The sequence below is a fragment of the Brevundimonas sp. genome, assembly GCF_035998205.1.
In the GTDB taxonomy this organism is placed as follows: Bacteria; Pseudomonadota; Alphaproteobacteria; order Caulobacterales; family Caulobacteraceae; genus Brevundimonas.
Map to the genome: position 1 here is coordinate 171,292 of NZ_DASYHT010000004.1, position 113,894 is coordinate 285,185.

The following is a 113,894-nucleotide window of genomic DNA, read 5'->3' on the forward strand; positions in this document are numbered from 1 at the left end:
CCGACGCCCAGCTTCTCCTCCGTCGCCGCCGTCGGCTTCGCCCTGACCTGCTGGCCGGTGGGCGTCGAGCGCGGCTGGATCAGCCGGGCCCAGGCCCGCGAGCGCACGCTCAACACCCTGCGCTTCTTCTGGACCCTGCCGCAGGGGCCCGAGGCCTCCGGCGTGGCCGGCTACAAGGGCTTCTTCTACCACTTCCTCGAGGCCGACACCGGCCACCGCTTCGCGCAGAACGAGCTGTCGACCGTCGACACCGCCCTGCTGATCGGCGGGGTTCTGTTCGCCGCCCGCTATTTCGACGGCGCCGATGCGGCCGAGACCGAGATCCGCACCCTGGCCCAGGCGCTCTACGACCGCGTCGAGTGGGACTGGGTCGAGGTGCGCCCCCGCCGGATCACCATGGGCTGGCACCCGGAGAGCGGCTTCATCCCGGCCGACTGGCATGTCTACAACGAGGGCATGATCGTGCTGCTGCTGGCCATGGGCAGCCGCACCCACCCGGTGTCGAAGGCGATCTGGGACGAGTGGTGCTCGGTCTATGACCGCAGCTGGGGCCCCCGCTGGGGCGAGCCGCACCTGCACTTCGGCCCGCACTTCGGCCACCAGTACAGCCATATGTGGGTCGACTTCCGCGGCATCCGCGATGAGTTCATGCGCGCCAAGACGGCCGAGCTGGGCGCGCCGTTCGACTATTTCGAGAACAGCCGGCGGGCCACCTACGCCCAGCGGCAGTACGCGGTGGAGAACCCGGGCGGCTGGGCCGGCTATTCGGCCGAGGTCTGGGGCCTGACCGCCTGCGACGGCCCGGGCGACTTCCGCCAGACGATCAACGGGCGCGAGCGCGAGTTCTTCAGCTATTCGGCCCGTGGCCCGGGCGAGCGGGACGACGGCACCCTGGCCCCCACGGCGGTGGCCGGCGCCTTCCCCTTCGCGCCCGAGATCATCACCCCCTGCATCAAGGCCATCAAGGCGCGCTATCCGGCGACCTATACTCGCTATGGCTTCCTCGATGCGTTCAACCCGACCCTGACCGAGCGCAACGGGCCGCTGCTGCATGGCGGCATCGTCCCGGGCGTGGGCTGGGTCGCCAACGACTACCTTGGCATCGACCAGGGTCCGATCATCATCATGATCGAGAACCACCGGTCGGATCTGGTGTGGCGCTACATGCGCGGCGAGCCGAACATCACCCGCGGCCTGAAGGTCGCCGGCTTCGACGGGGGCTGGCTGGAAACGGCATGAGGCGGACGGACGGCCAGCAGGGACGGGCAGGGGCGGTCGGGCTCGACCGCCGCGCCGCGCTCGGCCTGCTGGCCGCAGCGCCGCTGGCCGCCTGCGCGCCGCGTCCGCGCGACGGGGTCACCCGGCTGACCTTCTGGGCCATGGGTAATGAGGCGACCAACGTGCCCGCCCTGCTGCCCGAGTTCCAGCGGCGGAACCCGGATGTCGAGGTCACCGTCCAGGCCCTGCCCTGGACCGCGGCGCACCAGAAGCTGCTGACCGCCTATGCCGGGGACTCGCTGCCCGACCTCAGCCAGGTGGGCAACACCTGGGTGTCCGAGATGGCGGCCATCGGGGCCATCAGCCCGCTGCCGGCGGCGGCCTTGGACCTGCTGACGGACCAGTTCCCGGCGGTGCTGGACACCAACACCATCGACGGGCGGGCGGTGGCCACGCCCTGGTATGTCGACACCCGCCTGCTGTTCTATCGCACCGACCTGCTGGCCGAGGCGGGGCACGCTGCGCCGGCGACGACCTGGGCCGACTGGAAGGCGCAGATGGCCGACATCAAGCGCCGGGTCGGGCCGGACCGCTATGTCATCCTGCTGCCGCTCAACGAGTTCGAGCAGCTCCTGACCTTCGGCCTGCAGGGCGAGGAGCCGCTGCTGCGCGACGAGGGTACGCGCGGTAACTTCTCCAGCCCGTCGTTCGTCGCCGCCCTGGCCTTCTACAAGAGCCTGTTCGACGAGCGGTTGGCGCCGGTGGCTTCGGCCAGCCAGATCTCCAACGTCTGGACCGAGTTCGCCCGCGGCTGGTTCAGCTTCTACTTCTCGGGGCCCTGGACCATCGGCGACTTCCGCCGCCGCCTGCCGCCGGAAACGCAATGGATGACGGCCGGCGTGCCCGGTCCGACGGGCCCGGGCGCCTCGGCGCCGGGCGGTTCCTCGCTGGTCGTGTTCCGCTCGTCGCGAAACCAGGACGCCGCCTGGCGGCTGGTGCGCTACCTGTCGGAGCCAGCGGTGCAGGCGCGCTTCAACGGCCTGACCGGCAGCCTGCCGGCGCGGGAGAGCGCCTGGGCCGCGCCGGCCGTGGCGTCGGACCCGATGCTGGCCCCGTTCCGCGCCCAGCTGGCCCGCGCCGAGGCGGTGCCGAAGGTGCCGGAGTGGGAGCGCATCGTCACCGAGATGCAGATCGTCGCCGAGCGCATGGTGCGCGGGGAGTACACGCCCGAAACCGCCGCCGCCGAGATCGACCGGCGCACCGACCGGCTGCTGGAGAAGCGCCGCTGGATGCTGGAGCGCGCGGCATGAGCGGCCTGTCCCTGACCCGTCGGCAGGAGCGGGCCGGCTGGGCCTTCGTCGCCCCGGCCCTGATCGCCATCGCCCTGTTCTTCGCCATCCCGGTGATTGCGGCGCTGCTGCTGAGCCTGACCGACTTCGACATCTACGCCCTCGCCGATCTCGACAACCTGCGCTTCATCGGGCTGCAGAACTACGAGGCGTTGCTCGGCAATCCGCTGTTCTGGGGGGCGCTGCGCAACACTGCCCTGTTCGCCCTGATCGGCGTGCCCCTGAGCGTCGGCGCCTCGCTGCTCGCGGCGCTGGCGCTGAACGCCCGGACGGTGAAGTGGCGGCCGGTCTGGCGGGTGGTGTTCTTCGCCCCCTTTGTCACCACCCTCGTGGCCACGGCGGTGCTGTGGAACTACCTGCTGCACAGCCGCTACGGCGTGATCAACTGGGCCATCGGCTCGATCGGCCTGCCGCCGGTCAACTGGCTGGGCGACCCCGCGACCTCGATCCCCGCCATCCTCATGTTCGTGGTGTGGAAGAGCTTCGGCTACAACATGCTGATCTTCCTGGCCGTGCTGCAGACCGTGCCGGATGACCTGCACGAGGCGGCGCGCATCGACGGCGCCGGGGCCTGGACGCGCTTCCGGCACGTGACCCTGCCGGCCATCGCCCCGACCTTCCTGCTGGTCTCCATCATCTCGGTGGCCAGCTTCTTCCAGCTGTTCGCCGAGCCCTATGTCATGACCCAGGGCGGCCCGGCCCAGTCCACCGTGACGGTGCTCTACTTCATGTACGAAGAGGGCTTCAAATGGTGGAACCTCGGCTCCGCCTCGGCGGTGGCCTTCATCCTGTTCCTGATCATCCTGGCGGTGACGCTGGTGCAGCTGGCGGTGGCGAAGCGTCTGGGGGCCTACGAATGAGGGGGCTCCGCACTTCCGTCATCCTCGGGCTTGACCCGAGGATCGGGCGTTCCGCGGCTGTCGTGCACAGGACGGGGCGCCGGAACAGGGTCGTCCGTGATGTCGGCTTTGCGTCTGCCCTCGATCCTCGGGTCAAGCCCGAGGATGACGGACGGCGTGCGGGCGATGGTCGCTCGGGAGGTCGCCCATGAAGGCCCGCGCTCTCCTGCTGAATCTGGCCATCGCCGTGATCGGCCTGATCGTCCTGTTCCCGCTGGCGTGGATGGTGTCGGTCAGCTTCATGTCGACCGGCGAGGCGGCCGTGTTTCCGCCGCCGCTGCTGCCGGCGCGGCCGACGCTGGAGCACTACGCGGACCTGTTCGTGCGGCAGGGCATGGGGCGCTACCTGTGGAACAGCTTCGCCCTGGCCAGCCTCGCGACCCTGCTGGCGCTCGCCTTCACCGTGCCGGCCGGCTACGCCTTCGCCAAGCTGCGCTTCCGCGGGCGCGAGCGGCTGTTCCAGCTGCTGGTCGCGGCGCTGGTGGTGCCGGCCCAGATCGGCACTCTGCCGCTGTTCCTGATGCTCAAGGCCATGGGGCTGGTGAACACCTACGCCGGGGCGCTGGTGCCCTGGCTGGCCTCGATCTTCGGCCTGTTCCTGGTGCGCCAGTACACCCTGTCGATCCCGGACGAGATGCTGGAGGCGGCGCGGCTGGACGGCGCCAGCGAGGGCCAGATCTTCCGTCGGGTAGTGCTGCCGAACCTGACGCCGATCCTCGTGACCCTGGCCCTGTTCGTCTTCCTCGGCAGCTGGAACGACTTCCTGTGGCCGCTGATCATCCTGACCGACCAGTCCAACTACACCCTGCCGGTGGCGCTGGCGGCGCTGTCGCGGGAGCATGTGCAGGACATCGAGATGATGATGGCCGGGGCGGTCATCACCGTCGCGCCGGTGCTCGTCCTCTTCCTCGCGCTGCAGCGCTTCTACATCCGCGGCATGCTGGCCGGGAGCGTCAAGGGATGATGCGTCTGATCTCCTTCCTTCTGGGACTGTCCCTCCTCGCCGCGCCCGCCGTGGCGCAGGATCGCCCGCTCGACCGGTTCGAGGACCTGTCGGCCTGGCGCGCCGATGCGTCGACCGACGTCACCTCGCGCATCACGGCCGTCCCGGGCGTTGAGGGCGAGGCGCTGCGCCTCGACTATGACTTCAACGGCCGCTCGGGCTACGCCTTCGCCGCGCGCCTGATCGACCTGCCGGTGACCGGGAACTACGAGATCCGCTTCAAGGTGCGCGGGCAGGGGCGGTCCAACACCTTCGAGGTCAAGTTCACCGACGCCACGGCCGAGAACGTGCACTGGCGGCAGATCCGCGACTGGACGCCCCCGTCGGAATGGACCGAGGTGGTGATCCGTCGCCGCCAGATCATCTGGGCCTGGGGCCCTGATCCGGACCGCAGCTTCCGCGGGGCGGAGCGGATGGAGTTCGTGGTCGTGGCCGACGAGGGCGGGGCCGGCTTCATCGAGGTCGACGACCTGCGCTTCGTGGCCCTGCCGCCGGAGCCGGACACGCCGCCGCGGCCGGTCGCCTCGGCCACCAGCGTCGACGGGGACTGGGCCGCCGCCCGGGCGGTGGACGATGATCCGCTGAGCGCCTGGCGCTCGCAGGCCGGAGGCGCGCAGGCCCTGACGCTGGACCTTGGTTATGTGCGCGAGTTCGGCGGCCTGACCCTGCGCTGGGCCCCGGGCGGGGCCGCCGGGCGCTACCGGGTCAGCGCCTCGACCGACGGGCAGGCCTGGCGCGAGATCGCGCGTGTCAGCGACGGCGACGGTGGTATCGACTGGCTGCGCACGCCCGAGGCTTCCGCCCGCTGGGTGCGGCTGGAGCTGGAGGCCGGACAGGCCCCGCGCGCCGGCCAGCAGATGGGCGCCGGCCAGCGTCTGGGCGCTGCGGCGGACGCCCGCTACGTCCTGCGCGACGTCCGGATCGAACCGCTGGCCTTCGGCGAGACGCCGACGACCTTCATCGCCGCCGTGGCCGGCGACAGCCGCCGCGGTCAGTATCCGCGCGGCTTCCATGGCGAGCAGCCCTACTGGACCCTGGTCGGGGTCGATGGCGGCGGCGAGAGCGGCCTGATCGGCGAGGACGGGGCGGTCGAGCTGCGCCGGGCCGGGCCGTCGATCGAGCCCTTCGTGATCGAGAACGGCCGCGTCGTCGGCTGGGCCGACGTCGATGTCGACCAGAGCCTGCGCGACGGCGACCTGCCGATCCCGACCGTGACCTGGACCGCGGACGACTGGCGCCTCGACGTCACCGCCCTGGCGGACGGCGTGCCGGACCGGGCCCAGCTGTGGAGCCGCTACCGTCTGACCAACACCAGCCCGCGGCCGCTCGAGCTGACGCTGGCGCTGACGGCGCGGCCGTTCCAGGTCAACGGCCCGCGCCAGTTCCTCGCCATTCCGGGCGGGGTCGGGCCGATCGAACAGATCCAGTGGAACGGCGCCACCCTCGTCCTGAATGACGCCATCCGGGTCAATTCCCTCATCGCGCCGGATGCGGTGGTGCTGTCGAGCTTCGCCGCCGGAGCCGATCCCGAGGGCCTGCTGACCACGGCGCGGGCGCGTCCGGCCAGCGAGCCGCAGGTGGAGTCCGACGCCTCGCAGCTGATGGCCGGAGCGCTGCTCTATACCCTGCGGCTGGCCCCCGGCGAACAGCGTGCGGTGGTGCTGATGAGCCCGCTGTCGGGCGGTGCGCCGGACCTCGCCCCGGTCGCGGCGGTCGAGGCGGCGTGGCAGGCCGTCGAGGACCGCGTCGCCGCCGGCTGGCGCGAGAAGCTGGACCGCTTCGACCTGACCCTGCCGCCGCAGGCCCAGCGCGTCGAGGATGTGATGAAGGCCTCGCTGGCGCACATGCTGATGTCGCGTCAGGGGCCGGTGCTGCAGCCCGGCACCCGCAGCTACAACCGCTCGTGGATCCGCGACGGGGCGATGATGGCCGAGGGCCTCAACCGCCTCGGTCACGCCGACCTCTCGGCGGCCTATCTCGAGTGGTACACCCCCTATCTGTTCGACAACGGAAAGGTGCCGTGCTGCGTCGACCGTCGCGGCGCCGACCCGGTGCCCGAGAACGACAGCCACGGCCAGTATGTGTTCCTGGCCGCCGAGACCTATCGCTACACCCGCGACCTCGAGGCGCTGCGCCGGGCCTGGCCGGGCGTGGCCGGGGCCATCCGCTACATGGACGAGCTGCGGACCGAGACGCGCGGCCCGGACTACCAGACCCCGCAGACGCGCCACATGTTCGGCCTGCTGCCGGCCTCGATCAGCCACGAGGGCTATTCGGACAAGCCGGCCTATTCCTACTGGGACGACTTCTGGGGGCTGCTGGGCTACCGCGAGGCCATCTTCGTCGCCGAGACCCTGGGCGAGACGGCGGCGGCCGAGGCCTTCCGCCGGTCGGAGGCGGAATTCGCCGCCGACCTGATGGCCAGCATCGAGGCCACGGCCGCCTTCCACGGCATCGACTGGATCGCCGGGGCCGCCGACCGGGGCGACTTCGACGCCACCTCGACCACCATCGCCCTGTCGCCGGGCGGGCTGCGGGACGAGCTGCCCCAGGCCCTGCTGCGCGGCACCTTTGACCGCTGGTGGGCCAACTTCGAGGCGCGCCTCGGCAACCAGGCCGACTGGGTCGACTACACCCCCTACGAGCTGCGCAACGTCGGGGCCATGGTCCGCCTCGGCCGCCGCGACGAGGCGCTGCAGGCGCTCGACTTCTACTTCGCCGACATGCGTCCGCGCGCCTGGAACGGCTGGGCCGAGGTGGTCGGGCGCCACCTGCGCGAGCCGCGCTTCATCGGCGACATGCCCCACGCCTGGATCAGCTCCGACTACATCCGCTCGGCGCTGGACCTGCTGGCCTGGGAGGAGACCACCGAGCGCGTGATCGTGCTCGCCGCCGGCGTCCCGTCGGCCTGGCTGGAGGGGGAGGGCGTCGGCGTCCGCCACCTGCGCACGGCCTGGGGCGAGCTGAGCTATCGCCTGTCCCGCACCCCGGCGGGCGTCACGCTGGAGCTGTCCGGGGCTGCGCCCCCCGGCGGCTTCCGCCTTGCCCTGCCGCAAGACCTGGCGCCCCGCGCCGCCACCCTCAAGGGCCGCCCGCTCGTCGTCCGCGACGGCGCGGTCCTGATCCCGTCCACCGGCCGTGTGCAGGTGACCCTGAGATGACCCTCCCCCGAAAGACGTCCATGAGCCAGTTCCGGAGTTCTCGATGCCCCACGATCACGCCTTGCTGCTCGACCGGCGGAGGCTGCTGATGGGCATGACCGCTCTGTCCGTGATGGCCGCCGCCGCGCCGGTGCGGGCCAGCGCCGCCGACGAGGCGCGCATCGAGAGCCTGATCCGCGCCATGACGCTGGAGGAGAAAGCCGGCCAGCTGACCATCATGCCGGACCTGTCGCGGGCCGGCGCCTTCGCCAACGCCAACCCGACCCAGGTGGCCGAGCGCAACGAGATCCTTGACCAGGTCCGTCAGGGCGAGGTCGGGGCGCTGTTCAACGGCGTCGGGTCCGAAGGCGCGCGCGAGCTGCAGCGCATCGCCGTCGAGGAAAGCCGGCTGAAGATCCCGCTGCTGTTCGGGGCCGACATCATCCACGGCTACAAGACCGTGTTCCCGATCCCGCTGGGCGAGACCGCCAGCTTCGAGCCGGAGCTGGCCGAGCGCACCGCGCGCTATGCCGCCATCGAGGCCTCGGCCGCCGGTCTGCACTGGACCTTCGCGCCCATGGTCGATGTGGCCCGCGACCAGCGCTGGGGCCGGGTGGCCGAGGGCGCCGGCGAGGACGTGCATCTGGGCTGCGTCTTCGCCGCGGCGCGGGTGAAGGGCTTCCAGGGGCCGAACCTGCTGGCCGACGACTCCATGCTGGCCTGCCCCAAGCACTTCGCCGCCTATGGGGCGGTGACCGGCGGCATGGACTACGCCAGCGCCGACATCCCCGAGAGCACCCTGCGCGAGGTGCACCTGCCGCCGTTCGTGGCCGCCTTCGAGGCCGGCGCGGTCACCACCATGAGCGCCTTCAATGACATCGAGGGCATTCCGGCCAGCGCCAACCGCCGGCTGATGACCGACATCCTGCGCGGCGAGATGGGCTTCGACGGCTTCGTGGTGTCCGACTACACGGCCGACATGGAGCTGATCGCCCACGGCTATGCCGCCGATGCGCCTGATGCGGCCCAGAAGGCCCTGTGGTCCGGCGTCGATATGAGCATGACCTCCGGCTACTACCGCGACCATGTGCCGGCGCTGGTGCGCGCGGGCCGCCTGGACGAGGCGGTGGTCGACGAGGCGGTGCGCCGCATCCTGCGCATCAAGGCCCTGATCGGCCTGTTCGACAATCCGTACCGCTCGCTCGACCCGGCGCGCGAGGCCGCCGGCGCCGCCCCCGCCGACATCCGCGCCCTGGGCCGCGAGTCCGGGGCCAAGTCGATCGTCCTGCTGAAGAACGAGGGCGACCTGCTGCCCCTGTCGCGCGACCGCAAGCTGGCCCTGATCGGCCCGTTCGGTCCGGACGAGGACAATCTGTTCGGCCCCTGGGCCTGGCTGGGCGGCAAGGAGAACGTCATCAGCCTCGAGGCCGGCCTGCGCGCCGCCGGGGCTGACCTGACCGTGGTCAAGGGCTCCGACGTCGAGGCCCCGATCGCCGGCGGCATCGAGGCCGCCGTGGCCGCGGCCCGGGCGGCGGACGTGGTGCTGCTGGCCATCGGCGAGACCCAGAACATGTCGGGCGAGGCCCAGTCGCGCACCGACATCGTGGTGCCGGCGGCGCAGCAGGCGCTGGCCGAGGCCGTGGCGGCCACGGGCAAGCCGGTGGTGGTGCTGCTGCGCCACGGCCGGGCGCTGGCGCTGGAAGGCGCCGTGCGCGACGCCCCGGCCATCCTCGCCACCTGGTTCCTCGGCTCGGAGATGGGCCATTCGGTCGCCGACGTGGTGTTCGGCGATTACGCCCCGGCCGCGCGCCTGCCGGTCAGCTTCCCCCAGGCCTCGGGCCAGCAGCCCTATTTCTACAACCAGCGCCGCACCGGCCGGCCGCAGATCGATCCGAACCAGGCCGAGTACAAGGCCCGCTACCGCGAGGTCACCCACGCGCCGCTGTACCCGTTCGGGCACGGCCTGACCTACACCACCTTCGCCTATGGCCCGGTGCGTCTCAGCGCCGACACCCTGCGCGGGGAGGGGAGCGTCACGGTCACCGCCCGCCTCACCAACACCGGCGCGCGCGCCGGCGAGGAGGTGGCGCAGCTGTACATCCACGACCGGGTCGCCAGCCGCACCCGGCCGGTGCGCGAGCTCAAGGGCTTCCGCAAGATCCGGCTGGAGCCGGGCCAGTCGGCCGAGGTGAGCTTCACCCTGAGCCGGAGCGACCTGGCCTTCGTCGGGCCGGACCTCGACTGGATCGTCGAGCCGGGCGAGTTCGACGTCTGGATCGCCCCCTCGGCCGTGGCCGGCGAGCCGGTGACGCTGACGGTGGTGTAGGGGCGGGGGCTGGCGGATCCGCCGGGTCGCCCTGCGGCGGCTGGCGGGCGGGTCAGCGGTTTTTCCACCTGCGGCACCGGGTGGGTGGTGCAAAGGCCCACTTCACCGCCTCGCCCATCTCGCCCATGATAGGTTTCTCGCGGAGCGCGATCATGGCGAATGGCGGTTGGTACGGCACGCAGGAGGAGTGGGTGCGCTTGGAAGCCCCGCTGCTTGAGCTCGATCCGGTGATCGCGGCGTTCGCCGATGAGCACTCGTTGGCTTTGTCGAAGAACCACAAGGACTGGCCTGAGCGGTCAATCCGATGGGGTGCAAACCCCTCATGCTTGATCCAGCTCTATCTGGCTGATTCCAATCTGGTGTTGTGGCACCTGTGGCTGTGCTGCGCCGAAGACCGGGGCTCCGAACGCTTTTGGCGCCAGGATCGGCTCGTCGACGGCCAACAGATGCCGGACTTCGGGCCTCACATTCGCAATTTGCTGGACGAGGGGCGGCGGCGATTGGAACGCTGGCGGGCCGCGCCTGAGGAACTCGAGTTTGCTACCAGAATTTCAGCCGTTCCCTGATCGCTTGTCCACGACGAGTGAGGAGCGGTCATTGCCTCAGGTGCAATCTAGACTGCGCTACTCCAGTCACTTTGCGACAAGCGTTGAGCTCTAACTGCTACAGTGGAACAACAACGCTTTTGGGGGGGCAGGATGGACGCGTCCGCGTTGGATACACTGGTCAAGGTCGTCGGCGGCGGCGTTGTTGGTTTGATGGGGGCCACTGTAAATGCGACCCTCAAGTCCCGGGCCGAACGGCGCAGAATGACCCGCAGTGTGGTTCGCGAAATCTTCTTGGTTCATCAGCAGATAGAAACGAACATCAAGCTGCTTGAACAGGATAATGTCGCGGCGAAAGCGAACAATGAGGTCGTGCAGCCGCCGGGTCCTTTGATGTTAGCCGCAGTCACCGCTGCGGCGATGTCGGGGACGTTCGCGGGGCAGGATATAGATATAGACCTCTATTTCAGTATGGGTGCGGTCAACATCGTGAACGATCAAATTGAGCGACGTGAGCATTACCGCTTCTCGAATGCCGCGATGTGCAATTTTAGCGCTCGTCGCTCAATGATAAATGACCTCCTGTTAGAGGGTTTTGAGAAGGTTCGGGCGGGTCATCGCCAGCTGGCGATTAAACTGCTGGCCCAACCACTCACGCTGGGTCTTAAAGATCGAGACTTCGAAGGCTTGGCACCTGAGCTTCTCGAGCAGAGGTTCGCCCGGTACCCCTCTCGACGCCTCCGCCGTCTTCTGCGTCTTGACAAATCCAGTGGAAACGCAGGCTCGGCGGGCTGACCGGCCCACACCCACCTCCATCTGGGCTTGAACGTCCGCTAGGGGCCATCATCGGTGCCCGACTAAACGACCGCAACCGGGCCCGTCCGCTCCCGCCCCCTACCGCACCGCCGCGGCTGAGCCACCCGCCGCCAGCGCCTCCACCTCCGCCAGCGAGGTCATGGCGGTGTCGCCGGGGGTGGTCATGGCCAGGGCGCCCTGGGCCCAGCCGAGGCGGGCGGCGGCCTCGGGGCCCTGAGCCGTCAGATAGGCGTGGATCAGGCCGGCGGCGAAGCCGTCGCCGCCGCCGACGCGATCGAGGATGTCGATCTCGCGCGGGGCCACTTCCGCCCGGACGTCGCCGTCCCACACCACGGCGCCCCAGCCGTTGCGCGAGGCCGAGACCGGGTTGCGCATGGTCGCGGCGAACACCGCCACATTGGGCAGCTCGCCGCGCAGTCGCGCCACCAGGGCGTCGAACGGGGCCGGGTCGGCCGGGTGAGCCCGCGCCGGGCCGGGGTCCAGCCCGAGGCAGGAGGCGTAGGCGTATTCGTCGCCGATCAGCACATCGACCAGGGTCGCCAGCTCGCGGTTGACCCGGCGGCCGGCGTCCGGGTCCGGATGGGCGGCCCACAGGCTCTGGCGGTAGTTCAGGTCATAGCTGACCACCACCCCGTGGCGCTTCGCGGCGCGGACGGCGGCGAGGGTCGTCTCGGCCGTGCTCTCGGACAGGGCGGCGAAGATGCCGCCGGTGTGCAGCCAGCGCACGCCCTCGGCGCCGAACAGGGCGTCCCAGTCGATCTCGTCGGGCTTCAACTGGGCCGCCGCCGAGCGGGCGCGGTCGGAGACGCCCAGCGCGCCGCGCACGCCGAAGCCGCGCTCGGTGAAGTTCAGCCCCATGCGCACGTCGCGGCCGATCGGGTCGGCCTCGCGCCAGAGGATGTGCGAGACGTCCACGCCCCCCTGCAGGATCAGGTCCTCGCACAGGGCGCCCAGCTCGTTGCGGGGCAGGGCCGTGACGACCGTGGCGCGCGCCCCGAAGGTCTTTCGCAGGCCGCGCGCCACATTGTACTCGCCGCCGCCCTCCCAGACCTGGAAGGACCGGGCCGTGCGGATCCGGCCCTCGCCCGGGTCGAGGCGGAGCATCACCTCCCCGAGCGCCGCGCAGTCGAAGCGGCAGGTCCCGGGGTCACGCAGGGTCAGGGTCATCGCAGCAGGGAGGGCAGCCAGAGGGTCAGTTCGGGAATGAACACCACCAGCATAAGCACGGTCACGCAGGCCAGATAGAAGGGCCAGATCGATTTCAGCGTCTGGGTCATCGGGATGCCGCCGATGGCCGAGCCGACGAACAGCACCGAGCCGACCGGCGGGGTGATCAGGCCGATGCCGGCGTTGAGGATCATGATCACGCCGAAGTGCACCGGATCGACGCCGAAGGCGCGCGCCACCGGCAGGAAGATCGGGGTGCCGATGATGATCAGCGGGGCCAGGTCCATGAAGGTGCCGAGGATCAGCAGCACCACGATGATCATGAGCAGGATCAGGATGCGGTTGTCGGTCAGGCTCTGCAGGAACTCGACCATCATCGAGGGCACCTGCAGATAGGCCATGAGCCAGCCGAAGGCGCCGGCGGCGCCGATGATGAACAGCACCGCGCCCGAGGTGCGGGCGGCCCCGAGGCAGGCCTCCTTGAAGGCCTTGAACGACATCTGGCGATAGACGAGGCCGGTCACGACGGTGGCGTAGACCACGGCGATCGAGGCGCTCTCGATGGCGGTGAAGATGCCGGCGCGGATGCCGAAGAAGATGATGCCGATCAGCAGCAGGCCCGGGATGGCGGCGATGGTGCGCACCAGCACGGCCTGGAAGCCCGGGAAGGGCTCCGCCGCATAGCCGCGACGACGGGCGACGACATAGGCGGTGGTCATGACCGCGATGGCCAGCATGGCGGCGGGGATGATGCCCGCGGCGAACAGGTCGGAGATCGACACCCCGCCGCCGGCGGCGGCCGAGAACAGGATCAGGTTGTGCGACGGCGGCACCAGCAGGGCGACCAGCGCCGCGGTGATGGTGACATTGACCGCATAGTCGACGTCGTAACCGCGCTTCTTCATCTGCGGGATCATGGTGCCGCCGATGGCCGAGACATCGGCCAGGGCGCTGCCCGAGACGCCGCCGAACAGGGTCGAGCCGACGACCGACACCTGGCCCAGACCGCCGCGCATGTGGCCGACGAGCGAGGAGGCGAGGGCGATCATCCGGTCGGACAGGCCGCCCTTGAGCATCAGCTCGCCGGTGAAGACGAACAGCGGGATGGCCAGCAGGGCCACGGAGGTGATGTCCGAGCCCATCTGCTGGAACACCACGATCGGCGGCAGGGCCAGGTAGATGACGGTGGCGACGGTCGCGGTCAGCAGCGAGAAGGCGACCGGCACGCCGATCAGCAGGAGCGCGGCGAAGACGCCGAACAGAATGATGAATTCCATGCTCAGTCCTCCTGCGCCGGGACGTAGTCGCCGGTCAGCAGCCGCTCGATGGCGAACACCAGGATCAGCGCGCCGCCGAAGCACAGGCCGATGAACTTCACGCCGGACGGCAGTTGGGCGCCGGCGAGGGGCACCGCCCACTCATCGATCATCAGCTGGCCGCCGAGGATCATCAGGGCCGCGCCGGCCGCCGCCGCGATCAGCCGCGAGATCACCCGGCTGAGGGTGTTCAGCGGGCCGGGCAGGGCGTCGCGCAGGGTCAGGAAGGCGAAGTGGGTTTCCCGACGCACGGCGACGGCGGAGCCGAACATCACCGCCAGGCTCATGAACAGCAGGGCGACCGGTTCGGTCCAGCCGGGGCTGTCGTTGAGCACATAGCGGGCGAACACCTGCCACGCCTGCACCAGGGTCATGACGACCAGGGCCACGGCGGCGACGATCATCGCGGCCGTGGCCAGATGATCGAGCAGGCGACCGCCTCCTGAGCGGGGTTCAGACATGGACGCCCTCCCTAGGCGCTTGACGATGGCGCGACCGTTCAGGCCGTCGCGGCGATGCGGTCGTAGAGGGCCCGCAGCTCGGGCGACCTCAGATACTTGTCGAGCACCGGGCGGGTGGCCGCAGCGAACGCTTCGCGGTCCACCTCGACGGCCTGGGCCCCGGCGGCGAGGACCGCCTCTCGCGCCTCGGCCTGGCGCGTCTCCCACGCCGCCCGCATGATCGGCACCGAGCGCTGGGCGACATCGAGCACGACGTCCCGGTCGCGCGCCTCGAGCCGGTTCAGGCTGGCGCGCGAGATCAGCAGGGCGTCCGGCAGATAGGAGTGCTCGGTGATGCTGAGATAGCGCGCGACCTCGAACTGACGGCTGGACTGGTAGCTGGGCCAGTTGTTCTCGGCGCCGTCGATCAGGTGCGTCTGCAGCGACGAAAAGGTGGCGCTGAAGCCCAGCGGCGTCGGGTTGGCGCCCATGGCCCGCAGGGTGTCGAGGAACACGTCGGACTGGGGCGTGCGGATCTTCAGCCCCTGCAGCTGGCCAGGCTCGGTCACGGCCCTGCGCACGTTGTAGAGGTTGCGCGGACCGGCGTCGTAGTAGGCGAGCCCCACCAGACCGCGGCCCTCGAAGATGTTGAGCAGGTCGTGGCCGATCTGACCGTCGATCACCGCCCGGATGTGCTCGGTCGAGCGATAGACATAGGGCAGCGACAGCAGGACGGTCTGCGGGAAGGCGTTGTTCAGCGCGGCCACCGAGACGCGGCAGATGTCGATCGCCTCGAAGCGCGTCAGGCCGATGGAGTCGTCCTCCGAGCCCAGCTGGCCGGACGGATACTGGCGGATCCGCACCCGACCGTCGGTCAGCCGTTCCAGCTCCTCGCCGATCCAGCCGACGGCGGTCACGGTCGGATAGTCGGACGGATGAACGTCGGCCGCCTTGAGCGGCGCGTTGCCGCCCCCGGCGCGGGAGCAGGCGGCGACGCCGGCGACCCCGGCGAGACCCGTGAGGGCGAAGGCGCGGCGGCTCAGGCTCATGCGACGGCTCCGACAGCGGGCACGGCGACACAGGCGATCCGCCCGTCGTCGCCGAAATCGGCGACGGCGGACTGACCGATCTCGATGCGGTGCACGCCGGTGGCGGCCCCCGTCGAGATCAACTGGCCGGCATCGAGCCGGCGCCCCCGCGTCTCCAGCAGGTTCAGAAGGAAGGCGAGCGAGTCCAGCGGCCCCCCGGGGATGGAGCGGGCCCCGCCGGTCCCGATCTCGACGCCGTCGATCTCCACACGGCAGGTCAGCTCGTCGAGGCGGTCGCGCCAGTTGGCGACCGAAGCCCCGAGGATCAGTCCCGCATTGTTGCCGAAATCCGAGGCGGTCACGGCCGGACCGTGGTCGTTGATCCCGGCGAACGGGCTGCCGGCGATCTCGATGCCGATATGCACGGCCGCGACATAGGGGGCGACCGACTCCGCGCTCCAACGCTCGCCGCTGGCAGGGCGCACGGGCGGCGCCTCGCCGATCTCCAGGATGTATTCGGCCTCGACCGCGGCGAAGCCGCCGACGATGGCGCCGAAGGCGGTCGGCTCCGGGCCGGCCAGCCAGACGTTGCGGCTGAAGATCGGGCCTGCGAGCCGGCCCGCGCCGTAGCGCTCGTCCAGCGGGGGCGGCACGCGTCCCAGCTTCCAGCCGGCGATGCGGTCCGGCCAGGCGGCGATGGCCGCGTCCTGGATCTCGTACGCCTCGACCATCGTGGCGGGCGCGTCGCCCGGATAGACCGGAGCCGCAAACGCGCCGCGTCGGGCGGCGACGAAGGCGCGCGCGACCGTGGCAGGATCGGATGTATGTTGTTCTAAGTGGCTCACGCCGCCTCCCTTGGCCGCGGACATTGCGCAGTTAGGAAACCGGTGTCAATCATGTCTCGAACGAGGACAATCAGACCGAGCCGGGGACCTTCGAAACCCGCGCCGACCATCACAGGGAGAGTTGAAATGAGCCGGATCCGCACCGAGAGCCTTGCTGCCCCGACCCGCCGCGCGGCCCTGCTTGGCGTCGCCGCCGCGCCCCTCGCGCTGGGGGCGCTCGGCAGCGTTCTGGGGGGCTCTCCCGTCGTGGCCCAGACCGCCGCCGGCGACGGCCTGCCGGCATTTCCGGGGGCCCTGGGCTGGGCTTCGGCCACGCCGGGCGGGCGGGGCGGGCGCATCCTGCGGGTGACGACGCTGGCCGGGTCGGGCCCGGGCTCGCTGCGCGAGGCGATCGAGGCCGAGGGGCCGCGCATCATCGTCTTCGAGGTCGGCGGGGTGATCGATCTCGAGCGCCAGACCCTGCGGCTGCGCAATCCCTATCTGACGATCGCCGGCCAGACGGCCCCGTCGCCGGGGATCACCCTGATCCGGGGCGGCATGGACATCACGGCGCATGACGTGATCGTCCAGCACATCCGGATCCGGCCAGGCTCCGCCGGACAGGCGTGGATGAGCGGCTGGGACGAGGATTCGATCGCCACCGTCGGCGCGCGCAACGTCATCATCGATCACTGCAGCCTGACCTGGGCGACCGACGAGAACCTGTCAGCCTCGGGCCCGCGCTTCACCGGGTCGACGCCGGACGAGTGGCGCGCCGGCACCAGCCACAACATCACCTTCTCGAACAATCTGGTCGGCGAGAGCCTGGCCTACGCCACCCACTCCAAGGGCGAGCACTCCAAGGGCTCGCTGATCCACGACAACGTCTCGGGGCTGCTGATCGTCGGCAATCTCTATGCCCACAACTACGAGCGGAACCCGCTGTTCAAGGGTGGCGTGCACGGGGTCATCGCCAACAACCTGATCTACAACTGCGGCCCGCGCGCCATCCACTACAACCTCCAGGCCGAGGAATGGGGGACGGTGCCTTACGAGGTCGGCAAGATGACCGCGGTCGGCAATGTGCTGCGCGCCGGGCCGTCGACCCCGACGGACCACCTGGCGTTCGTCATGATCGGCGGGGCCGGCGACCTGGAGTACTACGGGCGGGACAATATCGCCGTCGACCAGGTCGGGGCGCCGCTGCGCATGTTCGGCAGCTACACCACCACCGGCGCCCGCATCATCCAGACCCGCCGCCCGCCGGTCTGGTGGGAAGGGCTGGAGCCGATCCCGGCCCGCGATGTCCAGGTCTCGGTGCTGGCCAAGGTCGGGGCGCGGCCGTGGGACCGTGACCGCCGCGACCTGCTGCTGGTGGCGGAGGTGGCCGAGGGCCGCGGCGAGATCATCGACAACGAGCGCGAGGTCGGCGGCTACCCGGCGGTCGGCGAGCCGACGCGCAAGCCGTTCAATCCGGCCGACTGGGACCTTCGCTTCATGACGCCGCTGCGCGACGAGGTGCTGGACCGGCCGGCCAGCCGCCGCACCACCTGAACGGTGGCGGCGGCTCCGATTCCCGGTTAGGGGTCGGGAATCGACAGGACGAACACGGTTTTGAGCGACTCCCGCAGACCCGGCGGCAAGCCTTCGACGATCAACGACATCGCCCGCATCGCCGGGGTGTCGAAGAAGACCGTGTCGCGGGTGATCAACAACTCGCCCTCGGTGCGGGAGGAGACCCGTCGCCGCGTCGAGGGCGTCATCGCCGAACTCGGCTTCACCCCGGATCCGCAGGCGCGCGGGCTGGCGTTCCGCCGATCGTTCCTGGCCGGGATGATCTACGACAACCCGAGCCCGAACTACGTCGTGAACATGCAACAGGGCATCCTCGACGGGGTGCGCGGCTCGGGGCTGGAGCTGGTCGTGCACCCGTGCGACCGCGCGGCGCCGGACTTTCTCGACAATGTCCGGGCCTTCGTGGTGCGGCAGAAGCTGTTCGGGGTGGTCATGCCGCCCTCGGTGTCCGAGGACGAGCGGGTCATCGCCATCCTCGAGGCGGCCGAGACGCCCTATGTCCGGATCGCCTCGGTGTCGCTCGACGCCCCCGAGCGGATGGTGGTGACCCACGACAGCCGCGGCGCGGCCCGGGCGGCGCGGCATCTGGCCGAACTCGGGCACCGGCGCATCGCCTTCATCTCCGGTCCGGAAAGCTTCCGCTCGTCGCACGAGCGGGGCAGGGGCTTCGCCGAGGGACTGGCGGCGCACGGGCTGACGCTGGATCCCGCCTATGTGCGCAAGGCGGCCTATACCTTCGAGACGGGCGCCGCGGCGGCGGCCGAGCTGCTGGCCCTGCCGGAGCCGCCCACGGCCATTTTCGCCGGCAATGACGAGATGGCCATCGGGGTGATGAAGGCCGCGCGCGACCGTGGCCTCGATGTGCCCTTCGACCTGTCGATCGTCGGCTTTGACGACCTGCCGATGGCGTCGCGCGTGTGGCCGAACCTGACCACGGTGCGCCTGCCGATCCGGGACATGGGGCGAATGGCGGCCGAGAAGCTCACGGCCGGCCTGCGGGGACTCGACCCCGCGACGCTGGAGCAGCCCGAGGTCGACCCGTCGCTGGTGGTGCGGGACTCCACCGCGCCGCCCCGGGCCTGAGCTCCGGCGGCAGCGCGGCGGCGTCGGGGCCTCAGCCCTTGAGCACGCCCTCGATATAGGCGCTGATCGCCTCGTCCTGCGAGTTGGCGAAGAAGTACTCGCTGAAGCGCTCGCCGGCGATGGCGGCCTTGAGCAGGTCCTGATCGACCGTCTTGAGGACCGTCAGCATGTCCTTGCAGGTGGCCTGCTTCAGGGTCTTCAGGATGCCGCGGTTGCGGGCCATGATCTCGGCGCGCTCCTTCGGGTAGCCGAGGCCGCGTTCGCCCTCGAACAGCTTGCGGTAGACGTCCTGAAGGTTCAGCTCGGCCGCCCAGCCGAAGCCCTTGGCGTAGGGCATGGAGATGGCGTTCCCGTCGTTGATCTGGCCGAACAGGAAGGCGTCGGTCGGGTCGATGACCAGGCCGCAGAACACGCCGGGCATGGAGTTGCACGCCAGCATGGCGCCCATGCCGGTGCCGCAGCCGGTGACGACGAAGTCGGCCGCCTTCGAGTTGAGCAGGATGCCGGCGAGCAGGCCGTTCATGACGTAGGTCAGCGAGGCTTTGTCCTCGGCGGTGTACATGCCGTAGTTGAACACCTGATGGCCCAGCGGCTCGGCCACCGCGGTCAGGGCCGCATGGATCGTCGCGTTTTTGGCGGCCTGGCTGTTCTCGTTGATGAGCGCGATCTTCATGACGGTCCTCTGGGCGGTCTTCTGGAAAGATGGGGCAGGGTGCGCGGAAATCGCCGTCGGACAAAGCCCGGCGGCGAGGTTCAGTTCGTGTCGCCCCGATTTGATTTCAACCATGACACCGGTTACCTGTCGGCGCAATCCGCGCGGGGCGCTATAACGGCCCTGCCGTCTGCCAGATTCCCCCGGAGCCAGCCCTGATGACCGCCTTCGACCTTTCCGGCCGCACCGCCCTCGTGACCGGGGCCAACACCGGACTGGGCCAGGCGATCGCCGTCGGCCTGGCCGAGGCCGGCGCCGACATCATCGCCGTCGGGCGGTCGGCCCCGACCGAGACCGCCGAGGCTGTCCTCGCCCTCGGGCGCGGCTTCCATGCGCTCGCCGCCGATCTGTCGACGACCGCGCCGATCGGCGATGTGGTGGCCGAAGCTGTCGCCCAGGCCGGCGCGATCGACATCCTCATCAACAACGCCGGCATCATCCGCCGTGCGGACAGCCTCGACTTCTCCGAGGCCGACTGGGACGCGGTGATCGACACCAACCTGAAGAGCGCCTTCTTCCTCAGCCAGGCAGTGGCGCGGACGTGGGTGGGCGGCGGCCGCGGCGGGAAGATCATCAACATCTGCTCGATGCTCAGCTTCCAGGGCGGCATCCGGGTGCCGTCCTATACGGCCTCGAAGAGCGGACTGGCCGGTCTGACGCGCCTGCTGGCGTGCGAGTGGGCCGCGAAGGGCATCAACGTCAACGGCATCGCGCCGGGCTATTTCGCCACCAACAACACCGAGGCCCTGCGGGCCGACGAGACCCGCAACCGGGACATCCTCGCGCGGATCCCGGCGGGGCGCTGGGGCGATCCGTCGGACCTGAAGGGGGCGGCGGTGTTCTTGGCCTCGGACGCGGCCAGCTATGTCCACGGCACGATCCTGACCGTCGACGGCGGCTGGATGGCGCGCTGACGCGTCTCAGACGAGGCTGTTGAGCCAGTCCTCAAGCGCCGTATAGCCGTCGCCGTCGGCGTCGCGGGCCCCGTCGGCCGGATCGGCCGGATCGAGGCCGCGGGCCCGTTCCCAGTCATCCGGCAGGCCGTCGCCGTCGCCGTCGATCCACGGCGTCCCCGGCGCCAGCTCCGGCCAGCCGCCGACCTCGGCCTGGCTGTCGATCAGCGCCCCGCCCCGTTGCCGGACCAGATCGATGATGCGCGCATCGACCGGGTCCCGGCGGGCGCCGGCGCGAGCCAGCACGGCGGCCTCGGCGTCTGCGGCGGTCATGACGGCCGCGGCGGCCCAGTCGGGACGCGCCGCCAGGCGATAGTCGGGGCGGTCCGAGCGGTCGACGAGGCTCCAAGGATCCGCCGGGACGACGCCGTCCATGCTGTTGCCCTCGAACCAGGCGCGCGCCTCGGGGTTCGACTCGCGGAAGGCGAAGCGCGGCCGGGACATCGGCCCCGGGATGTAGGCGTTGCCGATGAAGGCATAGGCTGCCCGACTGGTCTCGTCGGCGTTGTAGCCGGCGTAGTCTCCGCGCCAGCCGTAGAAGACGTTGTTGCGGAACTCCATCTGCGGGCCGACCGGATCGACGGCGACGGCGTTGTAGTTGCCCGGTCGCGGCATCCGGGCCCGGTGCAGGGCCCAGAGGTTGTGCACGAAGCTGAACCGGGCCCCGTAGCCGCCGCGTACGAGCGAGCCGTAGCCATGGTCGCCCTTGGCGTGGACGGATTCGTTGAGCGACTCGGCGATGATCGACCACTGGATGGTCACGTCGTAGAGGCCGCTCTCGGGCGGATCATAGCGGCTGCCGAGCGACAGGGTCTCGTCGACAGACCAGCTGGCGGACACGTGGTCGAGAATGATCCGGCGGCCGCCCTCAAGACTGATGGCGTCGGCTTCGACGCCGCCGGTGTCGCCAAGGCGGGAACGGATGTGGCGGATGACGACGTCGTCCGCATTGATCCGCAGCGGCTGGTTGCGCAGCGTGATGCCGCCGCCGGGCGCGGTCTGGCCGGCGACGGTCACCCGGCCTTCGCGAATCCGAAGGGGACGCTCGAGCGCTATGGTTCCGCCGACGTCAAAAATGATCGTTCGCGGCCCTTCCGTGTCGAGGGCCTCCCGCAGGCTGCCGGGGCCGGAATCGGCCAGGGTGGTGACCCGCAGCACCCGGCCGCCGCGTCCGCCCTCGCTGAAGCGTCCTGCGCCTTCGGCCCCCGGAAAGGCGAGGGGGGGCGGGGCCTCCGACTGCGCATAACACTGTGTCGCCAGCGCCACGGCGCTCGCCGCGACTGCCGCCGATGTGACCACAAGGTGACGGAACGGGGTTGCCGAAAGGCGCATCTTCGTTCAGGTTCGCTTTTGCTACCGGTGTCAGACGACAACAGACCAAGTTTGACACCGGTGTCAAATCAGGGCCTTCGAGGCCCCAACAAGATACCACAGACCGGCAAAGTCCGGCGTCCATTGTCCTTTGGGAGGAGGCACCATGTCGCAAGCCCTTCGTCCGGGTTCGTCCCGGCGTTTTCGTCGCATTCTGTCCGCCGGCGTGTCCGGTGTGGCGGTTGCCCTTTCGGTCGGCGTCGGCGCCGCCGCCGCCCAGGATCCCGACGCCACCGAGGTCGAGGAAATCGTCATCACCGGCTTCCGCGCCAGCCTGAGCGCGGCGCTGGACGCCAAGCGGCGTGACGCCAACGTCGTCGACGTCATCCTCGCCGAGGACATCGCCGACTTTCCCGATCTGAACCTCGCCGAGTCGATCCAGCGCATCCCCGGCGTCGCCATCGACCGCGACGCGGGCGAGGGCCGCTCGATCACCGTGCGCGGTCTCGGCTCGGACTTCACCCGCACCCGCATCAACGGCATGGAGGCCCAGGCCACCACCGGCGGCACCGACTCCTCGGGCGGCGCCAACCGCGGCCGCGGCTTCGACTTCAACGTCTTCGCCTCGGAGCTGTTCAACTCGATCAAGGTCCGCAAGACCGCCGCGGCCGAGACCGAGGAAGGCTCGCTGGGCGCCACGGTGGACCTGCAGGCGGCTCGCCCGTTTGACTACCCCGCGAGCGGCCCGACGATCGCGGCCTCGGTGCAGATGGGCTTCAACGACCTGTCGGAAGAGTGGAATCCGCGGGGCGCCCTGCTGCTGTCGAACACCTTCGGCCAGAACGACGAGTTCGGCGCCCTGGTGTCGGTGGCCTACAGCGAGCGCAGCCTTCTGGAAGAGGGCTTCAGCTCGGTCCGCTGGGCCCCGGCCGTCGGTTCGGGCAGCTCCGGGGGCTTTTGCTCGCCGCTGGGCGTGACGCCCCAGAACCCCGGCAACAGCAGCGCTAACGGCTCGTCGGCGGCCAACTGCTCCACCGGCAACCCGCGTGCGGCCAACACTCCGGCCAACGTCGCCGCCTATACCACCGCGAACCAGAACAGCGTCTTCATTCCGCGTCTGCCGCGCTACGGCCGCCTGACGCACGAGCAGGAACGTCTGGGCGTGACGACCGCCTTCCAGTGGCGGCCGGCCGACACCACCCTGTTCAGCTTCGACGCCCTGTACTCCAAGCTGGACTCGACCCGTCAGGAGGACTTCCTCCAGGCCATGTCGTTCAGCCGCAACGCGGCGGCCGGCGGCCAGACCCAGGTCATCGTCCGCGAGGCCGAGGTCCAGGACGGCATGCTGGTCTACGGCCTGTTCGACAATGTGGACGTCCGCTCGGAGAGCCGCTTCGACCAGCTGGAAACCGAGTTCCTCCAGCTCAGCTTCACCGCCGAGCATGACTTCTCGGATCGTCTGCGCGGTCGGTTCTACCTGGGCCGGGCGGAGTCGAACTACGACAACCCGTTCCAGACCACGGTCACCCTCGATCGTCAGGACACCGACGGCTACAGCTGGGACTTCCGGGGCGACGCCAATGCGCCGGTGATCAACTACGGGTTCAACGTGACGGACCCGGCCGCCTGGGGCTGGCGCCAGATCGGCACCTCCGTGCCGCGCTCCGAGATCCGCATCCGGCCGAACGGCGTCGACAACATCTTCGAGTCCGTCCAGGGCGACCTGGCCTATGACGTCAACGACTGGCTGACGCTGAAGGCGGGGGTCAACTACAAGACCTACAGCTCGGAATCCTATGAGTTCCGTCGCCTCGACGAGACGGTCGTCCCGGCTCTGCCGGCCGGCGTCACCGTGGGCGACATCAGCAATCTGCTGACCGGCTTCGGCTCGAACCTGACGTCCGGCGCGACGCCCACCAGCTGGGTGCGTCCGGACCTGAACGCCATCGCCAGCCTGTTCGACATCTACTGCAACTGCGACACCGGCCTGCCCGGCGGCAACTTCACCCTCGGCAGCATCACCGTGGGCAACGCCCGCGGCGGTAACCGCCTGATCGAGGAAGAAGATCTCGCCTACTATGTGCAGGCGGACTTCAACACGACGATCGGCGACATGCCGTTCCGCGGCAACGTCGGCGTCCGTCAGGTCAACACCCAGCTCTACGCCCAGGGCTACAGCTCGACCGGCGGCGGCACCCTCGTCGAGGGCACCAACGAGTATGACGACACCCTGCCGTCGCTGAACCTCGCCATCGAGCCGCGTGATGACCTCGTGGTCCGCTTTGGCGCGGCCAAGGTGATGGCGCGTCCGCAGATCAACAACTCGCTGTCGGGCGCCAACTATCTGGTGCCGGTCACCTCGCTGAACTCGACCGGTCCGAACTTCACCGCCACCATCGGCAATGTGAACCTCGAGCCGTTCCGGGCGACCACCTACGATCTCAGCGTCGAATGGTACTTCGCCGAGGACAGCCTGTTGTCCTTCGCCTACTTCTACAAGGACATCGACACCTACATCCAGATCATCCGCCAGGACCTGGAGTACCAGGAGCTGACGGCGCTGAATCCCTCGGCGTTCGATCCGGCTTTCTGCACCAACGTCTGCTCGTCGACGACGATCTTCCAGCTGACCAGCGCCGCCAACACCGAAGGCGGACCGCTCAAGGGCTTCGAGATCAGCTATCAGCAGCCGTTCAGCTTCCTGCCGGGCCTGCTCGCCAACACCGGCGTGCAGCTGAACTACACCAAGGTCGAATCCGAGATCGACTACTGCAACAACGCGACCTGCACGGACTTCGTCACGGCGGACCTCGCGGCGCTGTCGCCGCAGTCGTGGAACGCCACCCTGTACTACGAGGACGACCGGTTCTCGGCGCGGGTCTCGGCCTCGGCGCGTGACGAGTATCTGCAGAACGTGCCGGGCCGGAACGGCAACGCCCTGGAAGGCAAGTTCGACACCTTCAACGTCGACGCCTCGATGAGCTACCAGCTGACCGACCAGGTCGAACTGACCTTCGAAGGCATCAACCTGACCGACGAGTACAACCACCAGTGGGTTGGCGACGGCGACCGCCAGAGCACCTCGGTCTATCACCACACCGGCCGTCAGTATTACTTCGGGGCGCGTTACCGGTTCTGATTTCCCTATTGCTCCTGAGCCTTCAGGGCCGGCGTCTTCGGACGCCGGCTTTTTTTTTGACAGGAGGACGTCATGCTCAACCGTCGCGCCGTGATCGCCGCCGCGCCTGTGGCGGCCCTCGCCGGAGCGTGGAACACCCGGCCGGCCCCGCAGGTGATGACCACCGCCGGGCCGGTCATTGGCGGCCATGACGGCCCGGTCGCGGTCTTCCGCGGGTTGCGCTACGGGCGGGACACGCGTCTGGATCGCTTCGCGCCGCCGCGGCCGGCCGAGCCCTGGAGCGCGCCGGTCGAGGCGACCGCCTATGGCCCGGCCTGTCCTCAGCCCGGCAGCCAGTCCGGCACGTCGGAAGACTGTCTGTTCCTGAATGTCTGGACGCCCGGCCTCGATGACGCGCGCCGGCCCGTGCTCGTCTATATCCATGGCGGAGGGTACGCGACCGGCTCGGGCTCGGACCCCCTGTACGACGGGACCCGGCTGGCGCGCCGGCGCGACGCCGTGGTGGTGACCCTGAACCACCGTCTCGGCCCGCTCGGTTACGCCTGGCTGGCGCGGCTGGCGCCCGGCTTCGGGGCCTCGGGCAATGCGGGACAGCTGGACCTGATCCTCGCCCTGAGCTGGGTGCGGGACAACATTGCCCGGTTCGGCGGCGACCCGGAGTGCGTGACCGTGTTTGGCCAGTCGGGCGGCGGGGCCAAGATCGCCACCCTGATGGCCATGCCCGGCGGCGCCGGCCTGTTCCATCGGGCCCTGACCATGAGCGGGCAGCAGGTCACGGCGTCCGGGCCGATCAACGCCACGCGCCGGGCCACGGCGTGGCTGGAGGGTCTGGAGCTCACCCCTGAGCAGGCCGCCGCGGTGCGAACCCTGCCGGTGGAGCGCCTGATCGCGGCCGGCCGCCGGACCGATCCCGTGCTCGGCTATGGCGGCGTCTATTTCGGACCGGTGCTCGACGACGACGCTCTGCCGCGCCATCCCTTCTATCCCGACGCGCCGGCGCAGTCGGCCGGCATCCCCATGATCATCGGCCAGACCGCCGACGAGACGCTCGCCTTCCTCGGCAATGATCCACGCAACGCCGGCCTGACGTGGGAGACGCTGCCGCAGCGGCTGACGCCGGAGCAGCTGCGCATCGATGTCGCTCCGGAAACGGTGATTGCTGTCTATCGGCGCATGAGGCCTGACCTGTCGCCGGACCAGGTGCTGATCGCCGCCACCACCGCGGGCCGGTCTTGGCGCGCCGCCCTGATCGAGCTGGAGCTGCGAGCCGCGCAGGACGCGCCGACCTGGGCGTGGCAGCTGGACCTTCCGGCGCGGCTGCCGAGCGGCCGGACGGGCGCCTACCACACCGCCGACATCCCGCTGGTGTTCGACAACATCGGCGCGCCCGGGTCAGGCTATGCGGCGGAGGATCTGCGCGGCGACGCCCAGGCGCTGGCGGACGCCCTCGGCGAGACCCTGATCGCCTTCGCCCGGCACGGCGCGCCGCCGGCGCAGGGGCCGCTGGGTCCGTGGCCGCAGTATCGCCTGCCGGAGCGGGCGACGATGATCCTCGACCGGACGTCCCGCGTCATGCACGACCCGCGCGGCGATGAGCGGCGCTTCTTCGCCCGCATCCCTTACGTCCAGCCCGGGACCTGAGCCGACCGCCTCAGTGGTTGTGGCGCGGCGGGCCGAGGGTGTCGACGATGCGGTGGTACTTGATGGCCGGCTCCAGCACGGCGCCGGTTTCCAGCTGGCCGACCGTGGCGCGCTGCATCTCCTGCCAGGGCGTCTGGCTGGCGGGATAGCGATAGCCGCCCGCCGCCTCGAGCGCCTCGCGGCGGGCGTCGAGCTCGGCGGCCTCGACAAGCACATCGACCCGCCGCGTGTTCAGGTCGACGCGCAGGCGGTCGCCGTTGCGCAGCAGCGCCAGATCGCCGCCGGCGGCCGCTTCCGGCGAGGCGTTGAGGATCGACGGCGATCCCGAGGTGCCGGACTGCCGCCCGTCGCCGATGCAGGGCAGGGCGGCGACGCCCTCGCGGATCAGATAGGCCGGCGGCCGCATGTTGACGACCTCGGCCGCGCCCGGGTGCCCGATCGGACCGGAGCCGCGCATGACGAGGATGTGGCTGTCGGTGATGCCCTCGGCCGGATCATCGATCCGGTGGTGATAGTCTTCAGGCCCGTCAAAGACGACGACCGGTCCCTCGAAGGCGTCGGGGTCGTCCGGGTTGGAGAGATAGCGGGCGCGGAACTCGGGGCTGATGACGCTGGTCTTCATCAGGGCGCTGGTGAACAGGTTGCCGCTGAGCACGAGGAAGCCCGCATCGTTGACGAGCGCCGTCTCGTGCGTGCGGATCACGTCCGGCAGGACGATTTCGGCGTTGCGGCAGTTCTCGCCCATGGTGCGGCCGTTGACGGTCAGGGCGTCCTCGTGGATGCGGCCATGACGCATCAGCTCGGCCACCACGGCAGGCACGCCGCCGGCCTGGTGGTAGTCCTCGCCGAGGTATTTGCCGGCCGGCTGCAGGTTGACCAGCAGCGGCACGTCGTGACCGACCTCCTCCCAGGCCTGCAGCGGCAGGTCGACGCCCACATGACGCGCCAGCGCGGTCAGGTGGATGGGGGCGTTGGTCGAGCCGCCGATGGCCGAGTTGACGACGATGGCGTTCTCGAACGCCTGGCGCGTCAGGATCTTCGACGGCTTGAGGTCCTCATAGGCCATCTCGACGATGCGCTTGCCGGTGCGCCAGGCCATCTGGCCGCGCTCGCGGTACGGGGCCGGGATCGCCGCCGAGCCCGGCAGGCTCATGCCCAGCGCCTCGGTCAGGCTGTTCATGGTGGTGGCCGTGCCCATGGTGTTGCAGTAGCCGACCGACGGAGCCGAGGTGGCCACCAGCTCGATGAAGCCCTCGTAGTCCAGCTCGCCGGCCGCCAGCTTCTGGCGCGCGCTCCAGATGATCGAGCCCGAGCCGACCCGCTCGCCCTTGAGCCAGCCGTTCAGCATCGGTCCGACCGACAGGGCGATCGCCGGGATGTCGACGGTGGCCGCCGCCATCAGGCAGGCCGGCGTGGTCTTGTCGCAGCCGATGGTCAGAACCACGGCGTCGATCGGATAGCCGTAGAGCAGCTCGACGAGGCCGAGGTAGGCGAGGTTCCGGTCCAGCCCGGCGGTCGGCCGCTTGCCGGTTTCCTGGATCGGATGGACCGGAAACTCCATGGCGATGCCGCCGGCCTCGCGGATGCCCTCGCGCACCCGCGCTGCCAGCTCGAGGTGGTGCCGGTTGCAGGGCGACAGGTCCGACCCGGTCTGGGCGATGCCGATGATCGGCTTGCCGGACCTGAGCTCCTCGAGCGTCAGGCCATAGTTCAGATACCGCTCCAGATAGAGCGCGGTCATGTCGGGATTGGTCGGATCGTCGAACCAGGCCCTGGAGCGGAATGTGCGGGTCATGCCCGCTTCTACCGCGCGGCAATTAGTCAGACAATATGGCGCTCAAATCAGGTGACCGGGGTGGCGACCCGGACGTCGGAATGCAACCTTGCCGCCTGCACTTCCCGAATCCCGAACGGAGATCGCCGATGACCGCCCTGTCACCCGACGCCGCCCCCGAGCTGGTCTGGGACCTGAAGGCGGAGCTGGGCGAGGGGCCGGTCTGGGACGCCGCCCGGGGTCTGGTCTGGAGCGTGGACATCAAGGGCCGCCGTCTCCACGCCTATGGCCACGCGGATGGCAGCCGGCAGAGCTGGGACGCCCCGGACCAGATCGGCTTCGCCCTGCCGACCGAGGACGGCGCGCTGATCTGCGGCGTCCGCGGCGGGCTGCACCGTTTCGACCCGGCCACGGGGGAATTCAAGCTCGTCCAGCCAGTGGAGGCCGACCGCCCGGGCAACCGGCTGAACGACGGCTTCATCAGCCCGGACGGCGCCCTCTGGTTCGGCTCGATGGACGACGGTGAAATGGTCCGCTCGGGCGCGCTGTATCGCTACGCCGGCGGCGAGCTGGCCCGTGTGGACGATGGCTATGGCGTCACCAACGGCCCGGCGATGAGCCCCGACGGCCGGACGCTCTATCACCACGATACGCTCGAGAAGCTGATCTACGCCTTTGACCACGTGGACGGGCGGCTGAGCGGCAAGCGGCGCTTCGCGGTCACCGGCGAGGGTTATCCGGACGGTCCCAGCGTCGATGCGGCCGGGGTGCTTCATGTGGGCCTGTTCAACGGCTGGGGCGTCGGCCGCTGGGCCCCGGACGGGACGGCGCTGCCGATCCTGCCGCTGCCTGTGCCGGCGGTGACCAAGGCGGCCTTCTGCGGGCCGGACCTGAAGACCCTGTACTGCACGACGGCCTGGCTGGGCATGGATGCGGCGCGGCGCGCCGACCACCCGCTGGCCGGCGGCCTGTTCCGCCTGCGGGTCGACACTCCGGGCCTGCCCCAGGCCCTGTTCCGCGGCTGAGCCGCCGCTCTGGACGGCAGGGCCCCTGCGGGTCAGCGTGGGCCATGGCTGATTCCAGCGACCCGAGCCGGCTGCGGCCCGCGCCCGCCGATGCGCGGGGGCGGCCGGGCTTCTACGAGTTCTTCGCCGGCGGCGGCATGGTCCGCGCCGGCCTCGGGCCGGGCTGGCGCTGCCTGTTCGCCAACGACCTCGACCCGCGCAAGGCCCGCGCCTACCGCCGCAACTGGGGCGACGGGGGCGAGCTGACGGTCGGGGATGTGGCGGACCTGACGCCGGCGGATCTGCCGGGCCGGGCCGATCTGATGTGGGGCTCCTTTCCCTGTCAGGACCTGTCGCTGGCGGGGCAGGGGGCCGGGCTGGCGGGCGCGCGTTCGGGCGCCTTCCACGCCTTCTGGTCCCTGGTGACCGGCCTCGCCCGGGTCGGTCGGGCTCCAGGCCTCGTCGTGGTCGAGAATGTTTGCGGCACGATCACCTCGCGCGGCGGCCGCGACTTCGCGGTGATCTGTGAGGCCTTCGCCCGGGCCGGCTACCGCTTCGGGCCGCTGGTGATCAACGCCGACGCCTTCCTGCCGCAGAGCCGGCCGCGCCTGTTCATCGTCGGGGTGCGTGGCCAGCCCGGCGCCGATCTGACCTCGGCGGGGCCGGAAGCGCCCTGGCATACTCCGGCGCTGGTGCGCGCGGTCGCGCAACTGGCGCCGGATGTGCGCGCGCAACTGGCCTGGTGGCGGCTGCCGACGCCGACGGCCCCGCGCGCGGGGCTGGCCGATCTTCTGGAGCGCGACCTGCCGGCGGCCCGCTGGCACGCCCCCGCGCGGACGGCCGCCCTGCTGGACCTGATGTCGCCGGCCCACCGCGATCGGGTCGAGGCGGCGCGTCGCGCCGGCGGCCTGACCGTGGGCACGGTGTACCGCCGCACCCGCCCGGACGGCGCCGGCGGACGGGTGCAGCGGGCCGAGGTGCGCTTCGACGGGATCGCCGGCTGTCTGCGCACGCCGGCGGGTGGCTCCAGTCGCCAGACCCTGCTGGTGATCGACCGCGGCGAGGTTCGGTCGCGCCTGCTGACGCCGCGGGAGACGGCGCGGCTGATGGGATTGGATGACGCCTATGGGCTGCCGGACAGCGACACGGACGCCTATCATCTCACCGGGGACGGGGTGCCGGCGCCGGTGGTGGCCTGGCTCGCCCGCACCCTGTTCGAGCCCCTGCTCGGGGCGACCGCGCCCGTCGTGGCCTGCGACATGGGGTAACGGTTGCGAGCCGTTCTCAGGACTGCTAGGCGAGCGTCATGATCCGCGTTCTCAGCCCGTCCCGCTCCGCCGCCGTCGCCGCCGTGGCGACCGTCGCCCTCATCCTCGCCGCCTGCGGCCAGTCCGGCGACAATGCTGCGCCCGCCGCCGACGCCGGCGTGGTCAATGTCTATTCCTCGCGCCATTACGACGCCGACGAGGCCCTCTACGCCCGCTTCACCGAAGAGACCGGCATCCGCGTCAATGTGGTCGAGGGCAATGCCGACCAGCTGATCGCGCGCCTGCGGGCCGAGGGCGAGGCCAGCCCGGCCGATGTCTTCGTCGCCGCCGACGCGGGCGCCCTGTGGCGCGCCCAGGAGGCCGGCCTGCTGCAGGCGACCAGTTCGGAGACGATCAACAGCCGGATCCCGGCCAACCTGCGCGCCCCCGGCGGCGAGTGGTTCGGCTTCGCCCGGCGCGCGCGCATCGTCGCCTACGATCCGGCCCGGGTTCAGCCGTCGGAGATCGACACGTACGAGGAGATCGCCTCGCCGCGCTTCCGCGGCAAGCTGTGCGTCCGCTCGTCGGAGAGCGTCTACAACCTTTCGCTGGTCGGCGCCCTGATCGAGGCCTGGGGGCCGGAGCGGGCCCGCCAGTGGGTCGACGGCGTGGTGGCCAACATGGCGCGTCCGCCGGAAGGCGGCGACCGCGACCAGATCCGCGCCGTGGCGGCGGGCGTCTGCGAGATCGCCCTGACCAACAGCTACTACTTCATCCGCATGGGCAACGGCGAGGAGGCCGCCGACCGCGAGGTGGCCGGCAAGCTGCGCCTCGCCTATCCGTCGCTGAACGGGCAGGGCGCGCATGTGAACGTGTCCGGCGGCGGCGTCGCCGCCCACGCGCCGAACCGCGACAACGCCGTGCGTCTGCTGGAATTCCTGTCGACCCCGGAATCCCAGACGCTGGTCGCGCAGATGAACTTCGAATACCCGATCAGCCCTGACGTGGCCGCGCCGGCCCCGGTCGACGCCTATGCCAGCTTCCAGGCCAATCCGATGGCCGTGTCCCTGTACGGGCCGCGGCAGGCGGAAGCCCAGTCGATGATGAGCGCGGCGGGCTGGCGATAAGCGCCACCCTCGCCAGCGGGGGCCGCACAGGTCCGATCCGGCGCGCCCTGGCCGAGTGGTCAGGCTCGCCGCTGACCTGGCTTGGCCTGCTGGTCACCCTGACCCTGCTGCTGCCGCTGGGCGGCGTGGTCGCCGCGGCTCTCGGCCCGGGCGAGGCGGCCATCGCCCCGCGCGAGGTGATCCGCTACGCCGCCACCACCGCCGCCCTGGTGGGGCTGGTGGCGCTGATCTCGGGCGGTCTCGGGACCCTCGCCGCCTGGCTGGTGGCCATGCACCGCTTTCCCGGTCGGGGGCTGTTCAGCTGGGCCCTGGCCCTGCCGCTGGCGGCCCCGGCCTTCGCCGTCGCCTACGGCTATGCCGATCTGCTGGATGTGGCCGGGCCGGTGCGCACCGTCCTGCGCGCCGAGTTCGGCTTCGACCTGCCGCTGCGGATGCGTTCGCTCTGGGGCGCCGCCTTTGTACTGGGGCTGGCCTTCTATCCCTATACCTATCTGACCCTGCGCACGGCGCTGGAGAGCCAGGCGGCCCAGGCGGTCGAGGCGGCGCGGACGCTCGGGGCCGGGCCGTGGCGCGCCTTCAGCCGCGTCGCCCTGCCGATGGCCTGGCCGGCCGTCGCCGCCGGCCTGTCGCTGGCGGTGATGGAGACCCTGGCCGACTACGGGGCGGTCAAGTTTCTCAGTGTCCAGACCCTGACCACCGGCGTGGTCCGGGCCTGGTCGGTCTATGGTTCGCCGGATGCGGCGGCGCGCTTCGCCCTGCCGCTGCTGGGGGCCGCCGCGCTGCTGATCTGGATCGAGCGTGCAGCGCGGGGCCGGCGGCGCTTCGCGGCGACGGGGGGGCAGCGGCCTTTTCAGCCGGCGCGGCTGACCGGCGCGGCGGCGTTCGCGGCGACCCTGTTCTGCACCCTGCTGCTGGCGTTCGCCCTGCTCATTCCGGCCGCCTGGCTGGCCATTTCAGCGCTGCAGATCTCGCCCCAGTGGGGGCGTCTGGCCGAGGCGGCGGTGCGCACCGTGACGCTTGGCGGCGCCGGCGCGATCGCCACCGTCGGGCTGGCCGTGCTGCTGGCCCTGACCCTGCCGCGACTGGGCCCGGTCGCCCGCAGCGTCAGCCTTGGCTACGCCACGCCGGGCGCGGTCATGGCCATCGGCCTGCTGGCCCCGGCCGCGATCGTCTGGGGTCTGGCGCCCGGCGCGGCCGCCGGCTTCGGCTGGGGCCTGGCGCTGCTGGTCTATGCCTACGCCGCCCGGCTCGCGGCGGCCGCGCTGGAGCCCGTCGAGGCGGGCCTCGCCCGCGCCGGCCCGTCGGTCGTCGGAGCGGCCCGGCTGCTGGGCCGCAGCGAGGCCCGGGCCGCCTTCGGCGTGCGGTTGCCGGCGGCGCGCGGGGCCGTCTTCGCGGCCTTCCTGATCGTCTTCGTCGATGTGCTCAAGGAGCTGCCGGCGACGCTGATCCTGCGGCCGTTCGACTTCGACACCCTGGCGGTGCTGGCGTCCAACTACGCCCAGGACGAGCGGCTGGCCCAGGCCGGACCGCCGTCGCTGATGATCATCCTGCTGGCTTTGCCCGGCGTGATGTGGCTTAGCCGGCGCCTGGCCGATCCCCGGCGGGACCCCCTGACGTGACGCCCGACAGCCTCATCTGCACCCGCCTGACCCGTCGCTTCGGCAAGCGGCTCGCCGTGGACAGCGTCAGCCTGACGCTGGCGCCCGGGCGGATCACGGCCCTGCTCGGTCCCTCCGGCTGCGGCAAGAGCACCCTGCTGCGGATGATCGCCGGGCTGGAGCCGCTGGACGGGGGCGAAATCCGCTCCGGCGACGCGCTGATTGCCTCGCCGGCCGAGGCCTTGCCGCCCGAGCGACGCCGCATCGGGCTGGTGTTCCAGGACCACGCCCTGTTCCCGCATCTGAGCGTCCGGGACAACGTCGCCTTCGGCCTTGCGGGCCGTCCCCGCGCCGAGCGGCATGAGATCGCCGCGCGCTGGCTGACGCGGGTCGGGCTGGGCGATCGCGGCCGCGACTGGCCGCACCAGCTCTCCGGCGGCCAGCAGCAGCGCGTCGCCCTTGCGCGCGCCCTCGCCCCGGCCCCGCGGGCGGTGCTGCTCGACGAGCCCTTTTCCAGCCTCGACGCCCATCTGCGCGGCGAGGTGCGGCAGGACATCGCTGTCGCCCTGCGCGAGGCCGGGGCCGCGGCGCTCGTGGTCACCCACGATGCGCGCGACGCCATGCTGATGGCGGACGATCTGATCCTGATGGATCAGGGGCAGGTGCTGCAGGCCGGGTCGCCCGAGGCCTGTTACGCCCGGCCGGCGTCGCTCGACGCCGCCCGTCTGCTCGGGGACATCGAGGTCCTTTCCGGCGAGCGACGGGACGGCCGCGTGGAGACGCCGCTGGGCCGGTTCGACGCGCCAGGGCCGGACGGGCCCTGCCGGCTGATGTTCCGCCCCGAGGCCCTGACCCTCGATCCGGAAGGGGTCGAGGCGCGGGTGACCGCGCTGGCCTATGGCGGGGCGACCAGCGAGGCGCGGCTCCAGGCCGGCGAGGCCGGGGCGACCCTCGTGGCCGCGCCCGGCCGGCTGGCGGTCGGCGAGACGGTGCGGGTCCGGCTGGACCCCGCCGCCGTCCTGCCGCTGGACTGACCCGCCAGGTCAGCCCGGGGTGTAGAAGGTCGGCGATCCGGGCCCGACCGGCAGGTCCAGACCGAACACCCAGACGAAGAACAGGGCGCTCCACGCCAGGGTGAAGAAGATCGTGTAGGGCAGCATCATCGCGATCATGGTGCCGATCCCGACCTGTTTGTCGTAGCGGCTGGCCCAGGCGAGGATCAGGCCGAAGTAGCTCATCATCGGGGTGATGATGTTGGTGGTGGAATCGCCGATCCGGTAGGCGGTCTGGATCACTTCCGGCGAATAGCCGATCAGCATCAGCATCGGCACGAAGATCGGCGCGGTCAGGGCCCACTGGGCCGAGGCCGAGCCGATCATCAGATTGACGAAGGCGCAGATCAGGATGAAGCCGGCGAACACCGCCGGGCCGGTCATGCCGGTTTCCTGAAGCCAGGCGGCGCCCTTGACCGCGGTGATGGCCCCGAGGTTCGACCAGTTGAAGAAGGCGACGAACTGGGCGGCGAAGAAGACGATCACCAGGTAGAGGCCGAGCGTCGACAGGCCGGACGCCATGCCGTCGATGATGTCCCGGTCGTTGCGCACCGTGCCGACCACCCGGCCATAGGCGAAGCCGACCGCGAGGAAGAACAGCAGGATCCAGACGGCGAAGCCGCTGAAGAAGGGTGAGCGCAGCTGGTCGCCGGTCTCCGGGTCGCGCAAGACGCCCCATTCGGGCAGCAGGGTCAGGGCCATCAGGCCGAGGACCGCGAGGAGCGCCAGACCGGCCGCCGCCAGACCCTTGCGCTCGGGCGTCGTCAGGGGGGCGGCCCCATCCTCCTTCAGCACGGACGGATCGGCGCGGGAGGCGTCATAGGCCCCCAGCTTTGGCTCGACGATGAACAGGCTCACCAGAGAGCCGACGACCGTCACCAGCAGCGTCGAGACGACCATAAAGAAGTAGCTGGCCGTGGCGGTGACCGTATAGGTCGGGTCGATCAGCTGGGCCGCTTCCTCGGTGATGCCCGCCAGCAGCGGATCGATCGTGCCGATCAGCAGGTTGGCCGAATAGCCGCCCGACACGCCGGCGAAGGCGGCTGCCATGCCGGCCAGCGGGTGGCGACCCAGCGAATAGTAGACCGCGCCGGCCAGCGGGATGAGCACCACATAGCCCACCTCGGCGGCGGTGTTGGAGATCACGCCGGCGAAGACGATGACCACCGTCACGACCTTCGGCGAGGCGCTGAGCACCATGGCGCGCACGGTGGCGGAGAGCAGGCCGGACTTCTCGGCCACGCCGATGCCGAGCATGGCGACGAGCACCACGCCGAGCGGCGCAAAGCCGGTGAAGTTGCCGACCATGCCGGTGAAGATGCGCCGCAGCCCCTCGCCATTGAGCAGGCTGACGGCGGTGATCATGCCGTCCTCCGAGCGGCCGGGCGCGCCGAGCGGGCGCGGGTCCTCGACCGACAGGCCCAGGGCCCCGAACAGGCCGGACAGGAACACCATGCCGATCGCCAGGACGGCGAACAGGGTCACCGGGTGCGGCAGCAGGTTACCCAGCCACTCGACCCCGTCGAGGAAGCGGGTGAAGGCGCCGCGGCGGGCGGGGGGCGTCGGGGACGGCGGAAGCGGGCCGGCGGGGCCGGAGGGCGCGGCGTCGGTCATTCTGGGGTCCTGGATGTTCGGGCGGCGTCCCTTGCGGCTGCATCGGGACCACGGGCCGCGTCCCTATGGAACACGGAGCGTCAACCTTGATAGGCGGAAGGCCGCGACGGCTCAACGCGGTCCGGGCGATGCGCCGATCCGCCGCGCCCGCGTTCAGCGCGTCACAATGTCCGGCCGCATCGGGGCCAGCCTGGCGAGGAAGCGGTTCTGCGTCCGGAACGGGACACGCTCCGCCGTCATGGCCTGCTGCAGGTGCTCGACGAGGATGGCGAAATCCGAGGCCTGCAGGCCGATGTCGTCGTGGGCGTCCGCCATCGAGCGGCCCGTGTAGGTGCAGCCGCCGCCGAGGATGTAGCAGAACTGCTCCTTCAGCGTCCGGCGCAGGCGGACCATGTCGACGGCGTGAAAGATGGCGGCGGTGCGCGGGTCGGCGGCGGAGCGATCCAGCATGTCGTCGACGATGCGATCGACCCCGGCGGTTTCGCCGAAGGCCACCCACATGGCGCGTCCCTCGAACGGCGTCGCGCCGGCGTTCTCCGGGCCGGGCGTATAGGGTTCGACCGCTTCCTCGCCCGGCATGTGGTGGGGCGCCTGCTGGGCGAGGGCGGGACCTGCCAGGGCCGCGAGGCCGGCGAACGCGGCGATCGAAAGGGCGGTGTGGCGCATCAGAACCCTGCCTGCAGCGAGAGGTACAGCCCGCGCTGGTCCTCGAAGGTGGCGACCGAGCCGAGATCGACCCAGGCGGCGGTGACGGACACGGCCTTGTTGGGGGCCCAGGCCACGAACAGGTCCGCGGCGTCGTCCTCGCGGGCGAAACCAAGGTTGTCCGGGCGGCTGCGGTACTCGACCCCGGCGATCCAGTGGGGCGACATCAGGACGCCGACCGACCCCTCGAACTGGGCCGTGCGGTCGCGCTCCGCGTCGCCGCCGAAGCCGAGCAGGCCGGTCTGGTTGGCATTGGTCAGCCGCACGGCCCCGGACACGAGCACGCTCTCGGCCAGAAACAGCTTGGTGGCCGCCACATAGACGTCGGTGCCCTCATCATCGGCGCCGCCGACGGCCCGGATGACAGCGCCCTGGTCGGCGACCTTGTGCTGTACGCCCACGGCCACCTGCGGCATCCAGCTGTCGCTGGCGTAGACCGCATCGCCGAACAGCCGGATCTTCAGTCCGTAGACGTCCTGGCCGAAGGTGAAGCCGCGGCCGAGCCCCAGCGCCGCCCCGGTCGCGCCGGTGTCGAACTCCTGACGCGTCCAGGACAGCTCCACCCGATCCCAGAGGCCGACCGCCGCACCCCAGGCGCGCAGCTCGTAGTCCGGCAGGTCGACGACGGTCGCATGCACATTGCCGCCGATGCCATCTGCGGCGCCGTAGCCGGTGGTCACGGCCCAGGTCGCCAGTCCACCGCCGCCGGAGCCTTCGAGCGCTGACACGCCGCCGGTCAGCAGCAGCTTTCCGCCGGGGCGATTGTCCGGCAACCGGATCTGCGCCTCGGCGACGCCGGCGAGTCCCGCGCCCCAGAGCGCGGCCGCCGCGGCTCCGGCGAGAAGGAGTTTTTGCACGTGTCGCCCCCTTGCTGACCTTGAGGCGATCAAGGGGTGAATACGGTTAACCTCAGATAAACTCAGCAAAAACAGAGATCTGCAATCGACGGTTGGGATCGTCTGCTTTACGTTATGTTCAGCGGGGGCGGCTAGGTTGGCGGAATGCGTCTCCTTGCCCTTGTCGCGCTGTTGCTGTCGCTTCCGGCGGTCGTTCTGGCTGGCGACCTGACGGTCAGCGTCCGCGACGCTGCGGGGCGTCCGGTGCGCGATGCGGTGGTGACGGTGCATCCGGCGGCGGGCGCCTCAGGCCCGATCCGCTTCGCCTGGCCGCTGCGCGTGACGCAGCAGCAGTTGCAGTTCCAGCCCTATGTCCTGGTCGTGCCCGTCGGACAGGCGGTGAGCTTCCCGAACCTCGACCGGGTCCGGCACCACGTCTATTCGTTCTCGCGCGGCAACCGGTTCGAAATCGAGCTCTACGGCCGCGACGAGACGCGCAGCCACACTTTCCGGGCGCCCGGCACCGTGGCGATCGGCTGCAACATCCACGACCAGATGCTCGCCTACATCCGCGTGGTCGATACGCCGTTCGCAGCGAAGACCGAGGCCAGCGGCGACGTGGTGCTGCGCAACGTGCCCGCCGGGGCCGCCACCCTGCGGATCTGGCACCCGACCCTGAACGTCCGCGGCAACGAGACCTCGCGCGCCTTCACCGTGACTGCCGCCGCGGGCCGCCAGACCTTCTCTGGCGACTTCTCCGGACGAGCTGCCGCGCGGTGATCCGTTTCCGGAACCTCCGGGCGAAGCTGACGGTCCTCTACATGGGCCTGTTCGGCCTCGCCCTGATCGTCACGGCGGCCGCCGTGGTGACGGCGATCACCCGCAGCGCGGCCGATATGGTTCGCGCCGAACTGGTGGCCACCGGCGCCGTCTATGACCAGATCTGGAGCGCCCGTTCGGTCCAGCTGCGCCAGGGCGCCGCCGTGCTGGCCCAGGACTTCGGCTTCCGCGAGGCGGTCGCCACGGGGGATGATCCCACGGTTCAGTCCGCGCTCGCCAACCTCGCCGCCCGTCAGGGGGTCGAGGGCGCCCTGATGATGCTGGTCGACGGGCACGTGGTGTCCGAGGGGGTCGGCCTTGAGCCAGCCACGCTGGATACCCTGTGGGCGGCGCTGGAGCAGGAGGGGCGGGACGACGGCGTTCTGAGGATCGGCGCGGCGGAGTACCAGGCCGTCGCGGCCCCGATCCGGGCGCCCGTGCTGCTGGGCTGGGTCATCTTCATCCAGAAGCTCGACGCGACGCAGATGCAGGAGCTCGAGCGCCTGTCGGCGATCCCTCTGGAGGCGGCCATCGTCAGCGCGGCCGACCCGAGCGGCGTCCGTGGTGAGGGGCCGCGCATGGTCGACGGCCGCATGGTGCTGGCCCGGCCGTTGCCGAGCCTCGACCCCGAGGGCGCGGAGCTGGTGCTCACCTACGAGATGGCCCGCGCCATGGCGCCCTACGGGGCCATGTTCACATGGCTGGGCCTCATCGCGGTCGCCGGGGCGGTGATGATGATGGGGGGCGCCTGGCTGCTGTCGCGCACCATCACCCGGCCGATCCGGGCGCTCGATGACGCCGTGCACCGGCTGGAAGCCGGGGAGCGGGTCGAGGTGGCGGTCCAGTCCGACGACGAGCTCGGCCGTCTGGCGCGCAGCTTCAATCACATGGTCGGCACGATCCGCGACCGCGAGGCCCGGCTCAATCACCTCGCGCTGCATGATCACGAGACCGGGCTGGCGAACCGGCTGGGGTTCGAGCGGGCGCTGGCGTCCGGGCAGGATGTCTGTGTGGTTGTTTTCCACGTCGCCCGCTTCGAGACCGTGCGCGCCGCTGTCGGCTACGACGCCGCCGCTCGCCTGATCCGCCAGCTGGGCGAACGCCTGGGCGCCGTGGCGCAGCAGCCGGCGGCGCGGATCGCCCCGGGCATGCTGGCCCTGAAGGCGGCCGGACCGGCCGCGGCGGCGCTTGACTGGGCGCGCGCCGTTCGCGCTGCGGCCGAGGGTTCGTTCGAGGTCGATCAGGCGCCGATCGACGTTCAGCTCTCCCTCGGGGTCGCGCCGCAGGCCGAGCCGGGCGTCACCCTGTCGTGGATCGACCGGGCGGTGGTCGCTGTCGACCAGGCGGGCGTCGCGGCCGATCGGGCCGCCATCTTCGACGCCGCCGCCTATGGCGACCCGTCGGGCAATCTGTCGATCATCGGCGACCTCATGCGGGCGCTGGAAAACGGCGAGTTTTCTGTCAGTTACCAGCCGAAGCTGGACCTGCGCACCGGCCGGCTGACCGGGGCTGAGGCGCTGGCCCGCTGGACCCATCCGCGGCGAGGCTTTGTCTCGCCGGACCTGTTCATCACCATCGCCGAGGAGACCGGCCACATCCGCGAGGTCACCGACTGGGTGCTGGCCCGGGCGCTGGCCGACCAGGCCCGGCTGGCCGACGAGGGGCTCGAGGTCAAGATGTCGGTCAACGTCTCCGGTCGACTTCTGGGCGATCCCGCCTTCGTCGAGTCGGCGCTGGCCCTGGCCGGGACGGCGCGCGGCCCGGTCTGTCTGGAGATCACCGAGACGGCCGTCATCGACAATGCGGACGCCGCCATCGCCGCCATCGAGCGCCTGTCGTCGGCGGGGGTCGAGATGTCGATCGACGACTATGGCTCCGGCCTGTCGTCCCTGGCCTATCTGAAGCGCCTGCCGGCCAGCGAGCTGAAGATCGACAAGGCCTTCGTCATGGCCATCGACAGCGGGTCGCGCGACGCCCTGCTGGTCAAATCGACCATCGACCTCGCTCACGCGCTGGGGATGCAGGTCACCGCCGAGGGGGTCGAGACCGAGGCCGGCCTCGCCCTGCTCCAGGCCATGGGATGCGACCTCGCCCAGGGCTATCTGATCGGCCGGCCGATGCCGATCACGGCCCTCGCCGAGCGCTTCGCCGCGGATGCGGCGGAAGCGGCGGGCCCGACCGGGGGGGCGGACCCGAAGGGCCGGACGGTCGCCGCCTAGCCCCTCTCGCCGAGGATGGTCGCGGCCAGCCGAACGCCCGACCGCCAGGCGCCTTCGACATCACCGCCGCCGCACCAGTCGCCGCACACGCCGACGGCGTTCGCCTGATCCCACAGAAGCCCGACGCGGGCCGTCGATTGCGCGTAGCGCCAGCGATGGGCCGCGACCGTGAGGCTGGCGGGGAGGGGGCCGTCGGCCCGACCGGCCAGCGTCTGCAAGAGACGTCGCGCGACGTCGTCTGCGTCGGCTTCCAGATGGTCCGCCGACCACTCCGGCGTGGCGTGCAACACCCAGCTTTCGGGGCCGGTCCGGCCCGGCTTGGCCCGGTTGCGGACGGCGATCGCCACGGTCTCGCCGGGCGCGCCGCGCCAGACATCTGCGTCGATGGGGAGTCGCGACGCGAAGGTCAGCAGAGCGGTCCAGCAGGGGGCGCTGAGGCTGTCGCGCGCCCGGACGGCAAAGGCCGGTGCGGCCGCCGCGAGGAGATCGGCCGCCTGTTCCGGCGGCAGGGCGACCACGACGGCGTCGGCGCGCAACGTCTCGCCCTGCCCGGTGCTGACGACCCAGCCGCTGTCCGCGCGGCTGAGGTCGCTGGCGCGAAGGCTCCAGCGAACCGGCTGGTCTGCGGCGAGGTGACGGACCACCGCGTTCATGGCCGGCGCGCCGACCCAATGTCCGGGGCCGGCCGGCGCCCAGGGGGCGACAACGCCGGCGGCGGCCCAACGGGACACCTCGGCGGCGAAGTCCTCGCCTCGCGCCGTGAAGCTCTGGGTCCCCATGTCGAGCACGGCCTCGCCCTGCGGCGTGTCGATCCGGCGTGAAGCGAGTCGGCCTGCGGGTCCCCGGCCCTTGTCGATCAGGGTCACGGCCCCCCCGGACGCCGCCAGCGCCTGTCCGCAGCTGAGACCAGCCACGCCGGCCCCCATGATGACGATGCGCATGGTCATGCCCTCCAGAGCTATGCTCTAGCCGCCCTGGAGGGCGGACGCACAGCGTCAGCTTGTCTCCGGGCGGGCATGGCCGGGAGCGGGTGTCGTACATATCGCGGGACGGGTGCGGTCCTCGCGTTGCGTTGTCTCATTAAGCGATTTAGCGTCTCATTATGTAAGCGCTTCCCTGCGGGGGACGCTCCGGAGGTGTGCAGACTGATGATCCTTGCAGACGTCATGGATTACCGTGAGGCGGCGCGCCGCCGACTGCCGCGGTTCCTGTTCGACTACATCGACGGGGGCGCCTTCGCCGAGACGACCCTGAGGGACAATGTCGAGCGCCTGCAGGCGGTGCGGCTGCGCCAGCGGGTGCTGACCGGGGCGGACAAGGTCTCGCTGGGAACGACGCTTCTGGGGCGTGAGATCGCCCTGCCGCTGGCCCTTGGCCCGGTCGGGATGGCGGGGCTGAACGCTCGCCGCGGCGAGGTCCAGGCGGCCGCGGCGGCCGAGGCGGCGGGCGTGCCCTTCTGTCTCTCGACCGTGGGCGCCTGCACGCTGGAGGAGGTGGCCGCCGGGGTGCGGACGCCGCCATGGTTCCAGCTCTACGTCATCCGCGACCGCGGCTTCATGCGCGAGATGATCGCCCGCGCGCTGGCGGTGGGGTGCGACACCCTGTTTCTGACCGTGGACATGCCGGCGCCGGGGCCGCGCTACCGGGACAAGCGGTCGGGCCTGTCGGGCGGCTCGCCGCTGGAGCGACAGGTCAGCCGGGTGCTGCAGGCGGCTGCGCGGCCCGGCTGGGCGTGGGACGTGGGGCTGTTCGGCGGTCCGCATACCATCGGCCATGTCGCCTCTGCGCTGGGCGCGGCGGCGGGAATCGACGACTACTGGGCCTGGATGGCGCGCAACTTCGACGCCTCCGTCACCTGGGAGGACGCCGAGGAGATCCGCGCCCTGTGGCCGGGGCGTATGATCATCAAGGGGGTGCTCGACGTGGAGGACGCCCGCGAGGCGGCGAAGCGCAGCTTCGACGGCATCGTCGTCTCCAACCATGGCGGGCGGCAACTGGACGGGACCCTGGCCTCGATCGACGCCCTCGGCCCGATCGCCCGTGCGGTCGGCGACCGCATGACGGTGCTGATGGACGGCGGGGTGCGCTCCGGTCTGGACGTGTTGCGCGCCCTGGCCTGCGGCGCTGACGGCGTGCTGCTGGGCCGGGCATGGGTCTATGGTCTGGCCGCAGGCGGGCGGCAGGGCGTCTCCGACGTCCTGGCGCTGATCGCGGCGGAAATGCGGGTCGCCATGACCATGCTGGGGGTGGAGCGGATCGACCAGGTCGGTCCCGACCTGCTGGTTCCGTCAGAGGCTTGACCACCTCCGAGATTTCACATTATGAAATAACTAAGCAAAAAATGAGACGTGGCGCCGGACCGGAGGGAGACGGCGGCGACACGGGCAAGGCGCCGGACCGGCGCTGCGCCGCCCGGAATGACAACCCGCTCCCGCGAGCCCGAGTCCCATGCCCAACCTTGTCCACGACCTGTCCCGTTCGACCATCGACGAGACGCTGGCGCGGCTGATCGACAACCTCGTGAACATCAAGGACGAGACCGGCGAGTTCCTGCTGCGGCTCGACGACGGGCGCGTGATCGACACCAAGGGCTGGAACGACTGGGAATGGACCCACGGCATCGGCCTCTACGGCCTGTACCGGCTGTACGAGCAGACCGGCGACGCCGCCGTGCTGCAGATCATGCTCGACTGGTTCGCCAACCGGTTCGAGGCCGGCACGCCGACCAAGAACATCAATACGGTCTCGCCCTTCCTGACCCTCGCCAACCTCTACGAGTACACGGGCGACGCCACCTATCTGCCCTACCTCGACACCTGGGCCGAGTGGCTCATGGACGGGCTGCCGCGCACGGAGGAAGGCGGCTTCCAGCACATCGTCTTCAATGACGAGAACCCGCAGGAACTGTGGGACGACACCCTGATGATGAGCGTCCTGCCGCTGGCCCGGATCGGGCTGCTGCTGGACCGCCCGCACTACATCGAGGAGGCGCGCAAGCAGTTCCTCATCCACATCAAGTACCTGTTCGACAAGAAGACGGGCCTCTGGTTCCACGGCTGGAACTTCATCGGGCGGCACAATTTCGCCGACGCTCTCTGGGCGCGGGGGAACTGCTGGGTGACGATCGCCATCCCCGAGTTCATCGAGATGCTGGATCTGGATCCGGACGACGCGCTGCGGCGCTTCCTGATCGAGACGCTGGAGGCCCAGGTCAAGGCGCTGGCCGAGCACCAGCACGAGAGCGGCCTGTGGCGCACGCTGATCAATGACCCGACCAGCTATCTGGAGGCGTCGGCCACCGCCGGCTTCGCCTACGGCATCCTCAAGGCGGTGCGGAAGCGCTACCTGCCGGCGGAGTACGAAGCGATGGCGATCCGCGCGCTGAAGGGCGTGCTGGCGCACATCAACGACGACGGCGAACTGACCCAGGTGTCGTTCGGCACGCCGGTGTTCGACACCCTGCAGGGCTATCGCGACATTCCGCTGACCTCCATGCCCTACGGGCAGTCCATGGCCATCCTGGCGCTGGGCGAGTTCAGGCTCCGGTATGTTTAAGCGCCTGCGACGCCCGGGGCCCGTCAGGAGCGCGCGCCCCCAGCTGACGATGTTTGCGGCTGTGGTGGCTGCGCTCTCGATGTCCCTGTGGGCGCCCGCGCAGGCGCAGCAGCCGGACAGGCCGGAGCTGCTCCGATGGTCTGAGGCGCCGACCGCGGCGGGTGTTCGCGAGCTCTTTTCCGGCGACCCCGACCTGCAGTTTGCGGCAGGCTCCAGCGGTCTGGCGCAGCCGGTCTTCGTACTGGACGACCGGAAAGTTAGCCGGGTCTCGATCGTCGGCGATGCGGCGCGCCGGTCCGTCGTCGCCGAGATTCCCGCGAGCGAGGTCGCGCCCCGTCTGGCCGTCTGGAAGGGCGACCTGTTCCTGTTCGGGACGAACGCCTATCGGCTCGGCGCCGATGCGCGCTGGATCCCGCTCGGAGCCGTGCCGGGCGAAGTGGCAGGGTCGCCCGTCGTCGCGGTGGCGACGAACCACATCTATCTCGTCGCCTTCGGTCACGCGGTCCGGTTCAACCCGGCCGATCCCTCCTGGGCTCCGGTCTCCGCGCCGGAAGCCGTCGACCCGAAGGCCTCGGCGATCGCCCTGGGCGCAGCGCATCTCGCGGTGTTCGGCGAGGTAGGCGGCGAGGACAGCACGCTCTTCTATCACATCGTGACCGATCGCTGGTTCCCGGGGGACGCCATTGACCTCCCCGAAGGCCCCCGACTTGCGCTCGCGGGCAGCGGGCGTTTCGAGATCGTCTCCGAAAGCCAGACCCTCCGGGGCGAAGCCGTGCTGCCCGACAGCGGACTGAGCGTGCTGGACTACGCCGTGGTCGTCGCCCTGTTCGGCATCCTTCTGGGGATCGGCTTCTGGGCGTCGCGCCGGGCGAAGACTTCAAGCGGCGAGTTTTTCCGCGGCGGCGGCAAGATTCCCTGGTGGGCGGCGGCGCTCAGCCTGTTCGCGACGGGGTCCAGCGCCATCACGATCATGTCCATGCCGGCCATGGCCTTCAACGGAAACTGGATCTACTTCTCGATCGGACTGTTCCTGATCGCGACCATGGTCCCGCTGTTCGCGTTCGTCTATGTGCCGATCCTCCGCAGTCTGAACCTGGCCTCCGCGAACGCGTATCTGGAGCGCCGCTTCGGCCTGTCGGTGCGGCTGATGGGTTTCGCCAGCTTCTCGCTCTACCAGATCCTCGGTCGCATGGCCGCGATCCTGTTGCTGCCTGCCATCGCGATCAATGCGATCGTCGGCATCCCCATCGTCTACTGCATCCTGCTGATGGGGCTGGTGACCACCCTTGTGGTGGCCATCGGCGGGTTTGCCGCGGTCGTCTGGACCGATGTCGTCCTCGCCATCCTGATGGTCCTTGCGGTCGGGCTCAGCCTCTTCTTCGCCCTCTCCGCCCTCGAGATCGATGCGCCGCAGGCGTGGGCCCTGCTGGAAGCCCAGAACAAGCTGGAGCTGTTCGACTGGCGGCTGGACTGGGGGGCTCCGGTGGTCACGGTCCTGTTCCTGAACGCCCTCGCGACGGCCCTCGGCTATGCGGGCGACCAGAACTTCCTTCAGCGGGTCCAGTGCACGCCGACGAAGTCGGGCGCCGTCTCGGCCTCGATCGGCCAGCTGTTCGTCGCCGTCCCGCTGAACTTCGTGCTGTTCTGCTTCGGCACCATCCTGTTCCTGTTCTATTACACCCGTCCCGAGCTGCTCAGCGCGGCCATCAAGCCGGACGGGATCTATCCCTACTATGCCGCGACAGCGCTGCCGCCGGGGCTCGGAGGTCTGGTGGCGGTGGCCCTGCTGGCCGCAACCATCTCGACCGTCTCGAGCGCCCTCAACAGTGTGTCCAACCTCGGGGTGGAAGACATCTACCGTCGCTTCTGGCCCCGTGTGACCGACGAAAGCTGCGTCAGGCTCGGGCGCTGGCTGACCGTCGGGCTCGGCGTTTTCGGCACAGGCCTCGCCCTGCTGCTCGCCAGCATGAGTTCGCTTCAGTCAGTCTGGGATCTGTTCCTGATGGTGATGGGGCTGATCGTGGGGCCGGTGACCGGCATCTTCGTCCTCGGCATCTTCACCCGCAGCGCCAATACCGCGGGGATTTGGGTCGGCGCGGTGGGCTCGCTGATCGCCAATGCCCTGGCCACCACCTTCCTCGATCTGCACTCGACCGCCTTCCTGCCGATCGGGGTCTTCAGCTGCCTGATCATTGGCTATCTCGCCAGCCTCGCCCTGGGCGGGGCCGGGGATCGGGACCTGACCGGGCTGACGGTCTTCTCGAGAACCGGGGCGTCGAGGAAGGAACAGGCGGCGTCGTGATCCGGGATAGCCTGCGACGGTGAAGACGCCGCGCCGCCGTCAGAGCCTGTAGATGGCCCTTGCCGTATCGGCGAACAGCTGGCGGCGTTCGCTGTCGGTGAAGCCGGCGGTGATCGCGTCATAGGCCTCGAAGTGACGGCTGAAGTCGCCGTACAGCCGGTCGACCGGGAAGTTGCTGGCGAACATGGCGCGGTCCGGGCCGAACAGCTCGATGGCGGTCAGGACAAACGGGCGGATCGAGGCGGGGGTCCAGCTTCGGTCGATCATCGCCAGGCCGGAGATCTTGACCGCCACATTCGGCCGGGCCGCCAGCAGGGCCATGCCCTCGCGCCAGGTCGCCAGCCCGTCCGCGTCGCGGTCGGTCGGCATGCCGGTGTGGTTGAGGATCAGCTGCGTGTCCGGATGCCGGGCGGCCAGGCGCGCCGCCTCGGGCATCTGCGACGGGTAGATCTGCAGGTCGAACGACAGGTCGTACTTGCGCAACAGGGCGAAGCCGGCGCGCCAGCGGTCGTCCTGCAGCAGGTCCCGGGGCGTGTAGGTGCGGGCGGGATCCCGGTGCCAGTTGATGATCTGGCGGATCCCCCGGACGCGCGATGAGGCCGCGACATGGGCCGCCAGCACCGCCTCGACCTCGGCCTCCGGCCGGTCGAGGGCGGCGAAGGCGACGAGGCCGTCCGGCATGCCGCGGGCCGACGCGATCTCCTCGAGCCAGCGGGTCTCGTCCACGGCCTGGGCTGCGTCAGCGCCGGCGTCGACATGGACGGTCCCGACCACGTTCCAGCCGGCCACATCGCGCAGATAGTCGTCGAGGCCGTAGGGCCGGGCGATGGGGGCGCAGTCCCCCGCCGGATTGGGGGGCAGGGGACTGTCCATCAGCCAGGCGTAGTGCTGCCGCGTGAAGTCCCACAGGTGCTGGTGGGGATCGATGATCGGCAAGTCGTGGGCCACCCGGCGGGCTCCTCAGTAGGTCGTGCGGCCGCCGGAGATGTCGAAGGTGGCGGCGGTGGAGAAGCTGCACTCGGCGCTGGCCAGCCAGCAGATCAGGGCGGCGACCTCGTCCATCTCGCCAAGCCGTCCCATGGGGATCTTCGAGCGCATATAGTCGATCTGGCTCTGGGGCAGCTGCGACAGGATCGGGCTGTTGAACGTGGCCGGGGTGACGGCGTTCACCAGCACGCCGGTCTGGGCCAGCTCCTTGCCCAGCGACTTGGTCAGGCCCAGCAGGCCGGCCTTGGAGGCCGAATAGGCCGAGGCGTTGGGATTGCCCTCCTTGCCCGCCACCGACGAGACATTGACGATCCGCCCGTAGCCGTTGCGCACCATGTGCGGGACCAGGGCCCGGCAGCAGTAGAAGGCGCCGTTCAGGTTGATGTCGATGACCCGGCGCCAGCTGTCGATCGGGTACTCCCAGACAGGGCCGGTGGCGCCGGTCACGCCGGCCCCGGCGATCAGGATGTCGATCCGGCCCATCGCCGCTGCGCTGGCGTCGGCGGCGCGCTGTACGGCGTCGGGGTCCGAGACGTCGACCGCCTGGAAGTTGCTCGCCCCGATCTCCCGCGCGACCTCCGCCAGGACGCCGGCGTCGAGGTCCCAGAGGCAGACCTGGCCGCCCTCGGCGATGATCCGGGCCGCCGCCGCCCGGCCCACGCCGGAGGCGCCGCCGGTGATGACGGCGCAGCGGCCGTCGAACCGTCCGACTGATGCGGTCATTGGCCTGCTCCCGCGCCGGCGGCGCGCCAGGCGACGACCGTCTGTTGTTGCTCCCCGAGGCCCTCGATGCCGAGCCGCATGACGTCCCCCGGCTTCAGGTAGAAGGGCGCGGGCTTCTGGCCGAGGCCAACGCCCGGCGGGGTGCCCGTGGTGATCAGGTCGCCGGGCTCCAGCGTCATGAACTGGCTGACGTAGGCCACGATCTCGGCCACGCCGAAGATCATTGTGCGGGTGTTGCCGGTCTGCATCCGCTTGCCGTTCAGGTCCAGCCACATGTCGAGGTTCTGGACGTCGGCGACCTCGTCGGCGGTGACCAGCCAGGGGCCGACCGGCCCGAAGGTGTCGCAGCCCTTGCCCTTGTCCCAGGTGCCGCCCCGTTCTGTCTGGAAGGCGCGCTCGGAGACGTCGTTGATCAGCACATAGCCGGCCACGTGATCGAGGGCGTCGGCCTCCTCGACATAGGACGCCGGCTTGCCGATGACGATGCCCAGCTCGACCTCCCAGTCGGTCTTCTCCGACCCGCGCGGGATCATCACCTCGTCGTTCGGGCCGTTCAGGCAGCTGATCGCCTTCATGAAGACGACCGGCTCGTCCGGCTCTGGCAGCCCGGATTCGGCGGCGTGGTCGGCGAAGTTCAGGCCGATGGCGATGAACTTGCGGCTGCCCGAGAGCGGCACGCCGAGGCGGGGATCGCCCTCGACGACCGGCAGGGAGTCCACGGCGATGCGCCGCAGCCGGGCGAGGCCCTCGCCATGAAGCAGATCCGGCGTGATGTCGGCGACATGGCCTGACAGGTCACGCAGCACGCCCTGGCCGTCGAGCAGCCCGGGCTTCTCATGACCCTTGGGCCCGTAGCGCAGAAGTTTCATGTCAGTGCGAGGCTCCGGATCAGGCGGCGTAGGGGCGGTGCAGGGGAACGGCCGGGTTCAGCGCCACGCCGAAGCCCGGCGCGTCGGGCACCTTCAGCCGGCCGTTGACCGGCACCGGCTCGTCCAGCAGCAGCGGCTGGAACATGGGCACGACCTCGTCGGCGCCCGGGGCCATCATCAGGAACTCGGCGAACGGGCTGTTTTGGCGGGTGACCACGAAGTGGTAGCTGTAGACGCTCGAGCCGTGCGGAATGACCATCACCCCGCGGCTGTCGGCGAGGGCGGAGATCTTGATCAGTTCGGTCAGGCCGCCGCACCAGCCCACGTCCGGCTGGATGATGTCGCAGCACTCCATCTCCAGCAGCATGCGGAAGCCCCAGCGGGTCGCCTCATGCTCGCCGGTCGTCACCAGCATGCCGTCCGGCGCGCGGGCCTTGAGGTCGCGATAGCCCCAGTAGTCGTCGGGGCTGAGCGCCTCCTCGATCCACTTCAGGCCATAGGCGTGGGCCTTGTGCGCCAGGCGGGTCGCGTAGTTCAGGTCCAGCGACATCCAGCAGTCGAACATCAGCCAGAAGTCCTCGCCGACGCGGTTCCGCATCGTCTCCAGCTCGAGCAGGTTCTTGCGCAGCCCTTCCTCGCCCTCGGCCGGGCCATGGTGCAGGGGCATCTTGCCGCCGATGAAGCCGAGCTGCTTGGCCAGGTCGGGGCGAGCGCCGGTGGCGTAGAAGCTGAGCTCGTCGCGCACCGCGCCGCCGAGCATGTGATAGACCGGCTCGCCGCGCAGCTTGCCCAGCAGGTCCCACAGGGCGAGGTCCACGCCGCTGAGGGCGTTCACGACCAGCCCCTTGCGGCCGTAGTACTGGGTCGAGAAGTACATCTGGTCCCAGATTTTCTCGATCTCGGTCGGCGACCGGCCGACGAGGAAGCGGGCGAGGTGCTTCTCGACGATGTAGGCGGCCGGCTCGCCGCCGGTGGTCACGGCGAAGCCGACCGTGCCGTCGGTCGCCTCGATCTCGACGACGAGGGTGCCCAGCACATTGATGCCGAAGCTCTGGCGGCTTTGCCGGTACTCCGGATAGCGCGACATCGGCGTGGCGATATGGTCGTCGATCCAGTGGCCCTCGCCCTGGTCGTGGTAGTCGGCGCCGCCGCCCCGGACGACGAAGGCCCGCACCTGACGGATGAGGGGGAAGCCCATTGCGGTCTGATCTCCGGATATCAATATATGAGATACTTGTAGGGGATTTTGGTGGTCAGCGTCTGAGTCGGGCCGCTTTTTCAGCCCGTCGTCCCCTTCCATCCCGCCGGCCGATAGCTTGTCTGTTGTGTCAGCATATGAAATAAGAAGTTACGAGATGAGAATATCGACGTCAACACGCACCATGGACGCCGGGACGGCTGAACGCGCGAAATCGTCGAGCAGCCAGACCCTGCTGCGCGGGCTCGACGTGATCGAGGCGACGGCGGACGGCACCATCAGCCTCGCCGACCTGGCGGCGGCGGTGGGACTGAACCGCAGCACGACGCACCGTCTCGCCTCCGCGCTGGTGGATCGCCAGTACCTCAACTTCCTGCCGCGCGAGGGCTACACCCTCGGGCCGCGGCTGCTGGAGCTCGGCTTCAAGGCCCAGCAGCAGAAGGATCTCCCGCGCGTGGCGCGGCCGCACCTGGAGGCCCTGTCGGCGGCGACCGAGGACACCATTCATCTCGGGGTGATGGACCACGGCCGCGCGCTCTATCTCGACAAGATCCCCGGCCGGCGCCGCATCGAGATCAGCTCGCGCGTCGGCGAACGCCAGCCGCTGCGCTCGACCGGCCTCGGCAAGGCCCTGCTGCTGGACGAGACCGAAGCGCGCTGGGCCGAGATGTTCGACGTGGAAGAGGCGCACGCCCGCAGCGCACTCGACCGTGAGGAGTGGCTGACGCGCATGCGCGCCTATGCGGCCGCGGGCCACGCCTTCGACCTCGAGGAGAACGAGGACCGCATCCGCTGCGTCGCCGCGCCGATCCGGGATGTCGGCGGGCGGATCGTGGGGGCCATCAGCCTGTCCAGCGCGGCCCAGTACATGGACGACCACCGGATGGCGTCCCTGCCGCAGGAGGTCTGCGCCACCGCCGAGGCCATCAGCCGCGAACTGGGCTGGCGCCCGGAAGCCGTGCCTGCGCCGGCGAAACCCAAACGCTCATCCCGAACCTGACCCCATGGAGGCGCCATGCTGCTGGAAGGCAAGACAGTCCTGATCACCGGAGCCTCGGGCGGCATTGGCCGCGCTGCGGCGATCGGGTGCGCCAGGCACGGCGCCGATGTGGCGATCAACTACCTGAACGATGAGGCGGGGGCCGCCAGCGCCGTGCGGGAGATCGAGGCGCTCGGCCGCCGCGCCATCGCCGTCCGGGGTGACGTCGCCGACCCGGACGAGGCGCCGCGGTTCGTCGACGCCGCGGTCAAGGCCTTCGGCAAGGTCGACGTCTTCGTCAGCAACGCCGGCATCTGCCCGTTCCACGGCTTCCTCGACATGCCGCGCGAGGTGCTGGAACGCACCCTCCGGGTGAACCTGCACGGGGCCTGGTACATGACCCAGGCGGCGGCCAACCAGATGGTCGCCCAGGGCCACGGCGGGGCGATCATCGCCGTCAGCTCGATCAGCGCCCTCGTCGGCGGCGGCATGCAGACCCACTACACCCCGACCAAGGCGGGGGTGCACTCGCTGATGCAGTCGTGCGCCATCGCTCTCGGGCCGAAGGGCATCCGCTGCAACTCGGTGCTGCCGGGCACCATCGAGACCGACATCAACCGCGAGGACCTCGCCGACCCGGGCAAGCGGGCCTACATGTCGGGCCGCATCCCGCTGGGCCGGCTCGGGGCGCCCGACGACCTCGCCGGGCCGATCGTCTTCCTCGCCTCCGACCTCGCCGCCTATGTCACCGGGGCGGCCCTGCTGGTCGACGGCGGCGCCTTCGTGAACCTGCAATGAGCGCCGAGGCCGACGAGACCATCGCCTTCCGCATGGTCCTGAACCCCGGGCAGGCGGAAGCCTATCGCCAGCGGCATGACGACATCTGGCCGGAGCTGACCGAGGCGCTGATCGCCGCCGGGGTGATCGACTATCGCATCTGGCTGGACCCGCAGAGCCATCACCTGTTCGCGGTGCTGCGCCGCCGGGTCGATCACAGCCTCGACCGCCTGCCGGAGACGGAGGTGATGCAGCGCTGGTGGGCGATGATGGCGGACATCATGCAGACCCACCCGGACAATGTGCCGGTGCAGGTCGAGCTGACGCCCGTGTTCCACCTCGCGGCCGGTGGGCGCGCCGGCGGCTAGCCGGGCCTGTCGTCCGTCCCCAGCGCGTGAACGCGGAAGTTCGAGATCCGCAGGCGGCTGGCGGTGGTGCGGACGCCGAACCAGCCGCGCGTGTAGGGCTGGGGATCGTCGAGGGCGAAGACGCGGACGTCATCCCGCCAGTAGGCGATGCGCGGGCCCGCGGCGACGAGGCTCACCGTCTGACGGATGTTGGGCCGAAGCATGTGCTCGGGCGCTGACAGGTCATGTTGCGGCAGCAGGGGCCGGTTGGCAGGCTCGCCGATGTAGCGCCGCATCCGGGTGGTCGTGTTGCCGTTGCCGCCCTGGCCCACATAGTAGGCCAGCAGGTCGTCATAGTCGGCGAAGGCCCCGCTGCGCGGCCGCGGGGGCGTGCCGGGTGGAGCCCCGGGGTCGGTCGCCATCCAGAAGCAGTTCAGGTCGCTGACCCGGTCATGGGGGCCGCCCTCGGCCACCGCGACGGCGTCGTAGCGGATCACGGCAGGCCCTCGCAGCTCCTCGCGGAACCAGACGGTGCAGCCGCCTTCGGTGTCGATCTCCATGACGCCGTCGCGCATGGAGACGGCGCCGCCGCGCTCCAGCTCGACCCGCCAGCGGTCGGGCCCGTCGCGGAAGTCGTCGGCGTACAGGCGCGGGCCGGGGACGGGCCCGCCGCCGGTCAGGGATCGGGCGCAGCCGGCGAGGGCGATGGCCCCGCCGGCTCCCAGCGCCAGCACGCCGCGTCGTGTCGCCGGTCCGGGGCTCACGGCGTCGCCGCCGCAAGCGGCGGGGGCCCGCCGCGTGCCGTGCGCAGGGCCACCAGCCGCACGTCCTCCAGCGCGTTCTCCGGGGCCCCGTCGCTGGTCACGGCCAGGGCGATGACGTTGCGGCCGTTCGGATTGATGACTCCGGTGGGCAGGACGAAGGTCCGCTGCGGGCCGATGTTCGAGACGAACTGGCCCATGTGCCAGCCGTTGACGAAGATCAGCACCCGGTAGGCGCCCGGCGACCGCGGCGTCGACGGATCGCCGATCGTCAGGCCGAGCGAGTGGTCGTGGCCTTCGGGGAGGTCGAGGTCGACCTCGGTGCGCAGCCAGTACTCGCCGGGCTCGACCCGGGCGGGGCGGGACGTCCAGCCCGAGTCGTCATGCTCCGGCAGGTGCCAGCCCTCGCGCTCGCCGAACAGGCCGCCATTGTTCATCGGCCCCCGCACCGGATCGGCCAGGGCCTGGCCGCCCCGGGCGCCCTGGATGCGCCAGGCGATCGGGAACTCGAACACCGGACCGCCCGGCCGGGTCAGCGACGCCTGGATCAGGCCGCGGCCCTCCTTGTGGGCCTCGTTGGCGTCGAGGTTCCAGTTGTGGCCGTTGTTGCGCACCATCACCGCCAGAACGCGCTCGCCGGGACCGCGGAGGTCCTCGGGGATGACGAAGTCGGCGGTCCCGGTGGTCATCGGGAAGGTCAGGTTGGTCGCCAGCTCGTGCTGCCCGAGGAAGCGGCCGTCCAGCCAGACCTGGATCATCCCGGCGCCGCCGGCCCCGTAGTGCAGGCTCAGGCGCTCGGCCCCCTGACCACCCTCGAAGCGTCCGCGGTACCAGACGTCGCCATGGTGGAAGCCATAGTCGTCCATAGTCAGGATTGGCTGACCGGGCGCCGGGCGGCTGGTGCTGGCCGTGCGGCGGCTGTCCGCCACGCGCCAGCCGCTGTCGTCGAAGTCCGGCGACGCTTCGGGCGCGCCGTCGCGGAAGCGCCAGACGGCGCGGGTGAGGTCGGGCAGGACGACGGGGTCCGGGCCGGCCAGCGGCTGCGCCGCCAGCAGGCTGCCGCCCGGCGCCGGGGCGAGGGGCACGGCCTCGCCGTTCCAGGTCACTTCGCTGACGCCCGGCGGAGCCCAGACCTCCAGCGGGGTGTCTGTCTCCGTGTCGCCGGTCAGCGTCAGCACCGCGCCCTCGACGCCGGCCCGGCGCACGAGGGTCGGGCCGCGCTGGAGCGTCGCGCCCGCCGCCGTCTCCTGCCGCCAGAAGGTCTGGCCCGCCGCGACGTCGCCGATCAGCAGGAGCAGGGGCGGCCGGCCGCCGCCGCTGATGCGGACCCGCGCCAGGCCGTTGTGCACATAGTTCAGCCGCAGATCGCCCGAGGCGGCGTCAAACACATGGGCCACATCGCCGGCCAGAACCTCGACCGACGGGGGGGAGGCGTAGCGCAGCACCGTTTCGCCGTCCTCGCCGGCCCGGCCGTAGAACAGCGCCACGTCCTGCTCGCCCTGCTGCAGATGGGTCTGCAGCTCGGAGGTCGAATAGACCAGCCGCTGGCGCTCGAGATCGTAGGCGGCGATCAGCAGCTTGGCGTCCTGGCCGCGCAGACGTAGGGTTCCGGCCTGCGGGGCGGTGTAGGTCCCGTCGCGGGTGGCGATCTCCAGGGTGAAGGACTCGTCGCCCAGCCGGTTCGAGGGATTGGGCACCGTCACATACAGGTGCGTGCCCGAGTCCGGCTCGTGGTTGTGATAGACGCGGACATGCGGATTGGAGGGCGGCTGGGCCCAGCCCTTCTGCATCCCGGCGATGAGCGGTCCGGTGCGTTCGAGGAACTGCCCCATCTGCTTCATGGTGCGGGCCTTGTCCCGCAGGCCGCGCGCCTCGTCGATCGCCGCACCATAGTCGTAGGAGGTGTAGACCACCGGGGCGGGGAGCCAGCCCCACGAGGTCCCGCCGAACGTCATGTAGAAGTTCTGCAGGGTCAGGGCGTTGGCGATGTTGGTGCCGTAGAAGACGCGCTGGTAGCCCGATCCGATCCGCTCGGCGATGCAGGGATAGAGGCCGTTCGAGCCCCAGTGATCGAACCAGCCGCCGCCGAACTCGGCGACGAAGCCGGGCGTGCCGGGCGAGGCGCTGGAGCCGCCGCGGCCGCCGCCGACGCCATAGATGCCCCAGTCCGGGGCCACGTTCGGCCGGCCGACCGTGCCGTCGGCGTTGCAGCCGCCGCCCGGGTAGCCGTCGAAGGCATAGATGTCGACCGGCCCCGGAATGACCCCCGGCACCTCGCTCTCGCGCGGCGTCCAGATGCCGTTGCGGCCCTTGTCATTGTGGAAGATCGGCACGGTGATGCCGTCCTCGCGGGCGCGGTCGTAGAGGCGCTGCATGTAGCGGGCGTGGGCCGGCGACACGACGTCGAGTTCATTCTCGATCTGGTAGGCGATGACGGTGCCGCCGCCGTCGGTCAGCTGGTGGCGGGCGATGATGGCGTTGATCTCTCCGAACCATTCCTCGGCGGCCTGGAGATACTCGGGCGCATCGGTCCGCGAGCGCGCAGACTGGGTCGTCAGCCACTGCGGGAAGCCGCCGCGGGTCAGCTCCGAGTTGATGTAGGGGCCCGGCCTGACGATGACATAGAGGCCTTCCTCGGCGGCCATGCGCAGCAGCAGGTCCATGTCGCGCACGCCGCTGAAATCGTACTGGCCGGGCGCGGCGGAGTGGTAGCCCCAGGCGAAGTAGAAGGCGACGGTGTTGTAGCCGCTGGCCTTCAGCTTCTGCAGCACGTCGCGCCAGAGGGCGGGGCTGGGCAGGCGGAAGGCGTGCATCTCGCCGCCCCAGATGAAGGTCCGCTCGCCGTTGATCATCAGCGAGCGGCTGTCCCAGGTGATCTGGTTCGCCACCGGCGGCGAGCGGGGCGGCGGGGCGGCCGCCGCGCGGTTCAGCACGGTGAAGTGCCGCGCGACGCCGGACAGGCCGGGCAACTCCGCCCGCGGCGACCAGCGCCGCAGGTCCTCGCTGTCGCTGTACCAGTAGCGACGCTGGACATATTCGTCGAAGTAGATGCGCCATCCGCCGTCCGGGCGACGGACCAGCGCCTGGCCTTCGACGAAACTGCCCCACCCGGCCCAGTCGCCGGTGTCCACCACCGTCCAGGGGCCTTCAAGGGCGTGCGCCGTGGCGCGTTCGATGAACTTGGTCGTCTCGTTCTTGATGAAGGCCTGGTAGAGGCCGCCCTCGCGGACGATGAAGGTGTCGATGTAGTTCGGCCCCAGACCCGCCAGCGGCCGCGGCGCGCTCCATCGGGTCAGGGTGTCATCGAGCGCCGTGATGACATGGGGCTGGAACTGCCCGTGCGGGCCGTTGTGCGAGATCGAATAGATGATGTGGGTGGTCCCGTCCTCGTCGACGAACCACTCCGGGGCCCAGGTGTTGGTGACTCCCTCCAGCGGCACCCGCAGGTTCTGCACATGCGACCAGCTGGTCAGGTCGCGGCTGCGCGCGAAGCCGATCTCGTTGTTGTTCCAGTCCGTGGTGTAGACCACGTGGTACCAGCCATCGCTGTGACGGATCAGGCTCGGATCCCGGATCAGCCCGCTCGGCGGAGTGTAGGCGGTCAGGTCCAGCGGGGCGAACGTCGCGGCGTCCCGAGACGTCCAGACGCTCATGGTCCGGGCGTCGCCGTTGCGGAAGGCGGTCAGGACATAGGGCGGATTGGCGGACTCCTGAGGCGCGGCCTGCGCCTCGACAGGCCGGCCGGCGACGGGGGCGGCGAGCGCCAGCCCGATGGCGGTGGTCAGGACACTGAGCAGACGGATGTTCATGGGGAACCTTCGGGTCTGGACGGGGCTGCCGGGGGTCAAGGTGCTTCCGGGGTCTGGCTTGCGCCGATGAACACGCCCGGGTGCGGCGGCTGGTTGTAGGCGATGTTCTGCCAAGCGACCGCGAGGCGGTAGACCGGGTCCTGCATCAGGGTGACGCGCCGGCTGTCGGTCGGGAACGGCGTCACATAGAGGCGCAGCTCGGAGTCATCGGCGGCGCGCCACAGCACTTCCTCGCGCCAGTCGCCGATCAGGTCCGCGGACAGGGCAGGGGTGGCCTTGGTGCCGTTGTTGGACGCGGCGCCCTCGGCGCGCAGCAGGAGCTCCGAGGCTTCGGTCTGCCAGTTCCATTTCCAGATGGCGTTGCCGTCGAGCAGCTCGCGCAGCGGATCGCCATCCCACCAGATGGCGAAGTTGACCTGGCGCGGGCGGGTCCCGATGACCTCGCCGCGCGCGTTGCGCAGCTCGTCGGTGTTGTTCGCCCAGGCCTCGGCGCCGGCATGGCGCGGGTCGATGTCGGCGGCCAGGCCGCGGCCGACGTCGGCGGTCGCCGGGGTGGTCCAGAGGCGTTCACCGGTGCGGGCGTCCAGCAGGGCGGCGCCGACGCCGCCGTTGCGGCCGGGGCTCTCGTGGACGCCGAACCGCTCCAGCCCGGGCCGGGCGGGATCAAGGTCGCCGACGTGCAGGGTGTCGCCGTGCAGCAGGCCCGAGCTCCACAGGCCGGTCCCGTCGTCGTCGAGCGCCATGGCCCCATAGATGATCTCGTCGCGGCCATCCGCATCGACGTCGGCGACGGCCAGCTGGTGGTTGCCCTGGCCCGAGAAGGGCGCGTCTGCCGCGCCGCTGTCGAACAGCCAGCGCTGCGTCAGCTGGCCATTGCGCCAGTCCCAGGCGGAGACGCTGCTGCGGGCGTAGTAGCCGCGCCCCATGACGATGCTGGGCCGCTGGCCGTCGAGATAGGCGACCCCGGCGAGGAAGCGGTCCGACCGGTTGGCGTAGCCGTCGCCCCAGCGCGCGGTCATCTGCTCCGTCGTCGGGGCGTCGGTGTCCGGGTGTCGGGCCGGGGTGAAGGGGGCGCTGGCCAGGGCGGCGCCGGTGCGGCCGTCGAACACGGTCAGATACTCGGGACCGCGCAGGATGCGGCCCGTGAGATCAGCGTAGCGGCTGCCGTCGGGGCGGATCGCGGCGCCGGTGCGGTCGGCCTGGGGGGCTTCGCCGCCATGCTCGCGCCAGTCCGCAGCGGGATCGCCGACGACCCGCCCGGTCCCGTCGATGGTCCCGTCCGACGTCCGGACGGCGACCTCCGACCGGCCGTCGCCGTCGAAGTCGAACACCAGGAACTGGGTGTAGTGCGCCCCGGCGCGGATGTTCGGCCCCAGATCGATGCGCCAGAGCCGCTCGCCTTCGAGCGTGTAGGCGTCGAGAATCACGACGCCCGAGTAGCCGGAGAAGGCGTTGTCCTTTGACGTCGAGGGATCCCACTTGAGGACGATCTCGTAACGCCCGTCGCCGTCCAGATCGCCGACCGCCGCGTCGTTGGCGCTGTAGGTGTAGGTCTGGCCGTCGGGGTTCACGCCGGGCGCCGGGCGCTGCAGCGGAATGGACAGGTAGCCTGCCGTCCAGGGGCTGACCGGAGCGCTGGCGGATGCTCCGCCGGCGACAGCGACGGCATAGGTGTTTGTCGGCCCGCCCTCGGGATCAACGAGGTTGGTGCGATCGGTAATCGGCGCGGCATTGATCCGCACGCCGTCGCGGAAGACGTCGAAGCCTGGATCCGACGGGTCATTGGCGAGCAGGCGCCAGCTGATGAGGACACCGCCGTCCACCGCCGGCGCCGCGACCACGCCGCGATCCAGACTCTCCCGTTGCCGGGGGCCCGCCTCCAGCTCGCTGGCCGCCAGCGGGCCTGCCGCCAGGCCAAGGGCGGTCGCGACGACACACAGGGGGACGCGTCGGGCTCTCATGGTCTTCCTCCCGGGGTCTGCCGCCCCTTGATCCGCACTGGCGATCCAGTCCGGATGAATGTTCCATACTATGCATTGACATGTCATCATATGACATTAGTGTGAGCGTCGTCGAGATTGGCCGGATGCTGCGGCAGGGCCCGAAATCGGCAGGGAGGATACTGCGCCAATCGCCCCCAAGAGGCGGACCCGCGGTGTCCGTGGATTCGCGGACTGCAACAGGGGGGCAGCCATGCCAGACTCTCAATCCATCCGGCGCCGGGCCATGAGCGCCTCGTCGCTGTACGCGATCGGCCTGATCGCCCTCGGCGCCGCCGGCACGGCGACGGCCCAGGAGGCCGCGCCGGCGCAGGACGCGACCGTGGTCGGCGAGGTGATCGTCACCGGCACGCGCGAAAGCCTCCGCTCGGCGATCGAGCGCAAGCGCAATGCGCTGACGACCTCGGACTCCATCGTGGCCGAGGACGTGTCCCAGTTTCCGGACAAGAACATCGGCGAGGCGCTGCAGCGCATCACCGGCGTCTCGCTGACGCGTGACCTCGGCGAAGGCAGCCAGATCAGCATCCGCGGCGTCGAGCCCGACCTGAACCGCGTCGAGATCAACGGTCTCAGCGTCTTGAACAACAACGGCACCGGGGCCCGCGGGGCGAGCTTCCAGGAGCTGGCGTCCGAGCTGGTCGCCTCGATCGACGTGTTCAAGGGCTTCACCGCCGACATGACCGAGGGCGGGGTCGGCGGCACGGTCAGCATCCGCACCCGCCGTCCGCTGGACCTGCGGGGGCCGCTGCTGTCCGTGTCGGCGTCGGGCCAGTATTTCGACCTGCAGGAGTCGACCCGCTTCCGCGGCAACTTCACCGCCGGTCGGCGTTTCTTCGACGACCGTTTCGGGGTCATCGTCAACGTCACCCGCGATGACAACGAGACCCGCGGCGACTTCCTGCGCGGCACCAACTGGCGCCTTTATCCGACGACGGTCAGCGGCGCGGCGGCCACGCTCGGTCGCGTGACGGCTTCGGGCGACTATGACAACTCGCCGGATCGCACCTTTGTGGATCCCAACTTCGCTTCGGTCACGAGCAAGGCTGACTGTCCGACCGACGCCAGCTCCGCCAGCGCCCGTGCGGCGATCCAGAACTGCCTGGCGCAGTGGAACGATTTCGTGCCGGCGATCCCGCGCTACGGGCTCTGGTTCCGCGAGGACCAGCGCACCTCGGCCAACATCGCGACCCAGTACCGGGTCAACGACAATCTGTCGGTCTTCCTCGACTACACGGTCAACGATCGCCAGCAGTTCCTGACCGACTTCAACTACACGGTCGACGCGTCGGCCCAGAGCCGCCTGAACGCGATCACCTATGACCGCAATGGCTTGCCGATCGCAGGGTCCGGCACCCTGACAGCGACTGTCGATGCGGACCACAACGTGGTCGGCTTCAACACCGCCGCCCGTTCGACCAGCGCCTCGGCGGGCGCGGCGAACATCTTCAGCACCCAGAACCGCGCCTTCGACTACGAGTACCGGTCGCAGTATTTCTCCGGCGGCTTCCAGTGGAAGAGCGACAACCTGACGATCGACGGCGTGGTGGCCCGCACCCGCGCGGCGGCCAACAGCGACAGCAACTCGATCACCTTCAACGCCTCGATCCCGAATATCCGGGTCGATCTGTCGGACCGCGGTGTTCCGGCCTTCACCTTCCCGACGGGCTTTGATCCGCGCGACCTGGCGACCTACACCAACTTCGCCAACAACGGGGCCGGGACCAACTACGCCACCACGGCCGTGCAGCTGAACTACGAGCCCGTCGAGACCGAGACGGACGAAGATACGGTCAAGCTCGACATCGACTACGATCCGGGCCCCGGCTTCTTCACCCTGTTCGAGACCGGCTACCAGTACCGGTCGTCAGGCACGCTGCAGTACGCCGTTGGCGGCTACACCAATCCGGACGGCGTCATCATCCAGGGCGCCCGGGCGCGGCACAACCTCGTGCTGACGCCGGGCATCACGGCCAACGGTGCGGCAGTCTTCAATCCCCTGACCCTGCCGCCGACCTACAACACGGCCTTCACCCAGGCGAACCTGCTCGCGCTGCTGGGCCAGATCTCGCAGAACACGCCGACCAACTTCTACTCGGGCGGCAAGGACGACCCGGGGATCACCCTCCCGCGCGGGTGGCTGGCGCCGAGCTTCGCCCTGGCGGCCCGGAACGCGGGTCTGGACCTGTCACTGTTCGACCGCGACAACATCCGGCGCACGCCCGGCTACACGGCCGCCGGTGACCTGGTCGGGATCTTCGACCAGATTCCGTCGATCGACACAGTGGAGTCGGTCCATGCGGCCTATGTCCAGGCGCGCTGGGCCAGCGAGGTCTGGGGCATGCCCATCAGCGGCAACTTCGGCCTGCGCTATACCCGCACCATCCTCGATGCGACGGGCGCCTATCTGCAGCGCGAGACCATCGACAGTCCGACCACGCCGGGCACCACCGTCACCCGCAACCTCGGCACCACCATGGTGACCCTGGAGAACGAGTACGAGGACTGGCTGCCGACCTTCAACGTGGCGCTGGACATGACCCCGGAGATCGTGGCGCGCTTCGGCTACGCCAAGGTTCTGGCCCGCCCGAACCCGACCTTCCTCGTGCCGGCCGCCACCTGCACCTTCAACCGGACCGCCATCGGCCTGACCGATGATCTGGAAGATGTCTGCAGCGCCGGCAACCCGGCCCTGGAACCTTACCGCGCCGACCAGTTCGACCTGAACATCGGCTGGTACCGGGACCGCGACACGCTCATCAACGCCGGCTTCTTCTACAAGGACATCGAGTCCTTCGTGGTCGGCCCGGTTGTCGTGCAGAACGTCGACCTGTTCGGCGACGGCACCCTGTTCGACGTGAGCCAGCGCATCAACGGCAATGGCGCCAGGATCCAGGGCGTCGAGCTGTCGGCCCAGACGGCCTTCACCTTCCTCCCCGCGCCGTTCGACGGCTTCGGCGGCATCGTCAACTACACCTTCAGCGACGCCAAGGATGTGGGGCTGTTCTCGACCCTGACCCAGGAAGAACTGCCGTTCCCGGGGCTGTCGCGGCACAGCTACAATGTCATCGTCTACTATGACAAAGGCCCGCTGAACGCCCGCCTCGCCTACAACGCCCGCACCCGCTACCTGCAGACGGCGATCGATGCGCGGGGCAACCCGGTCTATCGCGACGAGACGGGGTACCTCGACGCCCGCGCCGCCTATCAGGTGCGCGATGGCCTGACCGTCTTCGTCGAGGCGCGGAACCTGACCGGCGAGAACGAGCGCAGCACCAACGACTCGATCCGTCTGGTCGAGGACGTCTACTCGGGCCGTCGCTACTTCGCGGGTCTGACCTTCCGCTACTAGAGTTCGCCTTCCTCTCCTGGAGACGACCTGACGGCGGATCCCCCGAGGGGTCCGCCGTTTCTTTTTTCCGCCGCTGCGTCTGACGCCCCGGAGCCGCGCCATGATCCCTCCCGCCTTCACCCGCCGGTCTGTCGTCGCGTCCGTGGCGAGCGCCCCCATGGCGGTGGCGGCCGGGGCCGCAAGCGCCCGGGCCGCCGCCAGGGATGCGCCTCCGGCGACCCCCATCGGCTGGCTGGATGGCGCCGCCCCGGTGCGCCACGAGGGGCAGACCTGGGGCGTGCCCTGGCCCGAAGGCCTGTTCCGGCCCGGTCAGGCCTTCCGCGCCATCGATGACGCCGGCGAGGCGAGGGCCCTGCAGAGCTGGCCCCTGGCGGTCTGGCCGGACGGGTCGCTCAAGTGGAGCGGCCATGCGCTCGGCGCTGAAACCTCCCCCGCGCAGGCGCTGGCGGTTGTGCCGGGGACGCCGGTTGCGCCGGCGCGGCCGGTCAGGGTGCGGGAGACGGATGAGCGGATCGAGATCGACTGCGGGCCCCTCAGCTGGCGCCTGCCGCGGCGCGGGCCCTCGCTGATCGCCTCCGCGACCCACGAGGGCCGCGAGGTGCTGCGCGATCTCAGGCTGGTGTGTCTCAGGGATGACGCGCCGGACCTGTCGGAGGCGCCCGCCGTGCGCCAGAGCCGCTTCGAGAGCGTGGTCGAGACGGCCGTGGTCGAGCAAGCCGGTCCGGTCCGGGCCGTGGTGCGCTTCGAGGGGCGACACCGGGATGCGGCGCGCGCCTGGCTGCCCTTCACGGTGCGGCTCTACTTCCACGCGGACGGCGAGGCCGTCCGGATGGTGCACAGCTTCATCTTCGACGGTGATCCCGCGACGGACTTCATCCGGGGGATCGGCGTGCAGGCGACGGCGCCGATGCGCGACGCCCTGCAGGACCGTCACGTCCGCTTCGGCGGCGAGCAGGGCGGCCTGTGGGGCGAGGCGGTGCGGCCGCTGACCGGATTGCGGCGCGATCCCGGCGCGCCCTTCCGCGAGGCCCAGGTCGCCGGCCAGCCGATTCCGCCGGTCGCGGACATGGACCCGCGGGTCGGGAACCGTCTGCATCTGATCCCGGCCTGGAGTGATTTCACCCTGTCGCAGTCGACCGCCGACGGCTTCGCCATCCGCAAGCGGACGGGCCCGGGCCATGCCTGGATCGATGCCCAGTCCGGCGGACGGGCGGCCGGTCTGGTCTATGCCGGGGGCGTGTCCGGCGGTGTCGCGCTGGGGCTGGCCAACTTCTGGCGGGCCGGGCCGACCCGGCTGGACGTCCGCGGGGCCGCCGGGGAGGCGGCGCAGGTCACCGCCTGGCTGTGGTCGCCGGATGCGCCGGCGATGGACCTGCGGCCCTATCACAACGGCCTCGGCATGACCGACCACGCCGCCGAGAACGAGGGGCTGGAGATCACCTATGAGGACTACGAGGCCGGCTGGGGCACGCCCTACGGCATCGCCCGCACCAGCGAACTGACCCTCTGGGCGCTAGGGGCGACGCCGCCGCGGGAGACCCTCGCGGCCATGGCGACGGGGATCGAGACGCCGCCGCGGCTGGTCTGTCCGCCGGCCCGGCTGCGCGCGGTCGAGGTGTTCGGCGACTGGGGCCTGCCGGATCGCTCGACGCCGATGCGCGCGCGTCTTGAGGACCGTCTCGACGACCTGCTGGATCTCTACCGCGACCAGATCGCCGAGCGGCGCTGGTACGGCTTCTGGAACCACGGCGACGTCATGCACTCCTACGATCAGGACCGGCATGAATGGCGCTACGACATCGGGGGCTACGCCTGGGCCAACTCCGAGCTCTCGCCGGACCTGTGGCTCTGGTACAGCTTCCTGCGCACCGGCCGCGCCGATGTCTTCCGCATGGCCGAGGCGATGACGCGCCACTCCAGCGAGGTCGACTGCTACCACATCGGTCCCTGGCGCGGCTTCGGCACCCGCCACGGGGTGCAGCACTGGAGCGACAGCTCCAAGCAACCGCGGGTCAGCAACGCCGCCTTCCGGCGCATCTACTACTACCTGACCGCCGACGAGCGGATCGGCGACCTGATGCGCAGCCTCGTCACCTCGGACGAGACGCTGACCCGCGTGCAGATCCGGCGCAAGCGGGCCGCGCCGGATGATCCCCCGCCGGGCGGGCCGATCGTCGACGCCGGCTTCGGCACGGACTGGAGCTCCTTCCTCGCCGCCTGGATGACCGAGTGGGAGCGCACCGGCGACCGCCGCTGGCGCGATCGCATCGTCGCCGGCATGACCAGTCTGGCGGCGCTGCCGCACCGCTGGTTCCACGGCGGGGGCCACTACGACGTCCGCAGCGGCCGTTTCGTCAGCGCCGGGGAGCGGATCGGCATCTCGCACCTGAACGCCGTGTTCGGCGCGGTCGAGACCCACGCCGAACTGCTCCGGCTGGTGGATGTGCCGGCCTATCGGGCCTGCTGGGTCGAATACTGCGCCTGGTACAATGCGCCCGCGGCCGAGCTGCAGGCCTATCTCGGCACCCGGGTCGGCAACCGGGGCCTGCCCCAGGCGCACTCGCGGCTCACGGCCTGGGCCGCCCGGGCGCTCGACGATCCAGCGTTGGCCGCCCGCGCCGCCCGCGAGTTTCTCGAGGGCAGCCACTTTGAGGACCTGTCGCCGGTGTCCCGACGACAGCGCGTGGCCGGCTCCGCCGTGCTGCGTCCGGTCGAGGAGGAGGCAGGCATGTCGACCAACGGGGTGTCGCAGTGGAGCCTCGCGGCGATCCAGAATCTGGAGCTCATCCCGGAGGCTCTCGACGCCCTTGCCGAGGCTGAGGGCCAAGGCGGCGACGCGGGCTGAGCCGGATCAATCAGGGGGCGCGCCTAGGCGCCTCCCGTGGAGCGGGGGCAAGATCATGATGAACGGGCGCAGGCGGAGGCTCCGGGGGGAAGCCCGGCGGGGCAGGGCAGGCACGACAGATCTCGTGGCGGTAGCGGCGGCGGCCATGCTGGGCTCCGGTGCCGGGATGGCGGCCGCCCAGACGGCGCCCCCGGCGCTCCCCGAGGCCTCGCCGGGCACGCCGCTCGCGGAGTCCGACATCGCCGCCCGGGCTGCAGTCCGGCCGATCTCGGCCTCGAAGATCATTCTCGTCGGCGACTCCACCACGGCCGTGGCCGGCGGCTGGGGCCCGAGCTTCTGCGCCTACCACGTCACCTCCTTCGCCGCCTGCGTGAACCTCGCCCGCGGCGGCCGCAGCTCCGGCAGCTACATCTGGGAGGGGTCGTGGGATCTGGCGCTGTCGGAGATGTCCACGCCCGGCTACGCCGCCATCTATGTGCTGATCCAGTTCGGCCACAACGACCAGCCGGGCCGACCCGGGCGCTCCACCGACCTGGCCACGGAGTACCCGGCCTTCCTCCGGCGCTACGTCGAGGAGACGCGGGCGCGCGGCGCGGTGCCGGTCCTGCTCACCCCCCTGACCCGGCGGCAGTTCTCCGGCGGACGGCTGCGCCGTGATCTGGCGGCCTGGGCCGAGGCGGTGCGGGCCGTGGCGCGCGAGACGAACACGCCGCTGGTCGACCTCAACGCCCGCAGCAGCGACGTGGTCGAGGCGCTGGGCCCCATGCTGTCGGCGCGCTTCGCCCAGCTGCCGCCGTCGCCGGAGGTCGCCGCCGCCCTGTTGACCGGCACGACGGTGTCGGCCGGGGCCCCGGCGGCCGGCCCGGTTCCCGCCCCGCCCGCGGCGACGCAGAACAACGCCGCGGTCGAGCCGCTCGGGCAGGCGCGCATCAGCTTCGACTACACCCACCTCGGCCGCGAGGGCGCGGATGTGTTCGCCGCCATCGTGGCCCATGAACTTGTGGCCGCCGTCCCGGCGCTCCGACCGCTGATCGTGCCCTGATCGTATCAGCCGCCTCCGGCTGAATCTGCCTGGTCCCCCAGGCCCGACAGCGGCGCGAGGTCGGCGAAGCGGGCGTCTTCCCGGTTCCGGCGGGCCTGGATGGCGGCGAGGATGTCGGCGGGGTTCCACAGGGTGCCCTGCATCACGGCCGCCCATTCGAGGCTCTCGGCGACGGTGTGGTCGCGCGCATGGGTGATGGCGGCCTTGGAGCCGGAAATGGCGAGCGGCGCCTTGCGCGCGATGGCGCCGGCCATCTCGAGCGCCGCCGCGACCGTGGCCTCCGCGTCCGGCAGAACCGCATTGACGAAGCCCAGCCGCTCGGCCCGGTCACCGGTCAGGCTCGTGCCCAGATAGGCCAGCTCCCGCACCACGGCGTCCGGCAGGATCTTCGGCAGGCGCTGCAGCGTCCCGACGTCCGCCATCATGCCGATGTTGATTTCCTCGATGCGGAAGTACGCCTCCGCCGACGCCAGCCTCAGGTCGCAGGCCGAGACCATGTCCAGTCCGGCCCCGACGCAGGCGCCGTGGACCGCCGCGATCACCGGAAAGCGCACCTTCTCCAGCGTCGTCAGGGTGTCCTGCAGCTGGCGGGCCGCATGGTGGAAGGCCTGGCGCTCGGACGAGGTGTCCGCCGGCAGGATGGCCCCGCCCGAGAAGACGGAGATGTCCATCCCGGCGCAGAAGTTCCTGCCAGCCCCGGAGATGACGAGGGCGCGCACCTGGCCGGTGGCGTCGAGCTCGCGCAGGGCCGGGCCGAAGGTGCGCCAGAACTCCGCGTCAAGGGCGTTGGAGGCCTCCGGACGCGCCAGGCGCAGATGCGCCACCGGGCCGTCGCGGGTGATCTGGAAGGCGGTCATGAGGAGCCCCGGGCGATGCGATGTCCGGTGAGGCTTCTCACCGGAAGGGACCGGGAGCAAGCGGGGGCGTCGTATCCCACCGACGCCGGGGCGGCCTTGCTGGCCGGGGCCATCAATCGTCAGACCCGATCCGGGGTGGCCAGCAAGGTTCGTACGGTCAGTCGCTTGGGGGAAGGCCTGGCCTCGTCGGGTCGCTGGCGGAGGGAGTCTTCTGCGAGCCCAGTCGTGGCGGGCATTTGCGGGGCGATGGCCGATTTACCCACGTCCCTACCCACGTTTTCTGGCGTGCGTTTTGGCGCGGGGGGCTACGTCAGTCGCCCGCTTGCAGCAGGAGGGACGTGACCTCAGACGGGCGCCCGATCCAGTCGGAGATACGTGGGATCGAACTCGGCGAGTTGCTGCAGGCGCTCGCGGTCGAGCAGGCGCATACGGCCGGCTCGCCACTCAACCAGCTGCAGGCGCCTCAGGCTCATCAGGGTGCGATTGACGTGGACCGTGGAGAGGCCAAGGCAGTCCGCGAGGTCCACCTGAGTAAGGGGAAAATCGAAGCTGTCGTCCTCCACCAGATCGACCACGGCGAGCCGCGCCTCGGTCTCGCAGATCAGATGCGCAAGACGACCCAGCGCGTCCTGGGTGGCCATCCGGTGCAGCCACTGCCGATGGATCGCGCCGTCGATCACCGTCTCCAACCAGAGGAGGCGCGCAAGGTGCGGGCAACGCTCGGCAAGGGACCGGATGCGGGCGTGTGGCGCCCGGCTGACCCAGCAGTCCGTCAGGGTCAGGATGGCATGATCCATCTGGGGGATCAGCAAGCTGTGCAGGTCGACAAAATCCCCGGCCAGACTCAGCTGCGTGATGGATCGCGACCCGTCCCGCAGTACGTTCATGCGTACACATATGCCGGAGATCAGCAGCGTCGAGGCGTCTGGACGCTCCCCCAGGGAGGTCAGAACCCGACCCCCGCTGACCCGCCGAGGCGGTTCCATTAGGGTTTCCAGCGCGCCGCGTTCCATGGCTGAAACCTGATCACGGCGCAGAAACTTCCGGACGAGGGCGTCTGTCGGGTTGCCGAAGTCCGGCGTCCGGATTGGCAGGTTGTCCGTATATCCGCTGGACATGGCCTCTTACCATTACGCCGTCACCGGGATTGCGCCCCCGACGCACCTTACCGTCGAGGCGGTCGACGACAGGTCCGCGAACCGTGACGCCGTCCGGTTTCTCGCCGAACTGCTCCGGGACCTAGCGGTTTCTGACTGCGACGGTTCCGGAGTTCGCGTTGAAGTTCGCAACGCGGGCGGTGACCTGTTGGGTTACGCAGTGGCGAGCTGGTCGTTTTCGGCCGACATGCCCGATAGCGACGGCCGCGTTCCGCCAGCGCCGGAGTTGCGCCGCTAGCCGCAGCCGCAGCCGCAGGCGAAACAGGCCAACGTCGAGGCGCATGTGATGCGGAGACTGCCGCGTCGCACCCGCACGGCGCCGGCCGCCTCCAGATCCTTGATCGCCGCGTTGACGCTTGTCCTCTGGACGCCCAGCGCGTCGGCCAGCGCCGCCTGGGTGGTGCGGATTTCTTCTGTCGCGGAAGATGTCGCCAGCTGCTGGATGAGGGTTGCGGTTCTGGCCGATACGGCATGGACGACCTGGCAGGCCGACAGGGACTGAATTCGTCGCAGACGGTCGAGTGCATGGCGCCCGAACATGCGCTCGACCCAGGAGATTCCCATCACTTGCGCGGGCAGGGCGGCCGGTATGGCCAGCCACGATGTGTCGAGCAGGGCGAGCAGTTCCTGTTCGGACGTTCGGGTTGTCAGGGCTGTCTCCCAGCCAAACGTGGCTCCCGTTCCCAGCCTTTCGATGCATGCCAGGTTTCGCTCGTCGTAAACTGCCAGCGCGCCTTCGATCAGAAAACCCAATGAACCCCCGGTGGTCCTCCGCTGGCCGGTCGCCTGGTGGATCAGGCGCCCCTGTGCATGGGCGGCGTCCTGCAGCGCTTGAGGCAAGGCGATCAAAACCGGATGCCGCGCCAGCGCTTCCCGCTCCGGTCGGGCTGAGGGGGAGCAGCGCAGCTGCTCGGTCGACGGGGGGGTGACATCAAACATGACGCCACACTGACGCCCGCCAATGCCCAAGCCATTCACATATGTTTCGTTTGCTGTGGTGGGTCTGCGTAGCCCCGCCAAGGGTCGTCTGCCCGACACTCGGGCGCCACCCGTCCCCTCACGGCCTTCCTCTTTCTGTCGAAGAGGAGACCAAGATGACTGACGCTTTAAACGATCACGTCTGGCGCGACCTGTTCGTGACGGGCCTGAAGAACGCCCACGCCATGGAACACGAGGCGCTTGCCATGATGGATCGGCAGATCGAGCGGGCGAAGAACTTCCAGGAGGTCGCCGACATGCTCCGGCAGCACCGGGGAGAAACAGAGCTCCAGATCGAGCGGCTCGACACCTTGCTGACGTCCCTGGATGCCCGGCCGTCGGGGCTAAAGGACGCCGCGATGTCGATGGGGGGCACGTTTGCGGCGCTCGGTCACGCCATCGCAGACGACGAGGTGATCAAGAACGCCTTGGCCAACTTTGCCTTCGAGAACTACGAGCTGGCCGCCTATCAGAGCCTGATCATCCTTGCCGAGCACGGCAGCTACTCGCTCGCGCTCGCCCCCCTCGAAGAGACGCTGGAGGAGGAGATGCGGATGGCGCGGTGGGTGCAGGACAGCCTGCCGATGGTCATCGACAAACACCTTGAGCTTCGTCGCCGCGGCGACAACGCCAGCCGCTGACCGGGAGACCTTTCATGTTCATGCATAACAAGAAGCTGATGTACACGGTGCGGGTCGCCGAGCCGAACCCGGGTCTCGCCACACTGATGCTGGAGCAGTTCGGCGGGCCGCAGGGCGAGCTGGCCGCTGCGATGCGCTACTTCACCCAAGGGCTCGCCGATGAGGACGTCGGTCGCCGCGACCTCCTGATGGACATCGCCACCGAGGAGCTCAGCCACCTCGAAGTCATCGGCTCTATCGTCGCCATGCTGAATCGTGGCGCCAAGGGGCGGCTGGCGGAGGCGGCGGAGGAAGAGGCGGACCTCTACGCCAGCATGACGTCGGGAGGCGACAGCCACACCATGTCGATCCTGTACGGGGGCGGAACCGCGCTGGTGAACTCCTCCGGTGTCCCCTGGACGGCGGCCTACATCGACTCCATCGGCGACCCCGCCTGCGATCTGCGCTCCAACATTGCGGCCGAGGCGCGCGCCAAGATCGTCTACGAGCGGCTGATCAATGTGACCGACGACCCCGGCGTGAAGGATGCCTTGCGCTTCCTGATGACCCGGGAAGTGGCCCACCAGAAAGCTTTCGAGAAGGCGCTGTACGCCATCCCGGCCAACTTTCCGCCCGGCAAGCTCCCGGCCGACCCGGCCTTCGCCGACGTGTACTTCGACATGTCGCAAGGGGAGGGCAATACCTCCGGCCCGTGGAACAGCGGCGAGCTCTGGGACGTCGTCGAGGACCGCGAGAGTCAGGCTGCGGTCGACGGCGGCGACGGCCATGCCACGGTCGACCTGGGCCGGGCGGAGATGAAGGCGGTCGAGGCCTTTGCCGCCCGCACCCGGTCCGACCCGGACGCCGATCCTGTCACCGGCGCTGATCTCGGCGCGGGACCCGGGGCAGGCCGAACGACTCCGCTGGAGACGCCCGACGCCTAGTCGGGTTGCGGCAGCGCCTGAAGCCCCGCCTGGATACTCCGGGCGGGGCTTTCTTTTCTCGCCTGGAGATGCCTATCCCGTCAGGGCCGCGACGGCGGTTCCGGTCTGAACGGTCAGTGGATCACGAAGCCGTCGCGCTGTGGCCAGCGCCTGCCCCGTCACCTGGTCCATGTTGTAGTAGCGATAGGTCGCCAGCCGGCCGACGAAGGTTACGTCCCGGCGCGCCGCGGCCAGCGCCTCGTAGCGCTTGAACAGCGCCTGGTTCTCCGGTCGCGGGATCGGATAATAGGGATCGCCGGTCGCGGACGGGTATTCGTAGGTGATGCTGGTGCGCGGGTGCTGCTGGCCGGTCAGGTGCTTGTATTCAGTGATCCGCGTCCAGGGCGTCGCCTCGTCGGGGTAGTTCACCGTCGCCACCGGCTGGAAATGCGCCTGGTCGAGCGTCTCGTGGCGGAACCGCAGGGAGCGGTAGGGCAGGCGGCCGAAACGGTAGTCGAAGAACTCGTCGATCGGTCCGGTGAACACCAGCCGCTGATGCCGGACATCGTCGACGACGTCGCGGTACTCGACGCCCGTGGCGACCGTAATGCCCGGATGATCCAGCATGGCTTCGAACATCGCCGTGTAGCCCTGTGCTGGCATGGCCTGGAAGGCGTCGGTGAAGTAGCGGTCGTCGGTGTTGGTCCGGGTGGGGACCCGGGCAGTCACCGACCGGTCCAGCTCGGACGGATCAAGGCCCCACTGCTTGCGTGTATAGCCACGGAAGAAGGTCTCGTAGAGTTCGCGGCCGATGGCGTTGATGACCACATCCTCGGACGTGCGGATGCGCTCGACCGGCTCTGCGCGACTGGCGAGGAACGCTTCGGCCGCCTCATCGGACCGGAGATCGAGGCCGTAGAGGGCGTTCAGGGTCGTCCGGTTGATCGGCATGGGGACGAGTTTGGCGCCGACCTGCGCGAGCACCCGGTGTTCGTACGGTCGCCAGCGCGTGAAACGCGACAGGTAGTCAAACACGTCGGCGGAGTTGGTGTGGAAGATGTGCGGGCCGTAGGCGTGGATCAGCACGCCCGCGGCGTCGCGGCGATCATGCGCATTGCCGCCAATGTGGGGCCGGCGATCCACGACGAGCACCTTCTGACCGGCCGAGGCGAGACGCTCGCCCATGACAGCCCCGGCGAAGCCCGCGCCGACGATCAGGGCGTCGTACGGGACCGCTCGTCCGGCCGCGTGGATGGCGGGGGCGGGGAGCGGGCGCGACCTCGGTCGGGCGGCCTGGTTGACCAGCGCATCCATCCGCAGATGCGTCTGGTCCCACGACAGGCTGGCCAACTCGGCCGAGACCTCATCACGCCAGCCCTGGTCTTCAGAGCGCGCCAGCGCCAGCGCACCATCGCAGGCCGCGATGAAGGCGTCGGCCGTTTCCGCCAAGAAGACAGCGGCGAGGTCGCCGTAGTGGCGAACGACGTCGCGGATCGGCGTGGACACCACTGGTCGACCGGCGGCGAGGTACTCCGGGGTCTTGGTCGGGCTGATGAACCGGGTCGACTCGTTGATCGCGAAGGGCATCAGGGCGACATCCCAGCGTGACAGCCAGCCCGGCAGGTCCTCGTAGGCCGCCTGTCCGGGATAGGTCAGGTTGGGCGCCCGGGGCAGCTCGGCCGGATCTATCTTCACCACCGGCCCGACGATCTCGATGTCCCACTCCGGGCGCGCCTCGGCCAGCGCCGCGATCAGACCGAGGTCCATCCGTTCATCAATGACGCCGAAGAAGCCGAGGCGCGGACGGCCGTCATCGGTCCGCGCCACGGCCCGGCCGAAGTGCTCCCGGTCGACGCTGGACGGGAAGGGGTGGATGTTGGCGTGCCGGTGCGCCTTGGCCTCGTACAGGCTGAAGCCGCCGGTGAAGACCACGTCAGCCGCCGTCAGCAACTCGGCTTCGAGCTCGGTCAGTTCGGGCGGCGCGAACCGGAAGTTGGCCAGCTCATCCATGCAGTCATAGACGATCGCGGCGGCCTCGATGTGGCGCGCCACCGGCAGCATCACGGGCGTGTAGTACCAGAGGACCGGCCGGCTGACGGCTTGGGACTGAAGGGTTTCCTCCAGCAGTTGGCGCAGGACCGCGGCGGCGCAGGGGCCTTCCAGGCCTTCCGGCAGGCGGGGCGTCGCCACGAGAACGCCGGTCTCGCTGCAGGTCCGGGTGTCCACGGACACGCCGTCGCCGGGGCGCGGCGGCAGCGGCTCCTCGAAGTAGATGACGGTCCGGGTCTCAGCGAACCGCCGCATGAGGTGTTGCGGGCGCTGGAACACGAAGTCCCAACGCAGATGGGAAAGACAAACGACGGCGTCGCGTCGCGGGCCGACCTTCGGGAGTTCGACGACGGGCGCAGGCTCGGAGGACTGGGTCAAGGAATTGGCCTTTCAGGATGACCGCAGCCAATCGCGCCGTGTGGCGGTGGTTCCATCCTGCTGATGCGCGGCGGCTTTTCGCGTCCCAAGGCCAAAATCCGACACCGGTCAGGCCGGCGCCGGCTCAAACCTTTCGGGCGTTCGCCACCAGCCCACCGGCGCCATCTCGCAGTGCGCGGGCGCGTCCCGGAGTCCACCTGTCTTGGCGAGGTGGGCGACCGCGTTCGCTAGTGTCGTGGGCCGGGGGACGCCTGAGGAAACATCAAGGGCCCCCGGTTCATAGTGACCGTCCGTCCGCGTCAGCAGGCTGTTCCAATCGTGGCTCCCCAACAGGGCCCAGACTGTTACAGCCTCCACCGCAACCCCGGCCAACCGCGCCGCCTGCGCCGCCTGCCAACAGTCGGCGAGCCAGCGGATTTGCTGGTCTGCCGAGCAGCCGAGGTGGCATTCGGTGACGGCGATGCTGCGGCCATAGCGCGTCCACAGCTGGTCCAGCAGCCAGGTCCATCCGTGCATGGGGGCCTCAAGGACGCGCACGGCAGCAACATCGGCATAGGCGATCTGACCATTGCCGCCGTGGCTGTGCGTCGGATAGCGAGCGAGCCGGTGGTCCAGAAAGCGGTCGCTGGTCGCGTAGTGGTTCAGCCCGATGACGTCAGCGGGACACGGATCCGCCCGGAAGGCGTCAAGCCGATCCTGAAGACCGAAGCTGCCGATATGGGCGTAATGGCCGTGGTCGGGCGTGACCTGGCCTTCCAGCAGGTCCCAGGTCGCCAGCCGCCGCAGATTCTCGTGCCTGATCTGGTCACGGCAGGGCGGCGTGCCTGAAGTGACGCCGAAGTCCTCGGTCTGGATCAGTCGGGCGGCCGGAGTCACCGCGCGGATCGCGTGCATCGCCAGGCGCACCGCGTCCATCTGGTTCAGCAGGGCTCGCCAGAAATCGCCCTCATCACGCCTATGAGGGTGCCAGTGGCCGTACATGCAGCTGAACCGGGCGGTCGTCAGCGGCTCGTTGACCGGGGTCCAGTCGGTCACCCATGGATAGCGCGCGGCGGCGGCCCCGGCGAAGCGGGCCAGCCCCCTGGCGAACCCGGCGTCGTCCAGCAGGTCGGTCCAGTCCGGGCCTGAACCATGGTGGACCAATCCCACGACGGGACGGATGCCCAGCTCGCGCAGGCGCGCCAGCCGGGCGTCGGCCCAGCGCCAGTCGAACACGCCCGGCGCGGTCTCCGTCCGCTCCCAGAGGACCGGATAACGCAGCGTGCGGATGCCGAGGTCTGCAATCAGGTCGAGATCGTCGAGGCGTGCGTCGTGGCCCGACAGCTGCACTTGGTCCCGCCAGACGTTACCGACGCGGTTGACGGTGCACTCGACCCCGCCCCACAGCTCAAGCGACGCGTTCACGCAAGGTCCCTGACGGCCGTTGAAAGCGTTTGCCGAAGGCTGGCGCTCTGCGCCAGGCCATGGCCGAGGCGACGATCGTCTCGAGGTCACTGTGCCGCGCGCGCCATCCCAAGACCTGGTGTGCTCTCCCGGGGTCAGCAACAAGGCAGGCCGGATCACCAGCTCGCCTCGGGGCTATCCTGTGTGGCGCCGGGCGACCCACTACGCGACCGACGACCTGCAGGACTTCCAGCACGGAACAACCCGCCCCGGCCCCCAGATTCATCGGGGTAAAGGTGCCTGGCGTGAGAGGATGGTTGAGTGCGAGCACGTGCGCTTGCGCAAGATCCTCCACGTGGATGTAGTCGCGCACGCACGTGCCATCCAAGGTGGGAAAGTCGGTCCCAAACATCTCAAGCTCGCGCCCGAGGCCAAGCGCAGCTTCGATTGCGAGCGGAATGAGATGGGTTTCCGGATCATGCGCCTCGCCGATACGGCCGGCCGGATCGGCCCCGGAGGCATTGAAGTAGCGCAGCGCCACCCCGGTCATTCCGTGGGCGAGGCAGGCGTTCGCGACCATGCGTTCGGCAGCGACTTTGGTGTCTCCATAGGGATTGATCGGATTGAGCGGGAGATTCTCGGTGAGGGCGCGTACCCCGTCCGGTTGGCCGTAGACCGCCGCCGTGGACGAGAGGACGATACGTTCCACGCCACAAAGGCGCATTGCCTCAAGCACCGCCGCCGTGCCGCCCACATTGGCGTCCCAGAAAGCCAGGGGCTCGCGCATGGAGCGCCCGACCTCGATCAGACCCGCGAAGTGGATGACTGCGTTCACGGCGTGAAGCCGCATGGCGTGGGCCAGGGCGTCGGCATCGCGTACATCGCCGACGACGAGGGGGCCCCATTGCACCGCCTCGCGATAGCCAGCGCTAAGGTTGTCGAACACGATCGGATGGCAGCCTACAGCGCAAAGGGCCTTGGCTGTGTGGGATCCGATGTAGCCGGCCCCGCCTGTGACCAGCACGCGCTTCATCATCCTGAGATCCTCCAGACCTCAAGAAGCTGACGGCCGAAGAATGTGTTTCGTTCTGTCGGCTATCGGTCGCCCCGGACGTGAGCGATCCCGACATCGTCCTGCTGCGCGCGCCGCCCGGGCAGGCCGGCCGTCATCCCATGATATGCCGCTCGAGCAGAGAGATCGCCGCAGCGAGCGCCGCCAGTCGGATGGCGCCTCGCCCAAGCGGCCCGAAGTGGTGTTCATCCACGATGGCTATCTCTCCGGACTCCGCCAGGGCGACATAGACAAGGCCCTCCTCGATCTCGCCTTCACCTGGCCCGGCATAGCCGGTGACCGACACGGCAAGGTCCGCGTCTGATCGCCGTCTTGCGCCATCCGCCATGGCCTGCGCCGCTGGGCGTGAAACCGCACCGTGGACTGTCAGGATGTCGGGATGCACGTCGAGGTCTTCGATCTTTGCGGCCTCCGTATAGGCGACGTAGCCGCGCGCGAAGGCATGGGCGCAGCCCTGTACGTCCGTCAGGACAGAGGCAACGAGGCCGCCGGTGCAGCTCTCTGCTGTCGCCACGGTGAGACCCCGATCGCAGAGCGTCTCCAGGACGCGGGTGATCCGCCCTTCCAGCTCGGCCGGCAAGCTGGCCGACAAAGTCTCGCTCATGAGGCGCCGAGGTCCCCGGCCTGATCGTACGGGGGATGTCGGTGGATCGGCGCGTGCCCGTCCCGGCGCAGGTGGGTCCGGTCAATTTCCTCGATCAGGGCCGCGCCCCGCTGCTGCCCCACCAGCTCCAGCAAGGCGTCCACCTTGGCTTCGAGCCGGTCATCGTTCTCCTTCGACGCCGGCGAACCGACGTAGAGGAAGTAGGCGAGGCCGACGACCTGCCAGAGCAGCTGCAGGAACTCCGACTGCCAGTTTTCGAAGGTGTCGCGGCTCATCTCCACAAGCCAGGGCGTTACGGCGGCCGCCTGGCCTTCGCTCGCGACCTCGTCGGCGTAGGCGAACCAGCCGAAGAGCCAGTGCATTCCGAACGATACGGCAAAGAAGCCGAGCGTCAGCCAAGCGTAGGCGTACTTTTTCATCGTTGTTCACCGCACTGGTCAGGCTCGCACAACTGGCGCGCGGGTCGCGGGTTTCACCGGTCCATCGCGGCGGTCAGGCTCCCCGGCCGATGCGACTGCGGAACTTCCTGGCCGCCCGTGCGTCGTAGGAACCGGAACCGTTGCAGAGGGGCTCCAAATGACCGCGCGTCCGGCCTGGCAGGGACATCTGAAGCTTTCGCTCGTGACGTGTCCGGTGGCGCTGTTCACCGCCACCAGTTCGAGCAACGACGTCCGCTTCCACCTGATCAATCCGGACACGCACAACCGTATCCGGATGGTGCCGACCGACCCGGAAACCGGGCCGGTTGAGCGCAGCGCGCTGGTGCGGGGCTACGAGGTCTCGAAGGACGAGTACGTCCTGTTCGACGATGCGGATTTCGACAAGGTTCGGCTGGAGAGCACCCGGACGATCTCTATCGACAGGTTTGTCGAGGAGCGCGAGATTGACCGGCTGTTCTGGGATGCGCCCTTCTTCGTGGCGCCTGACAAGGGCGCGGGGGTCGAGGCTTTCGCGGTGATCCGGGACGCCATGAAGGCGCAGGGCAAGGTGGCGCTGGGATGCCTCGTGTTGCGCGGGCGGGAGCGGCAGGTCGCCCTTGAGGTGCGCGGCAAGGGACTGGTCGCCTACACGCTGCGCGCCCACGACGAGGTCCGCGACGAGGCGGACTTCTTCGACGACATCCCGACGGTCAAGGCGGACGCCGACATGGTCGAGATCGCCGGTCGCATCATCGCGCAGAAGGAGGCGGACTTCGACCCGGCCAGCTTCAGGGATCGGTACGAGGACGCCCTGCGAGAGATGATCGCGGCGAAGTCCGGCGGCGGCAAACGCACCGTGGCGGTCGCTGAACCCGACGAGAGCAATGTGATCGACCTGATGTCGGCGCTGCGGGAGAGCTTGCAGGGCGGTCGTCCGGCCAGCAAGGCGGCGAAGTCCTCGAAGTCCACGACCTCGAAGGCCAAGTCTCGCAAGGCGGCGCCAAAGGCCGCGCGGAAATCCGGGGCGCGCAAGGCCTCGGCTGCCTAGACGCCGACCGTCTTCAGCGCCGGCCGCAGGCTGACGGCCTCCGCCCGGAAGCCGCTCCAGGGATCGGGCGCATCGAGCAGCGCTGTCGCGTTCCACAGGTTGAAGGCTGATGGATCGAGGTCCGGCGTCACATCCGTCCAGGCCAGCGGACAGGCGATGCCGGCCCCGGGCCGGGCGCGCGGCGACCAGGGCGCGACGGCGGTCGCCATCCGCCCGTTGCGCAGATAGTCGATGAAGATCTTCCCGCCCCGCGCCTTTTTCGACAGGGTGGTGGTGAAGCGCTCCGGGCCGTCCCCGCGGATTGCGACGGACACCGCTTTGGCGAAGGCCTTGGCCTGATCCCAGGTCACCCGGCTGCGGGCGTCTGTCCGGATCGGCGTCACGACGTGCAGGCCCTTGCCGCCCGTTGTCTTGACGAAGGGCCTGAGGCCCAGCGCCTCCAGTCGCTCCCTGACGGTAAGCGCGGCGTCGACCACATCGGCGAAGGCGAGGCCCACATCGGGATCAAGGTCGAAGGTGATCTGGGCGGGGACCTCCGGCGCGCCAGGGGCGCAGCCCCAGGGGTGGAGCTCCACTCCGCCGGCCTGGGCGATGGCCACCAGGCCCCCGGTGTCGATCGCCGCCAGATAGGGCGTCCGCGCTTTCACATCGATCAGCTTCAGACGGGGGCTCGAGCCCGGCATGGCGTGGCGCTGGAAGAAGGTCTCGCCGCCGATCCCGTCGGGCGCCCGCAAGATCGAGGTGGGGCGATCGCCGACGTGAGCCAGCAGCCGTTCCGCCGCCGCCTCGTAGTAGCGGGCCAGATCTGCCTTGGTCACGGCGGGGTGGCCCTTGTGCGCCGGCCAGAACACCTTGTCGGGGTTCGAGAGGGTGACGCCGGCCACGACTACCTTGCCGCGGCGCCCGGCGCCTTGCGGACCAGACGCCGCTGATCCGGAGCCTGCCGCCGGGGCATGGGGCGGCTCGGTGACCTCGCGCGCCGGCTTGTCCTCGCGCAGGCCTTTGAACACCGCCTGTCGCAGGGCTCCGGTCTCGGTGTAGCCGCCGTGCTGCACCTCGGCGACCAGCATCGCCCTGACCCAATGGATTCCGGGGCCGCCCCTTGGCGCGCCTTGCCCGCTGAACGGACTGCGGGCGGCGGTCGCGGCCTTGAGGGCCGGGACGAGGCGTCTCGTGACGGCCTCTCCATAGCCCGACCCGACTCGGCCGAGATAGCGCAGGCCGCCGCCGGCCTCGTCCCTGACCCCGACCAGAAGCGAGCGGAAGCGGCCGTCCTTTGCGGCAGACCAGCCGCCGATGATCACCTCGTCCCGCCCCCGGCACTTGGATTTCAGCCAGGTCGCGCTGCGGCCGGCCACATAGGGAGCGTCGAGGCGCTTCGAGATGACCCCCTCCAGATCCATGCGGCAGGCGCTGGCCAGCACGGCCTGTCCGCTGGCCCCGAAGTGCTCGACGAACCTCAGGTGTCCGCCCGCTGTCCCGACGCGATCGCACCAGGCCCGCAGGCGCGCCTTGCGCTCGACGAGAGGGAGCGCTCCCAGATCCTCGCCGCCCTCGCTCAACAGATCGAACGCGAAGTAGACCAGGTCGCAGGTCCGGCCCTCGGAGATCGCCGTCTGGAGGGCGGCGAAGTCCGGGGTGTGGTCGGCGGTTACGGCGCAGAGTTCCCCATCCAGCACCGCGTCTGGCCACTGCGCCGCATCTGCCGCGAGGTCGGGGAACCGGTCGGTCCAGTCGAGACCCTTGCGGGTGCGGATGCGTGCCCGCCCCCCGCCAATGCCGATCTGGATCCTGTATCCGTCGAACTTGATCTCGTGCGCCCATCCGGGACCGGTCGGCGGGTTGTCGGCGATCCGGCACAGCTGGATGGGGATGAAGGTCGGGGGTGCGGCCATGCGCAGGCTCCGGCTGGCCTTGGCGGACGGGCTGCACGATCGCCCTGGAGAGGGGCGGGAAGGGGCTGCCGTCTCGCCGGCGATTTCCGACATCGTGCGGCTTGAGGTGACTGAGGCGTCGATCGCCGCGAGGGCGTCGCCCTCGCCCGGAACGGCGTGGGCGTCCTTCTCCTTGATCAGCAGCCAGTTGGCGCGCTTCGCCGGTCTGCCGCGATCTGTCTTCAGCCGCACCAGCGTCCAGCCGCCCTTCAGCCGCTCGCCATGCAGCGTCATCTTGATCGAGCCGCGCGCAAAGTCCGCGGCGAGCGTCTCGGGATTCTGCGGGGTCCAGGCGCCCGTATCCCAGAGCTGGACCGTTCCCGCCCCGTAATTGCCCGGGGGAATGTTCCCCTCGAACGTGGCGTAGTCCAGCGGGTGATCCTCGACCTCGACGGCAAGTCGTTTGACGGCCGGATCGCGCGACGGGGCCTTGGTCACGGCCCAGGACTTGAGAACGCCGTCGTGTTCGATGCGGAAGTCGTAGTGCAACCGCGACGCGGCATGTCGCTGGACCAGATAGCGCAAGGGAGCATTGGCGGCGCGACGCCGCCGGATCCCCTTTGGCTCCGGCGTCGCCCCAAAGCGCCGTTTGGCGGAATAGGTCCCGAGTTCGCCGCGCATTCCGGTCTAACGCGACGCGGCCGAGGCAGGTTGCGGGCAGATCGGGCGTTGCCGGTCCATAGGCGCCGGCTACCTCGGAGTGGCTGGCGCGCTCACCTTTTCAGCTGCGGCGGCGTTCCGTCGCTCACATCATGCCCCGGCAGGCCCTTCGACGGGTCATCGGCCGGCGTACGAGGGTCTTCGGTCCGGTCCCGCCTCGCATTGCGACGCAGCGCCCATCCGAGGGCGAGGGCGAGGGCGAGGGGGCCGGCGATGACTACGATCCCCCAGGGAACGGCTTCAAACATGGCAGCGTGTCCTGTCGGCAGATGTGGTCTCTCTGCAACCGGCCTCCCGCTTGCTGGATCCTCTGCGTCGGCCAGATGACTCCTCAAGCCGTCTGCTCGATGGCCTGCACTGTCGCTGCCGACTAGGTCCCGTCAGGGCTGACCTTCGGGCGCGGGCGCATCACCAGCTCCACGACCAAGCCGGCCGGATCAAAGGTTCTCTGCAGCGCGCCGTTCAGTTCGTTGTGCACCAGTCTGTCGATCAGCTTGCCGCCGAATCCCTCCCGCGACGGCGGGTCCACCCGCGGTCCGCCGCTCTCGATCCATCTTAGGGTGATCCGCCCGGTGTCATCCGAGGCCCAGGTCACCTCAACGCGACCGCTTGCTGTAGACAGCGCGCCATACTTGAGACTGTTGGTTGTGAGTTCATGCAGGCACATCGACAAGGCGGCGGCGGCCTCCGCACGCACGACAGCTGGCTCTCCCGCCACGTGGATGCGATCGTCATTGCGGGCGAGGCAGCGGCGGACGATGTCGCCCATGTCCACGTCTGTCCATGACGTCTGCAGCAGGAGGTCGTGGGCGTTGGCCAGGGCGGCGAGCCTCCCCTCGAAGGCGGCGCGCGCCGCCGGGTCTGTACGTCTCAGGGTCTGGGCAGAGAGCCCCTGAACCGTCGCCAGCGTGTTCTTCACGCGATGGTTCAATTCATTGATCAGCAGGGTCTGGCGCTCAGCCCGCCGATGCAACTCGACGGAGGCTTCGCTGAGCGCTGACTGTACTGTGTCGAAGTTCGATACGTGCCCCGCGCGGGGCTGCACGCGTCCGCCTTCACCCAAGGTGATTGCGTCCACCTCCAGTGCCCTCAGGTCTCTCGAGACGATACGCACCTGAGTGCGCACCAACAACGAAGCGATCGCCGCCAGGAGCAGCAGCGCAAGACCCAAGGTAATCGCGCTGGTCAGGATCGGCTTGTCGAGCGTGCTCCGAGGCGCCACCACCATGGTTGTCCACCCCGAGAGCGGCGAACGCGTAAAGGCGACGACGGTCGCCTCGCCCTCGAGCGAACGACTGGGAACGACTCCGTCCTGACGTACCTTCAGAATCTGAATGATGTCGGGCGTTGCTCTTGCGCCCACAAACCGCGCTTGCGCCTGCGAGCGGGCTACAACGCGATAGCTGCCGTCCACGATAGTCGTAAAGCTTGATCCCGGGACGACCTGGCGCTCCAGCACCCTTACGAGTGCTGCCGGTCGCATGATGATGGAGACGCGCAGACCTTCGTCGCCTCCGGGTACGGGGGCTTCCACGGACACGACGGGTCCAACCGGGTCAGGACGGTGGACCAGACCGGAAACGTGAGCTCCGCGACCGGCCATCACGCCATCAACCCGAGGCTCGCGCGCAATGACCCCGAGCTGATCCGTGGTCGGCCCGTCCGCTGAGGTGTCCAGCAAGCTTTCACCGGTCGGGCCGGCGATCGAGATCCAGGTGTCCTCAGGAAGATCGATCCGATCCGCGCGGATATGAGCCCTGGCCCAGTCCCGGGCCGCTACGGCATCCGAACTGGCGAGACCCTCCGCCGCTTCCATGTGGCGGACAAGCTCAAGATCAATCGCTGCAGACACCGCGCGGGCCGTGGCCAGAAGCTCGCGCTCTGCAGCGCGCCGGGCCTCGAGCACATTCACGGCCACCAAGCCGGCCATCGATGCAGCGGCGGGAGCCGCAATGACCAGGACCATAATAGCAAGATGAGTTCGTAAGGCCCGAGGGCGTGATGATCGACTCATGTTTCCCCCCGGACGCGCTGGGGTAACTCACGGACTGCGGCTCCGGTTCCTATGCTGAGGGGGGTAGTGGTTGGGCCTGTGGATGCCGGAGCCGCGCTCGCACCGAACGTCGGACGGAGGTTGCGATCGCAGCTGACAAGTTCCGGGGGGAGTGGGAGGGGCGCTACGTCAACCTCGCGCCAAGGGCCGCCGCCTCGGCCTCGGGGAACCAGGATGCCGCACACGGGTTGGCCGTAGACACCACGACTGTTGGGAGATCGGCGGATGACGTCATCGACGAGCCGCGCGATCGGCGTCTGGTACACGGCGGCTCTCGGCGTCGTCATGGCGTTGATCGGCGTAACCTTGACCGTGGGCGGGGCCTGGCTGCTGCTGGTCGGAGGGTCTGCCTACTATCTGCTGGCCGGACTGGTGCTTTGCGGGGCGGGCGGCCTGATCTTCCTGCGCCGTCGACTGGGGGCGATGATCTACGCGGCCCTGTGGCTGTTCACGATCATCTGGGCGATCTGGGAGGTCGGGCTGGATGGCTGGGCCCTTGTGCCGCGCGTGGTTGCGCCGACCGTAATTCTCGGACTCGTCCTGATCGCCTGGCCCGTCCTGGCGCCTGACAGAGGGCGACGCCACGCCCTGGTCGGCGCAGGCGCGCTTGCCGGGATCGTGGCGATCGCGGGCGTCACCATTACACTCGCGAACCGCGCCGCCCCGCCCCACGCCCTGCCATCGCCGATGCCGGCGGGGCTGTCATCCGCCATCGCCGACGCCGGGGAAGACTGGGTCGCCTATGGCGGGACCTACGCCTCGCGCCGATACTCTCCCCTGGCTCAGATCACACCCGAGAATGTGGATCGCCTCGAGAGAGTCTGGACCTATCGTACGGGTGATACGCCGGAGACGAAGTGGGGGGCGGAAACCACGCCGTTGAAGGTCGGCGACCGCATCTACCTTTGCTCGGCCCGCAACGAGTTGATGGCGCTGGACGCGCGTTCCGGTCGCGAGCTCTGGCGATACGATCCCGATGTGGGCGACGACTGGATCCCCTATACGGCCGCATGCCGCGGGGTCGCTTACCACGCTCAGCCAGATGTTCCGGAGACCCAGCCGTGCGCCGCACGCGTCATTGAGGGCACCCTCGATGGTCGGCTGATTGCCGTCGATGCCCGCACGGGACGCCCCTGCGCCGACTTCGGGGAGAACGGCCAGGTCGACATCAAGGCCGGCATGGGCGAGGTCATTCCGGGCATGGTCGCCATCACCTCGCCGCCGGTGGTTATCCGGGGCGTCATCGTGACTGGGCATCAGGTCACCGATGGCCAGTGGAATGAGGCGCCGTCCGGCGTGGTGCAGGGGTTCGACGTGGTCACCGGCGAGCTCAGCTGGGCCTGGGACCTGGGACGGCCGGGGGAGACCGGTCGGCCGGAAGGCGAGGAAACCTTCACCCGGGGAACGCCCAACATGTGGACCATCGCCTCCGGCGATGAGGCCCTCGGGCTGGTCTATCTTCCGATGGGCAATTCATCGTCCGACTACTGGAGCCGGGATCGTAGCGTGGAGGAGAACCGCTACGCCACCGCCCTAGTCGCGCTGGACGTGACCACCGGTCAGCCAGCGTGGCGTTTTCAGACGGTCCGGATCGACGTCTGGGACTACGATCTTGGCAGTCAGGCGACGTTGCTGGACCTGCCTGTCGATGGCGGGCTCGTACCGGCCCTCGCCCTGCCCTCGAAGCAGGGCGATCTCTATCTGCTGGATCGGCGCACCGGTCGGCCGCTGACTCCCGTCGAGGAACGGCCCGCGCCGCAGGGCGGCGTGGAGCCCGAGATGCGCGCCGCGACACAGCCTTTCTCCAGCTTCCACACCCTGGCCAAGCGCGACCTGACCGAGCGTGACATGTGGGGCATGTCGCCGATCGACCAGATGATCTGCCGGATCGGCTTCCGACAGGCGGCCTACGAGGGCATCTACACCCCGCCCACAGCCGACCGCCGCTGGATCCAGTATCCGGGCTATAACGGCGGCAGCGACTGGGGTGGTGTGGCCTATGATCCGGTCCGCGGCCTGATCATCGCCAACTACAACGACATGCCCAATTACAATCGGCTGGTGCCGCGCGAGGAGGCGACGGAGCAGGGCTGGTATCCGCGCGGTCACCCTGCATTGAAGGGCCAGGACGAGATGCCCGAGTCGCGCGGTGGCGTGCCGGAGGCCGCCGAGGGCGCCGGCGATCCGCAGTGGGGCGTACCCTACGCCATCGACGTTAACGCCGGCTGGCGCATGGGCTTCACCGGCATGCTCTGCAAGCAGCCTCCCTACGGCGGAATCCGGGCCATCGACGTACGCACCGGCCGGACCGTCTGGGACCGCCCTCTCGGCCAGGCGCGCAAGAACGGTCCGTTTGGCATCCCGTCCATGCTGCCGATCGACATCGGCACGCCGAACAATGGCGGCTCGGTGGTGACCGCGTCCGGTCTGATCTTCATCGCCGCCGCCACAGACGACCTGATCCGCGCCATCGACATCCGGACCGGCGAGACGATCTGGAGCGATGTCCTGCCGGCTGGCGGACAGGCCAGTCCGATCGTCTATGCCCACGAAGGACGTCAATATCTGCTGATCATGGCGGGCGGCCACCACTTCATGGAGACCCCGCCGGGCGATCACGTCATCGCCTACGCTTTGCCTGCCGACTCCTGAGGCCGATGCCCGTCACAGACAGCGCGTCATGATGATCGTCGGCAGCAGCGTCCAGATGGCGGCCGCCAGTCCGACCCAGGCCGTGGCCCGGCTGGCGAACGCGACGAAGCCCCCCGAGGCCGCCAGCCGGGAGCAGTGAAGCGCCCAGACGATGGCGGCCTGGATCGCGACGGCGACACCATAGGCTGCGATCAGCAGGGCGCGAGCCAGATCCACATCGCCCATTGAAACATCAAGCCGGTGTCCGCAGATCAACCCGTGCAGGCCGTAGACGGCGCTGAAACTGGCCAGCCACACGAGCGGCCCCATGAGGATGCGGGCGAGGTCCTTCATGCCAGGAGGCCCGCGCCATGGGTCAGAGCCAGAACCACGACAGTGGAGAGCGCCAGATACTGGATCCACACCCCCGTGACGGTCACTTCGGCTCTCCGTTCAGCCGACACGTATCCATGCTGCAGCCGCGCCAGGCTGAAGAGGATCATCAGACCCGCGACCGCCGCGTGGAAAAGGCCGTACCCTCCAAGCACCAGCACCGTCGCGCCGTAGGCATGCCCCGTTGGATCGGGCGCCCGGATCATCACCGCCATCATGGCGACGGCGGTTCCAAGCACCCCCAGGCCGCACAGGGCCAGGGACCGCGCCAGCGTCCGTTGGCTCGCGGCGTTCGCGCCACGCGCGCGCCGAAGCGCAAGGATAGCCAAGGCGGCTCCGCCTGCGCCGACGATCACTTCCCAGAGGGACGGCGCGAACCAGGCGGGCGGCGGCCAGGCCGGCGCGACGGTCCACAGGAAGGCGAAGCCAAACACCAGGGAGCCGAGGAATGTCGCATCGGCTGTCAGCAGCACGCTGGATCCCCACCAGCCGGGCGGTCGCTCGATCTGTCCCGCGTTGGGCGCCCTCACGCCCTTTCCGATGTCCAGGTCCGGCAGGTCGAACTTGCGGCCGTTTGACCAGGCCCACCGCCAGCCGCAGAGCGCCACCCCGAACACGGCTGCCGGCGTGACCCAGTAGACCTTGAAGAGCAGGGACAGGAAGAAGACGCCGGTCACGGCGGCCATCAGGATCGGCAGCCGCGTGTTGGCGGGGAAAATGACCTGGGCTTCGGGACGGCCCGTCGCGCTATCGACCATCAGGGTCTCGCGCCAGCCGTTTCGGGGCTCGCCCAGATAACCTTCGCCGCGCGCGATGCGGAGCACCAGCTCTGGATCGGCTTCCAGCGGACGACGGCTTTCAATCTCGGGGAGGCTGGCGAAGTTGTAGGCAGGAGGCGGGGTCATCATTGCCCACTCCAGCGTCTCCGCGCCCCAGGGATTCCGCCGCGAGCGACGGGCCGCCATCGCATGCAGAACGAGGTCCAGGATCACAATGGCGATGCCGATCGCCAGCACGAAGGAGCCAATCGAGGAAATCAGGTTGATCGTGGTCCAGCCGTCCTCGGGCCCATAGGTCGAGATGCGTCGCCTCTGCCCCATCAGACCGACCCAGTGCATGGCGAGAAAGGTCACGTGGAAGCCGATGAAGACCAGGGCGAAGGCCAGCTCGCCGAGGCGGAAGAAGCGCTTGCGCCCGCTCACGTGAGGCAGCCAGTAGTAAAGCCCCGCGAGGATCGGGAAGACGAAGCCCCCGAACAGCACGTAGTGCAGGTGAGCGGTCACGAAGGCCGTGTCATGCGCCTGCCAGTCGAAGGGGACGACAGCGACCATGACGCCCGTCAGGCCGCCGATCACAAAGGTCACGAAGAACCCCAGCAGATGCAGCATCGGCATGCGCAGGGTCGGCCGCCCCCGCCACATGGTGCCGATCCAGGCGAAGATCTGCACCGCTGTCGGCACGGCCACGAGCGTCGAGGCGGCCGAGAAGAAGGCGAGGCTCATGTGCGGGATGCCCGTCGTGAACATGTGGTGGACCCACAGGCCGAAGGACAGGAAGGCCAGGGCCACGGCGGAGGCCACGATCCAGCCATAGCCCAGCAGGGTGGTCCGGCACATGACAGGCAGAATGGTGGAGATCACGCCCGCGGCCGGCAGGAAGATGATGTAGACCTCCGGGTGCCCGAACAGCCAGAACAGGTGCTGCCACAACAGGCTGTCGCCGCCGAACGCCACCTGGAAGAAGGGCAGGCCGAACGCCCGTTCCAGCTCCAGCAGGATCGAGCCGAGGATCAGCGGCGGGAAGCCCGTGAGGATCATCAGGGCGGTGACAAGGGCGTACCAGGCGAAGATGGGCATCCTGTCCAGCGACATGCCCGGGGCCCGGTACTTCAGGATCGAGACGGTGATCTCGACCGCCGCCGCGATCGCCGAGATCTCGACGAAGGTGATGCCGATGAGCCAGACGTCCGTGTTGACCCCGGGCGAATAGATCCGCCCCGTGAGCGGCGGATACATGAACCAGCCGCCGTCAGGCGCGACCCCGAGCAACAGCGAACCCAGCATCATCGCGCCGCCGAAGACGTAACACCAGAAGCCGTAGGCGGTCAGGCGCGGAAAGGCGAGGTCGCGCGTGCCGAGCAGCTTCGGCAGCAGATAGATCGCGAGCCCCTCGAACGTCGGAATCGCGAACAGGAACATCATGATGGTCCCGTGCATGGTGAAGATCTGGTTGTAGATCTCCGGCCCCGCGAAGGCGGAGTGCGGCGTCGCCAGCTGGGCGCGGATCAGCATGGCCAGCACGCCGCCGACGAGGAAAAAGAAGAAGGACGTGGCCAGGAACATCCGGCCGAGGTCCGTGTGGTTCACCGTGCTGAGAAGGCCGCGCCACCCGGACGCAGAAGCCCAGATCGCAGTCAGCTGCCGGTGGCGCGCGAGGGGGGTCATGGCGTGTCTCCGGCCAGGAACCGGTCCCAGCTCTCCCCGTCGTGGGCCACGACCTCGAAGGTGAAGTCATCGTAGCCCGGACCGCTGAACTCGGCGCTGATCCCGGCATAGACGCCAGGCCGATCGGCTGTGAGCCGCAGGACATTCACATGGCCGGGGATGGCGTCGATCTTGCCGGCCAGGCGCGGAACCCAGAAACTGTGCACCACGTCCGTTGTGGTCACCGAGACATCGACGGCTCGTCCGGCCGGGATGTGAAGCACGTCATCTGTCGTCAATCCGGGCCGGTCCGCGTAGCCGAACGACCACACGAAGCGCCGCGCCTCGGCGCTGACTTCGACGGTATTGACCTCGGGGCGCGGCAATAGGCGCTCTCCGGCAAAGAGGCCAAACCCGAGCAGCGCCGCGAGCACGACTCCGGGGAAGACAATGCCCAGGCCGACGATCCAGAGTCGGGTCCCCTGACGCTTTCGCCGGGCAGGGCTCCGGCGCGTGAACGCCAGCGCAATCAAGGCCATGACCAGACCAAGGATCAGCAGCGAGCCGATCAGCATGACCCACCAGAGGCTGGCGATGACGCTCGCGGCCGGGCCTGCCGGTTCGACCGTCGACAGAGGTCCCCGGCAACCGCCGGTGAGCACCGCCGTTAAGGCCGCAGGCATTATGACACGGAGGGTGAGCGCATGTCGTCGGAGACGAAGAAGGATGAAGCTGAACGCCTCATCGATCCCATCGCCGCCCTGCCGAGCTACGAGCAGACCGAGTCCCGGATCGCCGTGCTGGGTCACCCGATCCATGCCATGAGCGTGGCCTTCCCGGTGGCCCTGACGTTCTGCACCTTCGGCGCGGACGTCTTCTACTGGTGGACGGGCGACGTCTTCTGGGCCCGTGCGGCCTTGTGGGCCGTCGGCTCGGGATTCCTGTTCGGGATGCTGGCAGGCTTCTCGGGGACGGCGGAGCTTCTGATGGTCCCCGGCATCCGCGCACGCTCCCCGGCGTGGACCCATTTCGTGATCGCCGTCACGCTGCTCGCCCTGCTCGGGGCGAACTGGGGATACCGGCTGTCCGGCTATGAGACGGCCGTTCTGCCCTACGGGCTTCTGCTGTCGGCCCTGTCGGTGGCGGTCGTGGCGTTCACGGGCTGGCATGGCGGGAAGCTCGTGTTTGATTACCGGTTGGGAACATCGACGGGCAGTTGACGGCCCAGAGGCCGACTGGCCCAGTCTGGAAAGCTCAACTCGGTCAAAGGGGGCTTGGCGAGGACAAGGGCGAGCACCAGCAGGGCCGGCGCCAAGACCCCTACAAGAGGGAGCCACGGCGAGGGCGACCGGTGGGTCTCCGGCTCCTCGCCGACCCTCACCACCAGATGGCCGATCCAGGCGTGGACGGCGACAAGCAGAGCGACGGCGGCCAGCTTGCCGAACATCCAGGGCGTGAACACCTCGCGCATGAAGGTCAGCCAGGTGCCGGCGATGACCGCCACGACGGCTGCCGGCGTGACCACCATCGTATAGGTGAGGTGCGATCCTTGGCGGATGAGCCGGTAGTCCTCAGCGCTCACCGCAGGGTCGTGCCGGGCCAGCATGAGCGGCAAGGTCAGCAGACCGCCGACCCAGACGATGATCGCCACCATGTGGGCCGCCTTGAAGAGCGGTATGGCTGGCGAGATCCAGTCAATCATGCCGAGAGGGCGCCGTCGTCACGGGTCAGCAGGGCCCATTCGCGACGGCAAAACAGGGCGGCCGCCACAGTATAGGGCACGACCGCGGCGACCCACATGATGAGACCGCCGAGCCGCTGGTCATCAAGCGGTGTGAGCCCCCAGGCGAGGGGCGCCGACGCGTGGGCCGCGTAGAGTGGCGCGGGCGCAAGGGTCAGCAGGGCTCCGACAAGTCCCATCTGGGCGAAGGCGAGGACAATGATCAGGGCCCTGAGCGGCAGCGTTTGCCGGGGGTCATGGAGCGACCGCCACAGTCCCGACGCGGAGCCCAGCAGGGCGAGCTGCATGGCCCAGTAGACGGGGACGCTCGACAAGGCCGCGTCATAGGCCCCCGGCAGGTGCCACAGCGCCAGCACGGCCCCCGAGGACAGCAGCCATGGCCATGCGGGTCCGGCCCGCCAGTTTGGCAGGGCCGCCGCCAGCAGCGGCGCGGCTACGGCGACGATGAGCAGATGATGCGCGGACCGCGCGGCGAAAAGCGCGGACGAAAGGGCGCACAGGGGCGACACGAATGCGACGATCAACACCGCGGTCGCTGCGAGTCCCGCAGGCCGCCGCCGCATCAGCACGCCCAGCACCGCCAAAGCTATCATCGCCGTTGGATCAGCGTTGAAGCTGGTTGCAATCTCGGTCGGGGCTGGTGGCGGCCCGCAGTATGCAATGGCCATCGCGCTTTCGGCCCCCTGTGTGGACTCGGTGTGAAGAGCTTAACCGCTCGCGCAGGCGGTTGTTCCGGTGGAGCTTGCCGTCATTCGTTCTCGAGGCCGGATGTGCTTTGCCTTACGACGCGTGTCCGCTTTGGCGCAGGGCGCGAAGGCGAAGTTCAGCATGACTCTTTTGATCGTTCCCGTAGCCGCTGGTCCGGGTCAGGAACGGAGAGACCTGACGCAGTTCCCGTGAGACTCGACGCAGATCGGATGAGACCTGTGTCACTTCACGCGAGAGTTATCCGCGGGCCACCCTGCTGCGGATGATCGGGCTCTTTGGTGCGCGAAGAGCGGTGACCTCCGCCCACCCCACAACGCGGAGCGTTACCGAAGGCCAGCGAGAGCTGGCCTTCCTGCGGTTCTTGGTGACTAAAGGCAGCTTCGCGCCAGAAGCGGACTCCAGCGCGGCTCCGGAGACCCGACCTTCAAGCCTCCAACCGGCCACCTATTCCTAGTTCGGTCGGTTGAGCGCCGGGGCCTCCGGGATAGGGCTCCAGCTTCCTCAGCCCCGCATCCGCGCCGGCGAAGAGGTTCCCCGATCAGTAATCGTATTCGGAAGGCCCGTAGATGGTCACTTCTGGTGTTAGGATCCGGGCTTCGAGCACCGCGCCGCGTGCGCGATCCAGGTCCACGAGGACCTCCAGCCGGACTTCCTCCTCGACCTCGGTGGATCCACTTTCGGCACCGAACCAGACGTCGTCTTCTCGGTCGTAGATTGCGTCCTCGCGATCTTCATACTGAACCTCGACTTTTACCCTGACGGCGGCGCTAAGAATCAAGGTGATCCGCCCGCCGCTTAGCCCGACAACGGTCCAACCGTCGATCTGCTCGATGGACAGGAGTTCGCCTTGGTAGGCCTCGCCTTCCGCCAGTTCGCCGGCGTAGATGAAAACCATGCTTCTGATCTGGTCCTGCATGGCCGCCTCGAAGCTGCCGTCGAAATCCTGACCGTTGATCGTCGTCTCGGCCAAGGCTGCGGCGTCGCCGTCGGGATCGAGGTCGGCGGAGGCGCTGGCTAGAACCTGATGCAGGGTCGGCATCGTGAGCATTAAGGGATGCTCGTCCGCCGCCTTGAGCATGGCCCCGTCCCTGGTGACCACGTAGAGACGTTCTCTTTCCGTCTCGCACCAGCGGGACAAGACCTCTAGGGTGAAGGCGTCGGGGAACTCCTTGCTCTCCTCCCCGTGGAACGGCGGCTCGCGCCGAAAATAGCGGTCGAACACATCGCCGGCCGGAATGCTGAGCGCCGCGTGGGTGACCGCCTTGCAATCCCCGAGGAGGACCCCCCGGAACTGCTCGAACATCTCCTCGGCGAGCACATCAACATCCATCGTGATCGGCGCTGACGGTCCCTTGTCCGGCGACGCCTTGCGCCATTGGGCGAGGTCCTTCTCCAGCTTGCCGAGCTCGCGGCTGTGGGCGATGACGCTCTCGCGAATCTGCCGCTTCACCTCCATCAGGGTGATGTCCGTCGTGTGAAGTACGACGCGATGGGCTTCTATCTGCTCAAGCAGCAGCGTCAGGGCGCGGTTGGCCGGATTGTGTCTCAAGTTCCGGTAGACTTGGGTATCGAGGAAGACATGCCGGGTCTCCAGCGGCTTCGCCGGTTCGCCTCCGAGGTTGGACTTCACAGGTGCCTGCGCGCCGGCTTCCGGCGTCTTTGACTGCTGCTTGCTCATATCGCTTCGCCCCAGGCTCCAAGGTCACTCTTGTTGCACCGAACAGCCGTCAGGCGGCCAGCACCATTCCCGGTCAGACCGCCGACCGGGCCGCCCGACACTCGCACCGCGTCGATGACCTCGTCCATCCGGTCGCCATCGAGTTGCGGATCATCACCTGAGCCAGCAGTGCGCCAACTGCGGACACCGGCTTCCTCTCGGGGAGCAGACATTGCTCGCAGCTCAGGCGCATTTCGCGAGAGGGCGTGCAGACGCGGCGCATCGGGAGCATTGTCGCCGGGATGGCGGCGTGGTCGACCATCCATAACGCAGGGACAGATCGCCATGCTAATCGTCAGCCTCGCCGTCGCTTCAGCGCTTGTACAGACCTCCCCGTTGACTCCGCAGACGATGAACGGCGCCTGGAGCGTCGATCTGTCGGCAAATGCCGATGGGTCGTATCTGAAGGCGATGAACCTCAACCTTGGTGAGGACGAAACGCTGACTGGCGACTTCTATGACAGCGAAATCCTGTCGGGGCGCTGGACGGCACAGGCAGGACGACTGTGCGTCGCGTTCCGAACCACCGACGGCGCAGGGCCGTATCACACCTCAGCTTGCCTCGTCGGCGATCGGATTGAGGGAATGACGTGGGCCGAGCACCGCAACTTCGTCTTCATCTGGACGGCGGTCCGACCGACGGGCGTGTCTGCCCCGTAACTATTGGTCCAGCTCGCGAGGTCCTGGCCCATTGTGCGCCATTAGGAGACATACGCAGCCGGCCGGAAACACGACCTTGGAGTCAGTCACCGACGCCTCACTATGGAGGTTGGGTCTGCCCTTGAGCTGAACGGGAACTCGTCGGTCGCGAGACCAGGCGGCGCGCCATCGGAGTCACAAGTCGATCTGCTCCGAGATCTCCAGCGCGTCATCCACCTCGATGCCAAGGTAGCGCACGGTGCTCTCCAGCTTCCCGTGGCCAAGGAGCAACTGGCAGGCGCGCAGGTTGCCGGTCTTCTTGTAGATCAGCGCGACCTTCGTCCGCCTCAGGCTGTGCGTGCCATACGCGCCGGGGTTCAGGTCGATCATCTGCACCCAGCGGTCGACCAGCCGGGCGTACTGCCGCGTGCCGATGTGCGTGCCTGCCCGGGTCCGGCTGGGGAACAGCCAGTCATCCACCCGAGGGCCACGCAAGTCGAGCCAGTGGGCCAGGGCGTCCCGGGCCGGTTCGGTGATCTCAAACGGGACCGGTCGCCCGGTCTTCTGCTGGATCACGGTGGACCGGTGTCGCACGGAGCCAGCCTGGACGACGTCGCTGACACGCAGCCGCACAAGATCGCAGCCGCGGAGCTTGGCGTCGAGGGCGATGTTGAACATCGCCAGGTCGCGGACCGCGCCAAGGGACTTCAGCTGCTGGCGGATCGCCCAGATGTGCCTCGGCTTCAGCGGAGCCTTCGCCCCGATCATGCGGCCCGCGTTCCAGGGCTTGCGGGGCGGTCGGAACAGGTCTGGCTGGCTCATTGCCGCCTCCCGTAAAACGCGCCCCCCGCATTTATGCGCCTGCGGCGCGGGAATAGCGACCCGGCAACATGCCGGATCGCCGCCTGTCGCCCGCCTTACATCGGCATCTCTAGCGCCGCACCCCGCGTTTTCATCGCCAGCATCCACACCGCCATGGCGATCATCATGAGATTCTCGGTCAGGGAGAGAAAGCCGAGCGGAACGTTGCTGTCGCCGCCCACGCAGGCGCATTTGAGCTCGCGTCGATCGATGTAGACAGCCTTGAACACAGACACCGCACCGATCCCGCCAATCAGCAACGCTATGGGGGCGGACACCCAGGTGAGCACCCCTGCAAGCATCAGGGCGCCGGCTCCGAACTCCGCAAACGGATAGATCCTGCCGTACGGCACCCATCGCTGCGCCAGCAGGTCGTAATTCAGAAACATGGTCGAGAAGCTTTCGACATTCTGCAGCTTGAGCATGCCGAGCACCATCATCGACAGGGCGATGAACCACTCGCCGCCCCGGACAGTGAGCGGCGTCCCGTAGACGGTAAAGCTGAGCATGGCGGCCATTACGGCTGTCGTCAGGAAGACCACGAGCACCGGCGTATAGGTCGTCGCCTTGGGGTCTCCCACCTTGAGGCCGAGGAAGCGACGCAGGTCGTCGTGCCCGCCGATGCGACGCCCCTCGACAAAGATCTGCGGGGTGGTCGCCACACCGTGCTCCCGCTTGAAAGTCTCGGTCTGTTCCCGGCTCGTCAGCCAGTGATCCTCAACCCTGTAACCGCGGCTGCGCAGAAGGTGGCGGGCCTTCAGGCCCCACGGACAGGTGTGGCCGGGCATCACCATCCTGTAGAGGGTCGCCGATCGGGTCATGGTCGTCTCCTTGGGCTTTCCAATCGAGGACCGACACCTTAGGTTCCGGACCATGGTACGGAGTCAAGCGTGAAGCCGCGGACAATCTCGGCGCTGGCGCGCGAAGGCGGCGTCGGGTTGGAGACCGTTCGCTTTTATCAGCGACGCGGCCTTATGCCGACGCCAGAACGGGGGAGCGGTGGCTCCGGTGAGGGCATCCGACGCTATGGCGAAGACGACGTCAGGCGACTGAAGTTCATCCGCTCGGCCCAGACGGCAGGCTTCACCCTGGAGCAGATCAGGGAGCTTCTGGCCCTCGACGCGGGCGAGGATCGCGGTCGTGCGCGCGCCCTTGCCGAAGAGCGTCTGGCCGCCCTCGACAGGACGATTGCCGATCTGGAGCAGGCCCGCTCCGCGCTTCGGAGACTTGCGAGCGCCTGCGTCTCCGAGCTCGCCGGCCCCTGCCCGATCATCGCCGCCTTCCAGGGGGATCCGGCCTGAGGTCAGGCCCCGTTGTGGCGGCCGAAGACGGTCGCTCTTCCGGTCCGGTCGATCAGAACGGTCACGTAGGGCTCACGGCCTGCCGCCTCCATCCCCGGCGATCCTGCCGGCATGCCCGGGGCCGCGAGCGCCGCCGCCGTCGGTCGGGTTCTCAGAAGGCGCTCGACGTCCGCGGCCGGAACGTGGCCCTCGATGGCGTAACCCGCCACGACGGCCGTGTGGCAACCGGCATAGCGGTCGGGTACGCCGTGGCGGGCGCGGATGGGGGCGAGGTCCTCCAGCTCGACCACCTGCACCGTCCAGCCGGCGGCGCGCATGTGCGCCACCCACCCGTCGCAACAGCCGCACCAGGGCGTCTTGTAGGCGGTCATCCGTCGATCCTGCGCGGACGAGGCGCTGGCCACGGCGAGGGCGGCGCCGGCCGCCAGCAGGAGCCTGCGGGTCGGAAAACCGCCCATCAGTGGACCATGAACCGGACGGCTCCGGTCATGCTGTGACCGTCGGCGCCCTCGGCTGTCCAGTTCAGCGTGTAGGTCCCGGGGCGCAGCGGCGGCAGGTCTGCGGCGACCCGGGTGGTGGCGGCCCCGGCGGCGACGGGCACGGCCACCGGCGGCCGGCCTTCTGCGGCCACTGTGACCGTCCTGAGGATCATGGGATGCGGGAAGGTGGCGGTGAACCAGTCTGGCGGCCCGTCCATCATCGCCCCGTCCGCCGGGCTCGTGGTCACCTCATGGGCATAGTGAGCCGCAGGCGCCGCTGCGGCATGATCGGCGTGGGCGCCATGCGAGCCGTGGCCGGCATGGGCGTCCTGGGCGGCTGCCGGCGCGACGCCGACAAGGGCGACGGCAAGGAGCGGAAAAAGATGGCGCATGAGCCGTCTCCTAGAACCAGGCCTTGAGGCCGATGACGAAGCGGGTGTGTTCAGGCTCGTCGCCTGCGGCGCGTGTGAGATCGGCGGTTTCGCCCAGCTCACGGCTCCACTCGACCCCGACATAGGGGGCGAATTCCCGGGCGATCTCGTAGCGCAGTCGCAGGCCGGCCTCGACGTGCGTCAGGCCGGACCCCAGACCCAGCTCCGGGACATCCGCCGCTGCGGCCTCGACCTCGATTCGGGGCTGAAGGATGAGGCGCTGGGTGATGCGCTGATCGTACTCGGCCTCGACGCGGGCGGTCAGGTCACCGTCGGTCGAGACGAAGGTCGCTGCATCGACCTCCCACCAGTAGGGCGCAAGGCCCTGCACGCCCAGGACAAGATGCGTCGGATCTTCTCCATCCTCGCGGACGTCCTGCCGGACACCGACCTGAAGATCCCAGAAGGGCGTAACGGCGCGGCTGTACAGCGCCTGAAGCTCCCCCTCCGTTTCGCCGTCGAAGTCGCCTTCGCCCTCCGACTTCCACCAGAAGCGGTTGATGTCGCCGCCGGTCCAGCCAGCGACGTCCCACGTCCAGCCCTCCTCGCCCCCGCCGGAGCTCAGCTCCAGACGGTCGACGATGACCGCGGTGGCCCCCATGCCGCCATTCTCGAGCAGCAGCATCTGGCGCGAGGCGGCCATGCGCTCGGCGCCCCAGATGGCGTCGGCGGCGTGGGCCGGTCCCGTCAGAGCGGCTGCCGGCGGCGGGGGCTGGCGCGGACGGCCCGGGTCATCCGCGCTGGTCGGCACCTCCGGCGGGCCTGCCGGCGCGTTGTGCCCCACGCTCATGTCATGCCCGGCGTGCGGATCAATCCGGACGGGCGCCACATCGCCCGCATGGGAGTTCTCCGGCTGCTGTGCCGGCGACATCACGTGACCGGCATGCGGGTCAGCGGCTGGTGTCTGCGGCGATGGCTGCACGGCCGGTCGGGCTGGCGGTGCGTGGTGACCATGGTCCTGGGCGGCGGCGGCGCCGGCGACCAGCACCATCGGCGTCAGGGTGAAGACAAGCCGGATCATGCGGCGCCGCCTTGCAGCGGGCGCACGGTGATGACGTTGAACATGCCCGCGTGCATGTGCATCAGCATGTGACAGTGGAAGGCCCAGTCACCGGGCGCGTCGGCGGTCAGGTCGAAGGTGACCTGCGAGCCGGGCGCGACGTTGACGGTGTGCTTCAGCGGCTGATGTCCCGCCGGACCGCCCGTGACCAGCTCGAAGAAGTGGCCGTGCAGGTGGATCGGATGGGCCATCATGGTGTCGTTGACCAGCGTCACCCGCACCCGCTCGTTCAGCTCGAACCGGATCGGTTCGACGATCTCGGAGAACTTGCGGCCGTCGAAGCCCCACATGAACCGTTCCATGTTGCCGGTCAGGTGGATCTCCAGGGCCCGCGAGGGCGGCCTCTGGTCCTTGTTGGGCGCGAGCGCGACGAGGTCGGTGTAGACCAGCACCCGGTGCGGGACGTCCTCCAGCCCCATGGGGCGCTCCCCCAGCCGGTTCACCGGGGCCGGCGAGATCATGTCGACGCCGACGCCGACCGCCATGCCTGCGGGCGCGTTGTCCGGGTTTCGCATGTCATGATGCATGGCCCCATGATCCGCGGCGGACCCGGCCGGCGCGGATCCATGTCCGGCGTGCCCCATCGCAGCATGGTCCATGCCGCCGTGGCCCATGCCTCCCATGCCCATGTCGCGCATGGTGAGCGTCGGCACCTGACGGAGCGGCGGAACGTCGGCCGTCATGCCCGGACGCGTCGCCAGCGTCGCCCGCGCCATTCCCGAGCGGTCCACCGACTCCGCGACGAGGGTGTAGGCGCGGTCGTCGGTCGGGTGGACGATGACGTCGTAGGTCTCGGCCACCGAAATCTGGAACTCGTCGGTCTCGACCGGGCGGACGTTCTCGCCGTCGGCGTTGACCACGGTCATGGGGAGGCCGGGAATGCGGACATTGAAGATCGACATGGCCGAGGCGTTGATGACCCTCAGCCGGACCCGCTCTCCCGGTCGGAACAGGCCGGTCCAGTTCTCGTCAGGGCCGTGACCGTTGACCAGGTAGGTGTAGGTCGTGCCGTTGACGTCGGCGATATCGCGCGGGTCCATCCGCATCTGGCCCCACATCCGCCGGTCGGCGAGCGACATGCCGTCCTCGCCCGACAGCAGACCTGAGAGGGTGGTGCGCGAGCGGTTGAAGTAGCCGGGGCTCTTCTTCAGCCGGTCGAGGATCTCGTGCGGATGCAGGAAGCTCCAGTCCGACAGGACGATCACATGCTCCCGGTCCCACGCGACTGGATCAGGTCCTGCCGGGTCGATGATCAACGGCCCGTAATGGCCCATCGCCTCCTGCAGGTTGGAGTGGCTGTGATACCAGAAGGTCCCCGACTGGATGATCGGGAACTCGTAGTGAAACGTCTCGCCGGGCCGGATGCCGGGGAAGCTCACGCCGGGCACGCCGTCCATGTGAAACGGCAGCAGCAGCCCGTGCCAGTGGATCGAGGTGTCCTCGTCGAGTGTGTTGGTCACCGAAAGCCGGACGTTCTGCCCTTCCCGCAGCCGGATCAGGGGCGCCGGGAGCGTGCCGTTGACGGTGATCGCGTGCCCGGTCCGGCCGCCGACCGTGAAGGGCGAATGGCCGACGGTCAGCTGGACGTCCGGGCCCTCAAGCGTGGCCACATCGGCGCGCAGACCGGCTGAGCCGCTTTGGGCCCAGGCCGGCAGCAGGCCCTGGGCCGCCCACAATCCGGCGCCGCCGGCCAGTCCCCCCAGCAAGGCGCGTCGATCAGGTCTCGCAAGTGTCATGGGATGATCGCCCCTGTCGTTCTGTCAGGCCTTACGCCCGACCAGGGACTATCCCTCGCGACCCCCGGTCGCAGGCAACGGCGACCCAGCGTCAAGCTGCGCCAGAAGGGTCCTGCGCGCCCGCGCAATTCGAAGCTCGACCGCCTTGGGCGACACGCCCAGAATGCCGCCGATCTCGGCATGGGAGCGACCTTCAAGCGCCGCCAGCAGCAGCGGCGCCCGTTGGGCGTCCGGCAGGCTGTGCAGGGCCGCCTGGAGGCGGGCCATGCGCTGGCGGTCGTCAACGTGATCCTCGACGCCCGGGGCCGGATCACCAACCCGTTGCGCCTCCGGCGCATCGAGCCCGATCACGCCCCGGATCATCCTGCGGACCCGCCGGCGACGGCTCCAGTCCCGACACCTGTTCAGCGCGATGGTTCTGATCCAGGCCCCGAAAGGTCGCGTCGAATCGTATCGGCCAATCGCCAGCCAGGCGGCGGCGTAGGTGTCCTGGACCAGATCCATCGCCTCATCCGGATCGCCGACGTAGCGCAGCACGAGACGATAGAGGTCGCCCTTCGTCGCCGTCATCAACCGGGAAAACGCGCCCGGGTCCCCGGCGGCGGCCCGGCGCTCGTCGGTGTCTGCGCGCTCCACGCTCGCGTCAGTCAGCGTCGGCGCGAAGGGCCTCGACCACGGCGCGGTCGAAGGCTTCTGCCTGCGTCGGCGTCAGGACGCTGCGCATGTCGAACACATGGCGGATGGTCGCCATCTGCAGGTCGCCCATGGCGGTGTGGAAATGCTGGACCGCAGCCCGGACCTCGGCCGTGTCTCCCCGACTCTCGGCGATGGCGGCGGACAGTTCGGCATTGGCGGCGCGGACCTCTGCTTCGAGCGGGACGCGCTCCCGTGCGTAGGCGGCCTCGATCTCGTCGAGACGTCGCGTCTGTTCGGGGCTGAGATCGAGTTGCTCGTGGACGATCCGGTGCAGATCGGCGGGCCGCGCCCGCTCGGTCTGCCACGTCATGGCGCCCCAGGCGGCGGCCGCGCCGATGGCGGCGGACAGGATCGCGGTGACCAGGGTGGACTTCAGGCCGCTCATCCCAGGGCGCTCCGCAGATCGAGCGGCGCGGCGGCGACCCGGGGGCTGAACACGGCCAGATCACCACCGGCCGGCTTGGCGGGCGGCACGATCTGGCTGCCCATCACGCCGCCGACCAGAGCGGCCACAGCCAGCGCCGACAGCCGCAGACGCGCCTCGCGCCCTTTTGCCCGTCTGAGCGCTACGCGCGCCCAGACGGCGTCTTCCAGTGTGTCGAGCCGCGCCCCGCCGGGCGTCGGACCGTCGGCGATCAGTCGGTCCAGGTCAGCCATGCCGATCCTCGTCCTGTCTTGCCGTTGTCATACGCAGGCGGAAGCGCGTCCCCTCGCCGGGGGGCGCCACCCTGCCAGCCAACTCAAGCCTATCTGTTACGAGCCGGGGCCGGGAGGGCGTCTCGACCTCACAGTGCGACCGGGGGCATCTGGATACCCATCACGGCGACAAGTCCCAGAAGGACGACGCCCGTAGTGAGCTCCAGGCCGATGCTGACTCTCAGCTTTCGCATCGCCGGCGCCGTTTCCCCGCCCGCAGCGACCGCGGCCGCGAGCGCGGGGGTCAGACTGTACCGATTGTGGGCCGCCAGACCGAGCATCACGGCAAACAGCGCCAGCTTGGCGAGCAGCAGCCCGCCCCAGACCGAACCCGGCAAGCGCGACGCGCCATCCGGCCCGATGAGAAATGCGGCGTTGACCAGTCCGCTGAGCGCCAGGGCGACGACGGCGGCCGTGCCGACGCCGGCGAACTGCGTCAGCGCTCCCGCCGTCGCCACGCTATCCGGTCCCTCCCGTGCGAGCCTGAGGCAGAAGCCGACCAGTGCGCCCAGCCAGACCGCAGCGGCGACGGCATGGACGATATCGGCCAGCAGGTGGATCACCCCCGCCGGCCCCTCGCTGGAGGCCCCGTGGCCGCTCCAGGCGAAGCTGGCGGTGGCGCCGGCGAACGCCACAACCGCCAGCCGGCGTGCGCGCGGATCACCGCGGCCGAGCAGGAGGAGGGCGCCCCCCGCGAGAGCAAGGGTGGTGCGCACCCCGTGGGCGAGGCCGGGACCAGTCGACTGGAGAACATATCCCAGCGCCGGAAGGCTCAGCGCCGCTGTCCAGCCCCCGGCCATCAGCGCGGTCTGGGCGACCAGTCCGGCGGCGGCGGCGCAGGCCAGCAGCCCTCCCGCCGCGATGCCCGTACGTCGCGCCAACGACGATGAACCGCCGCGAACGGCGTACGCCTCGAACAGGGGCAGTCCCAGCGCCACGGCGGCCGCTGCGAACTGCAGCCAGCGCAGTATCACCAGGGCCGGCTCGACCTGCATCTCAGCGGACGGTGAAGCTGTAGTCGCCCGTCATGCGATGACCGTCAGCAGCGGCGATGGCCCATGTCACGCGATAGGCGCCGGCCGGCAACGGCGTCGCGACGGTCGCGACCAGCGTCTTGCCGTCCTGCGACACGCTGCGCGTCGCTGGCACGGTCCGGCCCTGTCCGTCCCGGATCTCGACCGTCGAAAACGGGGCCGCGAACCGCTCGCTGAAGGTCAGGCTGACCGTTCGGGGCGCCGCCACCGTCGCGCCGCTGGCCGGCGTTGCGGACAGTAGGCGCGCATGGGCCTGGGCGGACGCCGAAGCCAGGGCCGCCGCTGCGATAACGACCGGAGCGAAAAGGTGCTTCATCGATACTCCCTCGATGTTGCTTCTACGCCGCCCGGCAGCCTGCCCCTCATCGGGTTAGCCCTTCGTTGAGCGGCCGCTCGGCAAGCGAGACCGGGAGCGGCGCAGGCCTAAGCGGACGTGGCATGCCATGACGCCTCCGGCAGCCGCCCGGTGTATAGCCGACATGCGGGAGCGCGAGCGCACGCGCCAACTGCATAAAGCGGACCTGCCGAACGTCGAAAATGAGCCCAAAGGCGACACGCCGTTGGCCGGCCCCGCCAGAGTCCGCCATGGGCTCATAGCGGCGGTTCCGAGCGTCCGCTCCAGGAGCGGAATTCCAATCATCCGGTTGGCAGAACTGACCGTCGGCGAGGGACTCTCGCACGCTCTTCTGCCCGTTCAGCGACCTGTGGTAAGCACGGACCAGAGGTGGGCCTACTCAGAGCCGGGCGCGGATGACGTGATCTGACCGCTGCCGGTCGACCCCTTGACGCCTCGGTCGGCGACAGTTTCAGTCAAGCTGTTTCTCACCGGCCCGGGCGCTCCAGGCGAGACCAATCCCCGAGGCAATCCACAGTTCGAGCTGCAGGCTTATTCCATGAGCAAGGGTCTGACATTCCGCTCGCTGGCCTTTGCGGGCGCAATCCTCTTCTGTCTTGATACTCCAGTTGAGGCGCAGCAGGCCGACGGCGGCGCCTCACGGGCGGTCGTCAGCCGGGTCCAGTTCATCGGGCCAATGATCACACTGGACGAGGTCTTTCGCGAAGGCGTCAAGCGGACGGCGCGGCGGGTGACGGGCGTGGAAGGCTGCCGGGCCCCCTGTACCCCGCTTGGGCCCGGGATGCGGGTCACCGTGGTAGGCCACTCTCACTTCCGGGACACCAAGGAAATGGATCGCGCCATGCGCTCGCAAATCCGGGCCAATCTGGTTCGGGATCTGCTCGTGGAAGGCGGCATTCCTGCAGACCGCGTCTGGACGATCGCTTGCGGTGATGCGGTCGCGTGGGCGGTGAACGACGAGCGGGTCGAGATCGTGGTCGAGCCGGAGACCGCGCAACCGACCTGCGGATGAAGCAAGGGCGACGCTGGCATTTCCGTGGAAGCCAGCGCGCAGCCCTCCTCAGCTGACAGGCCTTGTTCGACAAGTCGTCTGAACGGCTGAGGCGCCGGACCTCCAGGCGCAACATGACGCAATCTGACGCGCGTCCCGGTCAACCTTGACGTTTTGGACAAGGCCGGTTCCAGTCACGGTCGGTAGGGGGGAAGAAATGTCGGTCGCACGGACTATCGTGGCCTTTGCAGCGGCCCCCTTCGCCTCCGGTTTCGCATTGGGAGCGACCCTTAGCGCCTCGTCGGGCGCAGAGCCGGCGTCATGGTTCTTCGGTGCGCTCGTCTACGCGTTTTTTGGTCTTCTGTTCACCGTTCCGGCCGCCGTGATCGGAGGCCTGCCGTCATTCCTGATTCTGAAAGCGTTCCGGCGGGACAGCCTGCCGTGGTTCGTGGCGGCCGGCGCGATCGTCGGGCTGCTCTCCGGGGGGCTCATCCTCGCCAGCGGCGGAACCCCGGACGAACAGAGAGAGCCGGGCTGGATCCTGTTGCTGATGACGACGGGCGCGGGCGCGGTCGGCGGCGCGGTCTTCGGCCTGGTCCGTGGCCCCTCCAGATCATGGAGCAAGGCCTTGCATGTTCCTTGAGCTACTTGCCAGTCTCCCGAAAGGGGGGCGGACCCAGGGGCCTGTCGAATGGCGGGCGGCCTCTTCAGGGCAGATCGCGCGCATCGAAGCGGCCCCGGACCGATCCGCAACGACCCGGAGCAATGAGTTCCCGCCCCCAGAACAGAGATTGATCCCCTCGCACTCCATCCGCCGACCTGTGGGCCGCATTCCGGAGCCAGTTGAATGAGACATCTCACACCCATCGCCCGCTCGCTTGCGATCCTCGCGATAACGTCGGCGGGGGCCGCAAGCTGGCCCGCGGCGGCGCAGCACATCGAGCCCCAGCGTCCCTCATCGACCCAGCAGCGGGGCAGCATCGGGCAGCCCTTCCCGGGCGTCGTCAAGGATCTTGAAGTGATCGGGCCCGATCGCTTCGTGATCACGATCAGTGATCGGCCCGTGGGCGGGTCCGAGCATGTCGAGATCCATACTCCGGAAGGGCCCGTTGGGCGTCCATTCGTGCCCGACGAGCGCAAGGTCTACGACATCGCGTCGACGCACGATGGGCGGTTCTGGGTCCTTTATTATTCGGCGGACGAAGTAAGCGAGTCCCAGGCGCCGGCGGCTGGCCTGAGGCTGCGGCAATTCTCGAGTGACGGCGAACCGGTGGGCGAGGCCATGCTCCTTACCGGGTCTTTGCTCACCGAGCCCGATGCATTCGATCAGCCTCGCAGGGGCATGATAATCCCGTTCCAAAGCGGAGCGGTCGCCGTCGCGTTCACAAGCTTCGTCTCCGGAACGCGAATGCACGAGCTGCACCTTGTCACCTTCTCTCCCGACGGGGCGGAAGGCTCAACCGATGTCCTCGAAGATCGGCTCACCCACATGCCGACGGTCGATGCCCTGCCGCTGGCGGACGGGGGCGCAGCCATGGCCTGGAGTTCAGGCAGTCCGATGGGGGAAAACCTCTACCTGACGATCCTCCAACCCGACGGCCAATGGAGCGATTCCGTCCAGTCGATCTGGGTGTCGTCAAACGGACGCGGCCGCGCCTTCAACCTCCGTCTGGCGCCGATCACGGGCAGCGATGACATCAGCGTCACTTTCACGGTCGGCGACGATCAGCTCTGGCAACGGTTCGACCAGAACGGCGTCGCGAGATCCGGCGTCGAAGTGTTGAACTCCACCGGAGCCCTGATCGAGCCGGTCAGGATCGATGAAGGACGCCTCGTCGGTCTTGCCGAAGGGCTCGACAGGCCGGCGGGTCTGTACACGGTTGCGCAAGGCGACGCGGATCTGGCCCAGGTTGAGTCCCTCAATGCCCGGATCACGGCGTTTGACGAAGAGGCCCGGGACAGCGTGGTGGTCGCAGTAGCGGTGCCTCCCCTGCCTGACGCCGCGGCCGAAGCGCCGACGTTTTCGTATCTGTATCGCATCGGGCGCTGAGCCCCGGGGCAAGTCGGGTTTCCTCTGTGGAGGTCATGATGTCTATAAAGTCGGGGACTCGCCGCTGGCAGCGACGGACAGACCCGCTTGCGCGAGGCCCGGGCTAACCACACCAGCCTGCCTTCTTCGACGGTGTCAGATTAGGCGGGATGCGCGACCAGCCAAAGGCGGCCATACGAGCTGACAGGTTGGTCTCCGCCGCCTCGACGCAATGTCTCCTTTTGAGCGCGGTCCCAGCGCCCGCTACTGGCGCGTTGCCGTCAGGCGGGATGTAGCCAGCCAGCCGCCGCAGCACGAACCGCCTTGGTCAGGTCTTCGATCAGGCGGGTGGTGATGCGCAGGTGCTGCCAGAAGAGCGGCACATCCACGATGAGGCCAGGAGCGAGATCAATCAGGCGGCCTGACGCGATCTGCGGAGCGGCAAGGCGTTCCGGCGTCAGGGACCAGGCGACGCCGGCCAGGGTGAAATCGAGAAACCCCTGAGTGGACGGCACCCAATGGGTAGGGCCTTCGATCGGGCGTCCGACGACCTTTTCGGTCCACTGTAGTTGCAGCCGGTCGCGTGGACTGAAACGGAGTACTGGCGCTTCGGCAAGCCGTGCGGCCGTCACGCCGTCTGGGAAGTAGCGATCGCGAAAGTCGGGCGTCGCGGCGGCCACGTAGCGAAGCGAGCCCAACGGCAGGGTGCTACATCCGGCGACAGCCTTTCCGGCGGTCGTCACGGCGGCGATCACCTCGCCCGAACGCAGACGCTCGGCGGTGTCGGCCTCGTCGTCGAGCACCAGGGACAGGGTGTTCGGCTGGGCGGCGGCGAAGCGGGCGGCCGCGCCAGCGAACCATGTGCCGAGGCTGTCGGCGTTGAGGGCGATCTTCAAGGTCGGGCGCGCGCCGCCGAACGCGGCGGCCCAGACGGGATCGCCCGCCATCATGTCGTGCTCCAGAAGAGCCACCTGATCGAAGTGGGCCGCCAGCCGTGCCCCCGCCTCGGTCGGTCGGCACGGCGTCGCGCGAATGACCAGGGGCAGACCTAACCGCTCCTCCAATCCTTTCACGCGCTGGGACACGGCCGAGGGCGTGACCGACAAGGCTTCGGCGGCCGCATCGAAGGAACCGGTGCGGATGACGGCGGCCAGAGCGGCGAGGGCGGGATAGTCGAGCATTAGGTCTGCTAATCTAGCCTAAGCAAGATTAGTTCGGCTACGGCCCTACGCCATGCGATCAGCAGCCCATGATCGTTTCCATTCTTCCGCCCCTGGCGAAGGGTTTCGCCCTGTCGGCCAGCCTGATCGTCTCCATCGGCGCCCAGAACATGTTCGTGCTGCGGCAGGGGCTGCGGCGCGAGCATGTCCTGCCGGTCGTTCTGTTCTGCGCCGTGGCGGATTCCGTCCTCGTCATCGCCGGCGTGAACGGTCTGGGCCAACTTCTGGCGGCGGTTCCCGGCCTGTCGATGGCGTTGAGCCTCGGCGGCGCCGCCTTCCTGACCTGGTACGCCGTTGGGGCCTTTCGGCGGGCAATGCGCTCGGAGGCTCTGGTCGTTCAGGACGGCGCAGGTCTGTCGCTCGGGGCTGCACTGGCGGCCACCGCCGCCTTCACCCTTCTGAACCCGCATGTCTACATCGACACCGTCATGCTGATGGGGGCTGTCGGGTCCAGCCTGCCCGAGGGCCGGCGGCTGTTGTTCATCATCGGAGCCTCGACCTTCGCCGCTTTCTGGTTCGCAGCCATCGGTTTCGGCGCACGCTTTCTGGCGCCTCTCTTCGCCCGCCCGCTCGCCTGGCGCGTGCTGGATGTCGTCACGGGCCTGATGATGACCGTCATCGCCGTGGTCCTGGTGCGCGGCGTCTTCGCCTGAGGCCATTTCAGAACATTGAGGTCCCCATGAACCCGCCCGTCATCACCCCGGAAATCTACGCCCTGCGTCCGGATTTCGCCGCGCTCAGCATCCTTGTCGCTGGCGCGCGCAATGGGCCGAGCGATCCTTATGGCGTAGAACAGTTGCGTCTAGCGTGTGAGGCGCAGGAGCCTGAGTGGGCTGAGGCGCACCTGGACGCCTGGCGCGACGCCTACCGCGCCTTCGGCGCCAAGCCGCAGCGGACGCCATGCTCCGTGGAGGCCTTGCGCAAGCGGGCGCAGCGGGACGGGACCCTGCCGCCGATGAACGCCGTCGTCGATCTCTACAATGCGATCAGCCTCCGTTACGCCCTTCCGATCGGCGGCGAGGATGCGGACGCCTACGCCGGGATGCCCAGGCTGGTCGTCGCCCAGGGCGGCGAAGCCTTCGACACGGCCCAGAACGGCGAACCGAAGATCGAAGTGATTGATTCCGGCGAGGTCATCTGGCGCGATGATCGCGGCGCGACCTGTCGGCGGTGGAACTGGCGACAGGGCGTACGGACGCGGATCACCGACGACAGCACCGCCATGTGGTTCGTCCTCGAGTGCCTGGACCCCATGCCGATCTCGGCGCTGATGCGGGCGGGCGATGATCTGATCGCCGGGTTGAAGCGTCTCAGTTCATTGCTGCAGGTGAGCAGTCTTCTGCTTCAGCGTCCAGACTGATCGGCTGGACCGACACAAATTGAAGCCAAGCCTGATTTGAGCCGAGTGCCGCGCGGATCCTCATTGAGGCGATATTCTGGAGCAGAAGCGTGGCGCTGTTTTCGGGCCTTTCGGCCTTTCCCATCACCCCGATGACGTCGGAAAGCGAGATCATCGCGACCGACCTGCAGCGGCTGGTCCGACGCATCGAGGCGGGCGGCGCCGATTCCATAGGCCTGCTCGGCAGCACCGGGACCTATATGTTCCTGAGCCACGACCAGCGGCGACGCGCCGTGGCGGCGGCCGTTGAAGCCGTCGCCTCAATCCCGATCATCGTCGGCGTGGGCGCCATGCGGACCGACGAGGCCCAGGCCCTGGCGCGCGACGCGGCCGAGGAGGGCGCGTCCGGCCTGCTCCTGGCGCCGGTCAGCTATACGCCGCTGACGGAGGAGGAGGTCTTTCAGCACTTCCTCGCCGTCGCTTCCGCCACGGACCTGCCGCTATGCATCTACAGTAATCCTGGCACGACCAACTTCACCTTCAGGCCGGAACTGGTCGCCCGTCTGGCGGCGATCCCGACCGTGGCCGCGATCAAGCTGCCGCTGCCGGCGTCCGGCGACATCGCCGCCGACCTGGCGGCTTTTCGGCAGGCGGCGCCAAACCTGTCCATCGGCTACAGCGGCGACTGGGGCTGCAAGGCAGCGCTGCTGGCGGGCGCCGACTGCTGGTACAGCGTGGCTGGCGGGCTGTTTCCTGAACAAGCCGCCGCGCTCGCGGTGGCGGCTGTCAGAGGCGATCGCGAGAAAGCGGACCGATGCGACGCCGCCTTCGCCGGCTTGTGGGACCTGTTCCGTGCCCACGGCAGTCTTCGGCTGATGTATACAGCGGCGAACATGTTGGGCTTGACCGAAGCGTCGCCGCCGAAGCCGCTTCTGGGACCCGATGAGAAGCTGAAGGCCAATCTTGCGAAGGCTTTGCCGCTCTGAGACCGCGGGGGGCTAAATGCCCGGTTTCGGTCAGGGAGCCAAGGACCGCTTCTGGCGCGCTGAAGCCATCCAACAAGCCGCGCCGGGCGTCCGCCAAGGGTGGTTAGCGGATGTTCGTTCGCTTACAGATCGCCCCGCATTGGCGTAGCGATGGTGCATGAGCGATGCACGTTGACGTCTTTCTGAATGGTTCGAGGAGTTTTGGGGCGATGGGCTTCCTGCCAGCGGCGACGCCGATCTGTTTGATCGGTTCGGCATAGAGGGAGACGACGCCTCTGCTTTCATGGACGGCTTCCGGGATCGAGTCGGGATCGATGGCGAAAATTGTCTCTGGTATTTCCACCATCGTGAGGAGGGGACGAACTTCGGCGGCCTGTTCTTCGCTCCGCCCTATCGGCGTGTGCAGCGGATACCGATCACCCCCGACATTCTGATCAAGGCCATCGAAAGAAAGAGTTGGCCGCTAGAATATCCTCCTCATCGGGTGCCGACCGTGCGCTGGGACATCCGAATGAACCAATTGCTACTCGTGGTTCCTGTCGTCCTGCTGGTGCTGTGGCTTTCGCAACGTTTTGTCCGTTGAGGGTCGGGAGCGGACGTTTCGCCGACAAAGCCGCCAACGTCCGGTTCTTGGCGGCGAGGGAATGTCAGGAAATGGCGCGTTTGAGACGCTCTCGTGGGACGTTTCAAGTTGGCGCGCGCTCGTCCCGCGACGTCAGGTGTGTCGATCAGCCGGTGTGAGATCGAGGCGCAGGGCCCCGTTGATCCGCTGGGCGTCCGGCTCATGGACGCCGGCCTCGCTGGCATAGGTCGGCCAGTCGCGCACCCGCTCGGCGATCTCGCTGATCATGCCGAGCGCCCGGCGCCGCTTGAAGCCGCAGACGGCGCCGAAGGCGACCAGATCCTCCAGGTCGAACCCGTCGCGCTTGCCGTTCAGACTCATCTGATGGCGGCTGGTCCAGGCTCCGGATGGATTATAGGCGTAGGCGACGTCGAAGGCGGGAGACAGTCGCCAGGCGCCGGAGCGATCCATCAGGAAGGCGATGTTCTTCACATGGTCGTCCTGGTTGCGGATGAGCAGGTTGAGCACCGCGCGGCGGAACTGCTGTTCCATATCGACCGGCGGGAGGTCGAGCCGGCGGAGCGTCTCGATCGCCTGTTCGTAGCTGTAGGCGCCGGCGGCGTTGAAGTCGTAGTGCCGAAGCGCCGCAAGCGACTGCATATGGAGCTTCTTGCCGTCTTCGGTGCGGTCGAAGCGGTGGGTCATGAAGTGGCTGCGACCGCCTTCGTGGTGCAGGCGGCAGTCCGCCATGTCGATGCCCGCGTCGCGCGCCATCCGGAAGAAGGCGTATTCAATCAGGCCGAAGCCTTGCGGGTCCGCCAGTTCCTTGTCCCGGTTGTTGGTGACGCCGTCGAACTTCATCAGCCAGTAGGTGAAGCCCTGGTCGGCGGGAACCTGACCGGAGCGGAACTCCCCGGTCCCGGCGTTCCAGGCGAGGACGGCCTTGGCCCGTGCCCCGCCTGCCGAGGTGCCGACCCGCAGGATTTCCTCCAGCGTGTCGTGGTCGTCCTCGCCGCCGAGCACGCCGTGCATCCCCTCGCGCATCGACAGCACCTGATTGGCCAGGTCCACCAGGGCGGCGATCTCCACGCGGCGCGCGCGACGGGTTGTCTTAAGGAGCGTCGGATGGAACTCCAGCGCGCCCATGCCGCGCGTGCCGATGTAGCAGAGGCGCTCGACCGGATTGAACGAGGCGGCGTCGCGGTTCTGGCGCGCCAGCCAGGCGTCGATCAGGGCGTTTCCGAATTTGTCGGGCAGGGAGTCGGCCAGAAGCCCGGGCAGCCCTTTGAAGGCAGGCCTGGGCAATTCGGGAAAGGCGTAGGGCGCAACGCTCGGCGGCATCACCAGCGGGGAAAGCGCGATGCCGCTGGCCGCAAACTCGGGCGTATACTGGAAGACGGCGTGCCCCTGATCCTCCAGCCAGGTGACGGCGCCGATGTCCCGGCCCCACAGGCGGATGGTGGCGTCCGTCACGTGTCGTCGCCCCAGGTCCAGGGCGTCGCCTTGGCCACGCCATCACCGGTCGCCCGGCGGCGTTCGCGGGCCGCGGCCATGCGGACCCGGTCCACGGGCCGTACATCCGCGGGCGGGGCCAGGGCTTCGAGGCGGTCGCCCAGGTCCAGGGCTTCCATCACCCGGATCAGTGAATCCAGGGAAACATTATCTCCGGCTTCGAGACGGCGAAGGGTGTTGATCGAGACTGCGGCGGCGTCGGCGAGCTGGCGCTGGGTCAGGTTGCGGTTCAGCCTTTGCGCCGCCAGTCGTCGGCCGAGCGCCTCGGCCCGGGTGGCGATGTGGTTCAGAGGTTCCGGCATGGAAGAACCCTTATATGGGCACTGAATGCGCTGAGGTGGCGCTGCAACTCATATAAGGGTGTTTGTGACCCTCTGCAATGAGCGACTTATAAGAACCCGAATGTGAGCAGTTAAGGCGTTTTCGAGCTTTAAGGGGTCATATATGGGTGATTGTGATGTCATCAACGCTGATGGTCGCTTGCGCGATCAGGGTGAACCGAATCCGCCTGCGGCCTCGCCTTGCTCGGCTACTCTGTGAGGGGAGCCGCATCGTCGCATTCTGAGGCAATGCCTGAAGGCCACGAAACTGGAGGCGCTGAACCGCGGGCATGGTGCCCGCTGTCCGCCGCCATCCGAATGGTGGGGACGCGCAGCCGGTGTGAAGATGCCGGGCAGGGTAGGGAGGTTCCCGCCCCTTGGCCAGAGCGTGGCGATGAGCCGTCAAATGCCGGCCTGATGTTCCGACAAAGGTGGAGGTCGCCAATTGGCCAACCCGTCACGACGCGGCTCCGGCTTGGCGTCAGCTCGGCTGAGTGCGCGCTCCACGTCGCCTGTCTGGTTGCCCATCGTCACGACGGCGCCGCTCAGCCGTCCTCACTAACGGCTTGAGGCTGGTCATCAATCCGCCAGGAATGTCGCCGGGCTCACGTTGAGAGCGCGTCCCAGCTCTACGAGGGCAAGGACCCCGACGTTCCGCTCGCCTCTCTCGATGCCGCCAATGTAGTTCCGGTGCAGCCCTGACCGTTCGGCGAGCTCTTCCTGGCTCAGGCCGGCAGCCAGCCGTGCGGCCCTGACGCGCGCGCCCATAGCGATGAGGTCCGGAGCTTTGGCCACGACCTTGGTTGCGTCAGGCCAATCTTCGGGGCTACACACTATCGGTGTGAGTTGCGAGGTGGCGCGCTGATGGGTGAAACGGGCAGGGACGAAGAGGACGACGGAGCCATCGGCTCCCTGATCGGGCCGGGCTCGTATCTCGAGGGCGACCGCCTGAACGAGTTGCTCAGTCTGATCTCCATCGAGTTGATGCGGCGCGCGACCAAGATGGGGCTGGCCGACGACGGAGCCCGCGCGCTCCGCCAGGTGCTGCTGCTCTGGATGCGCAAGCTCCACTCAACCCCCTACGATCCGAGGCGGCTCGGGTTCTTCGTCTCTGAGTTTTCCGACCCGGACAGAAAGAGGGTCGAGCGGGGACTTGAAATGCTTGGCCAATGTCTGCCGATGGTCCGGCAGGACGGGTGGGCCGGGAAGATCGTGGTGGACCTCTCCCCATGGCTCAATGACACCGATGAACAGCTGATCGCCGACCTGCACCGGCAGTGGTTGATAGAACACGTCCGCGCCGTCCAGCAGGCCTGCCACCAGGCCGAGCTGATGATCGGACGCCATCTCGACCCGCAACTGCCCCAGAGCGAGCGCCCCGGTGTGCGTCCGCGGCTCACCCTGCTGCAAGAGCGATGGGACGACCTCCAGAACCGGCTGAGGCTGACGAGGGGCGACCATCTGGAGGAAGCGCTCGCTGACCCTTGGGCGCTCTACGACGAGGTCGCGGAGCTGGAGCATCTGCACGACTGCGTCATCGGCTTGCAGGCCGACCCCGACGCGACGCCCCTGCTGTTCTCGACGCTCTGGCAGCTGGAGGGGCCGTCGAAGCTCCAGGCGCTGTCGCTCTCAAGGGGGCGCGGGAAAGACAGACCTGACCTGATGCGAGTTTGTTGAGGTTTGCAGGCTGCAGGTCTGCGTAGCCATCAACCAGCGCAGCAGACCGCCCCTACCGCTCCATCCCCTGCGAACGCTCGCGTTCGGCATGGACGAAGCGCCCCCGCTCATCCGTGGCGACGTCCTGACCGATGATCCAGGTGCTGGCTTTGGCGGCCTGAGTGGAGCTGACCGGAAGGACCTGAATCTCGTTGTTGCGCCTTAGCAGCACCCCTTCGGAGCCATCGCTGAAGTGCCGCCGCCCGGCGTAGATGGCCCAGCCGGCGTCCTTTGGCGTCCAGAGTCGGTGGCGCAGGACGTCGGGAGCCTTGCCCACGAGGGCGTTCCGCTCCGCGATGTACCTGGGGGCGCCTGAAAGCTCGGGCTCCGGCGCGGGGGCGTTCTGCTGTTCTCTGGGGAGCGAGGCCTGGCGAACTCGCTCCAGCGCAGGATCAGCGAACTTCACCCGGTCGCCATACGCGATGGCGCACGCCACGACCGCCGCCTTGAAGGCGTCGCTGCCCGTGACGACAAAGGGCTGATCGCCGAAGCGCTCCACCGCCAGGCTCAGCGCGAAGCCGGCGGCTACGGCTTCGTCGGTATCGACCCGGATTTCCCGGGCGCGGTCGACGACCTTCCAGGTCCCCTTGACCAGGTAGGTCACGTCGCCGGTCCTGCTGACGGTACGCGCCCCCATCTGGTTCGCCTCGACGAAGCGTGTCCGGTCCGGCGCCGTCAGGCGGTTGGCGTAAGGACCGCTGCGAGCCCTGCTGGTCTGGCGAAGGAGACGCAGCGCCTGGTAGTCGCTGCGAATGGCCCGCTGATGGAGAAAGGCCGTCCAGTTGAGAAGGGGAGCGGCCCTGTTCGCTTCCGTGCGTTGGCGAGCGGTCTCTGCCTCTATCCCGGCGAGGTCTTCCGCCCGGCGCACGCGAAGGCCGTTGAGCTGCCGTTGCCGCAGCTCGGCCGTCAGATAGGGATCAGCAAAGAGGGCCTTTCGACGCTGCTCGAAGCGTTCAAGGACGGCGGCCCGGCTGGCCTTGCGTCTCTGATCGCTGAGCTGTTTGAGCCTCGCTCGATCCGCCTCGGCGGCCTCGCGCTGAGCCTTGTACTGGCGGTAGAGCTCGTCTGCCCCGCGTTGGCGCGGACCTGCGGTGTAGCCGGTAACGCCCTGCGAAAGCGCCTGGGCCCTGGCCGGCTCGAACGGTCCCAGACGGGCCGAGAGGGCCCCTGAAGACAGGCTGCGATCGACCTGGCTCGCCTTCAGGGCGGCGCTTCCGTCCGTTGCCATGATCACGAGGCCGGCGCCGCGGGGCTTGATGGCGAGCCCTACGCCCGCCAGCCCTTCATGGAGCGCCTGCCAGGTCCGCGCCTGTCCCGCTACGCCGAGGATGTCCGGCGTGCGATCCTTCACCCACGTCGCAAAGCTCTCGCGACCGGAGAAGATCTCCATCTTCTCCGCGCGGTCGATACGCGCCTCGATCCGGGCTTCCCGATCCGCAGATAGGCCGTGGTTGTCCCGCTGAAGCCCGTATCGGAGTTCGACCTCCCGGCACGCCTCCATGAGCCTTCGCATGTCATGGAAGGGCTCGACGTTGCGGTAGGTCGTCGGGTGGACCTTGTTGATGGCGACGTGGATGTGGAGGTTGTCCGTGTCGTCATGGATGGCCGATATCCGCTGATGCTCGGACAGGCCGATCGCGGCGACGAGGTGATCCTCGATGTCGCGCAGCTCATGTGGCCGCGGCCGCTCCCCTTCACGAAACGAGATCACCAGGTGGTACGACTTGTCTGACCGGGACCTCGTGTTCATCCGCTGGACGAGCTCGATGTCCTTCAGGGCCATCTCGATGTCGTCGTCCACGCAGTTGGTGACCCGGGCCGCCAGAACCCGTTCCCCGGTCCCCTCCTTGTCCACGACATAGCGGGTGAGGCGCTCGAAGGCCCGGGGGTCGTCCGGCGACTTCAGGTCGAGGATGTAGAGGCCAAGGCGCTTGAATGAGGCCGAGCCCGCCTTCTTGCAGATGCGGTGCGCGATCACAGGGCGCGCACCTTCGATCGCACCTCCTCGGCCACGCCTTCAATCTTCTCCAGCATCTGTCTGACCTCGGCCGTCGTCGCGCCCTCTGCGGGAAGCGCCCTGATCCAGCGGCTCAAGGCGCCGCCCACCCGGCCCAGCTCTGCACGAACCTCGATGAGCTCGCGCAACTGCGCCGGATCGAG

General features: G+C 69.1%; 97 protein-coding genes (2 of these 97 only partly in view). 45 read left to right on the forward strand and 52 right to left on the reverse strand.

From position 1 onward, the window contains the following. The 8 genes from VGN74_RS03520 to VGN74_RS03555 all read left to right on the forward strand — a co-directional run. Positions 1-1,239: the 3' portion of a glucoamylase family protein gene (locus tag VGN74_RS03520; RefSeq protein WP_327445971.1), read on the forward strand. The gene continues 207 nt to the left of window position 1, outside the view; only the last 1,239 of its 1,446 coding nucleotides appear in the window; the start codon falls outside the window, past its left edge; the stop codon is at positions 1,237-1,239. Further along, positions 1,236-2,528, forward strand: coding sequence for a sugar ABC transporter substrate-binding protein (locus VGN74_RS03525; protein WP_327445972.1), 1,293 nt, complete (start codon positions 1,236-1,238; stop codon positions 2,526-2,528). The genes VGN74_RS03520 and VGN74_RS03525 overlap by 4 nt, the downstream gene beginning before the upstream one ends. Continuing rightward, on the forward strand, positions 2,525-3,427 hold the full coding sequence (locus VGN74_RS03530) for a sugar ABC transporter permease (protein WP_327445973.1): 903 nt from the start codon (positions 2,525-2,527) through the stop codon (positions 3,425-3,427). Before VGN74_RS03525 ends, VGN74_RS03530 begins: the two co-directional genes overlap by 4 nt. A 187-nt stretch (positions 3,428-3,614) precedes the next feature. After that, a complete protein-coding gene (locus VGN74_RS03535; protein WP_327445974.1) occupies positions 3,615-4,430 on the forward strand; it encodes a carbohydrate ABC transporter permease in 816 nt (271 codons plus the stop codon). Further along, positions 4,427-7,630 carry a discoidin domain-containing protein gene (locus VGN74_RS03540; protein ID WP_327445975.1) on the forward strand — a complete coding sequence of 1,068 codons (3,204 nt, stop codon included), beginning with the start codon at positions 4,427-4,429 and terminating at the stop codon, positions 7,628-7,630. Before VGN74_RS03535 ends, VGN74_RS03540 begins: the two co-directional genes overlap by 4 nt. 43 nt (positions 7,631-7,673) lie before the next feature. Beyond that, complete coding sequence (locus VGN74_RS03545) at positions 7,674-9,935, forward strand: glycoside hydrolase family 3 N-terminal domain-containing protein (protein WP_327445976.1); 2,262 nt, start codon at positions 7,674-7,676, stop codon at positions 9,933-9,935. A gap of 152 nt (positions 9,936-10,087) precedes the next feature. Continuing rightward, the gene (locus VGN74_RS03550; protein ID WP_327445977.1) at positions 10,088-10,501 is read left to right on the forward strand and encodes a hypothetical protein; all 414 of its coding nucleotides are present in this window, start codon (positions 10,088-10,090) and stop codon (positions 10,499-10,501) included. A 132-nt stretch (positions 10,502-10,633) separates the two neighbouring features. Beyond that, complete coding sequence (locus VGN74_RS03555) at positions 10,634-11,275, forward strand: hypothetical protein (RefSeq protein ID WP_327445978.1); 642 nt, start codon at positions 10,634-10,636, stop codon at positions 11,273-11,275. Positions 11,276-11,374: 99 nt separating this feature from the next. Here the strand turns inward: VGN74_RS03555 and VGN74_RS03560 are convergent, their stop codons facing one another. Genes VGN74_RS03560 through VGN74_RS03580 form a run of 5 tightly spaced genes read right to left on the reverse strand, consistent with a single transcriptional unit; the run spans position 11,375 to position 16,092 of the window. Beyond that, entirely contained in the window at positions 11,375-12,463 is a 1,089-nt protein-coding gene (locus VGN74_RS03560; protein WP_327445979.1) for a sugar kinase, read from the reverse strand. Beyond that, positions 12,460-13,740: a TRAP transporter large permease gene (locus tag VGN74_RS03565; RefSeq protein ID WP_327445980.1), complete on the reverse strand. Its 1,281-nt coding sequence runs from the start codon at positions 13,738-13,740 to the stop codon at positions 12,460-12,462. The genes VGN74_RS03560 and VGN74_RS03565 overlap by 4 nt, the downstream gene beginning before the upstream one ends. A 2-nt stretch (positions 13,741-13,742) precedes the next feature. Further along, complete coding sequence (locus tag VGN74_RS03570; protein ID WP_327445981.1) at positions 13,743-14,240, reverse strand: TRAP transporter small permease; 498 nt, start codon at positions 14,238-14,240, stop codon at positions 13,743-13,745. 38 nt (positions 14,241-14,278) lie between these two features. Next, a complete protein-coding gene (locus tag VGN74_RS03575; protein ID WP_327445982.1) occupies positions 14,279-15,268 on the reverse strand; it encodes a TRAP transporter substrate-binding protein in 990 nt (329 codons plus the stop codon). Continuing rightward, positions 15,265-16,092 carry a 2-keto-4-pentenoate hydratase gene (locus tag VGN74_RS03580; RefSeq protein WP_327445983.1) on the reverse strand — a complete coding sequence of 276 codons (828 nt, stop codon included), beginning with the start codon at positions 16,090-16,092 and terminating at the stop codon, positions 15,265-15,267. The genes VGN74_RS03575 and VGN74_RS03580 overlap by 4 nt, the downstream gene beginning before the upstream one ends. Positions 16,093-16,218: 126 nt before the next feature. Here VGN74_RS03580 and VGN74_RS03585 point away from each other — a divergent pair, with 126 nt between their 5' ends. Continuing rightward, positions 16,219-17,625: a pectate lyase gene (locus VGN74_RS03585; RefSeq protein WP_327445984.1), complete on the forward strand. Its 1,407-nt coding sequence runs from the start codon at positions 16,219-16,221 to the stop codon at positions 17,623-17,625. Between the two features lie 60 nt (positions 17,626-17,685). Then, positions 17,686-18,729 (forward strand): LacI family DNA-binding transcriptional regulator, encoded by a 1,044-nt coding sequence (locus VGN74_RS03590; protein ID WP_327445985.1) that lies wholly within the window; start codon positions 17,686-17,688, stop codon positions 18,727-18,729. Positions 18,730-18,760: 31 nt separating this feature from the next. Here the strand turns inward: VGN74_RS03590 and VGN74_RS03595 are convergent, their stop codons facing one another. Then, a complete protein-coding gene (locus VGN74_RS03595; RefSeq protein ID WP_327445986.1) occupies positions 18,761-19,402 on the reverse strand; it encodes an RpiB/LacA/LacB family sugar-phosphate isomerase in 642 nt (213 codons plus the stop codon). A gap of 194 nt (positions 19,403-19,596) precedes the next feature. On the opposite strand from VGN74_RS03595, the gene kduD reads away from it, so the two are divergent. After that, on the forward strand, positions 19,597-20,355 hold the full coding sequence (gene kduD, locus VGN74_RS03600; RefSeq protein ID WP_327446674.1) for a 2-dehydro-3-deoxy-D-gluconate 5-dehydrogenase KduD: 759 nt from the start codon (positions 19,597-19,599) through the stop codon (positions 20,353-20,355). A 6-nt stretch (positions 20,356-20,361) separates the two neighbouring features. Here the strand turns inward: kduD and VGN74_RS03605 are convergent, their stop codons facing one another. Further along, entirely contained in the window at positions 20,362-21,660 is a 1,299-nt protein-coding gene (locus VGN74_RS03605; protein ID WP_327445987.1) for a pectate lyase, read from the reverse strand. A 211-nt stretch (positions 21,661-21,871) separates the two neighbouring features. On the opposite strand from VGN74_RS03605, the gene VGN74_RS03610 reads away from it, so the two are divergent. Beyond that, positions 21,872-24,844: a TonB-dependent receptor gene (locus VGN74_RS03610; RefSeq protein ID WP_327445988.1), complete on the forward strand. Its 2,973-nt coding sequence runs from the start codon at positions 21,872-21,874 to the stop codon at positions 24,842-24,844. Positions 24,845-24,916: 72 nt separating this feature from the next. Then, positions 24,917-26,485, forward strand: a complete 1,569-nt coding sequence (locus VGN74_RS03615; RefSeq protein ID WP_327445989.1) for a carboxylesterase/lipase family protein — start codon at positions 24,917-24,919, stop codon at positions 26,483-26,485. Positions 26,486-26,495: 10 nt separating this feature from the next. Here the strand turns inward: VGN74_RS03615 and VGN74_RS03620 are convergent, their stop codons facing one another. After that, the gene (locus VGN74_RS03620) at positions 26,496-28,280 is read right to left on the reverse strand and encodes an IlvD/Edd family dehydratase (protein WP_327445990.1); all 1,785 of its coding nucleotides are present in this window, start codon (positions 28,278-28,280) and stop codon (positions 26,496-26,498) included. Positions 28,281-28,408: 128 nt separating this feature from the next. On the opposite strand from VGN74_RS03620, the gene VGN74_RS03625 reads away from it, so the two are divergent. The 5 genes from VGN74_RS03625 to VGN74_RS03645 all read left to right on the forward strand — a co-directional run bounded on the left by VGN74_RS03625 (position 28,409) and on the right by VGN74_RS03645 (position 34,269). Further along, complete coding sequence (locus VGN74_RS03625) at positions 28,409-29,284, forward strand: SMP-30/gluconolactonase/LRE family protein (RefSeq protein ID WP_327445991.1); 876 nt, start codon at positions 28,409-28,411, stop codon at positions 29,282-29,284. Positions 29,285-29,328: 44 nt separating this feature from the next. Continuing rightward, positions 29,329-30,531 (forward strand): DNA cytosine methyltransferase, encoded by a 1,203-nt coding sequence (locus VGN74_RS03630; protein ID WP_327445992.1) that lies wholly within the window; start codon positions 29,329-29,331, stop codon positions 30,529-30,531. Positions 30,532-30,569: 38 nt separating this feature from the next. Next, on the forward strand, positions 30,570-31,637 hold the full coding sequence (locus VGN74_RS03635; protein ID WP_327445993.1) for an extracellular solute-binding protein: 1,068 nt from the start codon (positions 30,570-30,572) through the stop codon (positions 31,635-31,637). Positions 31,638-31,762: 125 nt separating this feature from the next. Further along, positions 31,763-33,256 carry an iron ABC transporter permease gene (locus VGN74_RS03640; RefSeq protein ID WP_327445994.1) on the forward strand — a complete coding sequence of 498 codons (1,494 nt, stop codon included), beginning with the start codon at positions 31,763-31,765 and terminating at the stop codon, positions 33,254-33,256. Continuing rightward, positions 33,253-34,269, forward strand: coding sequence for an ABC transporter ATP-binding protein (locus VGN74_RS03645; protein ID WP_327445995.1), 1,017 nt, complete (start codon positions 33,253-33,255; stop codon positions 34,267-34,269). Before VGN74_RS03640 ends, VGN74_RS03645 begins: the two co-directional genes overlap by 4 nt. Before the next feature lie 9 nt (positions 34,270-34,278). Here the strand turns inward: VGN74_RS03645 and VGN74_RS03650 are convergent, their stop codons facing one another. The 3 genes from VGN74_RS03650 to VGN74_RS03660 form a co-directional block, all read right to left on the reverse strand. Then, positions 34,279-35,901 (reverse strand): AbgT family transporter, encoded by a 1,623-nt coding sequence (locus VGN74_RS03650; RefSeq protein ID WP_327445996.1) that lies wholly within the window; start codon positions 35,899-35,901, stop codon positions 34,279-34,281. 153 nt (positions 35,902-36,054) lie between these two features. Continuing rightward, entirely contained in the window at positions 36,055-36,567 is a 513-nt protein-coding gene (locus VGN74_RS03655; protein WP_327445997.1) for a group 1 truncated hemoglobin, read from the reverse strand. Continuing rightward, complete coding sequence (locus VGN74_RS03660) at positions 36,567-37,463, reverse strand: DUF3034 family protein (protein ID WP_327445998.1); 897 nt, start codon at positions 37,461-37,463, stop codon at positions 36,567-36,569. The genes VGN74_RS03655 and VGN74_RS03660 overlap by 1 nt, the downstream gene beginning before the upstream one ends. Before the next feature lie 144 nt (positions 37,464-37,607). On the opposite strand from VGN74_RS03660, the gene VGN74_RS03665 reads away from it, so the two are divergent. Both VGN74_RS03665 and VGN74_RS03670 read left to right on the forward strand, forming a co-directional pair. Next, positions 37,608-38,222 (forward strand): methylamine utilization protein, encoded by a 615-nt coding sequence (locus tag VGN74_RS03665; protein ID WP_327445999.1) that lies wholly within the window; start codon positions 37,608-37,610, stop codon positions 38,220-38,222. Further along, positions 38,219-40,480 (forward strand): putative bifunctional diguanylate cyclase/phosphodiesterase, encoded by a 2,262-nt coding sequence (locus VGN74_RS03670; RefSeq protein ID WP_327446000.1) that lies wholly within the window; start codon positions 38,219-38,221, stop codon positions 40,478-40,480. The genes VGN74_RS03665 and VGN74_RS03670 overlap by 4 nt, the downstream gene beginning before the upstream one ends. Here the strand turns inward: VGN74_RS03670 and VGN74_RS03675 are convergent. After that, a complete protein-coding gene (locus VGN74_RS03675; RefSeq protein ID WP_327446001.1) occupies positions 40,477-41,427 on the reverse strand; it encodes an NAD(P)/FAD-dependent oxidoreductase in 951 nt (316 codons plus the stop codon). The two genes, VGN74_RS03670 and VGN74_RS03675, sit on opposite strands and share 4 nt — an antisense overlap. 201 nt (positions 41,428-41,628) lie before the next feature. Here VGN74_RS03675 and VGN74_RS03680 point away from each other — a divergent pair, with 201 nt between their 5' ends. The 3 genes from VGN74_RS03680 to VGN74_RS03690 all read left to right on the forward strand — a co-directional run bounded on the left by VGN74_RS03680 (position 41,629) and on the right by VGN74_RS03690 (position 46,337). Then, positions 41,629-42,780, forward strand: a complete 1,152-nt coding sequence (locus VGN74_RS03680) for an L-lactate dehydrogenase (RefSeq protein ID WP_327446002.1) — start codon at positions 41,629-41,631, stop codon at positions 42,778-42,780. Between the two features lie 148 nt (positions 42,781-42,928). After that, complete coding sequence (locus VGN74_RS03685; protein WP_327446003.1) at positions 42,929-44,035, forward strand: glycoside hydrolase family 88/105 protein; 1,107 nt, start codon at positions 42,929-42,931, stop codon at positions 44,033-44,035. Positions 44,036-44,114: 79 nt separating this feature from the next. Further along, the gene (locus tag VGN74_RS03690; protein ID WP_327446004.1) at positions 44,115-46,337 is read left to right on the forward strand and encodes a sodium:solute symporter family transporter; all 2,223 of its coding nucleotides are present in this window, start codon (positions 44,115-44,117) and stop codon (positions 46,335-46,337) included. Positions 46,338-46,376: 39 nt separating this feature from the next. On the opposite strand, the gene VGN74_RS03695 is transcribed toward VGN74_RS03690, so the two are convergent. Genes VGN74_RS03695 through rhmD form a run of 4 tightly spaced genes read right to left on the reverse strand, consistent with a single transcriptional unit; the run spans position 46,377 to position 50,114 of the window. Then, positions 46,377-47,285, reverse strand: coding sequence for an amidohydrolase family protein (locus VGN74_RS03695; RefSeq protein WP_327446005.1), 909 nt, complete (start codon positions 47,283-47,285; stop codon positions 46,377-46,379). A 12-nt stretch (positions 47,286-47,297) separates the two neighbouring features. Next, positions 47,298-48,047 carry an SDR family NAD(P)-dependent oxidoreductase gene (locus VGN74_RS03700; protein WP_327446006.1) on the reverse strand — a complete coding sequence of 250 codons (750 nt, stop codon included), beginning with the start codon at positions 48,045-48,047 and terminating at the stop codon, positions 47,298-47,300. Further along, entirely contained in the window at positions 48,044-48,916 is an 873-nt protein-coding gene (locus tag VGN74_RS03705) for a fumarylacetoacetate hydrolase family protein (protein WP_327446007.1), read from the reverse strand. The genes VGN74_RS03700 and VGN74_RS03705 overlap by 4 nt, the downstream gene beginning before the upstream one ends. A gap of 19 nt (positions 48,917-48,935) precedes the next feature. After that, complete coding sequence (rhmD, locus tag VGN74_RS03710) at positions 48,936-50,114, reverse strand: L-rhamnonate dehydratase (protein ID WP_327446008.1); 1,179 nt, start codon at positions 50,112-50,114, stop codon at positions 48,936-48,938. A 184-nt stretch (positions 50,115-50,298) separates the two neighbouring features. Here rhmD and VGN74_RS03715 point away from each other — a divergent pair, with 184 nt between their 5' ends. From VGN74_RS03715 to rhaM, 3 genes are read left to right on the forward strand one after another with little or no spacing between them, the layout of a single operon-like run. Further along, a complete protein-coding gene (locus VGN74_RS03715; RefSeq protein WP_327446009.1) occupies positions 50,299-51,114 on the forward strand; it encodes an IclR family transcriptional regulator in 816 nt (271 codons plus the stop codon). Positions 51,115-51,129: 15 nt separating this feature from the next. Then, entirely contained in the window at positions 51,130-51,891 is a 762-nt protein-coding gene (locus tag VGN74_RS03720; protein ID WP_327446010.1) for an SDR family NAD(P)-dependent oxidoreductase, read from the forward strand. Next, positions 51,888-52,238, forward strand: a complete 351-nt coding sequence (gene rhaM, locus VGN74_RS03725) for an L-rhamnose mutarotase (protein WP_327446011.1) — start codon at positions 51,888-51,890, stop codon at positions 52,236-52,238. The genes VGN74_RS03720 and rhaM overlap by 4 nt, the downstream gene beginning before the upstream one ends. Here rhaM and VGN74_RS03730 read toward each other — a convergent pair. The 3 genes from VGN74_RS03730 to VGN74_RS03740 are packed head-to-tail and all read right to left on the reverse strand — an operon-like array spanning position 52,235 to position 58,748. Beyond that, the gene (locus VGN74_RS03730; RefSeq protein ID WP_327446012.1) at positions 52,235-52,981 is read right to left on the reverse strand and encodes a DUF6250 domain-containing protein; all 747 of its coding nucleotides are present in this window, start codon (positions 52,979-52,981) and stop codon (positions 52,235-52,237) included. The two genes, rhaM and VGN74_RS03730, sit on opposite strands and share 4 nt — an antisense overlap. After that, positions 52,978-56,787, reverse strand: coding sequence for a beta-galactosidase (locus VGN74_RS03735; RefSeq protein ID WP_327446013.1), 3,810 nt, complete (start codon positions 56,785-56,787; stop codon positions 52,978-52,980). The genes VGN74_RS03730 and VGN74_RS03735 overlap by 4 nt, the downstream gene beginning before the upstream one ends. Positions 56,788-56,822: 35 nt before the next feature. Continuing rightward, positions 56,823-58,748, reverse strand: a complete 1,926-nt coding sequence (locus tag VGN74_RS03740; protein WP_327446014.1) for a rhamnogalacturonan lyase — start codon at positions 58,746-58,748, stop codon at positions 56,823-56,825. A 265-nt stretch (positions 58,749-59,013) separates the two neighbouring features. Between VGN74_RS03740 and VGN74_RS03745 the strand changes: the two genes are divergently transcribed. From VGN74_RS03745 to VGN74_RS03755, 3 genes are all read left to right on the forward strand, one after another. Continuing rightward, complete coding sequence (locus VGN74_RS03745; RefSeq protein WP_327446015.1) at positions 59,014-62,136, forward strand: TonB-dependent receptor; 3,123 nt, start codon at positions 59,014-59,016, stop codon at positions 62,134-62,136. 100 nt (positions 62,137-62,236) lie between these two features. Further along, complete coding sequence (locus tag VGN74_RS03750) at positions 62,237-64,981, forward strand: Tat pathway signal sequence domain protein (RefSeq protein ID WP_327446016.1); 2,745 nt, start codon at positions 62,237-62,239, stop codon at positions 64,979-64,981. Between the two features lie 145 nt (positions 64,982-65,126). Next, a complete protein-coding gene (locus VGN74_RS03755; RefSeq protein ID WP_327446017.1) occupies positions 65,127-66,023 on the forward strand; it encodes a rhamnogalacturonan acetylesterase in 897 nt (298 codons plus the stop codon). 5 nt (positions 66,024-66,028) lie between these two features. Here VGN74_RS03755 and VGN74_RS03760 read toward each other — a convergent pair whose 3' ends face one another. After that, positions 66,029-66,880: an enoyl-CoA hydratase-related protein gene (locus tag VGN74_RS03760; protein ID WP_327446018.1), complete on the reverse strand. Its 852-nt coding sequence runs from the start codon at positions 66,878-66,880 to the stop codon at positions 66,029-66,031. A gap of 344 nt (positions 66,881-67,224) precedes the next feature. Beyond that, positions 67,225-67,998 (reverse strand): Crp/Fnr family transcriptional regulator, encoded by a 774-nt coding sequence (locus VGN74_RS03765; protein WP_327446019.1) that lies wholly within the window; start codon positions 67,996-67,998, stop codon positions 67,225-67,227. Here VGN74_RS03765 and VGN74_RS03770 point away from each other — a divergent pair. Then, the gene (locus VGN74_RS03770; RefSeq protein ID WP_327446020.1) at positions 67,997-68,275 is read left to right on the forward strand and encodes a DUF6894 family protein; all 279 of its coding nucleotides are present in this window, start codon (positions 67,997-67,999) and stop codon (positions 68,273-68,275) included. The genes VGN74_RS03765 and VGN74_RS03770 overlap by 2 nt on opposite strands. Here the strand turns inward: VGN74_RS03770 and VGN74_RS03775 are convergent. Then, positions 68,272-68,976 (reverse strand): Crp/Fnr family transcriptional regulator, encoded by a 705-nt coding sequence (locus VGN74_RS03775; RefSeq protein ID WP_327446021.1) that lies wholly within the window; start codon positions 68,974-68,976, stop codon positions 68,272-68,274. The two genes, VGN74_RS03770 and VGN74_RS03775, sit on opposite strands and share 4 nt — an antisense overlap. A 155-nt stretch (positions 68,977-69,131) precedes the next feature. Here VGN74_RS03775 and VGN74_RS03780 point away from each other — a divergent pair, with 155 nt between their 5' ends. Further along, positions 69,132-69,656, forward strand: a complete 525-nt coding sequence (locus VGN74_RS03780; protein ID WP_327446022.1) for a ferritin-like domain-containing protein — start codon at positions 69,132-69,134, stop codon at positions 69,654-69,656. Positions 69,657-69,670: 14 nt separating this feature from the next. Further along, on the forward strand, positions 69,671-70,579 hold the full coding sequence (locus VGN74_RS03785) for a manganese catalase family protein (RefSeq protein ID WP_327446023.1): 909 nt from the start codon (positions 69,671-69,673) through the stop codon (positions 70,577-70,579). Positions 70,580-70,651: 72 nt separating this feature from the next. Here the strand turns inward: VGN74_RS03785 and glf are convergent, their stop codons facing one another. The 5 genes from glf to VGN74_RS03810 form a co-directional block, all read right to left on the reverse strand. Then, the gene (glf, locus tag VGN74_RS03790; protein WP_327446024.1) at positions 70,652-72,862 is read right to left on the reverse strand and encodes a UDP-galactopyranose mutase; all 2,211 of its coding nucleotides are present in this window, start codon (positions 72,860-72,862) and stop codon (positions 70,652-70,654) included. Between the two features lie 231 nt (positions 72,863-73,093). Further along, positions 73,094-74,389 carry a family 1 glycosylhydrolase gene (locus VGN74_RS03795; protein ID WP_327446025.1) on the reverse strand — a complete coding sequence of 432 codons (1,296 nt, stop codon included), beginning with the start codon at positions 74,387-74,389 and terminating at the stop codon, positions 73,094-73,096. Continuing rightward, positions 74,373-75,404, reverse strand: coding sequence for a UDP-glucose 4-epimerase GalE (galE, locus tag VGN74_RS03800; RefSeq protein WP_327446026.1), 1,032 nt, complete (start codon positions 75,402-75,404; stop codon positions 74,373-74,375). Before galE ends, VGN74_RS03795 begins: the two co-directional genes overlap by 17 nt. Before the next feature lie 130 nt (positions 75,405-75,534). Continuing rightward, positions 75,535-76,044: a nicotinamide-nucleotide amidohydrolase family protein gene (locus VGN74_RS03805; protein ID WP_327446027.1), complete on the reverse strand. Its 510-nt coding sequence runs from the start codon at positions 76,042-76,044 to the stop codon at positions 75,535-75,537. Further along, on the reverse strand, positions 76,041-76,463 hold the full coding sequence (locus VGN74_RS03810; protein ID WP_327446028.1) for a DUF6766 family protein: 423 nt from the start codon (positions 76,461-76,463) through the stop codon (positions 76,041-76,043). The genes VGN74_RS03805 and VGN74_RS03810 overlap by 4 nt, the downstream gene beginning before the upstream one ends. 157 nt (positions 76,464-76,620) lie before the next feature. Here VGN74_RS03810 and VGN74_RS03815 point away from each other — a divergent pair, with 157 nt between their 5' ends. Further along, a complete protein-coding gene (locus VGN74_RS03815) occupies positions 76,621-77,511 on the forward strand; it encodes a Ku protein (protein ID WP_327446029.1) in 891 nt (296 codons plus the stop codon). Here the strand turns inward: VGN74_RS03815 and ligD are convergent. Both ligD and VGN74_RS03825 read right to left on the reverse strand, forming a co-directional pair. Then, positions 77,508-80,066 (reverse strand): DNA ligase D, encoded by a 2,559-nt coding sequence (ligD, locus tag VGN74_RS03820; RefSeq protein WP_327446030.1) that lies wholly within the window; start codon positions 80,064-80,066, stop codon positions 77,508-77,510. The two genes, VGN74_RS03815 and ligD, sit on opposite strands and share 4 nt — an antisense overlap. 409 nt (positions 80,067-80,475) lie before the next feature. Then, the gene (locus VGN74_RS03825; protein ID WP_327446031.1) at positions 80,476-82,071 is read right to left on the reverse strand and encodes a sensor histidine kinase; all 1,596 of its coding nucleotides are present in this window, start codon (positions 82,069-82,071) and stop codon (positions 80,476-80,478) included. A gap of 312 nt (positions 82,072-82,383) precedes the next feature. Between VGN74_RS03825 and VGN74_RS03830 the strand changes: the two genes are divergently transcribed. Further along, a complete protein-coding gene (locus VGN74_RS03830; RefSeq protein WP_327446032.1) occupies positions 82,384-84,810 on the forward strand; it encodes a membrane-bound PQQ-dependent dehydrogenase, glucose/quinate/shikimate family in 2,427 nt (808 codons plus the stop codon). Between the two features lie 12 nt (positions 84,811-84,822). Here the strand turns inward: VGN74_RS03830 and VGN74_RS03835 are convergent, their stop codons facing one another. From VGN74_RS03835 to VGN74_RS03845, 3 genes are read right to left on the reverse strand one after another with little or no spacing between them, the layout of a single operon-like run. Beyond that, positions 84,823-85,143 carry a hypothetical protein gene (locus VGN74_RS03835; RefSeq protein ID WP_327446033.1) on the reverse strand — a complete coding sequence of 107 codons (321 nt, stop codon included), beginning with the start codon at positions 85,141-85,143 and terminating at the stop codon, positions 84,823-84,825. Then, positions 85,140-87,626, reverse strand: a complete 2,487-nt coding sequence (ctaD, locus tag VGN74_RS03840; protein ID WP_327446034.1) for a cytochrome c oxidase subunit I — start codon at positions 87,624-87,626, stop codon at positions 85,140-85,142. Before ctaD ends, VGN74_RS03835 begins: the two co-directional genes overlap by 4 nt. Then, a complete protein-coding gene (locus VGN74_RS03845) occupies positions 87,623-88,180 on the reverse strand; it encodes a cytochrome B (protein ID WP_327446035.1) in 558 nt (185 codons plus the stop codon). Before VGN74_RS03845 ends, ctaD begins: the two co-directional genes overlap by 4 nt. A 129-nt stretch (positions 88,181-88,309) precedes the next feature. Between VGN74_RS03845 and VGN74_RS03850 the strand changes: the two genes are divergently transcribed. Further along, positions 88,310-88,825, forward strand: coding sequence for a DUF2231 domain-containing protein (locus tag VGN74_RS03850; protein ID WP_327446036.1), 516 nt, complete (start codon positions 88,310-88,312; stop codon positions 88,823-88,825). Here the strand turns inward: VGN74_RS03850 and VGN74_RS03855 are convergent. The 3 genes from VGN74_RS03855 to VGN74_RS03865 form a co-directional block, all read right to left on the reverse strand. After that, complete coding sequence (locus VGN74_RS03855; protein ID WP_327446037.1) at positions 88,795-89,307, reverse strand: CopD family protein; 513 nt, start codon at positions 89,305-89,307, stop codon at positions 88,795-88,797. The genes VGN74_RS03850 and VGN74_RS03855 overlap by 31 nt on opposite strands. Next, entirely contained in the window at positions 89,304-89,939 is a 636-nt protein-coding gene (locus tag VGN74_RS03860) for a cytochrome c oxidase assembly protein (RefSeq protein ID WP_327446038.1), read from the reverse strand. Before VGN74_RS03860 ends, VGN74_RS03855 begins: the two co-directional genes overlap by 4 nt. Before the next feature lie 653 nt (positions 89,940-90,592). Further along, a complete protein-coding gene (locus VGN74_RS03865; protein WP_327446039.1) occupies positions 90,593-91,732 on the reverse strand; it encodes a PIN domain-containing protein in 1,140 nt (379 codons plus the stop codon). A 324-nt stretch (positions 91,733-92,056) separates the two neighbouring features. Here VGN74_RS03865 and VGN74_RS03870 point away from each other — a divergent pair, with 324 nt between their 5' ends. Next, entirely contained in the window at positions 92,057-92,431 is a 375-nt protein-coding gene (locus VGN74_RS03870) for a hypothetical protein (protein ID WP_327446040.1), read from the forward strand. Between the two features lie 174 nt (positions 92,432-92,605). Here VGN74_RS03870 and VGN74_RS03875 read toward each other — a convergent pair whose 3' ends face one another. Together VGN74_RS03875 and VGN74_RS03880 are read right to left on the reverse strand one after the other, a co-directional pair. Next, positions 92,606-93,232: a tyrosine-type recombinase/integrase gene (locus tag VGN74_RS03875; protein ID WP_327446041.1), complete on the reverse strand. Its 627-nt coding sequence runs from the start codon at positions 93,230-93,232 to the stop codon at positions 92,606-92,608. A 95-nt stretch (positions 93,233-93,327) separates the two neighbouring features. Then, the gene (locus VGN74_RS03880) at positions 93,328-94,092 is read right to left on the reverse strand and encodes a glutaredoxin (RefSeq protein ID WP_327446042.1); all 765 of its coding nucleotides are present in this window, start codon (positions 94,090-94,092) and stop codon (positions 93,328-93,330) included. A 69-nt stretch (positions 94,093-94,161) separates the two neighbouring features. Between VGN74_RS03880 and VGN74_RS03885 the strand changes: the two genes are divergently transcribed. Then, positions 94,162-94,572, forward strand: coding sequence for a MerR family transcriptional regulator (locus tag VGN74_RS03885; protein WP_327446043.1), 411 nt, complete (start codon positions 94,162-94,164; stop codon positions 94,570-94,572). 2 nt (positions 94,573-94,574) lie between these two features. Here VGN74_RS03885 and VGN74_RS03890 read toward each other — a convergent pair whose 3' ends face one another. The 9 genes from VGN74_RS03890 to copC all read right to left on the reverse strand — a co-directional run bounded on the left by VGN74_RS03890 (position 94,575) and on the right by copC (position 101,020). Further along, entirely contained in the window at positions 94,575-95,030 is a 456-nt protein-coding gene (locus tag VGN74_RS03890) for a DUF411 domain-containing protein (RefSeq protein ID WP_327446044.1), read from the reverse strand. Then, complete coding sequence (locus tag VGN74_RS03895) at positions 95,030-95,443, reverse strand: copper resistance CopC family protein (RefSeq protein WP_327446045.1); 414 nt, start codon at positions 95,441-95,443, stop codon at positions 95,030-95,032. Before VGN74_RS03895 ends, VGN74_RS03890 begins: the two co-directional genes overlap by 1 nt. Positions 95,444-95,453: 10 nt before the next feature. Beyond that, positions 95,454-96,503, reverse strand: a complete 1,050-nt coding sequence (locus tag VGN74_RS03900) for a copper resistance protein B (RefSeq protein ID WP_327446046.1) — start codon at positions 96,501-96,503, stop codon at positions 95,454-95,456. Continuing rightward, positions 96,500-98,278 carry a copper resistance system multicopper oxidase gene (locus VGN74_RS03905; RefSeq protein ID WP_327446047.1) on the reverse strand — a complete coding sequence of 593 codons (1,779 nt, stop codon included), beginning with the start codon at positions 98,276-98,278 and terminating at the stop codon, positions 96,500-96,502. The genes VGN74_RS03900 and VGN74_RS03905 overlap by 4 nt, the downstream gene beginning before the upstream one ends. 48 nt (positions 98,279-98,326) lie before the next feature. Further along, on the reverse strand, positions 98,327-98,914 hold the full coding sequence (locus VGN74_RS03910; RefSeq protein ID WP_327446048.1) for a sigma-70 family RNA polymerase sigma factor: 588 nt from the start codon (positions 98,912-98,914) through the stop codon (positions 98,327-98,329). 7 nt (positions 98,915-98,921) lie between these two features. Beyond that, positions 98,922-99,359: a periplasmic heavy metal sensor gene (locus tag VGN74_RS03915; protein ID WP_327446049.1), complete on the reverse strand. Its 438-nt coding sequence runs from the start codon at positions 99,357-99,359 to the stop codon at positions 98,922-98,924. Then, complete coding sequence (locus tag VGN74_RS03920) at positions 99,356-99,631, reverse strand: hypothetical protein (RefSeq protein ID WP_327446051.1); 276 nt, start codon at positions 99,629-99,631, stop codon at positions 99,356-99,358. Before VGN74_RS03920 ends, VGN74_RS03915 begins: the two co-directional genes overlap by 4 nt. A 128-nt stretch (positions 99,632-99,759) precedes the next feature. Further along, on the reverse strand, positions 99,760-100,665 hold the full coding sequence (gene copD, locus VGN74_RS03925) for a copper homeostasis membrane protein CopD (protein ID WP_327446053.1): 906 nt from the start codon (positions 100,663-100,665) through the stop codon (positions 99,760-99,762). Position 100,666: 1 nt separating this feature from the next. After that, a complete protein-coding gene (gene copC / locus VGN74_RS03930) occupies positions 100,667-101,020 on the reverse strand; it encodes a copper homeostasis periplasmic binding protein CopC (protein WP_327446054.1) in 354 nt (117 codons plus the stop codon). A gap of 577 nt (positions 101,021-101,597) precedes the next feature. Between copC and VGN74_RS03935 the strand changes: the two genes are divergently transcribed. The 3 genes from VGN74_RS03935 (at position 101,598) to VGN74_RS03945 (ending at position 104,100) form a co-directional block, all read left to right on the forward strand. Next, the gene (locus VGN74_RS03935) at positions 101,598-102,071 is read left to right on the forward strand and encodes a hypothetical protein (RefSeq protein WP_327446055.1); all 474 of its coding nucleotides are present in this window, start codon (positions 101,598-101,600) and stop codon (positions 102,069-102,071) included. Between the two features lie 196 nt (positions 102,072-102,267). After that, entirely contained in the window at positions 102,268-102,693 is a 426-nt protein-coding gene (locus VGN74_RS03940) for a hypothetical protein (RefSeq protein WP_327446056.1), read from the forward strand. Positions 102,694-102,897: 204 nt separating this feature from the next. Then, positions 102,898-104,100: a hypothetical protein gene (locus VGN74_RS03945; RefSeq protein WP_327446057.1), complete on the forward strand. Its 1,203-nt coding sequence runs from the start codon at positions 102,898-102,900 to the stop codon at positions 104,098-104,100. A 260-nt stretch (positions 104,101-104,360) separates the two neighbouring features. On the opposite strand, the gene VGN74_RS03950 is transcribed toward VGN74_RS03945, so the two are convergent. Next, the gene (locus VGN74_RS03950; protein WP_327446058.1) at positions 104,361-105,260 is read right to left on the reverse strand and encodes a LysR family transcriptional regulator ArgP; all 900 of its coding nucleotides are present in this window, start codon (positions 105,258-105,260) and stop codon (positions 104,361-104,363) included. Positions 105,261-105,328: 68 nt separating this feature from the next. Between VGN74_RS03950 and VGN74_RS03955 the strand changes: the two genes are divergently transcribed. The 4 genes from VGN74_RS03955 to VGN74_RS03970 all read left to right on the forward strand — a co-directional run bounded on the left by VGN74_RS03955 (position 105,329) and on the right by VGN74_RS03970 (position 108,207). Beyond that, a complete protein-coding gene (locus VGN74_RS03955) occupies positions 105,329-105,952 on the forward strand; it encodes a LysE/ArgO family amino acid transporter (RefSeq protein WP_327446059.1) in 624 nt (207 codons plus the stop codon). Between the two features lie 26 nt (positions 105,953-105,978). Further along, positions 105,979-106,659, forward strand: coding sequence for a B3/B4 domain-containing protein (locus VGN74_RS03960; protein WP_327446060.1), 681 nt, complete (start codon positions 105,979-105,981; stop codon positions 106,657-106,659). 89 nt (positions 106,660-106,748) lie between these two features. Continuing rightward, a complete protein-coding gene (locus tag VGN74_RS03965; RefSeq protein ID WP_327446061.1) occupies positions 106,749-107,624 on the forward strand; it encodes a dihydrodipicolinate synthase family protein in 876 nt (291 codons plus the stop codon). Between the two features lie 283 nt (positions 107,625-107,907). After that, positions 107,908-108,207: a hypothetical protein gene (locus tag VGN74_RS03970; RefSeq protein WP_327446062.1), complete on the forward strand. Its 300-nt coding sequence runs from the start codon at positions 107,908-107,910 to the stop codon at positions 108,205-108,207. A 132-nt stretch (positions 108,208-108,339) separates the two neighbouring features. On the opposite strand, the gene VGN74_RS03975 is transcribed toward VGN74_RS03970, so the two are convergent. The 3 genes from VGN74_RS03975 to VGN74_RS03985 form a co-directional block, all read right to left on the reverse strand. Continuing rightward, positions 108,340-109,659, reverse strand: a complete 1,320-nt coding sequence (locus tag VGN74_RS03975; RefSeq protein WP_327446063.1) for a type II toxin-antitoxin system HipA family toxin — start codon at positions 109,657-109,659, stop codon at positions 108,340-108,342. Further along, positions 109,656-110,000, reverse strand: a complete 345-nt coding sequence (locus VGN74_RS03980; RefSeq protein ID WP_327446064.1) for a helix-turn-helix transcriptional regulator — start codon at positions 109,998-110,000, stop codon at positions 109,656-109,658. The genes VGN74_RS03975 and VGN74_RS03980 overlap by 4 nt, the downstream gene beginning before the upstream one ends. A gap of 597 nt (positions 110,001-110,597) precedes the next feature. After that, the gene (locus tag VGN74_RS03985) at positions 110,598-110,786 is read right to left on the reverse strand and encodes a helix-turn-helix transcriptional regulator (protein WP_327446675.1); all 189 of its coding nucleotides are present in this window, start codon (positions 110,784-110,786) and stop codon (positions 110,598-110,600) included. Positions 110,787-110,882: 96 nt separating this feature from the next. Here VGN74_RS03985 and VGN74_RS03990 point away from each other — a divergent pair, with 96 nt between their 5' ends. Continuing rightward, positions 110,883-111,695: a hypothetical protein gene (locus tag VGN74_RS03990; protein ID WP_327446065.1), complete on the forward strand. Its 813-nt coding sequence runs from the start codon at positions 110,883-110,885 to the stop codon at positions 111,693-111,695. Between the two features lie 52 nt (positions 111,696-111,747). Here VGN74_RS03990 and traI read toward each other — a convergent pair whose 3' ends face one another. Further along, positions 111,748-113,712, reverse strand: a complete 1,965-nt coding sequence (gene traI, locus VGN74_RS03995) for a TraI/MobA(P) family conjugative relaxase (RefSeq protein WP_327446066.1) — start codon at positions 113,710-113,712, stop codon at positions 111,748-111,750. Then, a protein-coding gene (locus tag VGN74_RS04000; protein ID WP_327446067.1) for a plasmid mobilization protein crosses the window boundary here: on the reverse strand, positions 113,709-113,894 show its 3' portion. Its footprint extends 168 nt past the window's final position; only the last 186 of its 354 coding nucleotides appear in the window; its start codon lies off the right edge, out of view — the gene reads right to left on this strand; the stop codon is at positions 113,709-113,711. Before VGN74_RS04000 ends, traI begins: the two co-directional genes overlap by 4 nt.

Coding starts and splice junctions, on each gene's coding strand:
- VGN74_RS03525 (WP_327445972.1), top strand. CDS start 1,236: ATGAGGCGGACGGACGGCCAGCAGGGACGGGCAGGGGCGGTCGGGCTC.
- VGN74_RS03530 (WP_327445973.1), top strand. CDS start 2,525: ATGAGCGGCCTGTCCCTGACCCGTCGGCAGGAGCGGGCCGGCTGGGCC.
- VGN74_RS03535 (WP_327445974.1), top strand. CDS start 3,615: ATGAAGGCCCGCGCTCTCCTGCTGAATCTGGCCATCGCCGTGATCGGC.
- VGN74_RS03540 (WP_327445975.1), top strand. CDS start 4,427: ATGATGCGTCTGATCTCCTTCCTTCTGGGACTGTCCCTCCTCGCCGCG.
- VGN74_RS03545 (WP_327445976.1), top strand. CDS start 7,674: ATGCCCCACGATCACGCCTTGCTGCTCGACCGGCGGAGGCTGCTGATG.
- VGN74_RS03550 (WP_327445977.1), top strand. CDS start 10,088: ATGGCGAATGGCGGTTGGTACGGCACGCAGGAGGAGTGGGTGCGCTTG.
- VGN74_RS03555 (WP_327445978.1), top strand. CDS start 10,634: ATGGACGCGTCCGCGTTGGATACACTGGTCAAGGTCGTCGGCGGCGGC.
- VGN74_RS03560 (WP_327445979.1), bottom strand. CDS start 12,463: ATGACCCTGACCCTGCGTGACCCCGGGACCTGCCGCTTCGACTGCGCG.
- VGN74_RS03565 (WP_327445980.1), bottom strand. CDS start 13,740: ATGGAATTCATCATTCTGTTCGGCGTCTTCGCCGCGCTCCTGCTGATC.
- VGN74_RS03570 (WP_327445981.1), bottom strand. CDS start 14,240: ATGTCTGAACCCCGCTCAGGAGGCGGTCGCCTGCTCGATCATCTGGCC.
- VGN74_RS03575 (WP_327445982.1), bottom strand. CDS start 15,268: ATGAGCCTGAGCCGCCGCGCCTTCGCCCTCACGGGTCTCGCCGGGGTC.
- VGN74_RS03585 (WP_327445984.1), top strand. CDS start 16,219: ATGAGCCGGATCCGCACCGAGAGCCTTGCTGCCCCGACCCGCCGCGCG.
- VGN74_RS03595 (WP_327445986.1), bottom strand. CDS start 19,402: ATGAAGATCGCGCTCATCAACGAGAACAGCCAGGCCGCCAAAAACGCG.
- VGN74_RS03610 (WP_327445988.1), top strand. CDS start 21,872: ATGTCGCAAGCCCTTCGTCCGGGTTCGTCCCGGCGTTTTCGTCGCATT.
- VGN74_RS03615 (WP_327445989.1), top strand. CDS start 24,917: ATGCTCAACCGTCGCGCCGTGATCGCCGCCGCGCCTGTGGCGGCCCTC.
- VGN74_RS03620 (WP_327445990.1), bottom strand. CDS start 28,280: ATGACCCGCACATTCCGCTCCAGGGCCTGGTTCGACGATCCGACCAAT.
- VGN74_RS03625 (WP_327445991.1), top strand. CDS start 28,409: ATGACCGCCCTGTCACCCGACGCCGCCCCCGAGCTGGTCTGGGACCTG.
- VGN74_RS03630 (WP_327445992.1), top strand. CDS start 29,329: ATGGCTGATTCCAGCGACCCGAGCCGGCTGCGGCCCGCGCCCGCCGAT.
- VGN74_RS03635 (WP_327445993.1), top strand. CDS start 30,570: ATGATCCGCGTTCTCAGCCCGTCCCGCTCCGCCGCCGTCGCCGCCGTG.
- VGN74_RS03650 (WP_327445996.1), bottom strand. CDS start 35,901: ATGACCGACGCCGCGCCCTCCGGCCCCGCCGGCCCGCTTCCGCCGTCC.
- VGN74_RS03655 (WP_327445997.1), bottom strand. CDS start 36,567: ATGCGCCACACCGCCCTTTCGATCGCCGCGTTCGCCGGCCTCGCGGCC.
- VGN74_RS03665 (WP_327445999.1), top strand. CDS start 37,608: ATGCGTCTCCTTGCCCTTGTCGCGCTGTTGCTGTCGCTTCCGGCGGTC.
- VGN74_RS03675 (WP_327446001.1), bottom strand. CDS start 41,427: ATGACCATGCGCATCGTCATCATGGGGGCCGGCGTGGCTGGTCTCAGC.
- VGN74_RS03680 (WP_327446002.1), top strand. CDS start 41,629: ATGATCCTTGCAGACGTCATGGATTACCGTGAGGCGGCGCGCCGCCGA.
- VGN74_RS03685 (WP_327446003.1), top strand. CDS start 42,929: ATGCCCAACCTTGTCCACGACCTGTCCCGTTCGACCATCGACGAGACG.
- VGN74_RS03690 (WP_327446004.1), top strand. CDS start 44,115: ATGTCCCTGTGGGCGCCCGCGCAGGCGCAGCAGCCGGACAGGCCGGAG.
- VGN74_RS03700 (WP_327446006.1), bottom strand. CDS start 48,047: ATGACCGCATCAGTCGGACGGTTCGACGGCCGCTGCGCCGTCATCACC.
- VGN74_RS03705 (WP_327446007.1), bottom strand. CDS start 48,916: ATGAAACTTCTGCGCTACGGGCCCAAGGGTCATGAGAAGCCCGGGCTG.
- rhmD (WP_327446008.1), bottom strand. CDS start 50,114: ATGGGCTTCCCCCTCATCCGTCAGGTGCGGGCCTTCGTCGTCCGGGGC.
- VGN74_RS03715 (WP_327446009.1), top strand. CDS start 50,299: ATGGACGCCGGGACGGCTGAACGCGCGAAATCGTCGAGCAGCCAGACC.
- VGN74_RS03720 (WP_327446010.1), top strand. CDS start 51,130: ATGCTGCTGGAAGGCAAGACAGTCCTGATCACCGGAGCCTCGGGCGGC.
- rhaM (WP_327446011.1), top strand. CDS start 51,888: ATGAGCGCCGAGGCCGACGAGACCATCGCCTTCCGCATGGTCCTGAAC.
- VGN74_RS03735 (WP_327446013.1), bottom strand. CDS start 56,787: ATGAACATCCGTCTGCTCAGTGTCCTGACCACCGCCATCGGGCTGGCG.
- VGN74_RS03740 (WP_327446014.1), bottom strand. CDS start 58,748: ATGAGAGCCCGACGCGTCCCCCTGTGTGTCGTCGCGACCGCCCTTGGC.
- VGN74_RS03745 (WP_327446015.1), top strand. CDS start 59,014: ATGAGCGCCTCGTCGCTGTACGCGATCGGCCTGATCGCCCTCGGCGCC.
- VGN74_RS03750 (WP_327446016.1), top strand. CDS start 62,237: ATGATCCCTCCCGCCTTCACCCGCCGGTCTGTCGTCGCGTCCGTGGCG.
- VGN74_RS03755 (WP_327446017.1), top strand. CDS start 65,127: ATGCTGGGCTCCGGTGCCGGGATGGCGGCCGCCCAGACGGCGCCCCCG.
- VGN74_RS03760 (WP_327446018.1), bottom strand. CDS start 66,880: ATGACCGCCTTCCAGATCACCCGCGACGGCCCGGTGGCGCATCTGCGC.
- VGN74_RS03770 (WP_327446020.1), top strand. CDS start 67,997: ATGGCCTCTTACCATTACGCCGTCACCGGGATTGCGCCCCCGACGCAC.
- VGN74_RS03765 (WP_327446019.1), bottom strand. CDS start 67,998: ATGTCCAGCGGATATACGGACAACCTGCCAATCCGGACGCCGGACTTC.
- VGN74_RS03775 (WP_327446021.1), bottom strand. CDS start 68,976: ATGTTTGATGTCACCCCCCCGTCGACCGAGCAGCTGCGCTGCTCCCCC.
- VGN74_RS03780 (WP_327446022.1), top strand. CDS start 69,132: ATGACTGACGCTTTAAACGATCACGTCTGGCGCGACCTGTTCGTGACG.
- VGN74_RS03785 (WP_327446023.1), top strand. CDS start 69,671: ATGTTCATGCATAACAAGAAGCTGATGTACACGGTGCGGGTCGCCGAG.
- glf (WP_327446024.1), bottom strand. CDS start 72,862: ATGCGGCGGTTCGCTGAGACCCGGACCGTCATCTACTTCGAGGAGCCG.
- galE (WP_327446026.1), bottom strand. CDS start 75,404: ATGATGAAGCGCGTGCTGGTCACAGGCGGGGCCGGCTACATCGGATCC.
- VGN74_RS03805 (WP_327446027.1), bottom strand. CDS start 76,044: ATGAGCGAGACTTTGTCGGCCAGCTTGCCGGCCGAGCTGGAAGGGCGG.
- VGN74_RS03810 (WP_327446028.1), bottom strand. CDS start 76,463: ATGAAAAAGTACGCCTACGCTTGGCTGACGCTCGGCTTCTTTGCCGTA.
- VGN74_RS03815 (WP_327446029.1), top strand. CDS start 76,621: ATGACCGCGCGTCCGGCCTGGCAGGGACATCTGAAGCTTTCGCTCGTG.
- ligD (WP_327446030.1), bottom strand. CDS start 80,066: ATGCGCGGCGAACTCGGGACCTATTCCGCCAAACGGCGCTTTGGGGCG.
- VGN74_RS03825 (WP_327446031.1), bottom strand. CDS start 82,071: ATGGTCCTGGTCATTGCGGCTCCCGCCGCTGCATCGATGGCCGGCTTG.
- VGN74_RS03830 (WP_327446032.1), top strand. CDS start 82,384: ATGACGTCATCGACGAGCCGCGCGATCGGCGTCTGGTACACGGCGGCT.
- VGN74_RS03835 (WP_327446033.1), bottom strand. CDS start 85,143: ATGAAGGACCTCGCCCGCATCCTCATGGGGCCGCTCGTGTGGCTGGCC.
- ctaD (WP_327446034.1), bottom strand. CDS start 87,626: ATGACCCCCCTCGCGCGCCACCGGCAGCTGACTGCGATCTGGGCTTCT.
- VGN74_RS03845 (WP_327446035.1), bottom strand. CDS start 88,180: ATGCTGATCGGCTCGCTGCTGATCCTTGGTCTGGTCATGGCCTTGATT.
- VGN74_RS03850 (WP_327446036.1), top strand. CDS start 88,310: ATGTCGTCGGAGACGAAGAAGGATGAAGCTGAACGCCTCATCGATCCC.
- VGN74_RS03855 (WP_327446037.1), bottom strand. CDS start 89,307: ATGATTGACTGGATCTCGCCAGCCATACCGCTCTTCAAGGCGGCCCAC.
- VGN74_RS03860 (WP_327446038.1), bottom strand. CDS start 89,939: ATGATAGCTTTGGCGGTGCTGGGCGTGCTGATGCGGCGGCGGCCTGCG.
- VGN74_RS03865 (WP_327446039.1), bottom strand. CDS start 91,732: ATGAGCAAGCAGCAGTCAAAGACGCCGGAAGCCGGCGCGCAGGCACCT.
- VGN74_RS03870 (WP_327446040.1), top strand. CDS start 92,057: ATGCTAATCGTCAGCCTCGCCGTCGCTTCAGCGCTTGTACAGACCTCC.
- VGN74_RS03875 (WP_327446041.1), bottom strand. CDS start 93,232: ATGAGCCAGCCAGACCTGTTCCGACCGCCCCGCAAGCCCTGGAACGCG.
- VGN74_RS03880 (WP_327446042.1), bottom strand. CDS start 94,092: ATGACCCGATCGGCGACCCTCTACAGGATGGTGATGCCCGGCCACACC.
- VGN74_RS03890 (WP_327446044.1), bottom strand. CDS start 95,030: ATGGGCGGTTTTCCGACCCGCAGGCTCCTGCTGGCGGCCGGCGCCGCC.
- VGN74_RS03895 (WP_327446045.1), bottom strand. CDS start 95,443: ATGCGCCATCTTTTTCCGCTCCTTGCCGTCGCCCTTGTCGGCGTCGCG.
- VGN74_RS03900 (WP_327446046.1), bottom strand. CDS start 96,503: ATGATCCGGCTTGTCTTCACCCTGACGCCGATGGTGCTGGTCGCCGGC.
- VGN74_RS03905 (WP_327446047.1), bottom strand. CDS start 98,278: ATGACACTTGCGAGACCTGATCGACGCGCCTTGCTGGGGGGACTGGCC.
- VGN74_RS03915 (WP_327446049.1), bottom strand. CDS start 99,359: ATGAGCGGCCTGAAGTCCACCCTGGTCACCGCGATCCTGTCCGCCGCC.
- VGN74_RS03920 (WP_327446051.1), bottom strand. CDS start 99,631: ATGGCTGACCTGGACCGACTGATCGCCGACGGTCCGACGCCCGGCGGG.
- copD (WP_327446053.1), bottom strand. CDS start 100,665: ATGCAGGTCGAGCCGGCCCTGGTGATACTGCGCTGGCTGCAGTTCGCA.
- copC (WP_327446054.1), bottom strand. CDS start 101,020: ATGAAGCACCTTTTCGCTCCGGTCGTTATCGCAGCGGCGGCCCTGGCT.
- VGN74_RS03935 (WP_327446055.1), top strand. CDS start 101,598: ATGAGCAAGGGTCTGACATTCCGCTCGCTGGCCTTTGCGGGCGCAATC.
- VGN74_RS03940 (WP_327446056.1), top strand. CDS start 102,268: ATGTCGGTCGCACGGACTATCGTGGCCTTTGCAGCGGCCCCCTTCGCC.
- VGN74_RS03945 (WP_327446057.1), top strand. CDS start 102,898: ATGAGACATCTCACACCCATCGCCCGCTCGCTTGCGATCCTCGCGATA.
- VGN74_RS03950 (WP_327446058.1), bottom strand. CDS start 105,260: ATGCTCGACTATCCCGCCCTCGCCGCTCTGGCCGCCGTCATCCGCACC.
- VGN74_RS03955 (WP_327446059.1), top strand. CDS start 105,329: ATGATCGTTTCCATTCTTCCGCCCCTGGCGAAGGGTTTCGCCCTGTCG.
- VGN74_RS03960 (WP_327446060.1), top strand. CDS start 105,979: ATGAACCCGCCCGTCATCACCCCGGAAATCTACGCCCTGCGTCCGGAT.
- VGN74_RS03970 (WP_327446062.1), top strand. CDS start 107,908: ATGGACGGCTTCCGGGATCGAGTCGGGATCGATGGCGAAAATTGTCTC.
- VGN74_RS03980 (WP_327446064.1), bottom strand. CDS start 110,000: ATGCCGGAACCTCTGAACCACATCGCCACCCGGGCCGAGGCGCTCGGC.
- VGN74_RS03985 (WP_327446675.1), bottom strand. CDS start 110,786: ATGGGCGCGCGCGTCAGGGCCGCACGGCTGGCTGCCGGCCTGAGCCAG.
- VGN74_RS03990 (WP_327446065.1), top strand. CDS start 110,883: ATGGGTGAAACGGGCAGGGACGAAGAGGACGACGGAGCCATCGGCTCC.